The 112,203-nt window shown below is 60.0% G+C and carries 107 protein-coding genes and 2 pseudogenes (1 of these 109 only partly in view); 48 read left to right on the top strand and 61 right to left on the bottom strand.

The window, feature by feature from the left end; translation table 11 throughout:
• On the bottom strand, positions 1-1,637 hold the 5' portion of the coding sequence (locus ACYAS9_RS08445) for a cation:proton antiporter (RefSeq protein WP_463567855.1). Its footprint begins 127 nt before the window's first position; the window shows 1,637 of its 1,764 coding nt (coding positions 1-1,637); its start codon is at positions 1,635-1,637; its stop codon lies beyond the left edge, outside the window.
• A gap of 317 nt (positions 1,638-1,954) precedes the next feature.
• Here ACYAS9_RS08445 and ACYAS9_RS08440 point away from each other — a divergent pair, with 317 nt between their 5' ends.
• Positions 1,955-2,440, top strand: a complete 486-nt coding sequence (locus ACYAS9_RS08440) for an acyl-CoA thioesterase (protein WP_463567854.1) — start codon at positions 1,955-1,957, stop codon at positions 2,438-2,440.
• On the opposite strand, the gene pdxY is transcribed toward ACYAS9_RS08440, so the two are convergent.
• Positions 2,421-3,323, bottom strand: coding sequence for a pyridoxal kinase PdxY (gene pdxY, locus ACYAS9_RS08435; protein WP_463567853.1), 903 nt, complete (start codon positions 3,321-3,323; stop codon positions 2,421-2,423). The genes ACYAS9_RS08440 and pdxY overlap by 20 nt on opposite strands.
• A gap of 242 nt (positions 3,324-3,565) precedes the next feature.
• Between pdxY and ACYAS9_RS08430 the strand changes: the two genes are divergently transcribed.
• The gene (locus tag ACYAS9_RS08430; RefSeq protein ID WP_463567852.1) at positions 3,566-3,958 is read left to right on the top strand and encodes a DUF3301 domain-containing protein; all 393 of its coding nucleotides are present in this window, start codon (positions 3,566-3,568) and stop codon (positions 3,956-3,958) included.
• Between the two features lie 16 nt (positions 3,959-3,974).
• On the opposite strand, the gene ACYAS9_RS08425 is transcribed toward ACYAS9_RS08430, so the two are convergent.
• Entirely contained in the window at positions 3,975-4,940 is a 966-nt protein-coding gene (locus ACYAS9_RS08425; protein ID WP_463567851.1) for a CobW family GTP-binding protein, read from the bottom strand.
• A 45-nt stretch (positions 4,941-4,985) separates the two neighbouring features.
• Between ACYAS9_RS08425 and ACYAS9_RS08420 the strand changes: the two genes are divergently transcribed.
• Positions 4,986-5,363: an NADH:ubiquinone oxidoreductase gene (locus ACYAS9_RS08420; RefSeq protein ID WP_463567850.1), complete on the top strand. Its 378-nt coding sequence runs from the start codon at positions 4,986-4,988 to the stop codon at positions 5,361-5,363.
• Here the strand turns inward: ACYAS9_RS08420 and ACYAS9_RS08415 are convergent.
• Both ACYAS9_RS08415 and zigA read right to left on the bottom strand, forming a co-directional pair.
• On the bottom strand, positions 5,360-6,010 hold the full coding sequence (locus ACYAS9_RS08415) for a DUF1826 domain-containing protein (RefSeq protein ID WP_463567849.1): 651 nt from the start codon (positions 6,008-6,010) through the stop codon (positions 5,360-5,362). The two genes, ACYAS9_RS08420 and ACYAS9_RS08415, sit on opposite strands and share 4 nt — an antisense overlap.
• On the bottom strand, positions 6,010-7,215 hold the full coding sequence (gene zigA / locus ACYAS9_RS08410; protein ID WP_463567848.1) for a zinc metallochaperone GTPase ZigA: 1,206 nt from the start codon (positions 7,213-7,215) through the stop codon (positions 6,010-6,012). The genes ACYAS9_RS08415 and zigA overlap by 1 nt, the downstream gene beginning before the upstream one ends.
• Before the next feature lie 104 nt (positions 7,216-7,319).
• Between zigA and ACYAS9_RS08405 the strand changes: the two genes are divergently transcribed.
• On the top strand, positions 7,320-7,724 hold the full coding sequence (locus ACYAS9_RS08405; RefSeq protein WP_463567847.1) for a glutamine synthetase: 405 nt from the start codon (positions 7,320-7,322) through the stop codon (positions 7,722-7,724).
• Positions 7,725-7,780: 56 nt separating this feature from the next.
• Here ACYAS9_RS08405 and ACYAS9_RS08400 read toward each other — a convergent pair whose 3' ends face one another.
• Positions 7,781-8,302, bottom strand: coding sequence for a DUF3617 domain-containing protein (locus ACYAS9_RS08400; RefSeq protein WP_463567846.1), 522 nt, complete (start codon positions 8,300-8,302; stop codon positions 7,781-7,783).
• A 151-nt stretch (positions 8,303-8,453) separates the two neighbouring features.
• Here ACYAS9_RS08400 and cls point away from each other — a divergent pair, with 151 nt between their 5' ends.
• Positions 8,454-9,893: a cardiolipin synthase gene (cls, locus tag ACYAS9_RS08395; RefSeq protein WP_463567845.1), complete on the top strand. Its 1,440-nt coding sequence runs from the start codon at positions 8,454-8,456 to the stop codon at positions 9,891-9,893.
• Here the strand turns inward: cls and cfaB are convergent, their stop codons facing one another.
• A complete protein-coding gene (gene cfaB / locus ACYAS9_RS08390) occupies positions 9,894-11,081 on the bottom strand; it encodes a C17 cyclopropane fatty acid synthase CfaB (RefSeq protein ID WP_463567844.1) in 1,188 nt (395 codons plus the stop codon). It abuts the gene before it with no gap.
• A gap of 192 nt (positions 11,082-11,273) precedes the next feature.
• On the opposite strand from cfaB, the gene ACYAS9_RS08385 reads away from it, so the two are divergent.
• From ACYAS9_RS08385 to ACYAS9_RS08355, 7 genes are all read left to right on the top strand, one after another.
• Positions 11,274-11,891: a CDP-alcohol phosphatidyltransferase family protein gene (locus ACYAS9_RS08385; RefSeq protein ID WP_463567843.1), complete on the top strand. Its 618-nt coding sequence runs from the start codon at positions 11,274-11,276 to the stop codon at positions 11,889-11,891.
• A 48-nt stretch (positions 11,892-11,939) separates the two neighbouring features.
• Complete coding sequence (locus ACYAS9_RS08380) at positions 11,940-13,697, top strand: bifunctional alpha/beta hydrolase/class I SAM-dependent methyltransferase (RefSeq protein ID WP_463567842.1); 1,758 nt, start codon at positions 11,940-11,942, stop codon at positions 13,695-13,697.
• Between the two features lie 20 nt (positions 13,698-13,717).
• Positions 13,718-15,016, top strand: a complete 1,299-nt coding sequence (locus tag ACYAS9_RS08375) for a phosphatase PAP2/dual specificity phosphatase family protein (RefSeq protein WP_463567906.1) — start codon at positions 13,718-13,720, stop codon at positions 15,014-15,016.
• The gene (locus ACYAS9_RS08370; protein ID WP_463567841.1) at positions 15,013-15,459 is read left to right on the top strand and encodes a hypothetical protein; all 447 of its coding nucleotides are present in this window, start codon (positions 15,013-15,015) and stop codon (positions 15,457-15,459) included. The genes ACYAS9_RS08375 and ACYAS9_RS08370 overlap by 4 nt, the downstream gene beginning before the upstream one ends.
• A gap of 18 nt (positions 15,460-15,477) precedes the next feature.
• Positions 15,478-16,095 carry a lysophospholipid acyltransferase family protein gene (locus tag ACYAS9_RS08365; protein WP_463567840.1) on the top strand — a complete coding sequence of 206 codons (618 nt, stop codon included), beginning with the start codon at positions 15,478-15,480 and terminating at the stop codon, positions 16,093-16,095.
• Positions 16,096-16,097: 2 nt separating this feature from the next.
• Positions 16,098-17,027, top strand: a complete 930-nt coding sequence (locus tag ACYAS9_RS08360; RefSeq protein WP_463567905.1) for a phosphatidate cytidylyltransferase — start codon at positions 16,098-16,100, stop codon at positions 17,025-17,027.
• 235 nt (positions 17,028-17,262) lie between these two features.
• The gene (locus ACYAS9_RS08355) at positions 17,263-18,882 is read left to right on the top strand and encodes a glucan biosynthesis protein (protein WP_463567839.1); all 1,620 of its coding nucleotides are present in this window, start codon (positions 17,263-17,265) and stop codon (positions 18,880-18,882) included.
• Between the two features lie 50 nt (positions 18,883-18,932).
• Here ACYAS9_RS08355 and ACYAS9_RS08350 read toward each other — a convergent pair whose 3' ends face one another.
• Both ACYAS9_RS08350 and ACYAS9_RS08345 read right to left on the bottom strand, forming a co-directional pair.
• A complete protein-coding gene (locus tag ACYAS9_RS08350) occupies positions 18,933-19,406 on the bottom strand; it encodes a helix-turn-helix domain-containing protein (protein WP_463567838.1) in 474 nt (157 codons plus the stop codon).
• A 55-nt stretch (positions 19,407-19,461) separates the two neighbouring features.
• Positions 19,462-19,815 carry a type II toxin-antitoxin system HigB family toxin gene (locus ACYAS9_RS08345; protein ID WP_463567837.1) on the bottom strand — a complete coding sequence of 118 codons (354 nt, stop codon included), beginning with the start codon at positions 19,813-19,815 and terminating at the stop codon, positions 19,462-19,464.
• Between the two features lie 325 nt (positions 19,816-20,140).
• Here ACYAS9_RS08345 and ACYAS9_RS08340 point away from each other — a divergent pair, with 325 nt between their 5' ends.
• From ACYAS9_RS08340 to ACYAS9_RS08325, 4 genes are all read left to right on the top strand, one after another.
• A complete protein-coding gene (locus ACYAS9_RS08340; protein WP_463567836.1) occupies positions 20,141-21,451 on the top strand; it encodes a hypothetical protein in 1,311 nt (436 codons plus the stop codon).
• A gap of 1 nt (position 21,452) precedes the next feature.
• Entirely contained in the window at positions 21,453-22,802 is a 1,350-nt protein-coding gene (locus tag ACYAS9_RS08335; RefSeq protein ID WP_463567835.1) for a glycoside hydrolase 5 family protein, read from the top strand.
• Positions 22,803-22,814: 12 nt separating this feature from the next.
• On the top strand, positions 22,815-24,695 hold the full coding sequence (locus ACYAS9_RS08330) for an acyltransferase family protein (protein ID WP_463567834.1): 1,881 nt from the start codon (positions 22,815-22,817) through the stop codon (positions 24,693-24,695).
• An 83-nt stretch (positions 24,696-24,778) separates the two neighbouring features.
• Positions 24,779-25,564, top strand: a complete 786-nt coding sequence (locus ACYAS9_RS08325) for a substrate-binding periplasmic protein (RefSeq protein ID WP_463567833.1) — start codon at positions 24,779-24,781, stop codon at positions 25,562-25,564.
• A 3-nt stretch (positions 25,565-25,567) separates the two neighbouring features.
• Here the strand turns inward: ACYAS9_RS08325 and ACYAS9_RS08320 are convergent, their stop codons facing one another.
• Positions 25,568-26,842 (bottom strand): glucarate dehydratase family protein, encoded by a 1,275-nt coding sequence (locus ACYAS9_RS08320; RefSeq protein WP_463567832.1) that lies wholly within the window; start codon positions 26,840-26,842, stop codon positions 25,568-25,570.
• Positions 26,839-28,197 carry an MFS transporter gene (locus ACYAS9_RS08315; protein WP_463567831.1) on the bottom strand — a complete coding sequence of 453 codons (1,359 nt, stop codon included), beginning with the start codon at positions 28,195-28,197 and terminating at the stop codon, positions 26,839-26,841. Before ACYAS9_RS08315 ends, ACYAS9_RS08320 begins: the two co-directional genes overlap by 4 nt.
• A 105-nt stretch (positions 28,198-28,302) precedes the next feature.
• On the opposite strand from ACYAS9_RS08315, the gene ACYAS9_RS08310 reads away from it, so the two are divergent.
• Positions 28,303-29,241 carry a LysR family transcriptional regulator gene (locus ACYAS9_RS08310; RefSeq protein WP_463567830.1) on the top strand — a complete coding sequence of 313 codons (939 nt, stop codon included), beginning with the start codon at positions 28,303-28,305 and terminating at the stop codon, positions 29,239-29,241.
• Between the two features lie 149 nt (positions 29,242-29,390).
• Positions 29,391-30,209, top strand: a complete 819-nt coding sequence (locus tag ACYAS9_RS08305; RefSeq protein WP_463567829.1) for an alpha/beta fold hydrolase — start codon at positions 29,391-29,393, stop codon at positions 30,207-30,209.
• Between the two features lie 99 nt (positions 30,210-30,308).
• Here ACYAS9_RS08305 and ACYAS9_RS08300 read toward each other — a convergent pair whose 3' ends face one another.
• On the bottom strand, positions 30,309-31,229 hold the full coding sequence (locus ACYAS9_RS08300; protein ID WP_463567828.1) for a LysR family transcriptional regulator: 921 nt from the start codon (positions 31,227-31,229) through the stop codon (positions 30,309-30,311).
• Positions 31,230-31,329: 100 nt separating this feature from the next.
• On the opposite strand from ACYAS9_RS08300, the gene aptA reads away from it, so the two are divergent.
• The 5 genes from aptA to ACYAS9_RS08275 all read left to right on the top strand — a co-directional run bounded on the left by aptA (position 31,330) and on the right by ACYAS9_RS08275 (position 36,122).
• The gene (aptA, locus tag ACYAS9_RS08295; protein ID WP_463567827.1) at positions 31,330-32,676 is read left to right on the top strand and encodes an omega-aminotransferase AptA; all 1,347 of its coding nucleotides are present in this window, start codon (positions 31,330-31,332) and stop codon (positions 32,674-32,676) included.
• The gene (locus ACYAS9_RS08290) at positions 32,676-32,963 is read left to right on the top strand and encodes a cupin domain-containing protein (RefSeq protein ID WP_463567826.1); all 288 of its coding nucleotides are present in this window, start codon (positions 32,676-32,678) and stop codon (positions 32,961-32,963) included. Before aptA ends, ACYAS9_RS08290 begins: the two co-directional genes overlap by 1 nt.
• Before the next feature lie 23 nt (positions 32,964-32,986).
• The gene (locus ACYAS9_RS08285) at positions 32,987-34,480 is read left to right on the top strand and encodes a CoA-acylating methylmalonate-semialdehyde dehydrogenase (RefSeq protein WP_463567825.1); all 1,494 of its coding nucleotides are present in this window, start codon (positions 32,987-32,989) and stop codon (positions 34,478-34,480) included.
• A gap of 190 nt (positions 34,481-34,670) precedes the next feature.
• Complete coding sequence (locus ACYAS9_RS08280; RefSeq protein ID WP_463567824.1) at positions 34,671-35,522, top strand: DUF6508 domain-containing protein; 852 nt, start codon at positions 34,671-34,673, stop codon at positions 35,520-35,522.
• Between the two features lie 12 nt (positions 35,523-35,534).
• Entirely contained in the window at positions 35,535-36,122 is a 588-nt protein-coding gene (locus ACYAS9_RS08275) for an SMI1/KNR4 family protein (RefSeq protein ID WP_463567823.1), read from the top strand.
• Between the two features lie 29 nt (positions 36,123-36,151).
• Here ACYAS9_RS08275 and ACYAS9_RS08270 read toward each other — a convergent pair whose 3' ends face one another.
• Both ACYAS9_RS08270 and ACYAS9_RS08265 read right to left on the bottom strand, forming a co-directional pair.
• Positions 36,152-36,895, bottom strand: coding sequence for a class I SAM-dependent DNA methyltransferase (locus ACYAS9_RS08270; protein WP_463567822.1), 744 nt, complete (start codon positions 36,893-36,895; stop codon positions 36,152-36,154).
• Between the two features lie 99 nt (positions 36,896-36,994).
• Positions 36,995-37,261: a hypothetical protein gene (locus ACYAS9_RS08265; RefSeq protein ID WP_463567821.1), complete on the bottom strand. Its 267-nt coding sequence runs from the start codon at positions 37,259-37,261 to the stop codon at positions 36,995-36,997.
• Positions 37,262-37,478: 217 nt separating this feature from the next.
• Here ACYAS9_RS08265 and ACYAS9_RS08260 point away from each other — a divergent pair.
• The 4 genes and pseudogenes from ACYAS9_RS08260 to ACYAS9_RS08245 form a co-directional block, all read left to right on the top strand.
• A pseudogene (locus ACYAS9_RS08260) lies at positions 37,479-37,619 on the top strand (TOBE domain-containing protein); the annotation flags it as partial.
• Between the two features lie 113 nt (positions 37,620-37,732).
• On the top strand, positions 37,733-38,254 hold the full coding sequence (locus tag ACYAS9_RS08255) for a DUF4142 domain-containing protein (RefSeq protein WP_463567820.1): 522 nt from the start codon (positions 37,733-37,735) through the stop codon (positions 38,252-38,254).
• A gap of 82 nt (positions 38,255-38,336) precedes the next feature.
• Complete coding sequence (locus ACYAS9_RS08250) at positions 38,337-38,753, top strand: low affinity iron permease family protein (RefSeq protein ID WP_463567819.1); 417 nt, start codon at positions 38,337-38,339, stop codon at positions 38,751-38,753.
• A 123-nt stretch (positions 38,754-38,876) separates the two neighbouring features.
• Entirely contained in the window at positions 38,877-40,055 is a 1,179-nt protein-coding gene (locus tag ACYAS9_RS08245) for a sensor histidine kinase (protein WP_463567818.1), read from the top strand.
• Positions 40,056-40,101: 46 nt separating this feature from the next.
• Here the strand turns inward: ACYAS9_RS08245 and ACYAS9_RS08240 are convergent, their stop codons facing one another.
• The gene (locus ACYAS9_RS08240; RefSeq protein ID WP_463567817.1) at positions 40,102-40,503 is read right to left on the bottom strand and encodes a response regulator; all 402 of its coding nucleotides are present in this window, start codon (positions 40,501-40,503) and stop codon (positions 40,102-40,104) included.
• 828 nt (positions 40,504-41,331) lie between these two features.
• Positions 41,332-41,544: a hypothetical protein gene (locus ACYAS9_RS08235; protein ID WP_463567816.1), complete on the bottom strand. Its 213-nt coding sequence runs from the start codon at positions 41,542-41,544 to the stop codon at positions 41,332-41,334.
• Positions 41,545-41,806: 262 nt separating this feature from the next.
• Here ACYAS9_RS08235 and ACYAS9_RS08230 point away from each other — a divergent pair, with 262 nt between their 5' ends.
• Both ACYAS9_RS08230 and ACYAS9_RS08225 read left to right on the top strand, forming a co-directional pair.
• Positions 41,807-42,382 (top strand): DNA adenine methylase, encoded by a 576-nt coding sequence (locus tag ACYAS9_RS08230; protein ID WP_463567815.1) that lies wholly within the window; start codon positions 41,807-41,809, stop codon positions 42,380-42,382.
• The gene (locus ACYAS9_RS08225) at positions 42,382-43,215 is read left to right on the top strand and encodes an 8-oxoguanine DNA glycosylase (protein WP_463567814.1); all 834 of its coding nucleotides are present in this window, start codon (positions 42,382-42,384) and stop codon (positions 43,213-43,215) included. The genes ACYAS9_RS08230 and ACYAS9_RS08225 overlap by 1 nt, the downstream gene beginning before the upstream one ends.
• Here the strand turns inward: ACYAS9_RS08225 and ACYAS9_RS08220 are convergent.
• The 4 genes from ACYAS9_RS08220 to ACYAS9_RS08205 are packed head-to-tail and all read right to left on the bottom strand — an operon-like array spanning position 43,150 to position 45,955.
• Positions 43,150-43,827 (bottom strand): nitroreductase family protein, encoded by a 678-nt coding sequence (locus ACYAS9_RS08220; protein ID WP_463567813.1) that lies wholly within the window; start codon positions 43,825-43,827, stop codon positions 43,150-43,152. The genes ACYAS9_RS08225 and ACYAS9_RS08220 overlap by 66 nt on opposite strands.
• The gene (locus ACYAS9_RS08215) at positions 43,805-44,410 is read right to left on the bottom strand and encodes a 7-cyano-7-deazaguanine synthase (RefSeq protein WP_463567812.1); all 606 of its coding nucleotides are present in this window, start codon (positions 44,408-44,410) and stop codon (positions 43,805-43,807) included. The genes ACYAS9_RS08220 and ACYAS9_RS08215 overlap by 23 nt, the downstream gene beginning before the upstream one ends.
• Entirely contained in the window at positions 44,407-45,615 is a 1,209-nt protein-coding gene (locus ACYAS9_RS08210; RefSeq protein ID WP_463567811.1) for a PfkB family carbohydrate kinase, read from the bottom strand. The genes ACYAS9_RS08215 and ACYAS9_RS08210 overlap by 4 nt, the downstream gene beginning before the upstream one ends.
• Before the next feature lie 19 nt (positions 45,616-45,634).
• Positions 45,635-45,955, bottom strand: coding sequence for a hypothetical protein (locus ACYAS9_RS08205; protein WP_463567810.1), 321 nt, complete (start codon positions 45,953-45,955; stop codon positions 45,635-45,637).
• 276 nt (positions 45,956-46,231) lie between these two features.
• Between ACYAS9_RS08205 and ACYAS9_RS08200 the strand changes: the two are divergent.
• Positions 46,232-46,721: pseudogene (locus tag ACYAS9_RS08200) on the top strand (IS21 family transposase); the annotation flags it as partial.
• Between the two features lie 385 nt (positions 46,722-47,106).
• Here the strand turns inward: ACYAS9_RS08200 and ACYAS9_RS08195 are convergent.
• The 17 genes from ACYAS9_RS08195 to mnmG form a co-directional block, all read right to left on the bottom strand.
• Positions 47,107-47,370, bottom strand: coding sequence for an HAD domain-containing protein (locus ACYAS9_RS08195; protein ID WP_463567809.1), 264 nt, complete (start codon positions 47,368-47,370; stop codon positions 47,107-47,109).
• A 779-nt stretch (positions 47,371-48,149) separates the two neighbouring features.
• Positions 48,150-49,985, bottom strand: a complete 1,836-nt coding sequence (glmS, locus tag ACYAS9_RS08190; protein WP_463567808.1) for a glutamine--fructose-6-phosphate transaminase (isomerizing) — start codon at positions 49,983-49,985, stop codon at positions 48,150-48,152.
• Between the two features lie 4 nt (positions 49,986-49,989).
• On the bottom strand, positions 49,990-50,763 hold the full coding sequence (locus ACYAS9_RS08185; protein ID WP_463567807.1) for a DeoR/GlpR family DNA-binding transcription regulator: 774 nt from the start codon (positions 50,761-50,763) through the stop codon (positions 49,990-49,992).
• Positions 50,764-50,938: 175 nt separating this feature from the next.
• Positions 50,939-52,306, bottom strand: a complete 1,368-nt coding sequence (glmU, locus tag ACYAS9_RS08180) for a bifunctional UDP-N-acetylglucosamine diphosphorylase/glucosamine-1-phosphate N-acetyltransferase GlmU (protein WP_463567806.1) — start codon at positions 52,304-52,306, stop codon at positions 50,939-50,941.
• A gap of 80 nt (positions 52,307-52,386) precedes the next feature.
• The gene (locus ACYAS9_RS08175) at positions 52,387-52,812 is read right to left on the bottom strand and encodes a F0F1 ATP synthase subunit epsilon (protein WP_056840949.1); all 426 of its coding nucleotides are present in this window, start codon (positions 52,810-52,812) and stop codon (positions 52,387-52,389) included.
• A gap of 44 nt (positions 52,813-52,856) precedes the next feature.
• Positions 52,857-54,233 carry a F0F1 ATP synthase subunit beta gene (atpD, locus tag ACYAS9_RS08170; protein WP_056840950.1) on the bottom strand — a complete coding sequence of 459 codons (1,377 nt, stop codon included), beginning with the start codon at positions 54,231-54,233 and terminating at the stop codon, positions 52,857-52,859.
• 27 nt (positions 54,234-54,260) lie between these two features.
• Positions 54,261-55,121: a F0F1 ATP synthase subunit gamma gene (atpG, locus tag ACYAS9_RS08165; RefSeq protein ID WP_459745921.1), complete on the bottom strand. Its 861-nt coding sequence runs from the start codon at positions 55,119-55,121 to the stop codon at positions 54,261-54,263.
• Positions 55,122-55,170: 49 nt separating this feature from the next.
• Positions 55,171-56,715, bottom strand: coding sequence for a F0F1 ATP synthase subunit alpha (gene atpA / locus ACYAS9_RS08160; RefSeq protein WP_463567805.1), 1,545 nt, complete (start codon positions 56,713-56,715; stop codon positions 55,171-55,173).
• Positions 56,716-56,736: 21 nt separating this feature from the next.
• Positions 56,737-57,273: a F0F1 ATP synthase subunit delta gene (locus tag ACYAS9_RS08155; RefSeq protein WP_459745926.1), complete on the bottom strand. Its 537-nt coding sequence runs from the start codon at positions 57,271-57,273 to the stop codon at positions 56,737-56,739.
• A 12-nt stretch (positions 57,274-57,285) separates the two neighbouring features.
• Positions 57,286-57,756: a F0F1 ATP synthase subunit B gene (locus ACYAS9_RS08150; RefSeq protein ID WP_459745929.1), complete on the bottom strand. Its 471-nt coding sequence runs from the start codon at positions 57,754-57,756 to the stop codon at positions 57,286-57,288.
• Positions 57,757-57,813: 57 nt separating this feature from the next.
• Positions 57,814-58,071: a F0F1 ATP synthase subunit C gene (gene atpE / locus ACYAS9_RS08145; RefSeq protein WP_002555987.1), complete on the bottom strand. Its 258-nt coding sequence runs from the start codon at positions 58,069-58,071 to the stop codon at positions 57,814-57,816.
• Between the two features lie 134 nt (positions 58,072-58,205).
• Complete coding sequence (gene atpB, locus ACYAS9_RS08140; RefSeq protein ID WP_463567804.1) at positions 58,206-59,075, bottom strand: F0F1 ATP synthase subunit A; 870 nt, start codon at positions 59,073-59,075, stop codon at positions 58,206-58,208.
• A gap of 7 nt (positions 59,076-59,082) precedes the next feature.
• Complete coding sequence (locus tag ACYAS9_RS08135) at positions 59,083-59,499, bottom strand: F0F1 ATP synthase subunit I (protein ID WP_463567803.1); 417 nt, start codon at positions 59,497-59,499, stop codon at positions 59,083-59,085.
• 146 nt (positions 59,500-59,645) lie between these two features.
• Entirely contained in the window at positions 59,646-60,530 is an 885-nt protein-coding gene (locus tag ACYAS9_RS08130; protein WP_463567802.1) for a ParB/RepB/Spo0J family partition protein, read from the bottom strand.
• Between the two features lie 7 nt (positions 60,531-60,537).
• Complete coding sequence (locus tag ACYAS9_RS08125; RefSeq protein ID WP_463567801.1) at positions 60,538-61,332, bottom strand: ParA family protein; 795 nt, start codon at positions 61,330-61,332, stop codon at positions 60,538-60,540.
• An 18-nt stretch (positions 61,333-61,350) separates the two neighbouring features.
• Entirely contained in the window at positions 61,351-62,025 is a 675-nt protein-coding gene (rsmG, locus tag ACYAS9_RS08120) for a 16S rRNA (guanine(527)-N(7))-methyltransferase RsmG (protein WP_463567800.1), read from the bottom strand.
• A complete protein-coding gene (gene mnmG / locus ACYAS9_RS08115) occupies positions 62,022-63,914 on the bottom strand; it encodes a tRNA uridine-5-carboxymethylaminomethyl(34) synthesis enzyme MnmG (protein ID WP_463567799.1) in 1,893 nt (630 codons plus the stop codon). Before mnmG ends, rsmG begins: the two co-directional genes overlap by 4 nt.
• A 596-nt stretch (positions 63,915-64,510) precedes the next feature.
• Here mnmG and ACYAS9_RS08110 point away from each other — a divergent pair.
• From ACYAS9_RS08110 to ACYAS9_RS08095, 4 genes are all read left to right on the top strand, one after another.
• Positions 64,511-65,017, top strand: coding sequence for a sigma-70 family RNA polymerase sigma factor (locus tag ACYAS9_RS08110; protein ID WP_463567798.1), 507 nt, complete (start codon positions 64,511-64,513; stop codon positions 65,015-65,017).
• Complete coding sequence (locus tag ACYAS9_RS08105) at positions 65,017-65,955, top strand: FecR domain-containing protein (protein ID WP_463567797.1); 939 nt, start codon at positions 65,017-65,019, stop codon at positions 65,953-65,955. Before ACYAS9_RS08110 ends, ACYAS9_RS08105 begins: the two co-directional genes overlap by 1 nt.
• Before the next feature lie 110 nt (positions 65,956-66,065).
• Entirely contained in the window at positions 66,066-68,519 is a 2,454-nt protein-coding gene (locus tag ACYAS9_RS08100; protein WP_463567796.1) for a TonB-dependent siderophore receptor, read from the top strand.
• A gap of 87 nt (positions 68,520-68,606) precedes the next feature.
• Entirely contained in the window at positions 68,607-69,263 is a 657-nt protein-coding gene (locus ACYAS9_RS08095; protein WP_463567795.1) for an RBBP9/YdeN family alpha/beta hydrolase, read from the top strand.
• A 291-nt stretch (positions 69,264-69,554) separates the two neighbouring features.
• Here the strand turns inward: ACYAS9_RS08095 and mnmE are convergent, their stop codons facing one another.
• From mnmE to rpmH, 5 genes are all read right to left on the bottom strand, one after another.
• Complete coding sequence (gene mnmE / locus ACYAS9_RS08090; RefSeq protein WP_463567794.1) at positions 69,555-70,925, bottom strand: tRNA uridine-5-carboxymethylaminomethyl(34) synthesis GTPase MnmE; 1,371 nt, start codon at positions 70,923-70,925, stop codon at positions 69,555-69,557.
• A 76-nt stretch (positions 70,926-71,001) separates the two neighbouring features.
• Entirely contained in the window at positions 71,002-72,678 is a 1,677-nt protein-coding gene (gene yidC / locus ACYAS9_RS08085; RefSeq protein ID WP_463567793.1) for a membrane protein insertase YidC, read from the bottom strand.
• A gap of 2 nt (positions 72,679-72,680) precedes the next feature.
• Entirely contained in the window at positions 72,681-72,926 is a 246-nt protein-coding gene (gene yidD / locus ACYAS9_RS08080) for a membrane protein insertion efficiency factor YidD (protein ID WP_459745954.1), read from the bottom strand.
• Positions 72,919-73,329 carry a ribonuclease P protein component gene (gene rnpA, locus ACYAS9_RS08075; protein WP_463567792.1) on the bottom strand — a complete coding sequence of 137 codons (411 nt, stop codon included), beginning with the start codon at positions 73,327-73,329 and terminating at the stop codon, positions 72,919-72,921. Before rnpA ends, yidD begins: the two co-directional genes overlap by 8 nt.
• 16 nt (positions 73,330-73,345) lie before the next feature.
• Positions 73,346-73,480 carry a 50S ribosomal protein L34 gene (rpmH, locus tag ACYAS9_RS08070; RefSeq protein WP_002551315.1) on the bottom strand — a complete coding sequence of 45 codons (135 nt, stop codon included), beginning with the start codon at positions 73,478-73,480 and terminating at the stop codon, positions 73,346-73,348.
• A 585-nt stretch (positions 73,481-74,065) separates the two neighbouring features.
• Between rpmH and dnaA the strand changes: the two genes are divergently transcribed.
• The 4 genes from dnaA to gyrB are packed head-to-tail and all read left to right on the top strand — an operon-like array spanning position 74,066 to position 80,308.
• Positions 74,066-75,616: a chromosomal replication initiator protein DnaA gene (dnaA, locus tag ACYAS9_RS08065; RefSeq protein WP_463567791.1), complete on the top strand. Its 1,551-nt coding sequence runs from the start codon at positions 74,066-74,068 to the stop codon at positions 75,614-75,616.
• A gap of 38 nt (positions 75,617-75,654) precedes the next feature.
• Complete coding sequence (gene dnaN / locus ACYAS9_RS08060; protein ID WP_463567790.1) at positions 75,655-76,758, top strand: DNA polymerase III subunit beta; 1,104 nt, start codon at positions 75,655-75,657, stop codon at positions 76,756-76,758.
• Between the two features lie 24 nt (positions 76,759-76,782).
• Positions 76,783-77,886 carry a DNA replication/repair protein RecF gene (gene recF / locus ACYAS9_RS08055; protein ID WP_463567789.1) on the top strand — a complete coding sequence of 368 codons (1,104 nt, stop codon included), beginning with the start codon at positions 76,783-76,785 and terminating at the stop codon, positions 77,884-77,886.
• 4 nt (positions 77,887-77,890) lie between these two features.
• Positions 77,891-80,308, top strand: coding sequence for a DNA topoisomerase (ATP-hydrolyzing) subunit B (gene gyrB, locus ACYAS9_RS08050; protein ID WP_463567788.1), 2,418 nt, complete (start codon positions 77,891-77,893; stop codon positions 80,306-80,308).
• 73 nt (positions 80,309-80,381) lie between these two features.
• On the opposite strand, the gene ACYAS9_RS08045 is transcribed toward gyrB, so the two are convergent.
• From ACYAS9_RS08045 to ACYAS9_RS08030, 4 genes are read right to left on the bottom strand one after another with little or no spacing between them, the layout of a single operon-like run.
• A complete protein-coding gene (locus ACYAS9_RS08045; protein WP_463567787.1) occupies positions 80,382-80,837 on the bottom strand; it encodes a hypothetical protein in 456 nt (151 codons plus the stop codon).
• Positions 80,838-80,867: 30 nt separating this feature from the next.
• Positions 80,868-81,464 (bottom strand): hypothetical protein, encoded by a 597-nt coding sequence (locus tag ACYAS9_RS08040; protein WP_463567786.1) that lies wholly within the window; start codon positions 81,462-81,464, stop codon positions 80,868-80,870.
• Between the two features lie 30 nt (positions 81,465-81,494).
• Positions 81,495-81,977: a DUF6985 domain-containing protein gene (locus tag ACYAS9_RS08035; RefSeq protein ID WP_463567785.1), complete on the bottom strand. Its 483-nt coding sequence runs from the start codon at positions 81,975-81,977 to the stop codon at positions 81,495-81,497.
• A gap of 19 nt (positions 81,978-81,996) precedes the next feature.
• The gene (locus ACYAS9_RS08030) at positions 81,997-82,443 is read right to left on the bottom strand and encodes an RDD family protein (protein WP_463567784.1); all 447 of its coding nucleotides are present in this window, start codon (positions 82,441-82,443) and stop codon (positions 81,997-81,999) included.
• Positions 82,444-82,826: 383 nt separating this feature from the next.
• Between ACYAS9_RS08030 and ACYAS9_RS08025 the strand changes: the two genes are divergently transcribed.
• Positions 82,827-85,073: a GGDEF/EAL domain-containing response regulator gene (locus tag ACYAS9_RS08025; protein WP_463567783.1), complete on the top strand. Its 2,247-nt coding sequence runs from the start codon at positions 82,827-82,829 to the stop codon at positions 85,071-85,073.
• Here the strand turns inward: ACYAS9_RS08025 and ACYAS9_RS08020 are convergent.
• The 8 genes from ACYAS9_RS08020 to glyQ all read right to left on the bottom strand — a co-directional run bounded on the left by ACYAS9_RS08020 (position 85,060) and on the right by glyQ (position 95,079).
• Positions 85,060-86,298, bottom strand: coding sequence for a sensor histidine kinase (locus tag ACYAS9_RS08020; RefSeq protein WP_463567782.1), 1,239 nt, complete (start codon positions 86,296-86,298; stop codon positions 85,060-85,062). The two genes, ACYAS9_RS08025 and ACYAS9_RS08020, sit on opposite strands and share 14 nt — an antisense overlap.
• A 123-nt stretch (positions 86,299-86,421) precedes the next feature.
• Complete coding sequence (locus tag ACYAS9_RS08015; RefSeq protein WP_463567781.1) at positions 86,422-88,866, bottom strand: TonB-dependent siderophore receptor; 2,445 nt, start codon at positions 88,864-88,866, stop codon at positions 86,422-86,424.
• Positions 88,867-88,964: 98 nt separating this feature from the next.
• Entirely contained in the window at positions 88,965-89,924 is a 960-nt protein-coding gene (locus ACYAS9_RS08010; RefSeq protein ID WP_463567780.1) for a FecR domain-containing protein, read from the bottom strand.
• On the bottom strand, positions 89,921-90,421 hold the full coding sequence (locus ACYAS9_RS08005; RefSeq protein WP_463567779.1) for a sigma-70 family RNA polymerase sigma factor: 501 nt from the start codon (positions 90,419-90,421) through the stop codon (positions 89,921-89,923). The genes ACYAS9_RS08010 and ACYAS9_RS08005 overlap by 4 nt, the downstream gene beginning before the upstream one ends.
• 257 nt (positions 90,422-90,678) lie before the next feature.
• Positions 90,679-91,449, bottom strand: coding sequence for a lysophospholipid acyltransferase family protein (locus ACYAS9_RS08000; protein WP_463567778.1), 771 nt, complete (start codon positions 91,447-91,449; stop codon positions 90,679-90,681).
• A gap of 75 nt (positions 91,450-91,524) precedes the next feature.
• Positions 91,525-92,067 (bottom strand): D-glycero-beta-D-manno-heptose 1,7-bisphosphate 7-phosphatase, encoded by a 543-nt coding sequence (gene gmhB, locus ACYAS9_RS07995; protein WP_463567777.1) that lies wholly within the window; start codon positions 92,065-92,067, stop codon positions 91,525-91,527.
• A 13-nt stretch (positions 92,068-92,080) separates the two neighbouring features.
• Positions 92,081-94,135, bottom strand: a complete 2,055-nt coding sequence (glyS, locus tag ACYAS9_RS07990) for a glycine--tRNA ligase subunit beta (protein WP_463567776.1) — start codon at positions 94,133-94,135, stop codon at positions 92,081-92,083.
• Entirely contained in the window at positions 94,132-95,079 is a 948-nt protein-coding gene (glyQ, locus tag ACYAS9_RS07985; protein WP_459745996.1) for a glycine--tRNA ligase subunit alpha, read from the bottom strand. Before glyQ ends, glyS begins: the two co-directional genes overlap by 4 nt.
• A gap of 80 nt (positions 95,080-95,159) precedes the next feature.
• Here glyQ and ACYAS9_RS07980 point away from each other — a divergent pair, with 80 nt between their 5' ends.
• The 3 genes from ACYAS9_RS07980 to ACYAS9_RS07970 all read left to right on the top strand — a co-directional run bounded on the left by ACYAS9_RS07980 (position 95,160) and on the right by ACYAS9_RS07970 (position 97,766).
• Entirely contained in the window at positions 95,160-95,711 is a 552-nt protein-coding gene (locus ACYAS9_RS07980; RefSeq protein ID WP_463567775.1) for a DNA-3-methyladenine glycosylase I, read from the top strand.
• Positions 95,712-95,749: 38 nt separating this feature from the next.
• On the top strand, positions 95,750-96,637 hold the full coding sequence (locus ACYAS9_RS07975; protein WP_463567774.1) for a lysophospholipid acyltransferase: 888 nt from the start codon (positions 95,750-95,752) through the stop codon (positions 96,635-96,637).
• A 214-nt stretch (positions 96,638-96,851) separates the two neighbouring features.
• Positions 96,852-97,766 carry an Abi family protein gene (locus ACYAS9_RS07970; protein WP_463567773.1) on the top strand — a complete coding sequence of 305 codons (915 nt, stop codon included), beginning with the start codon at positions 96,852-96,854 and terminating at the stop codon, positions 97,764-97,766.
• Between the two features lie 77 nt (positions 97,767-97,843).
• Here ACYAS9_RS07970 and trkA read toward each other — a convergent pair whose 3' ends face one another.
• The 4 genes from trkA to def form a co-directional block, all read right to left on the bottom strand.
• Entirely contained in the window at positions 97,844-99,217 is a 1,374-nt protein-coding gene (gene trkA, locus ACYAS9_RS07965; RefSeq protein WP_459746001.1) for a Trk system potassium transporter TrkA, read from the bottom strand.
• Positions 99,218-99,253: 36 nt separating this feature from the next.
• A complete protein-coding gene (gene rsmB / locus ACYAS9_RS07960; protein ID WP_463567772.1) occupies positions 99,254-100,579 on the bottom strand; it encodes a 16S rRNA (cytosine(967)-C(5))-methyltransferase RsmB in 1,326 nt (441 codons plus the stop codon).
• Positions 100,576-101,520: a methionyl-tRNA formyltransferase gene (gene fmt / locus ACYAS9_RS07955; RefSeq protein ID WP_463567771.1), complete on the bottom strand. Its 945-nt coding sequence runs from the start codon at positions 101,518-101,520 to the stop codon at positions 100,576-100,578. The genes rsmB and fmt overlap by 4 nt, the downstream gene beginning before the upstream one ends.
• Positions 101,521-101,582: 62 nt before the next feature.
• The gene (gene def, locus ACYAS9_RS07950) at positions 101,583-102,089 is read right to left on the bottom strand and encodes a peptide deformylase (protein ID WP_463567770.1); all 507 of its coding nucleotides are present in this window, start codon (positions 102,087-102,089) and stop codon (positions 101,583-101,585) included.
• 169 nt (positions 102,090-102,258) lie between these two features.
• Here def and ACYAS9_RS07945 point away from each other — a divergent pair, with 169 nt between their 5' ends.
• The 3 genes from ACYAS9_RS07945 to tsaC all read left to right on the top strand — a co-directional run bounded on the left by ACYAS9_RS07945 (position 102,259) and on the right by tsaC (position 105,147).
• Positions 102,259-103,284 (top strand): LysM peptidoglycan-binding domain-containing protein, encoded by a 1,026-nt coding sequence (locus ACYAS9_RS07945; protein ID WP_463567769.1) that lies wholly within the window; start codon positions 102,259-102,261, stop codon positions 103,282-103,284.
• A 119-nt stretch (positions 103,285-103,403) separates the two neighbouring features.
• On the top strand, positions 103,404-104,522 hold the full coding sequence (gene dprA / locus ACYAS9_RS07940) for a DNA-processing protein DprA (RefSeq protein WP_463567768.1): 1,119 nt from the start codon (positions 103,404-103,406) through the stop codon (positions 104,520-104,522).
• Positions 104,523-104,589: 67 nt separating this feature from the next.
• Positions 104,590-105,147 carry an L-threonylcarbamoyladenylate synthase type 1 TsaC gene (gene tsaC / locus ACYAS9_RS07935; RefSeq protein ID WP_463567767.1) on the top strand — a complete coding sequence of 186 codons (558 nt, stop codon included), beginning with the start codon at positions 104,590-104,592 and terminating at the stop codon, positions 105,145-105,147.
• A 2-nt stretch (positions 105,148-105,149) separates the two neighbouring features.
• Here tsaC and ACYAS9_RS07930 read toward each other — a convergent pair whose 3' ends face one another.
• The gene (locus tag ACYAS9_RS07930; protein WP_463567766.1) at positions 105,150-106,124 is read right to left on the bottom strand and encodes an NADPH:quinone reductase; all 975 of its coding nucleotides are present in this window, start codon (positions 106,122-106,124) and stop codon (positions 105,150-105,152) included.
• 169 nt (positions 106,125-106,293) lie between these two features.
• Between ACYAS9_RS07930 and hemF the strand changes: the two genes are divergently transcribed.
• A complete protein-coding gene (hemF, locus tag ACYAS9_RS07925; RefSeq protein ID WP_463567765.1) occupies positions 106,294-107,217 on the top strand; it encodes an oxygen-dependent coproporphyrinogen oxidase in 924 nt (307 codons plus the stop codon).
• Between the two features lie 15 nt (positions 107,218-107,232).
• Complete coding sequence (aroE, locus tag ACYAS9_RS07920) at positions 107,233-108,051, top strand: shikimate dehydrogenase (protein ID WP_463567764.1); 819 nt, start codon at positions 107,233-107,235, stop codon at positions 108,049-108,051.
• Here aroE and ACYAS9_RS07915 read toward each other — a convergent pair.
• The gene (locus ACYAS9_RS07915; RefSeq protein WP_463567763.1) at positions 108,043-108,981 is read right to left on the bottom strand and encodes a LysR family transcriptional regulator; all 939 of its coding nucleotides are present in this window, start codon (positions 108,979-108,981) and stop codon (positions 108,043-108,045) included. The genes aroE and ACYAS9_RS07915 overlap by 9 nt on opposite strands.
• A gap of 127 nt (positions 108,982-109,108) precedes the next feature.
• Between ACYAS9_RS07915 and lysA the strand changes: the two genes are divergently transcribed.
• Complete coding sequence (lysA, locus tag ACYAS9_RS07910; protein WP_463567762.1) at positions 109,109-110,347, top strand: diaminopimelate decarboxylase; 1,239 nt, start codon at positions 109,109-109,111, stop codon at positions 110,345-110,347.
• On the opposite strand, the gene ACYAS9_RS07905 is transcribed toward lysA, so the two are convergent.
• A complete protein-coding gene (locus tag ACYAS9_RS07905) occupies positions 110,342-111,916 on the bottom strand; it encodes a SulP family inorganic anion transporter (protein ID WP_463567761.1) in 1,575 nt (524 codons plus the stop codon). The genes lysA and ACYAS9_RS07905 overlap by 6 nt on opposite strands.
• Between the last annotated feature and the right edge of the window lie 287 nt (positions 111,917-112,203).

The raw sequence follows: 112,203 nt of genomic DNA, 5'->3' as shown, positions 1-112,203 counted from the left end.
ACCAGCAGCTCCAGTGTCGGCAGAATGCTGGCTGACAACGCGGCCAGCAGCACGAAGATCAGCATCAGCGACAGCAACGGAATCACTTCGGCAACGACCTTGCGCACCCGTTCGGTGTGGCGCCCGGCCATTTCCGGCTTGACGCCCATCTCGGCCAGCAGCATCGACAGAGCCTTGAGCTTGCGATAGGCGGCGATCAGGAACGGCAGCGACAGCAGCAACGCCGCTCCACAGATCCAGGCCTTCTGCTGCACGACATCGCTGACCCATTCGCTCATGTAGCCGCCAATGCGCCCGGCAAAATAGCCGCCGCAGAAGAAGATAGCGATCACCAGCGCCAGGTTAACCCCCACTTGCAGCAGAATCTTGCGGATCATCGACGCCAGGATCGCGCTCTGCCCCTGTGGCTGAATGCTGCGCAGCCATTCGCCATACATCGAGAACACCCGGCCGATACGCCGCGGCACCACGGCCGCCAGTTTGATCGACAACGGGTCGGCGCCGCGAATCAGGTACGGGGTCAGCAAGGTGGTGATCGCCGAGACCGCCACGGCCACCGGATAGAGAAAGTCGCTGGTGACCTGCAGGGTCATGCCCAGCGCGGCGATGATGAAAGAGAACTCGCCAATCTGCGACAGCCCCATCCCGACACGCAGCGAAGTACGGCCATCGTTACCGGCGATAAACGCGCCCAGCCCGCAGGAAATCATCTTGCCCAGCACCACGGCCACGGTGATCACCGCGATGGGCCAGGCATATTCGAGCAGAATCTTCGGGTCGATCATCAGGCCGATGGCGACAAAGAAGATGGCGCTGAACATGTCGCGAATAGGCTCGATCAGGCCTTCGATTTTTATCAATTGCCGGGATTCGGCCATGATCGCGCCGATCAGGAAGGCGCCCAGCACCATGCTGTATTCGAGCTTGACCACCAGCAGGCAGAAGCCGAAGCACAGGCCCAATACCGTGATCAACAACATCTCGTTGCTTTCGAACCGCGCCACATAGGCCAGCAGTCGCGGCACCAGCAGGATGCCGATCACCAGCGCGACGATCATGAACAGCGACAGCTTGCCGACCGTTGAAAACACCTCGCCAGAGCTGACCGCACCACTGACCGCGATGCCCGACAGCAGGGCAATGATGCCGATACCGAGGATGTCTTCGACGATCAACACACCGAAAATCAACTGGGCAAAGTGCTGGTTCTTCATCTTCAGGTCGTTGAGCGCCTTGACGATGATGGTGGTCGAGGAAATCGCCAGGATCGCGCCCAGGAACAGCGAATCCATGGTGCTCCAGCCAAAATACTGGCCGATCTCGTAACCGAGCCAGATCATCAGGGTGATTTCCAGGAAGGCGGCGATGAACGCCGTCGCACCGACCTTGAACAGCTTGCGCAGGCTGAACTCCAGCCCCAGGCAGAACATCAGGAAGATCACCCCCAGCTCGGCGAGGATCCTGATCGTGTGTTCGTCGTGGATCAGGCTGACCGGCGGCGTGTGCGGGCCGATCAGAAAGCCGGCCACGATGTAGCCCAGCACCACAGGCTGTTTGAGGCGATGGAAGACAATGGTCACCACCCCGGCCACTAGCATGATCACTGCCAGATCCTGAATGAAGTCAACGGCATGCATGGCGGGCGCAGCTCCTTATGCAGAGTGGCGCTGCCTTATCCCGGCATGGCCTGTGCGCGGGGCAAGGTCATGTGATCCGTGGCAGCGTCATGATTTGAGGTATAAAGCGTAGGAAAAAACCGTTACAAGGTCTTGCGCAGGGTAACACTGCCCCCCGCGCCATAAAGCCGATGCAATATATGGAAACAGATAGGTTGCCAAGCGTGACGGAAAGCCCTCGCCTGACGTCCCGATATCTGTTGTAAGCACTGCGTTCATGCACCATCAAACGCCAGCATAGGCGTTCACTCTTAACACCTTGACCGTGAGAATCAGTGATGGAACCCGGAAACGCCCAGCTGTCGATGACTGTATTGATGACGCCGGACATGGCCAACTTTTCTGGCAACGTGCATGGCGGCACTTTGCTCAAGTACCTCGACGAAGTCGCCTACGCCTGTGCCGCGCGCTATGCCGGCAGCTATGTGGTGACCCTGTCGGTGGATCAGGTGATCTTTCGCGAGCCGGTGCATGTCGGTGAGCTGGTGACCTTTCTGGCCTCGGTCAACTACACCGGCAACACCTCGATGGAGGTCGGCATCAAGGTGGTGACCGAAAACATCCGCGAACGCTCGGTGCGCCACAGCAACAGCTGCTTCTTCACCATGGTCGCGGTGGACGACAACCGCAAGCCGGTGAGCGTGCCGGCGCTGGAGCCGCAGACAGCGGACGCCAAGCGCCGCTTCATCCAGGCCCAACAGCGCCGCCAACTGCGCCAGGAACTGGAGAAGCGCTACCAGGAAATCAAGGAAGAGACGCTGTAACAGCGACGGGACGGCCCTCCATCGGGCGGGCTTCAAAGCGCACGCGCGGATGGGCAATGCGGTCCTGGGCGCGGACCAGTTCCAGTTCATAACTGCCACAGGCCTGGGTCTCCAGCAGCACTTCATGCACCGCAGCGGCGGCAAACTCGAATGCAGCCACCGGTGCATCGCCCAGCAGGATGCGCGACAGGAACAAGCCCGAGGTCAGGTCGCCAACGCCCACCGGCTGGCGCGGGAAGGCCAGCAGCGGGCGGCTCAGGTGCCAGTTGCCTTCGGTGCTGACCAGCAGCATTTCAAAGCTGTCGGCCGGCTTGCCGGGGTAGTTCAGGTGCTTGACCATCACCGCCTTCGGGCCACGGGCCAGCAAGGCGCGCGCCATGTACAGGCAATCGGTCAGCGACTCGGGCCGACGGCCGGAAAAGCTGTCGAGCTCCAACTGGTTGGGGCACAGGTAGTCGGCCACCGCCACCGCTTCTTCAAGCAGAAACGAGCTGACCTCGGGCGATACCACGCAGCCTTTTTCCGGGTGACCCATCACCGGGTCGCACAGGTACAGCGCGCGCGGGTTGGCGGCCTTGATGCGCGACACACCGGTGAGAATCGCCCGCCCCTGCGCGGCGCTGCCCATGTACCCCGAGAGCACCGCATCGCACTGGCCCAGTTCGCCAATGCCGGCTATACCTTCGATCAGGGCCGGGATTTGCTGGGGTGCCAGCACTTCGCCGGTCCATTGCCTGTATTGGGTGTGGTTGGAAAACTGGACCGTATTGAGCGGCCAGACATTGACCCCGATACGCTGCATCGGGAACACCGCAGCGCTATTGCCGGCATGGCCGAACACCACATGGGACTGGATAGCAAGCAAGTGGGGGGTGCGTTTCATTAGCGATCCTGAACACGATACAAGTGCAGTAGTAAGAAATTTAAGCCGCGCAGTATGGCTGCAAATGAGCCGACACAGTTAAGCTAAAGGCGCCTCCAAAAACGTAGGCGAGGCAGTCAGCGCAAGGCAAAAACAGGCGAGGAAGCGGAGTTTACGGGTTGTAAATGAGCATTCCGAGCCTGTTTTTAACGCAGCGATGGCAACGCAGGTAGTTTTTAGGCTCACCGCTGGAGCGCTCCGTCATGCTGACCCTGGGTAATATTTTCGTGCTGATGCTGCTCGCCACCGTAGCGGCCTGGTTATGGCATGCCCACGGGCTGCGCGAGAAGGCGCTGGAGCGGGTCAAGCAGCATTGTGCCCGCCTGGAACTTGAATTGCTCGACGAGAACGTCGCTTTCCGGCGCCTGGCCTGGGTCGCCGATGCCAACGGCCGCAAGCGTCTGGCGCGGATTTATGGCTTCGAGTTCACGGTCACCGGCGAGCAACGTCATCCGGGCACCATCACCCAGTTCGGTGCGCACAGCGCGCAGATCGAGCTGGCGCCCTACCCGTTCGAGATCAAGACGCCGCAGCCGACGGCCGAAGTCATCCGCCTCGACGAATGGCGCCAGTCGCACCAGAAATGGAAGCAGTGACCGATCAGTGGCGCGCTCAAGGCAGGCGGCAGGCAGCCAGTCCTGCCTGCAACGCCTCAATATCCTGAGCCTCGCCAAAGATCAGCTCCAGGCGTGAATCCTGGCGCCATTCGCTGCTTTTCCAGATCAATCGCGCATTATCAAGGGCGTTGGCCGAACACCAGCCTTGTTCGCCCTGCACCACCAGCTTGGCCCGACGCCAGTTCAGCCCCGCCAGCCAGGCGTCGATACGCGCACAATCGAAACGCTGCGCCGGGTGCCAGCGCCAGCCAATGCTCCAGCCCTCGGCGCTGGCCTGACTGAGCACCCGCGGTTCATCTTCAGCGGTCCATTGCGCCTGACGCGGCTCGATACTGGGCGGCAGCTTCAACGCATTGATCGCTACAGCCGCAATCGCCTCGATGCCCGGCAACTGCGCCACTGGCAGCTGACCATGGCTGCACCAGACCAGCGGCTTGTGCGGTAAAAGCTGTGTCAGCCGGTGCCGCGCGTCGCCATGCAGATTTTCAGCCTTGTTCAGCACCAGCAACCCGGCCTCGCTCAGCGCTTGCTGCTGGGCCTCGGGCAGCGGCTGACCGGCGGCCAGCGCGGCGGCATCGAGGACCATCAGCATCGGCATTACCTGCAACACGCCTTGCCAGGGTGGCTGACGCAATTGCGCCAGCAACTGCTGCGGATGCCCCAGTCCCGAGGGCTCGATCAGCAAGCGATCGGGCCGCGCCTTGCGCAGCAGACGCCCCAGGCCAATCTGGAACGGCACGCCGTTGACGCAGCACAGGCAGCCGCCAGCCACTTCGCCAAGTGCGATACCATCGGCGTCCGTGGTCAGCAGCGCGGCGTCCAGCCCGATCTGGCCGAACTCGTTGATCAACACTGCCCAGCGCTCATGGGCAGGCTTGTTGGCCAACAGATGCCGGATCAGACTGGTCTTGCCGGCGCCCAACGGGCCGCCGATCACATGGGTAGGAATGTTCTGCAGCATCGGCTCGCTTCTGGAGATCAGGGTTTGCAATCGAGATTACGCCACATGGGCACCTCTAAAACCATAGGGTCCGCCCTTCACCTGGCAGCATGGCTACTGGCTTCAGCCCATGTGCAGGCCGAGGCCTGCCTGGTGCACAGCAAGGCCGAGCGGCTCGATGTGCGGGTGTGCCAGGAAAATATCTCGGTGCCGCCCAAACTGTTCCGCGACAGCTTTTGCCAGCCGCAACTGCCAGGGCAAAAGGTCGAGGTGACCTATTCCGAACAGTGCCCCACCGGCGCTTTCGGCGTCTGCCGTAATGCCTTGGTGGCCAATATGCCTTATCGCGAGAACATCCACTATTACGGCGTGGCCAGCGATGCCGCCTACCTCAAGCCGTTTTGCGAAGGGCAAAGCAAGGGCCAGTGGCAGGCCCCGGATTAATCCAGCCAGTCCAGCGTCAGGATCAACCGGCGCTCGTCGCGCGCCAGGGGTGGCGAGCGATGGATCAGGCCGCGCCCCTCGTTGCCGCTCCAGCGCTCGCCCTTGAGCAATGCCACCTCGCCGCACTGCAATTGCTGGATCTGCGCCGGCTCTGGCAGTTCGATATCCCGCGGGCCCAGTTGCGCCCGGTCCATGGCGCGCTCGGCCAGCCACTGGCTGCCATTGCCGGCGTAGGTGGTGATCAGGCGCATCGGCACATGATCAACGTGAAAACGCGGACACATGGCTTTATCCATCGCCCGCAAACGCACGCCGACCCGCTCGGCACCCAGCAGGCAGGCGTAGGCACTGACCAGCCACGCGACATCGGCGATAAAGCCGGCATGCCCTTGCACATCGGCGTAGCCCGGCGCCAGCCCGCGCAAATCGGGCTCGGCCTCACCGCACTGGACGTCCAGCGACAAAGACTCCGACAGCGGCTCGTTCAGCGACAGCACGGCCTGGGCGAAATCGTGAATATGCAGCGGCAAACGCCGCTGCCATACCGCGAGATTAATGCCGTCCTGCAACGCATCGGCAAGAATCTCCGGGGTGTCGCCGTGTACCTGGCGGGCCCTGGGCTGAAACGGCAAGACCTTCGCAAGCATCAGGCCGCCTCCTCATGCCAGTCGCCGAACGGATCGGGCAGCACGCTCCAGGCTTCGCTGCCCAGGCCCATTTCTGCGTCCGTCAGCAAGCAGTCGTCGAGCTCGGCGGTCAGTCGCGCAAAGTCGATGTTCTGGCCGATGAACACCAGTTCCTGACGGCAGTCGCCGGTGGTCGGGGTCCAGTGTTCCATGATCGCGGTGAGACTTTCCTGATCCTGGGGCCATTGCGCACGCGGCACAAAGCGCCACCAGCGCCCGGCCGGACCATGGCGCATCAAGCCGCCGGCCTGCGACCAGCTGCCGGCTTCCTGGTGCTTGCTGGCCAGCCAGAAAAAGCCCTTTGAGCGCAGCAGCTTGCCGTTGCTCCACTCACGGTTCAGGAAGCTGAAAAAGCGTTGCGGATGAAACGGTCGCCGTGCCCGGTAGGCGGTCGAGGCAATGCCGTATTCCTCGGTCTCGGGCACATGTTCGCCGCGCAGCTCCTTGAGCCAGCCGGGCGCTTGCGCTGCGCGTTCAAAATCGAAGCGGCCGGTGTCGAGGATGGTCGCCAGCGGCACCTGGCCCATGACCATCGGTACGATATGCGCCTGCGCATTGAGCCGCGCCAGAATGGCAAGTAGCTCTTCGCGCTCGCTGGAACTGATCAGGTCGATCTTGCTGAGCAGAATGACGTCGGCAAACTCGATCTGCTCGATCAGCAGGTCGGTGATCGAGCGGTCATCGTCCTCGCCCATGCTCTCGCCACGGCTGGCCAGGCTTTCGGCGGCCTGGTAATCAAGCAGGAAATTCACCCCGTCGACCACCGTGACCATGGTGTCCAGGCGCGCGATGTCCGCCAGGCTGGTGCCCGCCTCGTCACGAAAGGTAAAGGTCTCGGCCACCGGCAGCGGTTCGGAAATGCCGGTGGACTCGATCAACAGGTAATCAAAGCGGCCGTCTTGCGCCAGGCGGCTGACCTCTTCGAGCAAGTCTTCACGCAGGGTGCAGCAGATGCAGCCATTGCTCATCTCGACCAGCTTTTCATCGGCGCGGTTGAGGCTGACATCGCGCTGGACTTCGCTGCCATCGATGTTGATTTCACTCATGTCGTTGACGATCACCGCGACCCGCAGATTCTCGCGGTTGCGCAGTACATGATTGAGCAAGGTACTCTTGCCCGCGCCAAGAAAGCCGGACAGGACGGTAACGGGTAGACGGTTCGGCATCAGGATTCACCAAGCGGTTGCGAGGGTTCATAAAGGTCTAATCACTCGTAAATGTTATAGTATAACAATGCAAGATAGCCAATTAATCCGACCAAGGCACGCGCATGCATCCCACTTTGAAAATGCTGGCAGGGGTTTTTTTATGTTTGCTGGGTACTCAAGCCTGGGCATTTGGCACACAGCCAGACCTTGAACGCGCCACCTGCACGCGCAGCCTGACCCTGCTGGCCTGCAGCGACTCAGTGGGCAACGGCTATAGCGTGGCGACGCAGGGCAACACGACGTACTTGCGGGGAGTGGAAGCAGCCGGCAACCGACGCTGGGCACAGACCAACAGTCGCTTCGGGCAATGGACGTTTTTCAGCGGGCTGTCCTGGGATGGCGAGACCTGGATTGGCACCATTCAGCGCGTGGGCTGGACCACCATCACGCGCGTCTCCAGTTCAAACGGCACCCGCAGCAGCATCACTTGCGGGCGCCTGACCGGCTGTCATGAACAGAAACGCTGAGAAAAAAGCAGAGTGTTCCACGTGGAACACTCGTGTTTTGCATTCGTGTTCCACACTCAGGTACGCGGTGCTACCGCACCACATTGCGGCCCCAGCCAGACTGCGCGGGTGTCCAGGCTGCCTTTCTGCTGCTGGCCTGAAGCATTGAATGTGCCGGCCACCTTGGTGGTGAATTCACGGTCACTGAGAAATTGCGCCTGCCCTGCGCCTTGGGCCCGCGGGCAACTGAACTGGAATTTCCAGTTCGGGCCATTGCGTTCGGTGATGCTCTGTTTGCAGCCTGACTTGGGATCAGTCAGCGGAATATCATCCGACTTGACCTGCGCCTCGGTCAGGCAAAAACGTACGCCCTGACCGCCCAGTGTAATGCCCTGATTCTTCATGCCCTGCTCCAGCATCGCGCGCTGCTCGGGCGGCAGGTTCTTCAATTGGCCCAGCATCACTTGCAGGTCTGGCAAAGCCTGACCATCAACCTGCATGTTGCTCGACGACATCTCCCACAAGCCCGGTTGCAGCATTTGCGCCTGAGCCACTGGCGCGGCCAGGCAAAACATCCAGGCCACTATGCGTTTGTTCATTTCAGTAATCCTTGTCGGGACGTTATACGGATGAACTCTTGGACCTGCGCCGTCACCCGGCGTTGCACGCGGAATTAAATAGCGACAATCCCCGGCCGCTGTGGTCTGTTAAGGCCAACGATCCAGAGAACAGCCAGGAGAACGACTGCGCATGGATTATCACAGCCCGTATTTCTTCGGTTATGTATTGGCCTTCATTCATTTGCTGGGCACCGCTGCGGCCATTCATGCGCTGTTCACGGTGCGCACGGCGCAAGGCGCGATTGCCTGGGCGATGTCCTTGCTGTTCATCCCCTACTTCACCCTGATCCCCTACATGGTGTTCGGCCGCAGTTCGTTCGACGCCTATATCAAGGCCCGGCGTCAGGCCAACAAGGAGATGAAGCACGCCATTGGCAACCTCAACTGGCGGCCATGGATTGATGAAGCTGTTGCCGCCCGCCGTTCGGATGCCTACGCCGCGCTGCGCGCCATGCCGCGCCTGGGCACCATGCCGGCGCTGGCCAATAACGAGGTGCGCTTGCTGATCAACGGCCAGGCCAGCTTTGCGGCGATGTTCGAGGCGATTCGTCAGGCGCGGCAAACCGTGCTGGTGCAGTTTTTCATCATCCATGACGATGACCTCGGTCGACGCCTGCAGGACCTGCTGCTGGAAAAAGCCGCCGAGGGCGTGGCGATCTATGTGCTGTACGACGGCATCGGCAGTCATAAACTGCCCGCCAGTTATGTGGAGAAACTGCGCGCCGGCGGCGTGCGCATCAAGGCTTTCGCCACCCATGGCGGCTGGATGAACCGCTTTCAGATCAACTTTCGTAACCACCGCAAGATCGTTGTGGTCGATGGCATGAAAGGCTATCTGGGCGGGCATAACGTCGGCGACGAATACCTGGGCCTCAAGCCGCCGCTGTCGCCGTGGCGCGACACTCATGTGCAAGTCATCGGCCCTGTCGTCGCGTGCCTGCAGGAGTCGTTCGCCGAAGACTGGTTCTGGGCCACCCGCCAATTGCCACCGTTGAGCCTGCCCGACAGCTACCCGGAAGATGGCGTGCTCTGTCAGTTGCTGGCCACGGGACCTGCCGATGCGCAGGAAACCTGCTCACTGTTTTTCGTCGAGGCGATTCACTCGGCCGAAAAACGTATCTGGATCACCAGCCCGTATTTCATCCCCGACGAGGCAGTGTCGGCAGCGCTGCACCTGGCCGTATTGCGCGGCGTGGATGTGCGCCTGCTGCTGCCCTCGCGCCCGGATCACTATGTGGTGTATGCCGCCTCCAGCCTGTACGCCTTCGCCGCCGTGCGTGACGGCGTGCGCGTGTTCCGTTACCAGCCGGGCTTTCTGCACCAGAAGGTGGTGCTGGTCGACGACGAGATTACCGCCATCGGCAGCGCCAATCTCGACAACCGTTCGTTCCGGCTCAACTTCGAATTGATGCTGCTGACCGTCGACCGGGAATTTGCCAGCGAGGTGGAAGCGATGCTCACAGCCGACTTCGAACTGGCCCGCGAGATCACCTTGCAAGACAGCCGCGACGCCCGTGGTTTGCATCAATTGGGCATGCGCGTGGCGCGCCTGATTTCGCCGATTCTGTGATCACCGGTACACATCCGCCCGCGTCAGCGGCAGGGTGTGTCCGCCGTCAGGCAGCGGCTTGACGGCCAGAATCTGGTGCAGGTTGATCCAGTTCTTGGCAAAGGCATAGGCACAACCGGCCAGGTACAAACGCCAGATGCGCAGGCTCTGCTCGGGGATCAGTGCCCGTGCCTCATCCAGCCGCGCTTCAAGCCGGTTGCTCCAGTGTTCCAGGGTCAGGGCGTAGTGCAGACGCAGGCTTTCGACGTCGACCACTTCCAGCCCGGCATCGCTCAAATGGCTGCTGATCATGGCCAGGTGCGGCAGCTCGCCGTTGGGAAACACATAGCGGCCGATGAACTCGCCAGCGCCACGGCCCACCGGACGACCGTCGGTGTGGCGCGCGGTGATACCGTGGTTCATCACCAGCCCGCCGGGCTTCACCGCCGCGAACAGGCGCTGGCTGTACAGCGGCAGATTGGCGTGGCCGACGTGCTCGAACATACCGACACTGACCACCTTGTCGAAACGACCGTCCTGCGGCAACTCGCGGTAGTCGAGCAGTTGCAGCTCGACCCGGTCCTGCAAACCCTCGGCAGCCACCCGCTCGCGCGCCAGGCTCAGTTGCTCGCCGCTCAAGGTAATCCCGAATACCCGGGCGCCATATTCGCGCGCCGCAAACCGCGCCAGCCCGCCCCAGCCACAACCGACATCGAGCAGATAGTCGCCGGCCTGCAAGCGCAGCTTGCGGCACAGGTGATGGAATTTATCCTGCTGGGCCAGCTCCAGGCTTTCGTCGCCGGTCTTGAAGTAGGCACAGGAATAGACCATCTCCTGATCGAGCCACAGCTGGTAAAACGCATTGGACAGGTCGTAGTGATAAGACACCGAGGCCGCATCGAGTGTCGGGTCATGGGCAACATGCTGGTGCGGTGCGTCACCCTCTTCCACATCCCCCAGTGCCGTGGTCAGCTCATCGCACAGGCGCACCACTTCACGGATCGAGCCTTCCAGCTCCAGCCGCCCCTCGACGAAGGCGCTGCCCAGCAAGCCCAGGCTGGGGCGGGTAAAATCGCTGACCAGTTGTGGGTCGTTGACCACGATAGTGACGCTGGGCGCCGGGCTCAGGTCCAACTCGTGGCCATTCCAGAGCTTGATGCGCAGCGGCAGCCTGAGGTGTTGCAAAGCCGGTGGAAGTTGCACGTTCATCTCGAAAACCCTCTGTATCTACAGGGCAGATCGGCAACAGGTTAGTCCAGAAATCCTCCATGATGGGTCTCGTCGGGCCAATGGTCGAATGCTCAGAACACGACCCACGTCACGTTTTGTCTTACCCGGCGCTGTACGAAAACGCCTCAGGCGCCGATGATGCGCCAGACTTGCCGACAAGGACGCTCCCTCTTGATTTCGATCTACCAGCTCAAACCCCGCTTCCAGAACCTGCTGCGCCCCTTGGTGAAGCGCCTTTACGACAAGGGCGTCACTGCCAACCAGGTGACTGTCGGCGCCTGTGTGGTCTCGCTTTTAGTCGGTGCGGCGGTGGCCGCCGGCGTCCCGCATTACGGCGTGTTCGCGCTGATTCCGCTGTGGATGATTTTGCGCATGGCACTCAATGCCATCGACGGCATGCTGGCCCGCGAGTTCGGTCAGCAGTCACGCCTGGGTGCCTATCTCAATGAGCTGACCGATGTCATCGCCGACAGCGCGCTGTTCTTGCCTTTCGCCCTGATTGCCAGCGTCAGCCCGGCGCTGGTGGGACTGGTCACGCTGTTGGCGGTCATCAGCGAATACACCGGCGTCCTCGGCCCCATGGTCGGTGCATCGCGGCGCTACGACGGGCCGATGGGCAAGAGCGACCGGGCGTTCGTGTTCGGCGTGCTGGGTGCCGGCGTCGCCGCAGGTTTACTCGCGCCGGTATGGATAAATCTGGTGCTTGTCGTGGTCTCAGCCTTGCTGATCTATACCGTGGTCAACCGCGTGCGCCAGGGGCTCGCGCAAATCAGCGAAGCAGGTCGTTAAGCAGCAACCGCATTTCCCCCCATTCCAGTCTGGCAAAAGGAACCCGCCATGCGCGACGTGATCGCTCTGCATTTCAGTACCCACGACGGTGTCGAGCTGTTTTATCGACACTGGCCGGCCAGGGGTGTCATGCCCGGCAGCTCGCGTCAGGCCATTGTCCTGCTGCACCGTGGCCATGAGCATTCCGGGCGCATCGCCCACCTGGTCGAAGAACTCGACCTGCCAGGCTTTGACTTCTTCGCCTGGGATGCACGCGGCCACGGCCAGTCGCCGGGCGAGCGTGGCTACAGCCCAAGCTTTGCCACCAACGTACGAGACCTGCAGACCTTCATCGAGCACATCGGCGCCAGCCATGTGATCGACATCGGCAATATCGCGGTCATCGGCCAAAGTGTCGGCGCGGTCATCGCGGCCACCTGGGTCCACGACTACGCACCGAAAATCCGCGCGCTGGTGCTGGCCGCTCCGGCCTTCGACATCAAGCTGTACGTGCCCTTTGCCCGTCAGGGCCTGGCGCTGCTCAAGCGCATCAAGGGCAACTTTTTCGTCAACAGCTACGTCAAGGCACGCTTTCTGACCCATGACCGCCACCGCCAGGTGACCTACGACAGCGACCCGCTGATTGCCCGGGCCATCTCGGTGAATGTGCTGCTGGGCCTGTATGAAGCGGCCGAGCGGGTGGTGGCCGACGCCCAGGCGATTCAGGTGCCGACCCAGGTGCTGATCTCCGGTGCCGACTTTGTCGTGCATCGCGCGCCGCAAGAACGCTTCTTCGATCGCCTGGGCAGCCTGCATAAAGAGAAGCACGTGCTGCCCGGTTTCTTCCACGACACCCTCGGTGAGCGTGACCGCGAACAGGCGCTGGTGCGCATTCGCCGCTTTGTCGGCCAGGCCTTCGAACGACCACTGCAAAGCCCTGCCCTGCTCGATGCCGACCGCCTCGGCGCCACCTGCGCCGAGGCCGAAACCCTGGCCGCGCCGCTGCCGCGTAACTCGTTGCGCGATCTGTACTGGCGCCTGACCCGTGCCGGCCTGCGCCTGGGCAGCAAGTTCTCCAATGGCGTGAAACTGGGCTTCGACACCGGCTTCGATTCCGGCAGCACGCTGGATTACGTGTACCGCAATCAACCGACCGGGCGCGGTGGCCTGGGCCGGGTGATCGACCAGAACTACCTGCAATCGATCGGCTGGAAAGGCATTCGCCAGCGCAAGGTGCACCTCGAAGAACTGCTGCGCCTGGCCATGCACCGGCTGCACGAGCAACAGCGTCCCGTGCGTATCGTCGACATTGCTGCCGGCCACGGCCGCTACATTCTCGATGCGCTCAAGGGTGTGGAACCGCGCCCCGAGTCGATCCTGCTGCGTGACTACAGCGACATCAACGTCCAGCAAGGCAGCGCGCTGATCGAGCAACTGGACCTGGACGAGATCGCCCGCTTCATCAAGGCCGATGCCTTCGACCGCGCCGACCTTGCCGTCATCGACCCCAAGCCGACCCTGGCCGTGGTGTCGGGCCTGTACGAGCTGTTCGCCAGTAACAAGATGGTCGGCGATTCGCTGGCCGGCCTGGCGGCGGCCGTCGAGCCTGGCGGTTATCTGGTCTACACCGGGCAACCCTGGCACCCGCAGCTGGAGCTGATCGCCCGTGCGCTGACCAGCCACCGTGCCGGTCAGGCCTGGGTCATGCGTCGGCGCACCCAGGCAGAAATGGATCAACTGGTCGAGGCCGCAGGCTTTCGCAAGATCACCCAGCGCATCGATGAGTGGGGCATTTTCAGCGTTTCCATCGCCCAACGTCTGCCGTGAGCAGCGTTGTCGTGAACAGTCTGCGCGAACCAGGGCTGTGGAAACGTGCCGTGGTCTGGTTGCTGTGCCTGGCGCCGCTGTTCTTTGGCACCTACGGTTTTGCCACCTGGTACACGGCCCAGCGCGACGACGTCGGTACGCTGGTATTCGCCTGGGAAAGCCACATGCCGTTCTGGGCCTGGACCATCGTGCCGTACTGGTCCATCGATCTGCTCTACGGTTTTTCCCTGCTGGCCTGCCTGACCCGCCGGCAACTGGATACTCATGGCCTGCGCCTGCTCAGTGCGCAGTTGCTGGCAGTCAGCTGCTTTCTGCTGTGGCCGCTGCGCTTCACCTTCGAGCGCCCGGAAATGGACGGCGTGTTCGGCTGGCTGTTCGCCGTGCTGGCCGGCTTCGATAAACCTTTCAACCAGGCGCCCTCGCTGCACATCGCCCTGCTGGTGATTCTGTGGGTGTGTTTCGAACGCTACGCGCGATTATTCCACAGCGCCTGGCGCTGGCTGCTGCATGGCTGGTTCGCGCTGATCGGCGTGTCGGTGCTGACCACCTGGCAGCACCACTTCATCGACCTGCCCACCGGCGCACTGGCCGGCTGGCTGTGCGTGTGGCTGTGGCCCGATGAAGGCCGCAGCCCGTTACTCGCGGCACGCCTGACCCGCAACCCCAAGCGCTTGCGGCTGACGGCGTATTACGCGCTGGGCGCCGGACTGCTGGCCTGGCCGGCCTTCAGCCTTGGTGGCGGCTGGCTGTGGCTGTTGTGGCCGGCTTTTTCGCTGGCATTGGTGGCGCTCAATTACCTGCTGTTTGACGCCGTAGGCTTTCAGAAGCGCAGCGACGGCAGCCTGTCACCCGCCGCGTATTGGCTGCTGGCGCCTTACCTGGTCGGCGCGTGGCTGAATTCGCGGCTGTGGACCCGCAAGCGCCCTCAGGCCGATCAGGTGATCGATAACGTCTGGCTGGGGCGCGTCCCTGAAAGCCAGCCGGCGCAACACTTTGCGGCGATTGTCGACCTGTGCGCCGAGCTTCCCGCGTCGGTCGGTACGCGGGCCTACCACAGCCTGCCGCAACTGGATCTGATTGCCGCCGATGCCGCGCACTGCCTGGCGGCAGCGCAAGCCATCGAAGCCCTGCGTCAGAACGGCCCGTTGCTGGTGTGCTGCGCGCTGGGCTATTCACGCAGCGCGACTGCCGTGGCGGCATGGCTGCTGTACACCGGGCGGGCAAGTTCGGTGGATGACGCCATCGCGCTATTGAACAAGGCGCGGCCGGGCGTCGTTCTGCGCGCAGAACACCGGCACAGCCTGAGCCACATGTCATGAGCGCAGAGATGCAGCTGCATGTCGTAGCCAGCCTGCTGCGCCGTGGCAAGACGCTGGATAATCTGTCCACCGGGCTGACGCTGGTCAGCCTGGCGGCCGGTCTGGTTCGGCTGTGGATAACGTCGGGCAGCCTGTCGTTCGTGCTGCCGGTCATCTGCGTGATTATTTTCGGACTCATCGAAAAGTACTACGCCCTGCGCGTAGCGTTCGACGCCGACCTGTTCCAGAAGCTGGGCAATGATGCCCGGCCGTTGTCGGAAACCACCCAGGCGCTGGACCAGGCCCTGACCGCACTCGGCCTGCAACCGGCCGACAAGGCTGGCCGCCCCTGGGCGGTGCGCAGCCAGGGTGCGCTCAGGCTCTTGCGCCAACAGCTGTTGTTCGTCGCCTTGCAGGTCGTTGTTCTGCTGGGCGCGTTGCTGATTTTGCCCTTGCTCCATTGAAGGATTAAAGGAATTGTCATGTTCGAATCTGTGGTAGCCACCCTTATCACCGCCGGGGCGCGCAGCGTCACCGGCGCTCGCAGCCTGTGGCTGGGCTGCACGCCGGAACCGGTGCAACGCATCTACTTTGCCAACCACAGCAGCCACGGCGACTTCGTGCTGCTCTGGGCCTCGCTGCCGCGCAACCTGCGCACCTTCACCCGCCCGGTGGCCGGTGCCGATTACTGGCAGTCAGGCGCCCTGCGCCGCTACATCATCAACAATGTGTTCAACGGCGTGCTGATCGACCGCAATCGCACCGATGAACACAGCAACCCGCTGCAACCGATGCTCGACGCCCTGGAGCAAGGCCATTCGCTGATCATCTTCCCCGAAGGCACGCGCAACCCGGACGAAGGCCTGCTGCCGTTCAAAAGCGGGATTTACCACCTGACCAAGAGTTACCCACAAGCGGAGCTGGTGCCAGTGTGGATTTCCAACCTCAACAGGGTCATGCCCAAGGGCCGTTTCCTGCCGTTGCCGCTGTTGTGCACCACCAGTTTCGGTGCGCCGTTGCGTCTGGAAGAAGACGAAAGCAAAGAGCATTTTCTTGCCCGCAGCCGTGAAGCGCTGCTGGCCCTGGCGGCGGAGCAGTAATGATGGAGAACCAGACTCAACTGTTGTTCATGGGCATTGGCGTCATTCTGCTGCTGGCCTCGGTGATCGGCTATGTCCTCAAGCTCAAGGCGCGTGGCCCGCATGCGGTGATCGACAACCTCAACGCCCGGATCAACGCCTGGTGGGTGATGGTGCTGGTCATCGGCGCGGCCTTCTGGCTCGGTTACACGGCGGTGATCCTGCTGTTCTACGCGGTGTCGTTCTATGCGCTGCGTGAGTTCCTGACCCTGACCCCGACCCGGCGCAGCGACTACCCGGCGCTGGCCGCGGCGTTCTACGTGGCGCTGCCGGTGCAGTACGTGCTGATCGCCACCAAGTGGTACGGCCTGTTCTCGATCTTCATTCCGGTCTATGTGTTTCTGCTGCTGCCGATCCTGGCGTCGCTGGGCGGCGACACCAAGAACTTCCTGGAGCGCGCCTCCAAGGTTCAGTGGGGCCTGATGATCGCGGTGTTCTGCGTGTCGTATGTGCCGGCGCTGCTGACCCTCGATATTCCCGGTTACGAAGGCCGCAACCTGTTGCTGATCGCCTGGCTGGTGATCGTCGTGCAGCTCTCCGATGTCTTGCAGTACGTGTGCGGCAAGCTGTTCGGCAAGCGCAAGATCGCGCCCAACCTGTCGCCGTCCAAGACCGTCGAAGGCTTTGCCGGCGGCATTGCCCTGGCGTCGATGATCGGCGCGGCGCTGTGGTGGATCACCCCGTTCAGCCCGTTGCAGGCGCTGGCGATCGCGGTGCTGATCAACCTGCTGGGCTTTGCCGGCGGCATCGTCATGTCGGCCATCAAGCGCGACCGTGGGGTAAAAGACTGGGGGCACATGATCGAAGGCCACGGCGGCATGCTCGACCGGCTGGATTCGGTGTGCTTCGCGGCGCCGATCTTCTTCCATCTCGTGCGCTACTGGTGGACCTGAAGCGGCTATTTCAGGCTGGCGAAATGATTGCTGAATATTGCAGCATTTCGCCCGCAATACCGCGTAACCCGCAGCCTTGACGCCGTCCTGATCAACAGGCACGGCGTTTTTATTGAGTTTTTTTCGAACCGCATCTCGTCTTTGTTATCTGTTGTGGGTAGTTTGCGTTCGGCAAGGAGACGTTGGCGCGCTTTTTTGTGCAGGATGCACAGCATTTTTTAGAGGCTTCAGTTTTATGAACCGCAGGAATCTCCTGAAAGCATCCATGGCGGTGGCCGCGTACAGCGCCCTGCCCGCCTCGGGTCTTTTTGCTGCGCGCGCCCTCGCCGCGGCAGCCGATGGCGAAAAAGAACCGTTCGATTTCGCAACGTTGCAGGCCCAGGCCAAACAGCTCTCCGGCAAGCCTTACGTCAGCACCAAGCAGGTATTGCCGCCCGTGCTGGCGGACATGACCCCGCAGCAGTTCAACGCCATCCGCTATGACCCCGAGCACTCCTTGTGGAAAGAAGTCCAAGGCCAGCTCGACGTGCAGTTTTTCCATGTCGGCATGGGCTTCAAGACGCCGGTACGCATGTACAGCGTCGACCCCAAGAGCAAGACCGCCCGCGAAGTGCATTTCCGCCACGAGCTGTTCAACTATGAAAGCAGTGGCATCGACAAGAATCTGGTCAAGGGCGACCTGGGCTTTGCCGGCTTCAAGCTGTTCAAGGCACCGGAAATCGCCGTCCACGATATTTTGTCGTTCCTGGGCGCCAGCTATTTCCGTGCGGTGGATAACACCAAACAATACGGCCTGTCGGCTCGCGGCCTGGCCATCGACACCTTTGCCAAGCGCCAGGAAGAATTCCCCGACTTCACCAAGTTCTGGTTCGAGACCCCGTCCAAGAACGCCACGCGCTTCACGGTCTACGCCCTGCTCGACTCGCCAAGCGCCACCGGTGCCTACAAGTTCGACATCGACTGCCAGGCCACGCAAGTGGTCATGGAAATCGACGCGCACATCAATGCCCGCGCCGATATCGACCAACTGGGCATCACGCCGATGACCAGCATGTTCAGTTGCGGCACCCATGAGCGCCGCATGTGCGACAGCATCCACCCGCAACTGCACGACTCCGATCGCCTGTCGATGTGGCGCGGCAATGGCGAGTGGATCTGCCGCCCGTTGAACAACCCGGCCAAACTGCAATTCAACGCCTTCGCCGACAAAGACCCGAAAGGTTTCGGCCTGGTGCAGTACGACCATGACTTCAAGAGCTACCAGGACACCGTGGTCTGGTACAGCCGCCGGCCGAGCCTGTGGGTCGAACCGACCAATGCCTGGGGCGAAGGCGAGATCAGCCTGGTGGAAATCCCGACCACCGGCGAGACCATGGACAACATCGTGGTGTTCTGGACACCCAAGACCAAGGTCAAGGCCGGCGATTCGCTCAACTACAGCTACAAACTGTTCTGGAGCGCCCTGCCCCCGGTCAGCACGCCATTGGCGCAGATCCACGCCACCCGCTCAGGCATGGGCGGCTTCCTGGAAGGCTGGACCCCGGGCGAGCACTATCCCAAGTACTGGGCCCGTCGCTTTGCGGTCGACTTCCACGGCGGCGGCCTGGACCGGTTGCCCGAAGGCGCGGGTATCGAGCCGATCCTCAAGGTCTCGCATGGCAAGACCCAGGATTTCAATATCCAGTACCTGCCGGACATCCAGGGCTACCGCGTGATGTTCGACTGGCTGCCGGACAGCGACTCGGTGGACCCGGTTGAAATGCGCCTGTTCATCCGCTCCGGCGATCGCACGATGAGCGAAACGTGGCTGTACCAGTACTTCCCGCCGGCACCGGACCAGCGCAAGTACCCGTAATAGACAGGGCATGCAGGACCAGCCGGGCGGCTGGTCCTGCAACCTTCAATTCAAACCGCACCGTGCATGAAGAACTCAACAGGCACATCGAAAAACGCCGAAAACCCTTTGATATGGGCCACGGTCATTTTTCTCTTGTTGTTGAGAATCTCGGAAATGATGCTCTGGGTTGCAATGGCCGCTAAATCCTTTTGCCTGACACCACGATCATCCATCAGAAAAGCCAGTGCCTGAGCCTGTGACGCATAGGGAACCAGGACGGTTTGCGCCTCATATTCATACACACGATCCGCAATGGCTTCGGCAAAGCGTGCCGCCACATCGTCTGCCTCGTGGGAGTGGGAATAAAGCTCATCGATCAAGGCCATCCGGACCTTCAGTTCATCGTCATCACCAATAGGTTCATGCCCGGCCGACAACAGCCGGGACATAATCGCGGCGCGATCACTCAAGGCCTCCAGCAAAGGGGCTATACCTGCAATGACTGTCTTCAAGTCAAAGGGCGCAACGGTGTCGTTCATCATGCGGTTACCTGTCATTCCATAGGTTTCAGAGGCTGCCTGCTGTCCTTGCTCGCCCCTAATTGACGTCATGCTTGCACCACTTGTCATAACCTGAGTGCGGCAAGATCTCTTTTATATAAATCGTGCCATTCAAAGGGTTAATCCAGGTGATGACCCGACACTCGTTTTTCCTGATGTCGAAAATATAAATATCCAGAGGCCCTTTTCTGCTGGCGTTCTTCAATCGGCTAAAAGGGATGCGGTCGGTATTCCAGCCTGATGTGTTTAACCATACCGAGCGAATCTGATCAAAAGATTCAAAGCGCAGGTTTGTTCTATCAAACGTCGCAAGCCACAAGCTGAGCGGCGCTTGCCATTGGCCATACTTCTGAATGGCTGACGTTACCGCCGCCTTGGTCAATACACGCATCGAATGCCTCGTCGTCCCTGACTATCAAAAAATATCGCAAAATGCGATAAACCTCAATCCAATATCGATGTACGGGCCAAGGCTAGTCGCGTTCCAAAAATCGTCACACGCGATATTGCTTCCGGCTTTTTCTGCTCCATGCATTGACAGCCCGCCCATCTAGGGCTGTTATAGAGGCCTGTCACGTCGTTGGAGCGTTCGCTCCAGACTCTCTGCACTTTCTCGAAGCCCCTGGCTGCATCGACCCCTCCCGCGCGGTCGATTGGCGGTAGCGTTTCTGCTTACCGTGCAATTGATGCCTGCGCCTGCTTGAAGGCACATCCACATGACGTTGAATCCTGCACTCGCAGCCCACGACGCGCGCGCGTCGCTGTTGGCGTTCGATAAGTCCACGGTCATTGTCTGGGTCGCGATCAGCCTGTTGCTGGTCGAGACCTTTTCCGGCGCGTTGCGCTATTACTTCGACCAGGCCGGCCTGGGCCCTGTGTTGTACCTGCCCAAAGCCGCCTGCATCGTGCTGTTCGTGCTGGAGTTGTTCACCTTCAAGGGTGGACGGGTGTTCTGGCTGTGCCTCTTGGCCTGGGTCGTCTCGGCGCTGCTGGGGATGTTGCATGGCGCCAGCCTCTACAACCTGGCGTTCAGTCTGTTCGCGATCAGCCCGTTACTGTTCGGGCTGGTGTGCAGCCAGCACCTGTTGCAGCGCCAGACACTGTTTGGCAAGGCCATCGCCTTTTGCCTGCTGGCTTCGCTGGTCGGGCTGTTGCTCGACAAGTACGCCCAGGTGCCCTGGAAAGGCTACAGCTACAGCGTGGGCGAGACGCAGTTGACCGGTAATACGTCCTGGAGCGACGCCGATCAGGACCGGGTCGCCGGTTTTGCCCGGGTATCGAACATTCTGTCCGGGCTGATCGCCCTGTATAGCCTGTACCTGTTGCTGTTCCTGCGTTCGCTGACGCTCAGGACGATGCTGTGCGGCGTCGCGCTGGCGGCCATCATCATGACCACCAGCAAGGCGCCTGCCGCCGCCTTCGTGCTGACCCTGATGTTGATGCTGGTCCTGCGCCTGCACTGGACCTGCCGGGTGCTGTGTGTGCTGGTGGTCGCGGTGGGTCTTTTGCTGCCGTTGCTGGGGCTGGTCAGTGACTTCGACCCGCACACGGTCAGCAGTAGCAGCAGTTCGCTGGCGTCCTTGTATGACCGGCTGAACAACACCTGGCCCAACCTGTTCAAGGTCATGAGCCTGGAAGGCTGGAGCCTGAGCGGCGCGGGCTTCGGCATGGTCGGCAGTACCCAGGCGCTGTTTCCGGTGATGGGCGCGCAACTGTTGTCCGGCGTCGACAGCACCGCGCTGTACCTGTGGGCCATGCTCGGGCTGGCCGGCTTGCTGCTGTACGCCTTGCAGGTGCCGTTGCTGTTTGCCCTGATCGCAGACGGCAGCCGCCAGGCGCGCATGCTGCTGTCGATTGCGGTCTGCTGCTGCCTGATCGGCTGGACCACCGACCTGTTCGAGATCGCCATCGCCAATCTGTTTCTCGGCCTGGTGATCGGCCATGTGCTCAGCGCGCGCAGCCTTGCCGACATGCACAACGAGCATCCGCAGGAGTTCCAGCTGCTACCCTTCCAGACGGTGAACTGAAGTGGCGCGCGTAAGCGGATTGCAAATCCGCAGCATTGCCGCCCTGTTGGCCGGCGCACTGGCGTGGTTGCCGGCAGCCCACGGCCAGGCCCAGGCACAGCCCCAACTCCAGGCCGAACCTGAATTCATTCTGGGCATTACCACGCACCTGATGAATATCGAGCGCCCCTTGAAAGAGCCGATGACGCTGGCAGCTCAAGCCGGCTTCAACTCGGTCAAGGACGACATTCTCTGGTCGAGTGCCGAACGCACGCCGCACCATCTGCTTATCCCCGATCAGTGGCGACGCTACCTGACCGAAGCCGAAACACTGCACATGAGCCGCCTGGCGATTCTCGGCTACAGCACCTGGTTTCATCAGAACGCCAAGCCGCGCACTCCCATGGTTACCGGGCCGTTTCTCAAGTACGTCGACTATGTCAGCCAGCAACTGGGCAACCGTGTCGATTTCTACGAGATCTGGAACGAGTGGGACCTGCAAGCGCCCAGTGATCGCCAGCTCGCCCTGGATTACGCCGCCCTGGTGCACAAGACCGTGCCGGTGATCCGTAACAACACGCTCAAGGCGCCCGGCACACCGGCCAAAATCCTGGCCGGCGCGGTGACGCCCGAAGGCATGCAATACGGCTTTGCCGATCACCTGATCGACAGCGGCGCGCTGGCCCTGATCGACGGACTTTCTGTACACCCTTACGCGCATTGCGCGGCCAACGACGGCAACACGCCCGAAGCCTGGGTACGCTGGATGAGCGGCTACGAGCAACACATCCGCAACAAGGCCGGCCGTGATGTGCCGATCTACCTCACCGAAGTCGGCTGGCCCAGCCATCAGGGCGCGTGCGGCAAAAGTGAAGTCACCCAGGCGCTGTACATGACGCGCATCTGGTTTCTGGCGCGCAGCATTCCCAACATCAAGGGCATGTGGTGGTACGACCTGTACAACGACGGGCCTGACCGTTTCGATCAGGAAAACAACTTCGGCGTGCTCAATGAAGACCTGTCGCCCAAGCCTGCCTACACCCTGATGAAAGCCATTGCGCCGGTGATTCGCGACTACCGCTATGACGCCCAGGCCAGCACGCTGACCGATCAGCTGTATCAGCTGCATTTCAGCAAGGGCGAAGAGCGCGTGCTGGTCGCCTGGGCCATCGGTGCGCCGCGTGAACAGCAGGTGTTCAGCCACACGCCCATGAGTGGCCCGGTGCAATGGCTCGACACCGTGCATGCCGAACGCGGCGAAATTACCAGTGAGCGAACCTGGCAGTGTGAGGGCGAGCGCTGCGCCGCGTCGGTCCCGCTGAGCAACTTTCCGAAAATCATTCGCCTGACGCCTCCCCTTCCCGCCACTTGACGGCCCTTCTCTATGCTTTTCAGAAAAGACATCAATGGCCTGCGCGCCATCGCGGTACTTGCCGTGCTGGTTTATCACTTTCACCCGGCCTGGCTGCCTGGCGGCTTTGCCGGGGTGGATGTGTTCTTTGTGATCTCCGGTTACCTGATCACCGGCATCATCCTGCGCGGCCTGGACAGCGGCGGGTTCAGCCTGCTGACGTTCTACCGTTCACGCGCGCAGCGCATCATTCCGGCGCTGGCGGCCTTGTGCGCGGTGCTGCTGGTGGGTGGCTGGTTCTATCTGCTGCCGCTCGATTACAGCGCGCTGGGCAAACACGTGGCCGGCAGCCTGGGTTTTGTCTCCAATATCGTCTATTGGCAGGAAGCCGGGTATTTCACCGCCAATGCCCACGAGAAATGGCTGCTGCACACCTGGTCGCTGTCGGTGGAATGGCAGTTCTACCTGCTTTACCCCGTCGCCCTGCTGATGCTCCAGCGCCTGGTAAGGCGCGATCACTGGCGTTGGTGGGTGCTGGCGGCCTGCCTGGGCGGGTTTGCCGCCTGCCTGTTCGCCGCACAGCGCTGGCCTGAACCGGCGTTCTACCTGCTGCCGACCCGTGCCTGGGAATTGCTGCTGGGCGGCGTGGCATGTCTGTTTCCACTGAAGCTCAAGGCTGTTCAGCAACGCTTGCTCGAAGGCGTGGGCCTGGCGCTGATTCTGGCCAGTTTCTGTCTGATCGAAGTGCGTCAGGCCTGGTCCGCCGAACTGGTGCTGCCGGCCGTACTCGGCACCTGGGCGGTGATCGCCGCGGCGCGGCCGAACTCTGTGATGACCGCCAACCCGCTGTCGCAATGGCTTGGCACGCGGTCTTACTCGCTGTACCTGTGGCACTGGCCGGTGGTGGTGCTGATGAACTACGCCGGCTGGCTGGAAGACACCGGCAACGTTTTGCTGGGTATCAGCGCTGCGCTGGGATTGGGCGTGGCCTCCTGGCGACTGATCGAAAACCCCATCGCCATCGCCCGGAAGATACCCATCTGGACATTCACCGCCGCCACTACCGCGATTACCCTGCTCTTGGTGGGTGGGACGCTGGTCAGCCTTTCTAAAGGGGTGGTATTAAATCAGAGAAGCGTGAGTGTCTCGGACAAGGCCCGCTTTATCCAGGCTTATGTCGACCGCCAGCACGCGCTGTACGAACCTTACTGGCTCAAGTGCGATGCCTTTTCTGCCATGACCCAGCGTGGCGAATCGGGTATCGACCCCTCGTGTACGCGCGCGCAAGGTAAAGGGGGTGTGCTGCTGTGGGGCGACTCGCATGCCCAGGCGCTGTCGCTGGGGTTGCGTACCCTGCTGGCGCCCGGCATGCCGTTCTATCAGGTGACCTCCGCCAGTTGCCCGCCCAGCCTGACCCGCCCGGAACCGCGCGGCGATGTGGGCCGGGCCTGCGCCTACGCCACCGACCTTGCCTGGCAGAGTATCGAGCGCCTGCACCCGGACACGGTGGTCATGGCGCAGAAAGACAACCACGACAAGACCGCCTGGAACGACATCGCCGCGCGCCTGAAACGCTATGGCGTCCGGCACGTCGTGCTGGTCGGCCCGGTGCCGCAGTGGACACCCTCGCTGCCCAGCGTCATTGCCAGCCGCCATTGGGGCCTGAACGAGGCGTACATCCGCGACCCGGCCCTGAACCGGCACATCATGGCCGTCGACCAGGCCACCCGGCGCCTGATCGACCCGGCCAGCGTGCAATTCGTCTCGCTGATCGACCAGTTGTGCCGCGCCGACGCCTGCCTGGCGCGGCTCGACGGCGCTGGCGCGCTGTTGCAGATCGACGATGGCCACCTCAGTTCCGAAGGCTCGCTGTACGTGGTAGGCCGCTATGTATTGCCACGCCTGAACAACTGAAAGCAGATATTGTTCGGCCATCATCTGACTGCCATGATCGACACTCAGGATGATTCGAGTCAAACCGGAAAAGGACGCCAGGCATGAAACTTCGCTCTTTGATTGCGGCAGGCCTGCTGGCCTGGCTATCGCCGGTCTATAGCCAGGCCCAGTCTCAGTCCTATGTGGCCGGTGGCTCGGAATGGCGACCGTTCAGCTATGCCGACGATCATGAGCAACTGCAAGGCGTGTCGGTGGACATCGCCCGCCGGGTGCTCAAGCAGGCGCAGCTTGAAACGCAGTTCGTGTCGTATCCGGTCAACCGTTTGCAGGCGATGCTCGACAAGGGTCAGCTCGATTTCAACTACGCCGAATCGCCGAGCTGGAAAGAGCCGGCGCAAGCGGCGCGCTATGTGTTTTCCGTGCCTTACCTGACCGTGCGCGAGCACCTGTATTTCGCGGCAGATAACCCGGCCGCGACATTGCCCGCCGAGCAACTGAGCAACCTCACGATCGGCATGGTGCGCGGTTATACCTATCGCAAGCTGGACCCGGCGTTCGAGTTCAGACGCCTGCTGAAGCTGGAAACCTCTCAGGATCTCGCGCTGCTGGACCTGCTACAGGCCGGGCGCGTCGATGCGGTGGCCATGGTCGACGATCTGTACCAGTCGCTGGTGACCACCGGCAAGGTCGACCCCGACCGCTTTCGCCGGGGCGCACAACTGAGCGAAGCGCCACTGAGCATCATGCTCCAGTCGCGCCACGCCGCGCTGTTGCCGCAAATCAATGCGGCGATCGTTGCCCTGCAAGGCACGGGCGAAATCCAGCGTATTCGTGATGGATACCGGCCGACTGCGCATCTGGCCTGTGGCTCGCCGCAATCGTGCTGACCCTCAAAAACGCGGCTTCAGCGCCGTCCAGTCCGCGCGGTACTTCTGCATCTGGGTCACGTCGTTGCGCTGGACAATGCCGCAGCTGTGGTACAGGTCGTTGAGCTTGCCCAACTGGTCGTAATCCAGCTCGACCCCCAGCCCCGGCGCATCGCGCAGCGCCACGCAGCCGTTGACGATCGGCAGCTTACCGCCCTTGATCACCTCTTCGTCCGGTTCCTGCCACGGGTAATGGGTGTCGCAGGCATACGCCAGGTTCGGCACCGCTGCCGCCACATGGGTCATGGCCATCAGGCTGATGCCCAGGTGCGAGTTGGAGTGCATCGACACACCCAGGCCGAAGGTGTCGCACATCCGCGCCAGAATCTGCGTATCGCGCAGGCCGCCCCAGTAGTGGTGGTCGGCGAGCACGATCTGCACGCTGTTCAGCGCCACGCTGCGGCGAAACTCGTCGAAGTCGGTGACCACCATGTTGGTCGCCAGCGGGATGCCGGTGCGCCTGTGCACCTCGGCCATGCCTTCCAGGCCCGGACACGGGTCTTCGAAATACTCCAGATCCCCGGCCAGTTGCTCGGCCATGCGCAGCGAGGTGTCGACCGACCAGTTGCCGTTCGGGTCGATGCGCAGCGGCGCCTCCGGAAAGGCCTGGCGCAGCGCCTTGATGCACGCCACTTCATGTTCCGGGCCCAGAATCGTGCCGGCCTTGAGCTTGATGCTCTTGAAGCCGTTCTCTTCGATCATGGTCCGCGCCTGGGCGACGATCTGCGCAGGGCTGATGCCTTCGCCCCAACGGTCGGGCTTGTACGGTGAGCCGATGTGCTCGGCGTACTTGAAGAACAGGTAGGCGCTGAACGGCACCTCGCGGCGCACTGCGCCACCCAGCAGGTTGACCAGCGGCATGTCCAGCGAGCGCGCCTGTAAATCCAGAAACGCCACCTCGAAGGCCGAATAGGCGTTGGCCACCTGCTTGCTCGGGTGCGAACCCGGCGCCAGCTCGGCACCGGCGCTGACCGGTTGCAGCCCGGCCACCGTCTTGATCACCCGCGCCCGCAGGCCATTGAGGTCGAACGGGTCCAGCCCCACCAGGCTGTCCTGCATGGCGCGCAACACGTTGAGCACCGGCGCGTCGCCGTAGCTTTCACCCAGGCCGATTAAGCCGGTGTCGCTTTCAACCTCAATGATCGAACGCAGCGCGTAGGGCTCGTGAATGCCGCTGGCGTTGAGCAACGGCGCGTCACGAAAGGCGATGGGAGTGACGCGAACCTGTTTGATCCTCATGACTGAGCTCCTGTTTTAACGAATGTGGGCTTGGTGTCGTTACCCTTGCCATGCCCTTTGCGGGTCTTGGTCATGAACACCAGGATGCCGGCGATCAGCGACACCGTGGCCAGGCCGATCAAGCCGCCCTGGATCGAGCCGGTGGTCTGCTCCAGGTAACCGAAGGTGGCCGGGGCGACGAAGCCGCCGAGGCTGCCCACCGAATTGATCAACGCGATGACACCGGCAGCGATGCGCGCATCCAGATACGCCTGCGGGATGGGCCAGAACAGCGACGAGGCAGCCTTGAAACCGATCGCCGCAAAGCAGATGGCGACGAAGGCGAATACCGGCCCGCCAGTGGTCGACATGAACAGCCCGATGGCGGCAATCACGAACGCCGCCGAGGCCCAGGCCTGTTGCCACTTGAAGCGCGCCGCCAGGCTGGCGAAGGCGTACATGGCCGCCACCGAAATGATCCACGGCACCGAGTTGAACAGGCCGACCTGCACATCATTCAGGCCGCCCATCGAGCGGATGATGCTCGGCAGCCAGAAGGTGCAGCCGTAAATGGTCAGCGAGATCGAGAAGTACAAGAAGCAGAACAACAGAATCTGCGGGTCGCGCAGCAAGCGCAGCGACGACTGATGCACCGCCGGGCCGTCACCGCTGGCCTGTTCGCGCTGGCGCTGTTCTTCATCGATGCAGGCGGTCAGCGCCTGCTTTTCATCGTTGCTCAGCCACTTGGCGTCCTTGGGCAACGAGTCGAGCCAGAACCAGACAAAGCCGCACAGCAACACCGAGAACATGCCCTCGATGAAGAACATCCACTGCCAGCCGTGCATCCCCAGGCCTTCGATGTTCAGCAGCGCGCCGGACAAGGGGCCAGAGATGATCGACGCCAGCGCCGAACCGCTCAAAAAGATCGCCATGGCCTTGCCGCGCTCGCCGGCCGGCAGCCACTTGGTGAAGTAGTAGACCACGCCCGGAAAGAACCCGGCCTCGGCGACACCGAGCAGAAAGCGCAGGATGTAGAACCAGGTTTCGTTGGGTACAAACGCCATGGCGGTGGCGACGATGCCCCAGGTGAACATGATCCGGGTCAGCCAGACCTTGGCGCCGTAGCGTTGCAGCAGGATATTGGACGGCACCTCGAACAGCGCATACCCGATGAAGAACAGCCCGGCACCCAGGCCATAGGCCGCCGCGCCAATGCCCAGGTCGGTTTCCAGATGGCTGCGCACAAAGCCGATATTGACCCGGTCGATGTAGTTGACGATGAACATCACCACAAACAGCGGCAACACATGGCGTTTCACTTTGGCCACCGCCTGCGCAACGAGCGCCGGGTCGGCCGGGGACGGAATAGTGTTCAAGGGGTGGCTCCGGTTCGTTGTTTTTGTGGAGTGAACCGATCATGTACCGGGGTATTGTTTCCGTCTAATCTAGATTGACACTTGATTGATACCCGGAAGATATCAATGTTCGAACTCGCTCAACTGCGCTGCTTTGCCACGGTGGCCACCGAACTGAATTTTCGCCGCGCTGCCGAACGGTTGAACATGACCCAGCCGCCGCTCTCGCGGCAGATCCAGTTGCTCGAACACAATCTGGGCGTGGCGCTGTTCACGCGCAGCACCCGCAGCGTGGCGCTGACCGCCGCCGGCCGGGCGTTTTTCATCGAGGCGCAACACTTGCTGGAGCGAGCCGAGCAGGCCGCGCTGGCAGCCAGGCGCTTTGCCGAAGGCGATATCGGTTCGGTGAGCATCAGTTTTGTCGGCAGTGCGGTATACGAGTTCTTGCCCAAGGTGATCGCCGAGGCGCGGCTCAACCAGCCGCAGGTCAAGATCGCCCTGAGCGAGATGAACACCGCCCAGCAGCATGAAGCCCTGCGCGCCCGGCGCATCGATCTGGGCATTGTCCGCGCCCCGCTGCTGCAACCGGGTTATCAAAGCGAATGCCTGGTGCGCGAACCCTTTGTGCTCGCGGTACCGAGCAATCACCCGTTGGCCCACGCGGCCCAGGTCACGGTGCCTGATCTGGGCGGCATGCCGTTTCTGATGTACTCGCACTCGGCCTACCCGCCCTTCAACGAACTGCTCACCGGGCTGTTCCGTTCGGCCGGCGTGGCGCCCGAATACGTGCAATGGCTGGGTTCGTCGCTGACCATCCTGGCGCTGGTCAACGCCGGCATGGGCCTGGCCCTGGTGCCGCGCTGCGCGACCAACGTGGTGTTTCGCGAAGTGACCTTTCGCGACATCGACCTGGGCGAAGGCATCCAGAGCGAACTGCACCTGGTGTGGCGCAGCGACAACGACAACCCGGCGTGCCTGATGCTGATCGAAGGCATCCGCGCCGCGGTGGCCGTAGGCCCGACTTTAGTCGGGAAGCAGACACCGCGTGACGCCTTTCGCGGCTGAAGCCGCTCCTACGAGTTGATAAAGCCATCGGGGGTGTCTCAATCACAAAAGCACACCCATGCAATCCATCGGGCGCACGTTGAACAATAGTGAATTCCCGCCGCGCGCGCGCGGTCACAATTTTTCACCCGCACCCTCTGGAGCTTGTCATGAGTACGTTCGTCACCCGCGATGGAACCGAGATCTATTACAAGGACTGGGGCACCGGCAAGCCGGTGTTGTTCAGCCACGGTTGGCCGCTGGACGCCGACATGTGGGAATACCAGATGAATTACCTGAGCAGCCGCGGCTACCGCACCATCGCCTTCGACCGACGCGGCTTCGGGCGTTCGGACCAGCCGTGGACCGGCTATGACTACGACACCTTCGCCGATGACATTGCCGACCTGATCAACCACTTGGACCTGCAGGAAATCACCCTGGTGGGCTTCTCGATGGGCGGCGGCGATGTGGCGCGCTACATCGGCCGCCACGGCACCTCGCGTGTCGCGCGCCTGGCGCTGCTGGGTGCGGTGACGCCGATCTTCATCAAGACCGACGACCATCCAGAAGGTGTGGATAAGTCAGTGTTCGACGGCATCAAGGCCGGCCTGCTCAAGGACCGCGCGCAGTTCATCGCTGACTTCTCCGGCACCTTCTTCGGCCTGGACGATGGCAATCAGGTGTCCGAGGGCGTGCAGACCCAGACCCTGAACATCGCCCTGCTGGCCTCGCTCAAGGGCACCGTGGATTGCGTGACCGCCTTCTCGGAAACCGACTTCCGCCCTGACCTGGCCAAGGTCGATGTGCCGACGCTGGTCATCCATGGCGACGCCGACAAGGTCGTGCCGCTGGAAGCCACCGGCCGCCTGGCCGCCAAGCTGATTGCCGGCGCCGAGCTGAAGGTTTACCAGGGTGCGCCGCACGGTTTTACCGCGACCCATGGCGAGCAACTGAACGAAGACTTGCTGGCGTTTATCGGCGGCTGATGAGCGATAGCGACCGTAGGACCGACTTTAGTCGGGAACGGTGGCACTTTATTCCCGGCTAAAGCCGGTCCTACAAGTAGCGCCTATGAGAGCCAGGCCTTAACAATCGCTGCCCTGTAGCGCATTGAGAAAATGATCGATGATCAGGCTCGACCGCCTTCCACGGGCGGTGACAATCGCCAGCGGCGCATCGAAAAACAACCGTTGCGGGGCGATGGCCTTGAGCACGCCTTTCTCGACCCAGCCTGCGGCGTAATGGTCCGGCAAGAAGCCGATATAGCTGCCGGTGAGGATCAGAAACGCAATGCCTTCGCGGTCGGTAGCGGTGGCCGCGCACTCCAGCAACTGGTGCAGGCCGATGGCTTCGGCGGTCATGCGGTAGCTGGGCACCACCGCATCGGCATGGCGCAGTTCTTCGTTGCCCAGGTGTTCGGCGTGCTCGAACAGCGGATGCCCGGCGCAGCAATACAGGTAACTGCGTTCCTCGTAGAGCAGGCTGTATTCCAGCCCGGACAACGGCGTGATCAACGGGATGGCGCCCACATGCAAGCGCCCGTCCAGCAGCCCGCGCTCGATCTCGCCAGGAGTGCTCATGCTCAGATTCACCGTCACTCCATCACCCTGCTGGCGCAGCGATGCCAGCGCGCGGGTGATGCGCATTTTCGGCTGGGTTACCAGGTTGCTCATCAGCCCGATATTCAGGTCGCCGCGCAACTGGCTGTGCAGCTGGTTGACCTCACTGCGAAAGCCTTCGATGGCCGCCAGCACCGCTTCGCCTGAACGCAAGACTTCACGGCCCTGATCGGTCAGCGCGAAGCCTGCCCGGCCGCGCTGGCACAGGCGCATCCCCAGGCGTTTCTCCAGGTCGCTCATGTGCAGGCTGATCGCTGAACGGCTGATGCCCAGCGTGCTTTCGGCCGCCGAGAAACTGCCGCACTGCACCACGGTCTTGAACAGGCGCAGCAGGCGCAGATCGAAATCGCTGACTTGGGTGAGTGCAGGCTTCTTGGACGACAACATAGGTGAGCCAATCCATAACTTAAGTTAAGAAGATATAGATTTAACTCACCCATCCTGCGGGTACAAGCTGGGCTTATCCACCACCACAAGGATTGGCGACATGAATCAGGCCCTGCAGCAAACCCCATCGCTGGCCAGCCAGCTCAATCTGGAATCCCACTGGCTGCCCTTCTCCGCCAATCGCAACTTCAAGCGCGACCCGCGTTTGATCGTCGCGGCCGAAGGCAGCTGGCTGACCGACGATCAGGGCCGTCGCATTTATGACAGCCTGTCGGGGTTGTGGACCTGTGGCGCCGGGCACTCGCGCAAGGAAATCCAGGAAGCGGTGGCCAGGCAACTGGGCACGCTGGACTACTCGCCGGGCTTTCAGTACGCCCATCCGCTGTCGTTCCAGCTGGCCGAGAAAATCACCAGCCTGACACCTGCCGGCCTCGATCATGTGTTCTTCACCGGCTCCGGCTCGGAAAGCGCCGACACCTCGGTCAAGCTGGCGCGCGCCTACTGGCGCATCAAGGGCCAGGGGCAGAAAACCAAGCTGATCGGCCGCGCCCGTGGCTATCACGGCGTGAACATCGCCGGCACCGCACTGGGCGGCATCAATGGCAACCGCAAGGCGTACGGCCAGTTGATGGACGTCGACCACCTGCCGCACACCCTGCAACCGGACCTGGCCTTCACCAAAGGCGCAGCCGAAACCGGCGGCGTGGCGCTGGCCAATGAACTGCTCAAGCTGATCGAGCTGCACGACGCCTCGAACATCGCCGCCGTGATCGTCGAGCCGATGTCCGGTTCGGCCGGCGTCATCGTGCCGCCAGTCGGCTACCTCAAGCGCCTGCGCGAAATCTGCGACCAGCACAACATCCTGCTGATCTTCGACGAAGTGATCACCGCCTTCGGCCGCCTGGGCAAATGGACCGGTGCCGAGTACTTCGGCGTGACGCCGGACATCATGAACGTGGCCAAGCAAGTCACCAACGGCGCGATCCCAATGGGCGCCGTGGTCGCCAGCCGCGAGATCTACCAGACCTTCATGAACCAGTCGCTGCCCGAGCACGCGGTCGAGTTCACCCACGGCTACACCTACTCGGCGCACCCGGTAGCCTGCGCGGCGGGCCTGGCTTCGCTGGCGCTGCTGGAAAAGGAAAACCTGGTGCAGCAATCGGCCGAGCTGGCGCCGTATTTCGAAAACGCCATTCATGGCCTCAAGGGCGCCAAGCATGTGGTCGACATCCGTAACTGCGGCCTGGCCGGCGCGTTGCAGATCGCCCCGCGTGACGGCGACCCGACCATCCGCCCGTTCGAGGCCGGCATGGCCCTGTGGAAAGCCGGCTTCTATGTGCGCTTTGGCGGCGACACCCTGCAATTCGGGCCAACCTTCAATGCCAAGCCACAAGACCTGGACCGCGTGTTCGATGCCGTTGGTCAAGCCCTGCAAGGCGTCGACTGATGAGCCAGCGCCCACAGGCTGTCGCCACGGTACAAGTCGACAACGCTGAAGTGATCGTCACCGAGTGGCGCTTTGCGCCCGGTGCCGAGACCGGCCAGCACCGCCACGGCCGTGACTATGTGGTGGTGCCGATGACCGACGGCACGCTGTTGCTGGAAACCCCGGAGGGCGACAAGCACGCGCCTCTGGTGGCCGGCCAGAGCTACTTTCGCAAGGCCGGCGTGGAGCACAACGTGATCAATGCCAGCGATCACGACGTGGTTTTCGTCGAAACCGAACTCAAATAAACAGGCATTACGAGACCCTACTCATGAGCACCATTTCGCACCTGATCAACGGCGAGTACGTCGCTGACCAAAGCCGCACCGCCGATGTGTTCAATCCGTCGACCGGTCAGGCCATCCGTAAAGTCAGCCTGGCCAGCCGCGCCACCGTGCAACAGGCCATCGACGCCGCGCAAGCCGCCTTCCCGGCCTGGCGCAACACGCCACCGGGCAAGCGCGCGCAGGTGATGTTTCGCTTCAAGCAACTGCTGGAAGCCAACGAAGGGCGCATCGCCCAGTTGATCAGCGAAGAACACGGCAAGACCCTAGAAGACGCCGCCGGCGAACTGAAACGTGGCATCGAGAACGTCGAGTTCGCCACCGCCGCACCAGAGATTCTCAAGGGCGATTACAGCCGCAACGTCGGCCCGAACATCGATGCCTGGACCGACCTGCAACCGATCGGCGTGGTCGCCGGTATCACCCCGTTCAACTTCCCGGCCATGGTCCCGCTGTGGATGTACCCGCTGGCCATCGCCTGCGGCAACTGCTTCATCCTCAAGCCGTCCGAGCGCGACCCAAGCTCCACGCTGCTGATCGCCGAACTGCTGCACGAAGCCGGCCTGCCCAAGGGCGTGCTCAACGTGGTGCATGGCGACAAGGAAGCGGTGGACGCGCTGATCGAAGCGCCTGAGGTCAAGGCCCTGAGCTTCGTCGGCTCGACGCCGATTGCCGAGTACATCTACTCCGAAGGCACCAAACGCGGCAAGCGCGTACAGGCCTTGGGCGGCGCGAAGAACCACGCGGTGCTGATGCCCGACGCCGAACTGGACAACGCCGTCAGCGCGCTGATGGGCGCCGCTTATGGTTCGTGCGGCGAGCGCTGCATGGCCATCTCGGTGGCGGTGTGCGTTGGCGATCAGGTGGCTGACGCGCTGGTGCAGAAACTGGTGCCACAGATCAAGGCGCTGAAGATCGGCGCCGGCACCTCGGCAGGCCTGGACATGGGTCCGCTGGTCACCGCAGCGGCCAAGGAAAAAGTGCTCGGCTACATCGACGACGGCCATGCAAGCGGTGCAGAACTGGTGGTCGACGGTCGCGATTTGAGCGTGACCGGCCACGAGAACGGCTTCTTTGTCGGCGGCACGCTGTTCGACCGCGTCAGCCCGGAAATGCGCATCTACAAGGAAGAGATCTTCGGCCCGGTGCTGTGCGTCGTGCGGGTGGGCAGCCTGGAAGAAGCCATCGCCCTGATCAACGCGCATGAATACGGCAACGGCACCTGCATCTTCACCCGCGACGGTGAATCGGCGCGGCTGTTCTGCGACGAAATCGAAGTCGGCATGGTCGGCGTCAACGTACCGCTGCCCGTGCCGGTCAGCTACCACAGCTTCGGCGGCTGGAAACGCTCGCTGTTTGGCGATCTGCACGCTTACGGCCCGGATGGCGTGCGCTTCTATACACGCAAGAAAGCGGTGACCCAGCGCTGGCCGAAACGCACCAGCCATGAAGCCTCGCAGTTCGCGTTCCCGAGTTTGTAAGCAGGAGTGGTGAATCAAAAAGAGCGCCTCGAAGGGCGCTCTTTTTGGTTGTGGCGACAGACTACAAAAACCGCTCAGGGAACCCGGCACAACAGCGCGACTCCAAGCAGCACACCGCTGTTCGGTATCAGGACGCTTTCAGAATGATGGACCTTCGCCCCTGCCCTTCGGCCCTTGCCTGGGAACACACATGTTCAGCCTCGTCGCGCGTTTGAAGGCCTGGCTGGGGCTGTCGTTCAATCAACCCTGCCCAGCCCATGAAGGCCGCGGCCTGCTCGAACCCTGGCGACTCATGCCGCCGGATCTGGCGCCTCTGGAAGACACAGGGCCTGAGCTGGTAGCGCGTTATCAGGCGTTCATTGCCTCTGGGATTTCATCAGGCCAGGCGTCCTGGGTCGCCGAAGGCCAGCAGCTGGCGCTCGATCTGCATGCGCATGCGGTCAATCTCAGCTACTCCAAAGCCTACGAGAATTCCTTTGATATCTATTGGCTCATGCAGGGCGCCGCGACGGTTTCACTGTGGGTGACAGGTCCGCATTCAGCCGAGTTTCAGGGTTACCTCAAGGATGTTCATTTCTATGAAAACTCAGGAATGTTCGCCGATCAGGTGCGGCTGTTCGATCACTATGTGGCCCGGATAGCAGGCCCGCAGCCTGCCGATATCGATGAGCTGCTCGCCTACCTGCCGCGCCTGTATCCCGACGGCGTTGCCATCAAGACGTCATTCTTTACGGCTGATAGTGAGTGGCCCAGCTACGTTGAGGTCGTCAATGCGTTCTATGCAGCGGCAGGCCAGGACTGCTGGATGGATTTCGAGTACGACATGCAACGTACCGGGGAAAAGCTGCGCGATAGCGAGCATGTGGCCGCCGCTTCGTTGAGCGAGGTGAAGACCCTGCTGACCTGGTGCGTGCGTGGCGAGCGTTTCTGTGACGGTCACCACGGTTCGATGATCGAAAAAGGCTACATCCTTGACCTGCTCAAGCGTCTGGCCGTATTGCGTCAGGAAACACCCGACACCCACCCGTTTTTACTTTCTTGAAAAGGTCTCACCATGTCCATCGTCGATGAATACCTGACCGGCCTGATCCCGCTGCTGCCTGACGAAAGCCGGGAGCAATTGAAGCTGGCGCACGGCGCCTCGCAGGCCGATCTGCAAAGGCTCACCGCACGTTATCCACAGACCCCGGCCAGCCTGCTGGAACTGCTGGGCCGCATTGACGGCACCCATTTTCGCGAATACCCGGGCGGTGAAATCTACGTGCTGATGCTGGGCTCGGATGTCTTCGAGTACCCGTATTACCTGAGCTCTGTGGAGCAGATTCTCAAGGAAGCAGAGGAATACAACGACAGCATTGCCCAGGTGTATGGCGAGTACCTTGAAGAAGACCCGGAGCTGATCGGCGCCGGCATCGACGGCACGCTGGGCATGGGCCAGCGCTTGTGTTTTTCACAGTGCATGAACAACGGCGGCACCTCGCGGCTGTATCTGGACTTCAATCCGGCAGCGGGCGGCACGGTCGGGCAAGTGGTGCGTTACCTGCACGACCCGGACAGCTACAAGGTGATTGCCGGCAGCTTCGATGAGTACCTGCGCCAGCTGATCGACCATGGCTATGAGTTTATTGTCGACTACGACTGAGTGAGCGGCCTGTGGATAACCAGGCCGTCTCAGACCTTCACGCAGACAAAAATCGCGTTGCCGGACACACCGTCCCACGGGGTGATTTTTTCATAGTCATGCTCGAATACCGTGACCTCGAACCAGGGCTTGAGCAACGCCTGTAACTCGACAAAACTGGCGGCCACCATCGGGTGCTCGTCCTGCCAGGTCTGGGTCACGCCATCGCAGGTCTTGTCGATGCGCAGCCGCAACGACTGCCGCTCGCCCTGGCCTGAGTAGTACCAGGCGGAACCGAAGGCGAAATCACTGCCGTCGTGGGTGACTGCATGGCCCACGGCCGAGCGGTTGTCGATGCGCTCCTTGTCCACCGCGTTGAAGCAGAACACGCCGTTTTCTCCCAGCGCATCATGCACGCGCACGATGCAGGCCTTGAGGCGCTGCAAGTCTGCGTTGTAGTGCATGGAATACAAGAAGCAGGTGACCAGATCCAGTGGCTCGTTCACCGTGAAATCGCCCATGTCGCGGCAATCGAAGCGGGCTTCGGGGCAACGCTGGGCGGCGATGTCGAGCATCGGCTGATTGATGTCCAGGCCGGCACTGCGGTAGCCGAAATCAAGAAAGTGACGAATGTGCGGCCCGGTGCCACACGCCAGATCCAGATGATTACGCCCGCCGTTGCCGAACAGTTGATGCAGCCTGCGGATGCTCTGGCTTTGCGCCTGATAGTCGATGTCGGCGCACATCAGATCGTAGTAGGCAGACAAATCGGTATACAGCGCATTGGGGGTCATAGAGAACCGGCAGGTTAGGCAAGGGCGTTGGGCGCGGCATCATACCTTAACCCCGTGAAGTGTCCCGGCCATAAAGCGCTGTGAAAGGCGGCGCGAAGATTATTTGTGGCGCTGCAACTCTGTCTGGCGTTGGTACAACCAGGCTTGCCGCTTGGCCAGATGATCGGCCATGGCGGCCAATTTGTCTTCTGCATGCGCGATGACAGCATCCTTGGTTGGGAAAAGCTCATCCATAGGATGGTTGCGGCCCGAATGGGTGCAGTCATGAGTGCTGTCGATATAGCCCAAACCCACCAACTCGACCTCTACAGGTTCGTAGTTGCGGGTCAGTAGCCAAGCTTTATAAGGGTAGGTTCTGCCGCGCATGAGCCTGTTCCGGTCGCCATATCAATCGCTATATAGATAACACTATAGCGATAAGTCATCGGCAGACAAGAGGGCTGCCAGCTTGCCGAAGGCATTGTCTGCATATGGAAAAACAGGCCCCCGACAGCCCATTCGACCTGCGGGCTAAAACTGATCGGCGGTGACGCCCCGGTAGGCGTCGTTACCGTTGACAGTGCAAACACTCTGAAATGCCTAAATGGTGATCGAGCTCGTCGGCGGTACCAGAATCCACTCCATCGTCACCCGCGATGCGGTAAATGAGCTCGGCCTGGTCCCTGGCGCCACGGCAACAGCAATCATCAAGGCATCTCACGTGATTCTCGGCGTACCTGCCTGAATCTGCGCGATCCCGATCCGCACGATGGCGCGAAGCTCAAAAGTGTTGAACTTCATTTCACGGGTATCAGTCCCTTTCAGGCATGGCTAATAAAATCTTGAAAGGAGTTCACCATGAAGAATGTATTTCGCGCCGGTACCCTGAGCCTGTTCGTGGCACTGGCAAGCACCACGGCGTTTGCCGACTCGCCTGCCGAGTTCGTCGATGAAGCCTCGGCCAAGGGCATCGCTGAAGTTGAAGCCGGCAAGCTGGCGCTGCAAAAGAGCCAGTCGGCCGACGTCAAAACCTTCGCGCAGATGATGATCGACGATCACACCGCAGCCAACGAGAAGCTCAAGACCATTGCGACCACCAAGAAGCTTGAGGTGAGCACTGATGCCGAGCTGCTGGACAAGGCGAAAAAACTCATTCTCGATATTCGTGAAGAGTCCTTTGACCGCTCGTATGCCAACAACCAGGTCAAGGCACACGAGCAGACCATCGAACTGTTCAATGAAGAAATCAAGGATGGCAAGGACGCCGAACTCAAGGCGTTCGCTGAAGCCACGCTGCCCAAACTCAAGGCGCACCTGAGCGAGGCCCGCAAACTGGCTGCCGCACATGGCGGTGACGCCGCTAAAGACCCGGCTAAATAAGGCCTGGCCTTAAAGCGTCAGAGCCCTTGCGGGTCACGTACCCGCAAGGGCCAGGGATTTTGATTTTCCGGAAGGCCCCGTCATGAAGTTCGCCAAGATTGCCCAGTCCATCTCGAAGAGAACCGGCAGCCCGACCGCCTTTCTGGTGGCTGTATTACTGATCATGCTCTGGGCAGGCACCGGCCCCTGGTTTCATTACAACGATACCTGGCAACTGATCATCAACACCTCGACCACTATCGTCACCTTCCTGATGGTGTTCATCATCCAGAACACCCAGAACCGCGATAACGACATCCTGCACATCAAGATCGATGAGCTGCTCAGGGCCACCAATCAGGCGCACATGGCGGTGCTTGATCTGGACAGCAAGGACTCCAAGCAACTCAAACAGATACGCCGCCAGTACCGCAAGCTGGCCAGTGGCGAAGAGATCGAGATTCTCGAACAGGAGACGGTTGTGAAGAGTGAGACGCAGCAGGACGACAAACGGGTTTGACCCGCTATGTCTGTTTGACACTACACTCCACAACTTGACCCGATTTTCAGGGTCTGACAGCTACCACCATGGGGGCGCTATAATTTCTGCCCTCCAGCTGCCTATTCCTACGCGGAAATCGCCATGACCTCCTGGACATCTTCGCTGGTCGAAACCGAGAATCAGCTCATGCTCGCGCAAGGCCAGCCCGAGACCGTTGCCTGCGACGAGCGTCTCGATGCGCTGCGCAGCTATGGGATTCTCGACACGCCGCGCGAAGCCGAATTCGACGACCTGGTGGCGTTGGCGGCAGACATTTGTGAAGTGCCCATCTCAGTCGTCAACCTGATCGAAGAGCATCGCCAGTGGTTCAAGGCAGAGATTGGTCTGGGTATCAGAGAAACACCGCTGGATATTTCTATTTGCCGTCATGTTCTTTTGCAGCCCGGGGTCACCATTATCCCCGACCTGCGCGACGATCCCCGAATGTGTGCCAACCCGCTGGTGACTGCGGACTCCGGCCTGCGTTTTTATGCCGGTTGTTTGCTGGAAACACCCGACGGGCATGGCATCGGTACTCTCTGCATACTTGATCGAACCCCACGGGTCCTGACAGATCGCCAACAGTCCGCTCTCAGGACCCTGGCGAAACAGGTTATGGGGCAACTTGAGCTTCGACGTTCGCTGAAAGAGAAAACCAGGCTGCTTGAGCAAAAGGAAATGCTGCTCAAAGAGGTCAATCACCGGACCAAGAACAACCTGCAACTCATTGTCGGATTGATTCAGCTCCAGCTTCGCCAACTGCATGACGATCAGGCCCGCGCCGCCTTGACTGACACGTCCAGGCGGATCATGAGCATCGCGGCCGTGCACGAGAAGTTGTATCAGTCGGACCAGGTGGGCGCGGTGGATACTGCTTCGTATCTGTCCCAGGTCATTGCGGGAATCAAAGCGACGGCCTCTCCCCAGGCCAGGTTCGAACTTGATCTGGAGTCGGTGATCCTGCCGATGGACAGTGCCATTCCGCTTGCCCTGCTGGTCAACGAGTTACTTACCAATGCACTCAAGTACGCTTACGCACTTCCCTCGCAAGGTGCTGTGTGGGTGACGTTGAAACCGGAAAGCGACTGCGTGGTGTTGACGGTAGTGGATCAGGGCCAGGGAATGCCGCCTGGGTTCGATTACCGTAAAAGCAGGTCTCTGGGGATGAAGATCATTGCGTCACTGGGGCGACAATTGAATGCGCAAGTGACCTTTTCCGATAACCAGCCCGGCGTCAGATGCGTGGTCAGGTTCGTACCCTTTACGCCAACCGGCTCTTGAATACCGAGCCTGAGCGGGTTCTTTCCTGCCAACCCAGGCAAGCTCTTTACTGCACAGCGCCAGCAAGTGCGGTTCGTACCGAAGACACCATATCGGCCATCGCAAACGGTTTACGAAGGAATCGCACCTCGGCGCAGATACCGGCGCTCTCGAACGTTTCCATGCCCGACATGGCGACTATCGGTATGGCAGGCCAGACACGCATGGAGTAGTTGGCCAATTGCGCGCCATTCATGGATCCCGGCATATTGATATCCGTGAGGATCAACGCGACGTCTGAAGCCGCGTCCGTCAGGTAAGCAAGTGCCTGATCAGCATCGGACTTGGCGACGACTTCCATTCCCTCACTTTCCAGGACCTCGCTCAAGAGATCGCGGATCAACGCCTCATCCTCCACAACCAGAATGATTTGATGTGAGTTTTCAACTGCTTGCGTAGTAGCCATCATGGCAGGATTCTCTATGTCGTCCGCATTCTTGACGGGCGGGTCTTGAGCAGTTGAGTGATCCACAAAGCAGAAATTCAGAATATTTCTCGGCAGGGCGACGACGCAGATGAAAGGAGCCGTTATGTGTGGCGCAAAGAAAAGCGCGGCATTTTAGCCGCGTCTCTCATTAGCACTGATCTGGACAATTGAAGCTGTCGCACGCAGGGCTGAGGTTCCAAGACTTTCAGAGTCCCCAAGACAAATATGTAAAACTGTCGCAAAACTAAAAGTCCTTAGAAAGGACCGTGCCTTAGACAATAAAAACTGTCTAGCCTAAATAACCAACTGAAAAACAAAGGTTTTCTCAAGAATCTAGAAAAGTAACATTCCGACCTCAGGTATGTAGCTGATGGTGTCCACTCATGGTTGCGGGCCTAGGCCTTGTCCGGATACTCGTGGTCTGAGTGTCCGGATGGCGTGGAATCCGCAATGAGGCTCCTTCCAAAACCCTATCATGCTTTGAATCAGGTGCGTGGTTCGCTTTATCGTCTCGGTAAGGGGCAGCAGCATTTTCTTTCCATCTCGAAAGGCGGGCGACTGGATGATCTTAAAATCAGAAGAAATTAGCGATGGCCAGCTTTGGCATCGTGAGCGGCCGGTTCCAGCTCTTTGTGAAGGGCCGCTTTGGTTCGTTAGTGGTCGAGGCAATTTTACATCCAGCGCAATACGGCTTTCGACTGCACACATTCGGGCAAGACTCAATCCGGTGAACGGCATGCACTTACGCCCTGGCGTGCCTGCCTTCTCCAAGAACCTTCCGGCGATCCTACCGCCGGAAGGTTTTTTAGGTTATTGGGCCAGGTAGAGGTCGAATTGGTAGTTGCAATACGTCAGGCAGCCGCACAGGGCGAATGGGCGTTTCAATGGCTTTTTCTGCGCGGATGTTTTCGCCTTCTGTTTCGTGGCTTTCCCCTTCAGAGCTGCTTTTCGTTTCAGATTGAGGGTCTGTTTTGATTTGCGTTTCGCTGGGTTAGAGGTGCTGCGTGGCTTAGATGCTTTCATCTGTCCGACTTCCTATTTTGTGGGTTTAGAGGCCGGGTGAAGCGTGGCCTCTCCCCTAAATTAGGATCCGCAAATCCTTCTCCTCTCGCGTTCCGGGAACGCCTGTACCGTTTGGCGGTACTCTATTGACATCATCGTCATTTCTGACGATGCTGCGCTCATGAGATATCCAGGCGGAAAGGGCAAGTGCTATCAGCGCTTGATCAATCTGATGCCCCCGCATCAGACCTACATCGAGTCGCACCTAGGCGGTGGCGCTGTTATGCGCAACAAAAAAGCTGCTGCCCGAAACATCGGGTTGGACCTCGATGCACAGGTGATTGAGCGCTGGCGTGTGGAGCAGCCCATGGCGTGCGAACTGCACCAGGTCGACGCCATCGACTTCTTCAAGACGTTTGCTTTCACCGGCGATGAGTTGGTCTACGCAGATCCCCCGTATGTGATCCAGACGCGGCGGCGCGCGAAGATCTACCGTTGCGATTACAGCTGTGAGGATCATCTGCAGCTACTACGCTGCCTGGTCTCCCTGCCGTGCAATGTGATGCTGTCGGGCTATGACAACGAGCTCTATAACCGCGAGCTCGACGGCTGGCGAAAAGTCAGTTTCTCGGCCAAAACTCATGTCGACGTTCGCGAAGAGACGGTGTGGATAAACTTCGATCCTCCGACTCGTTTGCATGACTCTCGGTACAGGGGAGAGACATTCAGGGACCGGCAAACCATTCAACGTCGACAAGCTCGGCTGCGCTCGAAGATTGTCGAGATGGACCCGCTGGAGCGATACGAGCTGATGCAGTGGATGCAGGAAAACTACGGCCCTACCGAGGAGGCAGCCTGATGCAATTAGGCGCTATTTTTATCGACCATCTCGTCTTCAATGTGGAGCTGCCCAAGCCCTCTGAAGAGGTGATCCCTGGTGTGCCCTGGGGAGCAGTTGAAGCATTCCCGACGCCGGCCTACTGGGCGTATCAGGTGTATGCACGCCGACTGAGTGGGGAACGTATCAACTACAAGCTCGGTGCAACACTCAAGGAAGAAGTAGGTGCCTGCCTTTTGGGTGGACATGGCATCCCTTCAAATATTGGCCTGGCGGCGTACTACCATGTAAAAGCCCGAGGAGCCTTCGGCGACGAACCGCCATCCGAAGAAGAGCTGTTGGAGTGGTTGCGTGAGCCGATGAGTGTGGAAGGCCGCTCCGTGCACTATCGCTTCGCCAAGCAGAAAGCCCGCTACCTCTCTGCGGCTCTTGCCAAGCTGGCCTTTGAACTACCTCCGATTCACTCTGGGCGTGCGCTTCGAGACTGGTTGCTGGATATCCCGGGCATTGGATACAAGACGGCATCATGGGTGGCCAGAAACTGGCTGGACGCCGACGACGTCGCCATTCTGGACATACATATCCTGCGAGCCGGTTTGCTGGGTAAGTTCTTTGATAGCCACCTCACTGTCGAGCGCCATTACCTGCAGTTGGAAGGACAGTTCATCCGCTTCAGTAATGGGTTGGGAGTAAAGCCATCAGAGCTGGATGCCTTGATTTGGCTGGAGATGATGTCTTCCCCTGAAACCGTACATTCGATCATGGGCTTGGGGTCGGTATCGGCGAGTTCACGACGTGCTGGCAAGACCAAGAAGCCCAAGGCCAACGCCAACCAGCTGTCCCTTATTGGATAGAGAGCTGGCCCAAGGTTCTCCGGTAATGCCCAGTGGACAAAAATTGAGTCCTTGGGCCTGTGCTGTCAGCGCGATCAATGCCAGCAGTGCTCCGGCATCGCGCCATATCAGGCTGCATGCGTTCTGGTACTTGGCGAACACCTTGCCGGGCTCGGCCAGAAACAGCAGTCGTACGGCTTGGGAGCTTGGAAGAACCTTTACACTCTCTGCGTAGAGAGGGCCCAGCTTCTCAGCTGCACCAACGATCTCGACCAAGTAGTGACCCTGCGGTTGGTACAACCACCATTTAGCCTCGACCGGTCGGCACAGCACGACATGAATTGGATGAATGCCCCCTGCGGAAGGAGCTGCACGGTGCTCTAGGTCGAAACCCAGTGTAGATGGCCACAGGTCTCGGGACCTGCAGGAATGCCAGAGCAGTGCGCCTAGAGCCGAATCGTCCATGTCCCCGAACTCACGCTCGGTTGTTCGGTTCTCGATTACCTGATGGAACGAGTGGCCTGGCGGCAAACCGACCGGAAGACGCTTTATCTCGCCGGTCGGCCACTTGAAGAGCGCATAAGCCTCCGGGGCGGATCGAGGAGCAGGATTACCCAAATCGATCCAGGTCATGCCCAACCTCATCGAAGACCTCAAAGTACTTATTGCAGCCCCGACAGTTCCCGCATGGGGCGTTGGCTTTGTGGCAGCTGTGCGCCCAAGCCAGGCAGCCAGCTGTAATTCCAGAGACTCTCACCAGTTCCGCGGTGGAGAGAGCAATCGCCGGCGCTTCTACTACCATTCCCCCCTCTTGAAGAGACAAGAGCTTGCTGATGGCTTCCATGAACTCAGGTGTGCCGTCGCGGTGGAACTCATCTGACTTTACGGTGCCGAGCCACAGGTGGGTCACTCCCAGAGAAATGGCCTTCATTGCTGCAAGTGTCACAAGCATCTGGTTGCGATAAGGCCACCAATCGGATGCAGGGGCCAGGTCGTCGGCACTGCTGCCTGCCATGTCACCAGAGCCCAACTGGCGACAATCGATTTCCAGGACGTGGTGCGCAATCCCCAAGTGATTGCAGATCGCGCGAGATGCGGAAATTTCCGCATCGGCAGCCAGTTGACCGTAGTTGAGAGTTATCGCCAAGTCAGGACGCTTCCACCAGGCAATCGACAGGGAGTCCATGCCCCCTGAAAGCAGTAGGGCAGACTTCACAGTGCACAAGCCTCCCAGACCGTTTGGTAGATGGCGGTGACGTAGTCGTCGCTGATTCGACAGTCGGACCCTTCCATCATTTTCTTGTCTTGGGCAGACTCGTTTTCCACGTACAGAACCACCGGCTTGTTCAGTGCCCGGGCGTAACCAATTTCGTAGATGGTTCCCGAGTCGAGGCCGTCGCCAATCGCAAAAAGCAAATCGCTTTCATGGACGCCATCCAAGTCTTTCTGGACCACGTCTTCAGCTGATCCCAACCCGACATCATGAAAAGGGGAAAAAACCTTGAGGCCGAGAGTGGTCAAATCATTCCTCGCCTCGGTGACCATCCATAGCTGAGCCAAGGAAAAGAAAGGGCCCGCCAGGTAGACGGTCGGAGTAAAGCCTTGGCGGTAGCGCTCTGACGGAACGAGCGGCTCGGGCTCATAGGTGTCGAGTCGTTTACGGCTTGGGTGGCCCTGAGTTTCACAATAGTAAGCGGTGGCTTTGGAAGCTCTGGCGGCAGCATCGTGCGCAGACAGCCCTTCATCCATCCAGGCCAGCGCAAAATGAGCAGCGAAGGTGTCGCCTGAACCGATCTTCCAGACTTTACGGGTTCTGTACGCCGGTATCTGGCTGATCGTTCCTTTGTCATAGACCAGGGCGCCCAAAGGTCCCATTTTAATAATGACGACCTCAGCCTCTTCCTTCTCTGCGACTGCAACAGCCAGCTCTGGCGATTGAAGAGACGGGTTGTCGACGAGGAGTCCAGCCTCACTCAGGTTCAATACAACTGCCAAGTGATCAGCTCTGGAACCATTGGCACCGAATGACCTAGGGCCTTCTGCACTCTGAGGGTCGTAAACGGCGCGAGTCGCGGTGACAACTGCCGTGCCTTCGACCATGCCGAACCGAAGGACATTTTTAGCGGCGATTTCGATTCGTAGATGGGGATTGGCCGGCCCCGTCAAAACTGGTGTGGATAGCCCATGCAGGTAGTCGAAGGAAAATCCTTTATCAACCTTAATGGCATGGAAGGCGAAGCCCTCAAGCGCCGCACGGCTATCCATGATGTATTGCTGGTCGACATCAACTGCGCCGTGGAGCTCGGTGCTGCCGCCAAATCGAGCAATAGCGGTTGCGGCGCGCCCGGCAGATCCGTAAACCTCGTCCCAGTTCGGGCGTATGCAGTGTTCTGAATATACGCCACCCAAGATGGTGATCATGAAAGCCTCCTTGCTTCAATCAGACGGGGGAAATGTGCACTCTTACCTGGCCGGCGTTGATCGAGACGACCCGCGCCCAGTAGATATGGCCTTCGCTCATGCATTGGCGCAGGCGTTGCAGGCGACGATCTGCAATCCCACCCACTTCTTCGCCATTCCAGTAGGCGAGCACAACCGATTGGCCGTTCTGGTCACCTGTGACGATGTCCAGCCTATCCCCTTCCCTCAGTCGTTCCACCACGTCATCTTTCGGGGAGGCAATTTGAGCCGTGAACGAGAGTTGATCGCATAGTACGATCGTATCGACGGGGCCGCGCGGGCTTCCACTTGAACCTGACATGAGCATTTCCTTTGCAAAATCGGCAGGGAATACCAATAGCACATCGCAGTGTCGTTTAGCTATCATCATTCCTGCTAAGCGGTGGTGGATTTTTGATCAATTTCAGCTCGTGGCAAGCGCTGTTCGTAGTCTGCAGCGTTCCTCTTGACGAGCTTGATCGGTGTTGCCGCTGACCGAAAACTGAACCAGTAGAGGCTGTTCTGCCGACTGAAAACTGACCCAAGTGTTCAACTGTTTCTGCTCACGTTTTGAGCAGGAGAACACAGGGTGATCAGCATGGGAATGTTGGGGAAAATCCGGCGGATATACTTCCGCGACAAGCTCTCGCTGCATCAGATAGCCAAGCGTATCGGGCTTTCTAGAAACACCATCCGAAAATGGGTCAGAGCGCCCGAAGCCACTCAGCCCTTTCCACGAGACGCTGGAACAGGCGCTCAAGGCCGATTCGTTCCGGCCAAAACACAACCGCAGGAGCGCCAAAGCGCTTTTCGAGCAGATCAAGGCCGAGGGCTACGACGGCGGCTACAGCTAGCTCACGGCGTTTGTGCGCTCTTGGCGAGGTGAGCAAGGCAAGTTTTTACGCGCTTTTGTACCGCTGACTTTTGCGCTCGGCGAGGCGTTTCAATTTGACTGGAACGAAGAGAGTCTGCTGATCAGTGGCCTGTTTCGACGTATCCAAGTCTTCCACATGAAGCTGTGCGCCAGTCGCGCATTCTGGTTGGTTGCGTACCCCAGTCAAGACCACGAGATGCTGTTTGATGCCCATGCTTGAGTAGTCAGGCTGCCGTAGTGCCATCCATCAGCGCCTCCTCAGCGAGAGTCGGCCATGTGACCTTGGACACCTCTCCGCGACGACGCGATTTGTCGCCCCCCATAACAAGATGCAAAAAACACTAGGAGCCCACTGTCATGAAGAACCTACTTGTCGCCATCGGTTGTGTTGTAGTGCTAAAGAAGGCCTGTGAGCTATACCGCGAATACCAAGACTTGAAGCGTTACAAGGAAGCCCACGCGCCCGGAGGCCACTGAACGGGTTACGTGCCCATCTGACTTTAGTCATATGCGTCTCACCGATGATCTTAGCCTGATCACGAGGCATGATTATTTTGATGACACTGGGCATGCTTAGGAAGCGCTTCCTCGGGTGAAGGTCATTGGGCTACAAGCTCCTCAAGACCGCGGCGCAAAGCGCTGAGCGTAGACTCATGACCTAATCCCTGATCTGCAGCACAATGGATTAGGTACTTTCCCGCCTCAGGTGGCCAACCGAAAGCGTCATCATCGATGGCGAGCCAATGCTGGAGATGGGCTCTGGATGCATATCGGCAGATCTGTGTATAACGGGTCCGGCCATCCCAAGTCTGCTCATCAGGCCACTCCCGACTCATTGAGCTATGCCAGGTAGCACCTATCACTTTTTCGTTAAACTCATGTTATCAATTTTAGTGCCACAAAACAGCCTTCCCACAACACATCACTTTTATAACGATTCAGAGAAAAAGCTCTTTTGCAATCTTGGCATTCCTTTAAAAGTACTAGGTTGTGAGTTGGGCAAACCGTTGCAGGTGACTGTAAACTGCGGCGCCAAAATGAAAAACCGAAGCTATCCTTTTGGTCTTTCACGCATGCTAAGCAAATCGCTCTCCCTTTCCCCACGACCAAACTACTGACATTAGTACTATTATTGATATAAAGCTCACCAGAATAACTGTCTGACAATTCATCATTGAATCTGCCTGTCATTGGATAAACCGTATGATTATGCAGAATCTTGTTAAATCCATATCTACCTGGCCACCCCATAAGTGTAGCTACTCTTCTCAGAGTTCTTGTCGACCAATGAAGGTTGTGTGGAGGCTGTAATCTTTGCCCAAACTGCTATTTATTGGAAAAGAAAATCTGATTTCTATATACGAACGAATCCAATATTTCATCTTTTTGGATATTCAGGTACATGATATTTTTGTATTCTCAGTAGATATTAAAACTGATAAATATCGATGCCATAGGCGTACTAAGCGTACGAGGTGAGAAATCGAACCCTTTGGGGAAATCGGTCTGGGTACGATTTTATGAGCCGTTGAAAAAGCTTAGACATCTGCTCAGGACGAGCAGGGGGTCAGGTACCGCGATCTCCCGACCCTCTGCGACAGTTTTAATTGTCAAAGATCAGCACTTGAACCGCCGGAATGACTTATTCCACGGTGACCGATTTGGCCAGGTTGCGTGGCTGATCCACATCCGTGCCTTTCAGCACCGCCACGTAATACGACAGCAATTGCAGCGGCAGCGTGTAAAGAATCGGTGCCAGCGTATCGCTGATGTGCGGCATCGAAATCACATGCGTGCCTTCGCCGTTACGCAGGTCGGCCTTCTCATCTGCAAACACAATCAACTCACCGCCACGGGCGCGGACTTCCTGCAGGTTGGACTTGAGCTTTTCCAGCAGTTCGTTGTTCGGCGCCACGGTGACGACGGGCATGTCGGCATCGACCAGCGCCAGCGGGCCGTGTTTGAGCTCGCCGGCCGGATAGGCTTCGGCGTGGATGTAGGAGATTTCCTTGAGCTTCAAGGCGCCTTCCATCGCCACCGGGAACTGCGCGCCACGGCCCAGGAACAGGGTGTGATGCTTCTCGGCGAACAGCTCGGCGACTTTCTCGACGGTGCTGTCCATGGCCAGGGCTTCGCCCAGACGCACCGGCAGGCGGCGCAGTTCTTCGACCAGTTCGGCTTCGACACCGGCTTCCAGGCTGCCTTTGACCTGGCCCAGCGACAGGGTCAGCAACAGCAGGGCCACCAGTTGCGTGGTGAAGGCTTTGGTCGAGGCCACGCCGATTTCCGGGCCGGCCTGGGTCAGCAGGGTCAGGTCCGATTCACGGACCAGCGAGCTGGTGCCGACGTTGCAGATCGCCAGGCTGGCCAGAAAACCCAGTTGCTTGGCGTTGCGCAGTGCGGCCAGGGTGTCGGCGGTTTCGCCGGACTGAGAGATCGAGACGAACAGCGTGTCGGGCTGCACGACCACCTTGCGGTAGCGGAACTCGCTGGCGACTTCGACCTGGCACGGAATACCAGCCAGGCCTTCGAGCCAGTAACGGGCAACCATGCCGGCGTGGTAGCTGGTGCCGCAGGCGACGATCTGTACGTTGCGCACCTTGGCAAACAGCTCGGCGGCCTGCGGGCCGAAGGCATGCACCAGGACTTGTTGCTGGCCAAGACGGCCTTCGAGGGTGCGCTGCACGACTTTGGGCTGCTCGTGGATTTCCTTGAGCATGAAGTGGCGGTAGGCGCCCTTGTCCGCGGCTTCGATGCCTTCACGCACCTGGATGGTTTCACGCGCCACCGGCTGGCCGTCCACGCTCCAGATCTGCACGTTGTCGCGGCGGATTTCGGCGATGTCGCCCTCTTCCAGATAGACGAAACGGTCAGTGACCTGACGCAACGCCAGCGGGTCGGAAGCCAGGAAGTTTTCGCCAAGGCCCAGGCCGATCACCAGCGGGCTGCCACTGCGGGCAGCGAGCAGACGATCGGGCTGGCTGGCGCTGATCACTGCCAGGCCATAGGCACCGTGCAGCTCCTTGACCGCCGCCTTCAGCGCCGCCCCAAGGTCGGGAGTGCTCTTGAGCTTGTGGTTGAGCAGGTGAACGATGGTTTCGGTGTCGGTATCGGACTCGAATACATAACCCAGCGCCTTGAGCTGTTCGCGCAGGGCTTCGTGGTTTTCGATGATGCCGTTATGCACAACCGCCAGATCGCTGCCTGAAAAGTGCGGGTGGGCGTTGCGCTCGCTCGGCGCACCGTGCGTTGCCCAACGGGTGTGGGCGATGCCCAGGCGACCGGTCAGTGGCTCACCGGCCAGGGCCTGTTCCAGCTCGCTGACCTTGCCGAGACGGCGACGGCGTTCAAGAACACCTTCGTTGTTGAAGATGGCCACGCCTGCGCTGTCGTAGCCACGGTATTCAAGACGCTTGAGGCCTTCGATCAGGATGGCTGTAATGCTGCGCTCAGCAACGGCGCCAACGATTCCACACATGGTTTTACTCCTGGCTGGCAGCGGCACAAATCAATGTGATGCCGCGGGCTTGTATCTGTTCGCGAGCCGCAGCGGGCAGGCGTTCATCGGTAATAAGGGTATGGATACTGCCCCAGGGCAGTTCCAGATTGGGAATTCGGCGCCCGACCTTGTCGGCTTCGACCATGACCACGACTTCACGTGCAACTTCGGCCATCACCCGGCTCAGGCCCAACAGCTCATTGAAGGTGGTGGTGCCGCGTTGCAGGTCGATGCCGTCGGCACCGATGAACAACTGATCAAAGTCGTAAGAGCGCAGCACCAGTTCGGCGACCTGCCCCTGGAACGACTCCGAATGCGGGTCCCATGTGCCGCCGGTCATCAGCAGCACCGGTTCCGGTTCCAGTTCGTTCAGGGCGCGGGCAACATTCAACGAGTTGGTCATGACCACCAGCCCAGGCTTGGCGCCCAGTTCCGGAATCAGCGCGGCCGTGGTGCTGCCGCTGTCGACGATGATGCGCGCATGTTCACGAATGCGCTGGGCAGCGGCGCGAGCAATGGCCTGTTTATAAGTCGAGGCCGGCTGACTGTTATCAACAATCAGCTCATGTGGCACGGTCACCGCGCCACCGTAACGGCGCAGCAGCAGGCCATTGCTTTCCAGAGCGGTCAGATCCTTTCGGATCGTAACTTCAGAGGTTTCGAAACGACGTGCGAGGCTGTCCACGGTGACCTCGCCCAACTCATTGAGCAGGCTAAGGATATCGTGGCGACGCTGAGGTGTATTACGTTTCGACATTTTCTGATTAAGTTTCGATTCGAAAGATAAGGACGCAATCAAAACCTATTGGAGACGACACGTCAAGCCTGTGAATAACCTGACGTGCCTGAACCGGCGGGATAAGTCTGAAACCACTGTATAACTTCACAGTACATTGTCTGAAAAGTTATACAGTCGACCATTGTGAATAACTTCAGTCTTTTTTGACCTTCACCGGCCGCTTCCAGCCTTCGATGTTGCGCTGCCGGGCGCGGGCCACGGCCAGTTGCTCGACGGGCACATCCTGGGTGATGGTAGAACCGGCTGCCGTGGTAGCGCCCGAAGAGATATCCACAGGCGCGACCAGCGAGTTGTTGGAGCCGATGAATACATCTTCACCGATCACGGTCTTGTGTTTGTTGGCGCCATCGTAGTTACAGGTGATGGTGCCGGCACCGATATTGGTCTGCGCGCCGATATCGGCATCGCCCAGGTAGGTCAGGTGACCGGCCTTGGCGCCCACGCCCAGGCGGGCGTTTTTCAGTTCGACAAAGTTACCCACATGCGCCTGCGCTTCGAGCACGCTGCCCGGACGCAGCCGCGCAAATGGGCCGGCATCACTGCCCTCGCCCAGCACCGCGCCGTCGAGATGACTGTTGGCCTTGATGACCACGCCCTTGCGCAGGGTGCTGTCCTTGATCACGCAGTTGGGACCGATGACCACGTCATCCTCGATCACCACACGGCCTTCGAGGATCACGTTGATGTCGATCAGCACGTCGCGGCCGACGCTGACTTCACCCCGCACATCGAAGCGCGCCGGGTCGCGCAGGGTCACGCCGGCGGCCATCAGGCGGCGGGCGGCACGCAACTGGTAATGACGCTCCAGCTCGGACAACTGACGGCGGTCGTTGGCGCCCTGCACTTCCATCGGGTCATGCGGCTGCTCGGTGGCCACCACCAGGCCGTCGTTGACTGCCATGGCGATCACGTCGGTCAGGTAATACTCGCCCTGGGCATTGTTGTTGGACAGGCGGCCCAGCCAGTCGGCCAAGCGCTTGCCTGGCACGGCGAGAATGCCGGTGTTGCCTTCCTGAATGGCTTTCTGTGCCTCGCTGGCGTCCTTGTGTTCGACGATGGCGCTGACCTTGCCCTGTGCGTCGCGCACGATGCGGCCATAGCCGGTCGGGTCGTCGAGGGTTACGGTCAGCAGACCCAGTTGTCCGGGGGTGACCCGCGTGAGCAGGCGCTGCAGGGTTTCGACCTCGATCAGCGGTACATCGCCATACAGAATCAGCACGGTTTCGGCGGTCAGCACCGGCAGGGCCTGAGCCACGGCGTGGCCGGTGCCCAGTTGCTTGTCTTGCAGGACGAAATTGAGATCGTCGGCGGCCAGTTGCTCACGCACGGCATCGGCACCGTGGCCGATGACCACGTGAATCCCCTGCGGGGACAGTTGACGTGCGCTGTGGATAACGTGACCGAGCATGGAGTTGCCGGCCACCGGGTGCAGCACCTTGGGCAGGGCCGAACGCATCCGGGTACCCTGGCCTGCAGCGAGAATGACGATATCGAGAGACATGAAAGACCTGGAATTGCAGAAAAAGAAAAAGGGTAGCCGAGGCTACCCTTTTACTCAATCGCGCAGGGAGTACAGCGGAATTAACCGCCGTATTTCTTGCGAATCTGCTGAACGGTGCGCAGCTGAGCTGTCGCCTCGGCCAGACGTGCGGCGGCGGCACTGTAGTCGAAATCCGCGCCTTTTTCGTTCAGGGCCTTCTCGGCAGCCTTGACGGAATCCTGTGCGGAAGCCTCGTCCAGGTCGGCAGCACGTTGCACGGTATCGGCAAGCACCTTGACCATGTTCGGCTGCACTTCGAGGAAACCACCGGAGATGTAGAACACCTCGCGGTCACCGCCCTGCTTGGTCAGCGTGATCGGACCTGGCTTGAGATTGGTAATCAGCGGCGCGTGGCCCGGGGCGATACCAAGATCACCCAGGTTGCCGTGCGCTACTACCATCTCGACCAGACCGGAAAAGATTTCTCCTTCCGCGCTGACGATATCGCAATGGACTGTTATAGCCATGTGCTTGCCTCAACCTGATTAGCGCCCCTTGCGGGGCGCCGGGATTACAGTTTCTTGGCTTTCTCGATCGCTTCTTCGATGCCGCCGACCATGTAGAACGCTTGTTCTGGCAGGTGGTCGTAGTCACCGTTGAGGATGCCTTTGAAGCCAGCAATGGTGTCTTTCAGGGAAACGTATTTGCCTGGAGAACCGGTGAAGACTTCAGCCACGAAGAACGGCTGGGACAGGAAGCGCTGGATCTTACGAGCGCGGGATACCAGTTGCTTGTCGGTTTCGGACAGTTCGTCCATACCCAGAATCGCAATGATGTCCTTCAGCTCTTTGTAGCGCTGCAGCACGTACTGAACACCGCGAGCGGTTTCGTAGTGCTCGTTGCCGATCACGTTCGGGTCCAGCTGGCGCGAAGTCGAGTCCAGTGGATCGACCGCCGGGTAGATACCCAGGGAAGCGATGTCACGGGACAGTACGACGGTGGCGTCCAAGTGGGCGAAGGTGGTCGCCGGCGACGGGTCGGTCAAGTCGTCCGCAGGTACGTAAACGGCCTGGATCGAGGTGATCGAGCCGTGCTTGGTGGAGGTAATACGCTCCTGCAGCACGCCCATCTCTTCGGCCAGAGTCGGTTGGTAACCTACTGCCGAAGGCATACGGCCCAGCAGTGCGGATACTTCGGTACCGGCCAGGGTGTAACGATAGATGTTGTCGACGAACAGCAGAACGTCGTTACCTTCGTCACGGAACTTCTCGGCCATGGTCAGACCGGTCAGCGCTACGCGCAGACGGTTTCCCGGTGGCTCGTTCATCTGACCGTAGACCAGGGCTACCTTGTCGAGAACGTTGGAGTCCTTCATCTCGTGGTAGAAGTCGTTACCCTCACGAGTACGCTCACCCACACCTGCGAACACGGAATAACCGCTGTGCTCGATGGCGATGTTACGGATCAGTTCCATCATGTTTACGGTCTTGCCGACACCGGCACCACCGAACAGACCGACTTTACCGCCTTTGGCGAACGGGCAGACCAGGTCGATAACCTTGATGCCGGTTTCCAGCAGGTCGTTGCCGCCTGCCTGCTCTGCGAAGGAAGGCGCGGCGCGGTGAATGCCCCAACGCTCTTCTTCGCCGATAGGACCTGCTTCGTCGATCGGGTTGCCGAGGACGTCCATGATCCGGCCCAGAGTCGCTTTACCGACTGGGACGGCAATGGCTGCGCCACTGTCGACAACATCCAGACCGCGCTTCAGGCCTTCGGTGGAGCCCATCGCAATGGTACGAACCACGCCGTCGCCCAGCTGTTGCTGAACTTCCAGAGTGGTTTCCGCGCCTTGTACTTTCAGCGCGTTGTAGACACTCGGCACGGCATCACGTGGGAATTCCACGTCGATGACGGCGCCGATGATTTGAACGATACGTCCGCTACTCATAGCTGGATCCTCTGAATATTTGAACCGTTAAACCGCGGCAGCGCCGCCGACGATTTCCGAGATCTCCTGGGTGATCGCAGCCTGACGCGCCTTGTTGTAGATCAGCTGGAGGTCGCTGATCAGGTCACCGGCGTTGTCTGTGGCGTTTTTCATGGCGATCATCCGGGCAGCCTGTTCGGCCGCATTGTTCTCGACCACCGCCTGGTAGACCTGCGATTCCACGTAGCGAACCATCAAGCCGTCGAGCAGCTCCTTGGCATCGGGTTCGTAGAGGTAGTCCCAGTGATGCTTGAGGCCTTGATCCGGGGTTGCCACCAGCGGTACCAGTTGCTCGACCGTTGGCTGTTGCGTCATGGTGTTGATGAACTTGTTCGAGACGACCGACAGGCGATCGATACGACCGTCCAGGTAGGCATCGAGCATGACCTTGACGCTACCGATCAGATCATTGATCGATGGTGCTTCGCCCAGGTGGCTGACTGCGGCCACGACGTTACCGCCGAAGCTGCGGAAGAAAGCCGCGCCCTTGCTGCCGATCACGCACAGGTCGATTTCGATCCCCTGTCCGCGAGTCTCGTTCATGTCCTTGACCAGAGCCTTGAACAGGTTGGTGTTCAAGCCGCCGCACAAACCACGGTCACTGCTCACAACCACATAGCCGGCGCGCTTTACAGGGCGCTCGATCATGAACGGGTGGCGGTATTCCGGGTTGGCGTTGGCCAGATGACCAATCACCTGGCGGATACGCTCCGCATAGGGACGGCTAGCAGCCATGCGCATTTGAGCCTTGCGCATTTTGCTGACCGCCACTTTTTCCATGGCGCTGGTAATTTTTTGCGTGCTTTTGATGCTCGCAATCTTACTGCGAATCTCTTTTGCGCCTGCCATGTATCACCTATCAGGTTAGCAAGCGGGGGCTGTTAGCCCCCGCTGCGGCTTACCAGGTTTGGGTGGCCTTGAACTTCTCGATACCGGCTTTCATGCCAGCGTCGATTTCGTCATTGAAGTCACCCTTCACGTTGATCTTCGCCAACAGCTCGGCGTGATCGCGGTGGAAGTAGGCAATCAGCGCTTGTTCGAAGCTGCCGATCTTGGTGATTTCGACGTCGGTCAGGAACCCACGCTCGGCGGCATACAGCGACAGCGCCATGTCAGCGATCGACATAGGTGCGTATTGCTTCTGCTTCATCAGTTCGGTAACGCGCTGACCGTGCTCAAGCTGCTTGCGGGTGGCTTCGTCCAGGTCAGAAGCGAACTGGGCGAATGCCGCCAGTTCACGGTACTGAGCCAGAGCGGTACGGATACCACCGGACAGCTTCTTGATGATCTTGGTCTGGGCAGCACCACCGACACGCGATACCGAAACACCGGCGTTCACTGCAGGACGGATGCCCGAGTTGAACATGGCCGATTCCAGGAAGATCTGACCGTCGGTGATGGAAATCACGTTGGTCGGAACGAACGCGGAAACGTCGCCAGCCTGGGTTTCGATGATCGGCAGAGCGGTCAGGGAACCGGTTTTGCCGGTCACTGCGCCATTGGTGAACTTCTCTACGTACTCTTCGGAAACGCGCGATGCACGCTCCAGCAGACGGGAGTGGAGATAGAACACGTCACCCGGGTAGGCTTCACGGCCTGGTGGACGGCGCAGCAGCAGGGAAATCTGGCGGTAAGCCACTGCTTGCTTGGACAGATCGTCATAAACGATCAGCGCGTCTTCACCGCGGTCGCGGAAGAATTCACCCATGGTGCAGCCAGAGTACGGAGCCAGGAACTGCAGAGCAGCCGATTCCGATGCGCTTGCCGCGACGATGATGGTGTTGGCCAGTGCGCCGTTTTCTTCCAGCTTGCGAACCACGTTGGCGATGGTCGATTGCTTCTGACCGATGGCAACGTAGACGCAGAAAATGCCGCTGTCTTTCTGGTTGATGATCGCGTCGATCGCCAGAGCGGTTTTACCGATCTGACGGTCACCGATGATCAGCTCGCGCTGGCCACGGCCGACAGGAATCATGGCATCGACAGCCTTGTAGCCAGTCTGTACAGGCTGGTCTACCGACTTACGCCAGATCACGCCTGGAGCAACTTTCTCGACCGCATCGGTCTCGGTGTTGTTCAGCGGACCTTTGCCATCGATCGGGTTGCCCAGTGCGTCGACAACGCGACCCAGCAGTTCCTTACCTACCGGAACTTCCAGGATGCGGCCAGTGCACTTGGCGCTCATGCCTTCGGCCAGGGTGGTATAGCCACCCAGAACCACTGCACCTACGGAGTCTTGCTCCAGGTTCAGGGCCATGCCGTAGACGCCGCCAGGGAACTCGATCATTTCGCCGTACATAACGTCGGCCAGACCGTGAATCCGCACGATACCGTCAGACACGCTGACGACAGTGCCTTCGTTACGGGCTTGGGAGGTTACATCGAGTTTCTCGATGCGACCCTTGATGATTTCACTTATTTCGGAAGGATTGAGTTGCTGCATTGCTCTGCTGCCCCTTCAAACTCAAGATTTCAATGCTTCGGCCAGTTTCGCGAGTTTGCCGCGAACTGAGCCATCGATAACCAGGTCGCCGGCGCGGATAACGACGCCACCAATAAGGCTGGCATCCTCCGCAGCATGCAGGCGCACTTCCCGGCCGAGCCGTGCACTGAGAACCTTGGCGAGTTTGTCTTGCTGTTCTTGGTTCAATGCGAACGCACTGGTCACATCAACGTCTACCGATTTTTCCTGCTCGGCCTTGTACAGGTCGAACAGGGCGGCAATCTCCGGCAACAGCAGGAGACGGTCGTTTTCGGCTACGACATTGATGAAATTCTGTGCCTTCTCATCAACCTTGTCGCCGCACACTTCGATAAAAGTGGCGGCCTTTTGTGCGCTCGTCAGTCGCGGGGCCTTGAGCAGGCGCTGCATGGTGTCATCTTGTGACACCGCAGCAGCCAGGCCGAGCATGGCTGACCAATTGGCCAGTTGCTGGTGAGCCTGAGCGTGCTCGAAGGCCGCCTTCGCGTAAGGTCGGGCCAACGTGGTCAGTTCTGCCATGATCGCCCTCGCTTAAATTTCAGCAGCCAGTTTATTGACCAGCTCTGCGTGCGCGTTTTGATCGATTGTGGAGCCCAGGATCTTCTCGGCGCCATTGACTGCCAGGCTACCCAGTTGGGCGCGCAGCGCGTCTTTGACACTGTTCAGTTCTTGCTCGATCTCGGCCTGAGCCTGAGCCTTCACACGGTCAGCTTCGACACGAGCCTGTTCACGGGCCTCGTCGACGATCTGGTTACCGCGTTTCTTGGCTTGCTCAATGATCTCGGCTGCCTGAGCCTTGGCTTCGCGCAATTGGTTGCCGGCCTTTTCTTGGGCCAGCTCCAGGTCGCGAGCAGCTCGAGAGGCAGCGTCCAATCCATCCGCAATCTTCTTCTGACGTTCGCGCAAAGCAGTGATGACCGGAGGCCATACATACTTCATGCAAAACAGTACAAAGATCGCGAACGCAATGCTCTGGCCAATCAAGGTTGCATTAATGTTCACGCCAACACCTCGCTCTTACGTTGTCCATCCCACTCATCAACTCGAAAAGTCGAGTGATTAGCCAGCGAGTTGACCAACGAAGGGGTTTGCGAAGGTGAAGAACAGGGCGATACCAACACCGATCATGGTTACGGCGTCGAGCAGGCCGGCGACGATGAACATTTTGACCTGCAGCATTGGAACCATTTCTGGCTGGCGAGCTGCGCCTTCCAGGAATTTACCGCCCAACAGGCCGAAGCCGATTGCAGTACCCAGTGCGCCCAGGCCGATCAACAGTGCAACAGCGATAGCGGTAAGACCAACTACAGTTTCCATCTTTCCTCCCGACTTTTACGTCGTATTGGTTAGGTTTTTTAGATTGAAGCGATAAAACAGAATCGTGAGTACATCAGCCCTCGCGGGCACCCTCTCACCGAAGCGAGAGGGTTCAGAAACGCCGCGAGGCGATCTTAGTGGTTATCTTCGTGAGCCATCGACAGATAGACGATGGTCAGCATCATGAAGATAAAGGCTTGCAGGGTGATGATCAGAATGTGGAACACCGCCCAGGCCCATTGCAGGACGATGCCCAGGCCGCTGAGCCACAACAGGCCAGCACCGAACATCACGGCAATGAGGATGAAGACCAGTTCGCCGGCGTACATGTTACCGAACAGACGCAGTGCCAGAGAGATTGGCTTGGCGATCAGGGTCACGAATTCCAGCAGGAAGTTCACCGGGATCAGCAGGGCCTGAACGAAGACGTTCTTGCTGCCGAACGGGTGCAGGGTCAGTTCGCCGATGAAGCCGCCGATGCCCTTGATCTTGATGCTGTAGAAAATGATCAGTGCGAACACCGACAGGGCCATGCCCAGGGTCGCGTTCGGGTCAGTGGTCGGTACGGCACGGAAGAAGATGTGCTCGTTGCCGCTGATCTTGGCAGCCAGAACCGGAATCCAGTCCACCGGCACCAGGTCGATGGCGTTCATCATGAACACCCAGGCGAAGATGGTCAGGGCCAGAGGCGCGATCACGGCGCTGCGGCCATGGAAGCTGTCTCTCACGCTGCCGTCGACGAACTCGACCAGCACTTCAACGAAGTTCTGCAAGGCGCCCGGCTGGCCGGAAGTGGCCTTCTTGGCTGCCATACGGAAAATGAGAATGAAAAGTGCGCCCAGTGCGACCGACCAGCCGAGGGTATCGACGTGGAAGGCCCAAAAGCCCATTTCCTTTGCTTCTGCTGCGGTGTGGGCAAAGCCCCAGTTGCCATCAGCGAGCCGACCGAAGGTCAGGTTCTGCAAGTGGTGCTGGATATAGCCCGAAGCGGTTTCTGCTGCCATGGTTGCCTCAAACGCCCTTAGGTCTGGAAAGTCTTGTTCTCATCAACAGGGGAGCGAACCAGTTGACCGCCTGGATCAACATGAACACGCCAAATACAGCCAGTGGCGCCAATGGCTTCACCCCTGCGAACGTCAATGCAAAAAGCACCGCCGTCAAAATCAGTTTGCCTGCCTCGCCGGCGTAAAAAGACCGGACGATGGCTCTGGCGGCTCTGGCCCCGGAAAACCGGAATGCCTTGTGAGCAAAATACACATTGGGCAGCCACGCTATCAGGCCCCCACAAAGCCCCGAATATCCGGCTACGACTCCCTTCCACTGCCACAGCGCCAAGGCAGCCAGCAGAACGACGATCACTTGTGCCACCAAAACCGGGAAGACCGCGAGGCGGTGGAACGGCAGGCGGTCTGGCTTGCGGGATTCCATCGCAACAGCTCCTCGGTTGTCGGTAGCCATCATCGTTAACTTGGCATAATTTGTGCCGACAAAATGCGCGCAGAGTATAGGGGCGGTTCAGCCCTCGTTCAACTCCAAGGAACCGATTTCCGACTACACGTTACAGCGCAATTGTTTCAGCGGATGTGAGCAAGGACACCTTGCAACTCGTCCAGCGAGTTATACCGGATCACCAGTTGCCCCTTGCCCTTCTGACCGTGGCGGATCTGCACCGCAGAGCCCAAACGCTCTGCCAGACGCTGTTCCAGTCGACTTATATCGGGATCGGCGCGTGGTGCTTCGACAGGCTCCGGTGCACTGCTCAGCCACTGCCGGACCAACGCTTCGGTCTGCCGTACGGTCAGCCCGCGTGCGACAACGTGTCGCGCCCCTTCAACCTGCCGATCTTCAGGCAAACCGAGCAATGCACGCGCATGACCCATTTCCAGGTCATTGTGCGACAGCATGGTCTTGATGACTTCAGGCAACGTGGTCAGGCGCAGCAGGTTGGCCACACTGACCCGCGACTTGCCGACCGCATCGGCGACCTGTTGCTGGGTCAGCTGGAATTCCTGCTGCAAGCGTTGCAGCGCCATCGCTTCATCGACCGAATTGAGGTTTTCACGCTGGATGTTCTCGATCAGCGCCATCGCAATGGCGGTTTCATCGGGGACATCGCGCACCATGGCCGGAATCGTCTCGACGCCGGCCTGCTGGCTCGCCCGCCAGCGGCGCTCACCGGCGATGATTTCGAAGCGGTCGTTGCCGATCGGACGAATCACGATCGGCTGCATGACGCCCTGGGCACGAATCGACTGGGCCAGTTCTTCCAGCGCAGTAGGATCCATGTCGCGGCGCGGCTGGTATTTGCCACGCTGAATCTTGTCCAGGGGCACATGCTGCAGCTCGCGCTGATCGATTTTGCTGGCCTGTTCTTCCAGCAATGTGACGGTCGGGATGCTGCTCGGACTGCTCAGCAGTGCATCCAGCCCACGTCCGAGACCTCTTTTTTTCACGGCCATGGTTCCCTCAGGTGAGCTTGGCAGCTGCTTTCGCATTGCGACGTTGACGACGGACCAGTTCACCGGCAAAAGCCAGATAGGCCATGGCTCCGCGTGACGACTTGTCGTAAGCGAGCACCGGCATGCCGAAGCTCGGCGCTTCGGCCAGACGGACGTTGCGCGGGATCACGGTGTCGTACAGCTGGTCACCGAAGTGTTCCTTGAGCTGGGCCGAGACATCGTTGCTCAGGCTCAGGCGCGGATCGTACATGGTGCGCAGCAAGCCTTCGACCTTCAGATTCGGATTGAGCATCTCGCCGATACGCTTGATGTTATCCACAAGGTCGCTCAAGCCTTCCAGTGCGAAGTACTCGCACTGCATGGGGATAATCACCCCATCGGCGGCCACCAGGGCATTGAGGGTCAGCATCGACAGCGACGGCGGGCAGTCGATGAGAATGAAATCGTAGTTCTCGCGGATCGGCGCCAGCGCATTGCGCAGGCGACTCTCTTTCATCTGCATTTCCAGCAGGACCACTTCACCGGCCGTCAGGTCGCGGTTGGCGGGCAGCAACTGGTAACCGCCATGCTCGGAAAACTTCATGGCCTGGGCCAGATCGCATTCGCCGATCAGCAGGTCATAAATCGAGTTTTCCAGGGTGTGTTTATCCACACCACTGCCCATGGTGGCATTGCCTTGTGGATCGAGATCGATCAACAGCACGCGGCGCTTGGTCGCGACCAATGACGCGGCGAGGTTGATGCAGGTGGTGGTCTTGCCCACTCCACCCTTCTGGTTCGCTATCGCGAATACCTTAGCCATTCTTGCTTGTGTTCCCAGTCATGCCGTGCGGCGCAGTATCAGCAGATGGCGTTGGCCTTGGCAACCTGGAACGGCCAAGGCCTGAGCGCTATCGAGACGAAAATCTGCCGGCAATGCTAACAGCTCATCGCTCGGATGCAGCCCTTTCATTGCCAGCCAGCGTGTTTCGGTGTCACCCATGTGACGGGTCCAGCCGGCGAAATCCTCCAGGCTGCTGAACGCCCGGGAAATAATCCCGGTGTACGGCTGGCCTGGCTGGTACGTCTCGGCACGGCTGTGGATAACTTCAAGGTTGTCGAGTTTCAGTTCCAGTTTGACCTGGGTCTGGAAGCGGCTTTTCTTGCCATTGCTGTCGAGCAACGCAATGTGCGCCTGAGGAAACAGGATCGCCAGCGGAATGCCCGGCATGCCGCCGCCGCTGCCGACATCCAGCCAGCGCGCGCCGTCGATAACGGCGTCTGCACCGGAAGATGCTTTGACAAACGGCACCACGCTGAGGCTGTCGAGCAGATGCCGGGAAACCATTTCGTCCGGGTTGCGCACAGCGGTGAGGTTGTAAGCCTTGTTCCACTTGATCAACAGGGCCAGGTAAGCCAGCAACTGGCTGTGCTGGGTGTCGCTGAGCTCGATGCCCAGTTCACGCGCCCCTGTGGATAATTCTTCGGCGTGTTGCGGTGTCACCATGGCACTCAAGCGCTTTGCTCCAGCTCACGGCCTGCGCCGCGTTTTTTCAGGTGAATCAGTAACAGGGAAATCGCCGCCGGCGTGACGCCGGGGATACGCGAAGCCTGGCCCAGGGTCTCGGGACGAGTTATCCCCAGCTTGGACTGGATTTCCTTGGACAACCCGGAAATCGACGAATAGTCGATGTCTTCCGGCAGACGGGTGTCTTCGCTGGCACGCAGCCTGGCGATTTCGTCCTGTTGCCGGTCGATGTAACCGGCGTACTTGGTCTTGATCTCGACCTGCTCGGCGACTTGTGGATCGCTGCAGCCCTCACCGGTCAGTTCGACCAGACTGGCATAGTCGATTTCCGGACGGGTCAGCAGGTTCAGCAGGTTGTATTCATGGGTCAACGGCGTGCCGAAACGTTCGGCAATCGCATCGCCGCGCTCGGTGCCGGGGCGTACCCAGGTACTTTTCAGACGCTGTTCTTCACGTTCGATGCTTTCACGCTTGGTGCAGAACGCTGTCCAGCGCGCATCGTCGATCAATCCCAGCTCGCGGCCTTTTTCGGTCAGGCGCAGGTCGGCGTTGTCTTCGCGCAGGATCAGGCGGTATTCGGCCCGGGACGTGAACATCCGGTAGGGCTCTTGAGTACCGAGGGTAATCAGGTCGTCGACCAGTACACCCAGATACGCTTCATCGCGACGCGGGCACCAGCTTTCCTTGCCCTGCGCACGCAATGCCGCGTTGGTTCCGGCCAGCAAACCCTGGGCGCCCGCTTCTTCGTAGCCGGTGGTGCCATTGATTTGCCCGGCGAAGAACAGGCCGCCGATGACTTTGGTTTCGAGGCTGTACTTCAGGTCGCGTGGATCGAAGTAGTCGTACTCGATCGCATAGCCGGGCCGCACGATGTGGGCATTTTCCATGCCTTGAATCGAACGCACGACCTGCAACTGCACGTCGAATGGCAAGGAGGTCGAGATGCCATTCGGATACAGCTCATGGGTGTTCAGGCCTTCGGGCTCGATGAACACCTGATGGCTCTGCTTGTCGGCAAAACGATGAATCTTGTCTTCGATCGACGGGCAGTAACGCGGGCCAACGCCTTCGATCACGCCGGAATACATCGGCGAGCGATCCAGGTTGGCGGCGATGATCTCGTGGGTGCGCGTGTTGGTGTGGGTGATCCAGCAACTGACCTGACGCGGGTGCTGTTCCTTGTTGCCCAGAAACGACATGACCGGAATCGGCGTATCGCCCGGTTGTTCGGTCATGACCGAGAAATCCACCGAGCGGCCATCGATGCGTGGTGGCGTACCGGTTTTCAGGCGACCGACGCGCAGCGGCAGTTCACGCATGCGATGGGCCAGGGCAATCGAAGGCGGATCACCGGCACGACCGCCGGAATGATTCTGCAAACCGATGTGAATCAGCCCGCCAAGGAAGGTACCCGTGGTCAGGACCACAGAATCGGCGAGAAAACGCAGGCCCATCTGGGTCACGACGCCGCGTACCTGATCCTGTTCAACGATCAGGTCGTCGCAGGACTGCTGGAATATCCACAGATTGGGCTGGTTTTCCAGGATTTCCCGAATAACCGCCTTGTAGATGGCGCGGTCGGCCTGGGCACGAGTGGCACGTACCGCTGGGCCCTTGCGGCTGTTGAGCACGCGGAACTGAATACCGGCCATGTCGGTGGCGACAGCCATCGCACCGCCGAGCGCATCGATTTCCTTGACCAGATGGCTTTTACCGATGCCACCGATGGCAGGGTTGCAGCTCATATGGCCAAGGGTTTCCACGTTGTGCGTCAACAGCAGCGTTTTAACGCCCATGCGTGCCGAGGCGAGTGCCGCCTCGGTACCGGCATGACCGCCACCGATGACGATCACTTCAAAACGGGAAGGGAAATCCACCACGCACCTCGTGCCTGTTGTAGATGGGAAATTGGGATAGCTGACAAGTATAGGGACTTCACCCCTCTGAATGAAACCCGTTGAACAAAAAATGACCAGTCGTGCAAAAAGGTCGAGAGCTTAAAAAAATTAGAAAGAAAGAAATCTTTTAAAACCTTGTTTTTAATGCTTATGTTACTGAGGCACCTTTCTGTGGATAGATTGCTACAGGCCATGTTTTTCAATGTGTACAGAGTTTTTAAAGTCTGTACACAGGTGCCATTGGGGGCTATGGATAACTCTGTTTGGCCTGTGCATAAGAGTGCCGGTTGTCCACAGGGGCAGTTCTGCCCAGCTTTCGAGCATGCTTATCAACCGGGCTGAAGGGCGGTTATGCACAGGGCTTATCCAGCCATCCACAATCGCTTGAAATGCTGCAATCTGGCTGTCGAAATGGCACATGAACCCGTCTGGGTCGGGGTTTCAGGCCTGTTGATAACTTTTTTTGAAAATAATCGCGATTAAGGCAAATAAAACTCGTGATGGAAGGCGCTTGTGGTCGGCCACGTCGCAAATTAATAATAGCGATTATCATTCACTCGCCCAGTGCCCCTCTCATGCCCTCTCCTTCTCATACGGCAGCGGTCCAGTCGATCTACGAGCAGCATCATTCGTGGCTGTATGGCTGGCTCAAGGGCAAGCTGTCGAACACCAGCGATGCAGCCGACCTGGCGCATGACACCTTCGTCCGTATTCTGGCGGCGCGTAACGCTGCCGATATCCGCGAACCGCGTGATTACCTGACCACCATCGCTCGCGGGCTGGTCATCGACCGCTATCGGCGCCGAGCCATCGAACAGGCCTGGCTGCAAAGCATGGCGGCACGTCCCGAGGCGGTGGGGGTCAGTGAAGAAGACAAGGCGGTGATCATCGAAACCCTGCTGGCTGTGGACAAAACCCTGGCTGGCCTGGGCGCAAGAACGCGCAAGATCTTCATGCTGACGCAGATTGATGGCCTGACTTATCAACAAGCGGCCGATCAACTGGGCCTGTCGATCAGCAGCGTCAAGAAGCACATGATCCGCGCCTTGACCGAATGCTCGGTCCTGATGGCTACGCTGTAATGGCCAGCCCCGTTAATCGTCAGGTGCTTGAGGCGGCTGCCACCTGGTACGTGCAGTTCCAGTCCGAGCCGGCCAGCCGTGACCAGCACCTGGCATGGCAACGCTGGCTGGCCAGCGATCCGGCGCACCAGGCGGCCTGGAACCAGATGGAGCTTGTGCAGCGCAGCCTGGGCGTGATGCCGGGGCCGGTGACCCGCCAGGCGTTGTCCGGCACCACACAACGCCGTCAGGTGCTCAAGCTGCTGTTGCTGCTCCCGGCCGCCGGTCTGGTCGGCTGGCAGGCACGTGATTCTGTGGATTACTGGGCGGACTACCGTACCCGTGTCGGCCAGCAACGCAGGATCGAACTGGCCGACGGTAGTCAGATTGACCTGAACACCGCCACCGCCATTGACGTACGTTTCGATGCACAACAGCGGCTGATTCACCTGCGCAGCGGAGAAATCCTGGTGCGTACCGGCAAACGTGGCGATCCACGGCCTTTTCGGGTGCAGACCCGCCAAGGTCAGGTCCAGGCGCTGGGTACCTTTTTCAGCGTGCGGCAACTGGCTGAGGTGACGCATGTGGGGGTTCTTGAAGACGCGGTAAGCCTTCATCCTCAGCACCCTGTGGATAAAGCTATCTTGCTCAAGGCTGGGCAAAGTGCAGATTTCGACGATCGTGTGGTCGGCCCTGTGGACAGTTATCGCGCCTCGCAAGTGGCGTGGGTCGACGGCCGGTTGATCGTACTCAATGCGCGTCTCGGCGATGTGCTGACAGAACTGGCCCGCTACCGCCATGGCGTGATGCGTTGTGACGAGCGTGCAGCGAATCTGCGGGTTTCCGGGACGTTTCGCCTGAACGCGGCCGAGGCGGTACTGGACAATCTGCGCGCCAGCTTGCCCATCGAGGTGCGCTATTTCACCCCTTACTGGATATCGGTCAGCCACACCGTTTGAAGCGCCGGCAAAAATTTTTTTGCCGGACGATGATCTTTTTCAAACCTGACGCGGCCCTTCCGGTAATCGCGATCAACGCGAATCCTTGCCATCTTCAGGGTCTTCACTCCATGCGCTTCGCTCCGTTCCCGTTTCATGCCCGCCAGCCGCTTGCCCGGCATTGCATCGCTTACAGCCTGTTGATTGGCGCATCGGTGGTTTACCCGCTGTTGGCCTGCCAGGCGCAAGCCCAGTCCGAAACCGCTTCCCGGCGCTTTGCGGTGGCCGCGGGTCCTGTGGATAACGCGTTGAGCCAGTTTGCGGCGCAGGCCAATGTCATCTTGTCGTTCTCGCCGGCCCAGACCGCCAACCGCCGCACACCGGGCCTGCAAGGCGAGTATTCGGTGGAGCAAGGCTTTGCCCGGTTGCTGCAAGGCTCGGGGCTGCAGGCGGTGGCTCAGGCGCCAGGCAGCTATATCTTGCAGGCAGTGCCGGTGACAGGTTCGGTGGAGCTGGGTGAAACGACGATCAACAGCAATCGCGGGGACTCATTCGCCCAGGACAGCGCCAGCGACACCGGCTACAAGGCCCGCGCCAGCCGCGCAGGAACCAAGACCAGCACGCCCTTGAGCGAGACGCCGCGCTCGGTGTCGGTAGTGACTGGCCAGCGTATCAAGGACCAGAAGGCCCAGACCCTCACCGAAGTGCTCGGTTATGTGCCCGGCATCTTCGCCCCACCGTTTGCAGCCGGCGATAGCCTGGCGGGCGATCTGTTCTTCATCCGCGGCTTCAACGCCACCGACTACGGCTACGGCCTGCTGCGCGATGGCTTGCGTGTGCAAGGCAACCGCTATGACACCACCACCGACACCTATGGCCTGGAGCGTGTGGAAATCTTCCGGGGGCCGTCATCGATTCTGTATGGCGAAAACGCGCCCGGCGGCCTGGTGAATCTGGTCAGCAAGCGTCCGACCGCCACACCGCAAGGCGAAGTGCAGCTCAGCTATGGCTCCAACAACCGTCGTCAGCTGGCTGTGGATATCTCCGGTCCCCTGAACGACAGTGGCAATGTCCAGGGCCGTGTGGTGATGCTCGGCCGTAATGCCGATACCCAGACCGACCATGTGCCCGACGATCGTCTGTACATCGCGCCGTCCCTGACCCTCAACTTCAACGACGCCACGCAACTGACCCTGCTCAGCCATTACCAGAAAGACCACACCAATATGGAGCTGGGCCTGCCTGCGGCCGGCACGCTGCTGAACAACCCCAATGGCAAGCTCGACAAAGACACCATGCTCGGTGTGCCGGGCTGGAACACCTTCGAGCGTGAAACCTGGAGCCTGGGCTACGAGTTTATCCACAGCCTGAACGACGACTGGCAGTTCCGGCAGAACTCGCGCTACCAGCAATCGCGCATCAGCCGCCATGAAACCTGGCCGGGCAACCTGAACAATGCAGGCTTCGGTACCCAGCTGAACGTCACCGCCTACGACCGCTCGAACAAGTCGATGGTGTATTCGCTGGATAACCAGCTCGAAGGCAAATTCAGCGCCGGGGATGTGGATAACACCGTGCTGATCGGCGCCAGCTACGATCGCACCTCGTTCAGTCAGGATTGGGATGCAGGCTTTGCCGGGCAGATCAATATCTTCAACCCGGTCTATGCCCGCGACCCGATTACCTCCATTGCCGTGCAGAACACCTTGCTCACTCAACAGATGCAGGGCCTGTACGGGCAATGGCAAAGCACCTGGAACAACTGGATCTTCCTGTTAGGCGGTCGCCAGGATTGGGTCGACAGCGATTTTCGCAACAAGCTGGCGCCCGCCGGCGATATCAGTGGCAACGACAGCAAGTTCACCTGGCAAACCGGCCTGATGTACCGCTTCGACAATGGCCTGACCCCTTACGCCAGCTACTCGACCGCCTTTGTGCCGGTGCAGCAGATCTCCAATGGCGGCGCGCCGCTCGACCCGATCACCAGTTCGCAGATCGAAGTGGGTGTGAAATATGAGCCGGCCGGCTGGAACACCGCGATCACCGCTTCGCTCTTCGACCTGCGTAAAGAAGACGACACCTACCTGGACACCACCAGCTCGACCTATCGGCAAGTGGGTGAAAGCCGCTCCAAGGGCGCCGAGCTGGAAATCAACAGCGACATCACCCGTAACCTGAACCTCACGGCGGCCTACACCTACACCGATGCGCGGGTGACCAAGGACGCGCCGGGCTCGTTGATCGAAGGCCACCAGGTGACCGGCGTGCCGCGTAACCAGGCTTCGCTGTGGACAAAGTATCGCTTCCTGGACGGCGCACTGAACGGCCTGTCGGTTGCAGGCGGCGTGCGTTACTTCGACAGCACCTTCGCGTATACCCAGCCAAGCCTGTATGGCCGCCTCGACTCCGGCGACGTCACGCTGGTGGATGCTGCAATCGGCTATCAGATCGACCGCCACTGGTCGGTGGACCTGAACGCGCGCAACCTGTTCGACAAGGAATACGTGTCGGGCTGCAACGATGCCGGCCGCTGCTATTGGGGCGACAGCCGTACCTTGCTGGGGACGGTTTCCTACAACTGGTAGGACTGTGGGCAAGTCGTTCAGGTATTGGCTGAAAAGACGGCAGGTGCTTTATGGTAATCGTCCCCTTATCTGAACCAGGAGACGATTATGTTTATCCACAGGTATCGATTGCACCTGCGTCTTAAAAGCCTGCTGGCGGCCCTGCTCATGACCCTGACAACCCTCACCTACGCGGCTGATCACGTCTATATCGTCCACGGTTATGGCGCAGCGCCCGACAGCCACTGGTTCCCGTGGTTGAAACAACGCCTTGAAGAGACCGGCGCGACCGTGACCGTGGTCGAGCTGCCGTCATCCAGTGCCCCGCAGCGGGAAGCGTGGCAGCAGGCACTGCGGCAACAGATTCCAGACCCGGATAGCCATTCCTGGTTTGTAACCCACAGCCTGGGCAGCATCGCGTTGTTGCAGTACCTGAGTGAACGCAAGGACTTATCCACAATCGGCGGGTATGTGCTGGTTTCGGGATTCAACGAAAAGCTGTCGAACATTCCGCAGATTGACGGGTTTATCCGGCCTGATCTGGACTATCAGAAGCTGATCGGACTTACCCACAACCGTACCGTCATCGCGGCAGAGAACGACAACGTCGTGCCCCATGGGATAAGTCAGCGACTGGCGAAAAGACTGGAAGCACGATTCGTTTCACTGCCACAGGGCGGCCATTTTCTTGCGGACGGTGGTTTCAAAAGATTTCCACAGGTGTTGGAAGAGTTGCAGCGGGAGATGTCCACTCAGCAAAAATAGGGGTGTGGGTAACTTGGAAGGCTCGGTATTAAATACCGTCAAAGAAATTTAACTGGTTGATTATTAAGGAATTTAAATAAGGCGAACGACCTGAAAAAGCCCGCAATTGTTGACCCAAAGGCCAGAAAATCCGGCGTCTTTGCAGTGTTGGTAACTGACCTGTCGCGGCCAATCGGGGCGTCGAGCAGCCCCGATGACAATTACATAATCATCCTGTCCGGATGAAACGGGCCTTGTGGGTAACGGATGATTGGTGCTCCACAATAACCCTGTGGATAGTTTTTACAGCGATCATTTACCAATGCAGAAGCTGGAAAAGATCCTGCCCAACAAATCGTCGGAGCTGAATGCGCCGGTGATCTCACCCAGGGCTTGCTGCGCCAGGCGCAGGTCTTCAGCCAGCAATTCGCCGGCACCGGCCAGGGTCAGTTGCGCACGGCCATGTTCCAGATAGCTGCTGGCGCGGTCCAGGGCATCGAGGTGACGGCGGCGGGCGCTGAAGCTGCTCTCCGAGGTCTGTTGATAACCCATGCAGGCCTTGAGGTGTTCACGCAGCAGGTCGAGGCCTTCACCGGCGGCCTTGGCGCTGAGACTGATGGTCACGTGGCCGTCGCTGCTGGTTTCCAGTCCTACCACATCGCCGCTCAGGTCAGCCTTGTTGCGAATCAGGGTGACTTTGGCCGGGTCCGGCCGTTGTTCCAGAAATTCCGGCCACAGGGCGAACGGGTCAGTGGCTTCCGGCGCGGTGGCGTCGACCACCAGCAGAATCCGGTCGGCCTCACCAATGGCCTTGAGCGCGCGCTGTACGCCGATCATCTCGACCTGGTCTTCGGTATCACGCAGGCCTGCAGTATCGACCACATGCAGCGGCATGCCATCGATGTGGATATGTTCGCGCAACACGTCACGGGTAGTGCCGGCAATGTCGGTGACGATGGCCGCTTCGCGTCCTGCCAGGGCATTGAGCAGGCTGGACTTGCCGGCATTCGGGCGACCGGCGATCACCACGTTCATGCCATCGCGCAGCAAGGCACCTTGTCCTGCTTCGTGCTGCACTGTGGATAACATCTCACGCACGTTATCGAGCTTGCCAAGCACCACACCGTCGGCAAGAAAGTCGATTTCTTCCTCGGGAAAGTCGATGGCAGCCTCGACGTACATACGCAGGCCGATCAACAACTCGGTGAGTTTATCCACACGTTGAGAAAACGCCCCTTGCAGGGAGCGCAGCGCATTGCGTGCAGCCTGGGCCGAACTCGCCTCGATCAGGTCGGCGATGGCTTCGGCCTGGGCCAGGTCGAGCTTGTCGTTGAGAAATGCTCGCTCGCTGAATTCACCCGGGCGCGCCAGCCGGCAGCCCAGTTGCAGGCAACGCTGCAAGAGCATGTCGAGAACCACCGGGCCGCCATGACCCTGTAGCTCCAGCACGTCTTCGCCGGTAAACGAGTTGGGGCCGGGGAAATACAAGGCGATGCCTTCATCCAGCACCTGACCCTGGCCATCTTCGAACGGGCCGTAATGGGCATAGCGCGGCTTGAGGTCACGGCCGGTGATCGCGTTGGCAGCCTTGCCCGCCAGCGGGCCGGACAGGCGCACGATGCCCACGCCTCCACGTCCCTGGGCGGTGGCGATGGCGGCGATGGTCTCACGAGGGGCGTTCATGGCGACTCCTGAAAAACTGACAGATAGCAAAACGCCCCACGAGGGGGCGTCTTGTACAACATGATCACAGGTTAGATCAGACCGTTGCTTTCTTGGAAGCCGCTTCGATCTTACGAGTGATGTAAGCCTGCTGCAGGATCGACAGGGTGTTGTTCACAACCCAGTACAGAACCAGACCGGCCGGGAACCACAGGAAGAAGAAGGTGAAGATGATTGGCATCATTTTCATTACCTTGGCCTGCATCGGATCCGGCGGTGTCGGGTTCAGACGCTGCTGGATGAACATGGTCGCGCCCATGATGATCGGCAGGATGAAGAACGGGTCCTTGATCGACAGGTCGGTTATCCACAGGATCCACGGGGCCTGGCGCATTTCAACGCTTTCCAGCAGTACCCAGTAGAGCGCCAGGAACACCGGCATCTGCACAAGAATCGGCAAGCATCCACCCAGCGGGTTGATCTTCTCTTTCTTGTACAGCTCCATCATCGCCTGGGACATTTTCTGGCGATCGTCACCAAACTGCTCTTTCAGCGCGGTCAGTTTTGGCGCCACGGTGCGCATGCGCGCCATGGATTTGTAGCTGGCGGCCGACAGCGGGAAGAACAGGCCCTTGATGAGCATGGTCAGCACGATGATCGACCAGCCCCAGTTACCGAGCACTTCGTGGATATGTTGCAGCAGCCAGAAGATCGGCTGGGCAATGAACCACAGAATGCCGTAGTCGACGGTCAGTTCCAGACCTGGGGATAACTCTTTGAGCACGGCCTGGCTTTTCGGGCCGGCATACAGCGTGGCCCCGGTTTCGCCCTGTGCACCCGGTGCGATGGTCAGCGACGGGCTGGTGAAACCGATGATGTAGTTGCCCTGGCTGTCCTTACGGGTCTGCATGGCATTGCTGACATTGTGCTCGGGAATCCAGGCGGTCACGAAGTAGTGCTGCAGCCAGGCAACCCAGCCACCTTGCACGGTTTCACGTACCTGACCCTTGTCGATGTCTTTCATCGACACTTTCTTGTACGGCTCCGAAGGTGTCCACAGGGCAGCGCCCAGGTAAGTGGCAGTACCGGTGGCCGTCGTCGAGGAAGGATCGGAGCTGGCATCACGCTTCAACTGGCCAAACAGGTTACCCGACCAAGGCTGGGCGCTCTGGTTATCCACAACGTAGGTAACTTTCAGATCGTATTGGCCACGCTTCAGAGTGAAGCGCTTGATGTAGTTGACGCCGTTTTCCGAGAATTTCAGGTCGACGACCAGTTGATTCTCTTCTTTGGTCAGTTGATAACTTTTTTGTGTCGACGCATAAACCGGACGACCGGTAGCACGCGCATCCGGACCATTGGTGCCGGTCAGGCCGCTTTGGGCCAGAAAAGTACGCTCGCCGCCGTTATCGAACAGCTGAAATGGAATCTCGGGGCGGTCTTGACGACGCGGGTACAGCGGCAAACGCAGCTGGACGACGTCACCACCGACCGGATCGATGGCCAGATCGAGCACATCGGTGCTGATTTTGATCAGATCCTTGCTGACTGCAACGGGTGTTTCAACAGGGGCGACAGGCGCTCCCGGAGCCGTTGGTACGTCGGCACTTGCCACACCATCGTTGGTGGCAGCAGGTACATCGGCATTGGTAGTGGTAGCAGCAACAGTCGGGGTCGGCAAGGCAGCCTGGCCGTAGTCTTCGTTCCATTTCAGAACGCCGACATAGGTCACGATTGCCAGGGCGCCGATCAGGATCGTGCGTTTAATATCCATGATTACTCGGCCATCGAAGAAGAGCGGGAGGTAGGAACGGGTGGAACCGGATCATAGCCACCGGGATTCCACGGATGACAGCGACCTAATCGTCTGATGGTCAGCCAGCCGCCGCGCAGAAGGCCATGATGTTCGATGGCTTCCAAGGCGTAGCAGGAGCAAGTGGGGTAAAAACGACAATGACTTGCCATCAATGGGCTGATGGCATAGCGATAAAACTGGATCGGAACGAGTGCCAGTTTACGCATCTGGATTGTCCACCCCTGCAGGTTCGGGTTTTTCCGCAACTGCTGGAACAGCAGGCCGGCTGCGTGCAAGACGCTTCCAGAGCTTGCCGAAATGCTGGATCAACTCGGGATTACCCAGGTCACCCAGCCCTTTGCGCGCGACGATCACGATGTCCCAGCCGACCAGGTTGTCCTGGTGCAGTCGAAACGATTCGCGGATCAGGCGTTTCAGGCGATTGCGCTCAACAGAGAGCTTGACGCTCTTCTTACCGATCACAAGCCCCAGACGGGGATGCTCAAGGTCGTTGTCGCGTGCAAGGATCAGGAGATTTTTTCCCGGAACCTTGCCGGTGGGGGAGTCAAAGACTGCCTTGAAATGCCGGGGGGTCAGCAAACGCTTTTCCCGACCGTAGTCCTGACTCACCACCTGTACCGAAAAATCAGACGGCCAGACGCTTACGGCCTTTGGCGCGGCGACGCGACAGAACGGCACGACCGTTCTTGGTGGCCATACGGGCACGGAAACCGTGAGTGCGAGCGCGCTTGATAGTGCTGGGTTGGAAAGTACGTTTCATGGCGTGTTACCTGGTTCGTCGACAACGGGCCGGAATGGCCCCCGTTTTAAGAGACCGGCGATTCTAGAGAAAGCAAGTCGATAGGTCAATTTCCAACCAGCGTTTACTTCAACCACTTCCTTATAAAGATGCGGCTCTTGTCGACCCCGATCTGCTCGTTGTCTGTAAAACCCCTGTAGCTATAGAAACAAGAAGACCTTTTATAAAGCTTTTTTGAAGATGCTATTACTCTTGTACAAGCACTTATCTGTGGATAACCTTCTACAGGCCTTTGAATTCGGGCTGTACAGAGATTCAAAAGTCTGTCGAGAAGCGGTGCTCTGGCTGTGCTGTGCCCTCGGATAAGCTGTGTATGAAAGCGTGTTTTATCCACAGGCAGGTTATGCACAGGCTTCAACCCCTACTTATGCAAAGACCTGAAGGCGGGTTATGCACAGGGCTTAGGTGAGGCTTTTTTTATCTTTGGCCGGTGGAAAATTCTTCGTACAAGCGTCACGTCTGGCACCTACATGTGGATAAGTCAGCCGGTGATCGATACAATGGCCGTTGTTTTTGCCTTAGCGGCTTTCAACTCAGGGGATATCCGTGTCAGTGGAACTTTGGCAGCAGTGCGTGGAGCTTTTGCGCGATGAGCTGCCGGCCCAGCAATTCAACACTTGGATCCGTCCGCTACAGGTCGAAGCCGAAGGCAACGAGTTGCGTGTCTATGCACCGAACCGTTTCGTACTCGACTGGGTTAACGAAAAGTACCTGGGCCGGCTGCTCGAGCTTATCGGCGAGCACGGCCAGGGCATGGCGCCTGCGCTTTCCTTATTAATAGGCAGCAAGCGCAGTTCGGCACCGCGTGCAGCACCCAACGCGCCATTGGCCGCTGCTGCGGCAGCGGCGGCATCGCAGCAAGTCCAGGCCTCGTCCGGCGATTCGTCTGCAAGCCAGGCACCTGTGCACAACGCAGCGCCGGCGGTGATCACCACACCGGCACCGGCGCCGGTGCGCCACGCTGAAAACGACGAGCCATCGCGCGACAGCTTCGATCCACTGGCCGGTGCCGCCAGCCAGCAGGCGCCTGTGCGAGCCGAAGGGCGTACCGTGCAGGTTGAAGGTGCGCTCAAGCACACCAGCTACCTGAACCGTACGTTCACCTTCGAGAATTTTGTCGAGGGCAAGTCGAACCAATTGGCGCGCGCTGCCGCCTGGCAGGTCGCCGACAACCCCAAGCACGGCTATAACCCGCTGTTCCTTTATGGCGGCGTCGGCCTGGGTAAAACGCACTTGATGCACGCGGTGGGTAACCACCTGCTCAAGAAGAACCCGAATGCCAAGGTCGTTTACCTGCACTCGGAGCGTTTCGTGGCCGACATGGTCAAGGCGCTGCAGCTCAATGCAATCAACGAATTCAAACGCTTCTATCGATCGGTCGATGCACTGCTGATCGACGACATCCAGTTCTTCGCCCGCAAGGAGCGTTCCCAGGAAGAGTTTTTCCACACCTTCAACGCATTGCTTGAAGGCGGTCAGCAGGTCATTCTCACCAGTGACCGCTACCCCAAGGAAATCGAAGGCCTGGAAGAACGCCTCAAGTCGCGTTTCGGCTGGGGTCTGACCGTTGCGGTCGAGCCACCAGAGCTTGAAACCCGCGTGGCGATCCTGATGAAAAAAGCCGATCAGGCCAAGGTCGAGCTGCCGCACGATGCGGCGTTCTTCATTGCCCAGCGTATTCGCTCCAACGTCCGTGAGCTTGAAGGCGCACTCAAGCGCGTCATCGCCCACTCGCACTTCATGGGCCGCGACATCACCATCGAGCTGATCCGCGAATCGCTCAAGGACCTGCTGGCCCTGCAGGACAAGCTGGTGAGTGTGGACAACATTCAGCGCACGGTGGCCGAGTACTACAAGATCAAGATCTCCGATCTGTTGTCCAAGCGTCGTTCTCGTTCGGTTGCCCGGCCCCGTCAGGTGGCCATGGCACTGTCCAAAGAGCTGACCAACCACAGTCTGCCGGAGATCGGCGACGTCTTTGGCGGGCGTGACCACACCACGGTGCTGCACGCCTGCCGCAAGATCAACGAACTCAAGGAATCCGATGCGGATATCCGTGAGGACTACAAGAACCTGCTGCGTACATTGACCACATGATGACGCCAGTGAAGTTTATCGAGGCAAGGGACTAGACCATGCATTTCACCATTCAACGCGAAGCCCTGTTGAAACCCCTGCAATTGGTCGCCGGCGTAGTTGAACGCCGCCAGACCTTGCCGGTGCTCTCCAACGTGTTGCTGGTCGTCCAGGGTCAGCAACTGTCGCTGACCGGTACCGATCTTGAAGTGGAACTGGTTGGCCGCGTCCAACTGGAAGAGCCTGCCGAACCCGGTGAAATCACCGTGCCGGCCCGCAAGCTGATGGACATCTGCAAAAGCCTGCCGAACGACGTACTCATCGACATCAAGCTCGAAGAGACCAAGTTGCTGGTCAAGGCCGGTCGCAGCCGCTTCACCCTGTCGACATTGCCGGCCAACGATTTCCCGACGGTCGAAGAAGGCCCGGGCTCGCTGACCTTCGATCTGGTACAGAGCAAACTGCGCCGCCTGATCGAACGTACCAGCTTCGCCATGGCCCAGCAGGACGTGCGCTACTACCTTAACGGCATGTTGCTGGAAGTGAACAGCGGCATACTGCGTGCAGTCGCCACCGACGGTCACCGTCTGGCCATGTGCTCGATGACCGCCGAGATCGGCCAGGCTGATCGTCACCAGGTCATCGTGCCGCGCAAGGGTATTCTGGAAATGGCGCGCCTGCTCACCGAACAGGACGGCATCGTCAGCATCGTGCTGGGTCAGCACCACATTCGCGCCACCACCGGTGAGTTCACCTTCACCTCCAAGCTGGTCGACGGCAAGTTCCCCGACTACGAGCGCGTACTGCCCAAGGGCGGTGACAAGCTGGTACGGGGCGATCGCCAGGCGCTGCGCGAAGCATTCAGCCGTACCGCGATCCTGTCCAACGAGAAGTACCGTGGCATCCGTCTGCAACTGGCCAGCGGTCAGTTGAAGATCCAGGCCAATAACCCGGAACAGGAAGAAGCCGAAGAAGAAATTGGCGTCGAGTACAACGGTGATTCGCTGGAAATCGGCTTCAACGTCAGCTATCTGCTCGACGTGCTGGGCGTGATGACCACCGAGCAGGTGCGCCTGATCCTGTCCGACTCTAATAGCAGCGCATTGGTACAAGAGTCCGACAACGACGATTCTGCCTATGTCGTCATGCCGATGCGTCTGTGATCCTCTGATGCATAGCGCAGCCTGATGTCTCTCAGTCGCGTCTCGGTCACCGGGGTGCGCAATCTGCACCCGGTGACCTTCTCTCCCTCCCCGCGTATCAACATTCTCCACGGCGCCAATGGCAGTGGCAAAACCAGCGTGCTGGAAGCCATTCACTTGTTGGGCCTGGCGCGTTCGTTTCGCAGCAATCGACTGTTGCCGGTTATCCAGTACGAACAGCCCAGTTGCACAGTGTTCGGCCAGGTTGACCTTGCCGAAGGTGGCCACAGCAACCTGGGTATTTCCCGTGATCGGCAGGGTGAGTTTCAGATCCGCATCGACGGTCAAAACGCGCGCGGTACGGCGCAGCTGGCTGAAACCCTGCCGCTGCAATTGATCAACCCGGACAGTTTCAGGCTGTTGGAAGGTGCTCCAAAGATACGCAGGCAGTTTCTGGACTGGGGAGTGTTCCACGTGGAACCTCGCTTCATGGCCACTTGGCAGCGCTTGCAGAAAGCCCTGCGGCAGCGGAACTCATGGCTGCGGCATGGTACACTCGACACCGCTTCGCAAGCGGCATGGGACCGGGAATTGTGCCTGGCCAGCGATGAAATCGACGAATTTCGGCGCGCTTACATCAAGATGCTGAAGCCGGTTTTTGAAAAGACATTGAGCGAGCTTGTCGAACTCGAAGGTCTGACCCTCAGCTACTACCGTGGCTGGGACAAGGAAAAAGAGCTGAGCACGGTGCTCGCTTCATCCTTGCAGCGCGATCGGCAAATAGGCCATACCCAGGCCGGACCTCAACGAGCAGATCTACGCCTGAGGCTCGGAGCCCACAACGCGGCCGACATCTTGTCCCGCGGCCAGCAGAAGCTGGTGGTCTGTGCATTGCGCATTGCTCAAGGGCATCTCGTCAGCCAGGCGCGTCGAGGGCAATGCATCTACCTGGTGGATGACCTGCCCTCCGAACTGGATGACCACCACCGCCAGGCGCTTTGTCGCTTGCTGGAAGACTTACGCTGCCAGGTGTTCATTACCTGTGTAGACCACGAATTATTGATCGAAGGCTGGCAGACGGAAACGCCAGTTGCTGTGTTCCACGTGGAACACGGCCGTATCAGCCAGACCCACGACCATCGGGAGTGATTGCATGAGCGAAAACCAAACGTACGACTCCTCCAGCATCAAGGTGTTGAAAGGACTGGATGCCGTACGCAAGCGTCCCGGGATGTACATCGGCGACACAGACGATGGCAGCGGTCTGCACCACATGGTGTTCGAGGTGGTTGATAACTCGATCGACGAAGCTTTGGCCGGCCATTGCGACGACATCAGTATCATTATCCATCCAGACGAATCGATTACCGTGCGCGACAACGGCCGCGGCATTCCGGTAGATGTCCATAAAGAAGAAGGCGTTTCGGCGGCAGAGGTCATCATGACCGTGCTTCACGCCGGCGGTAAATTCGACGACAACTCCTACAAGGTCTCCGGCGGTCTGCACGGTGTCGGTGTGTCGGTGGTTAACGCCCTGTCAGAACACCTGATGTTGACCGTGCGTCGTAGCGGCAAGCTCTGGGAACAGACCTATGTTCACGGTGTACCGCAAGAGCCGATGAAAATCGTTGGCGAAAGCGAAACCACCGGTACCCAGATCCACTTCAAGCCATCGGCTGAAACCTTCAAGAACATTCACTTCAGCTGGGACATCCTCGCCAAGCGGATTCGTGAACTGTCGTTCCTCAACTCCGGCGTCGGCATCCTGCTCAAGGATGAACGCTCCGGCAAGGAAGAAATGTTCAAGTACGAAGGCGGCTTGCGTGCCTTCGTCGAATACCTGAACACCAACAAGACACCGGTGAACCAGGTCTTCCACTTCAACGTCCAGCGCGACGATGGCGTGGGCGTCGAGATTGCCCTGCAGTGGAACGACAGCTTCAACGAGAACCTGCTGTGCTTCACCAACAACATTCCGCAGCGCGACGGCGGTACGCACCTGGTGGGCTTCCGCTCTGCCCTGACGCGTAACCTCAACAACTACATCGAGCAGGAAGGCCTGGCCAAGAAGCACAAGGTCGCGACCACCGGTGACGACGCCCGCGAAGGCCTGACCGCGATCATCTCGGTAAAAGTGCCGGATCCCAAGTTCAGCTCGCAGACCAAAGACAAGCTGGTGTCGTCCGAGGTCAAAACGGCGGTTGAACAGGAGATGGGCAAGTATTTCTCCGACTTCCTGCTGGAAAACCCGAACGAAGCCAAGGCGGTGGTCGGCAAGATGCTCGACGCTGCCCGTGCCCGTGAAGCCGCGCGCAAGGCCCGTGAGATGACCCGCCGCAAAGGCGCGCTGGACATCGCCGGCCTGCCAGGCAAACTCGCCGACTGCCAGGAGAAAGACCCTGCTCTTTCCGAACTGTACCTGGTCGAGGGTGACTCTGCAGGTGGCTCGGCCAAGCAAGGCCGTAACCGTAGAACCCAGGCTATCCTGCCGCTCAAGGGCAAGATCCTCAACGTCGAGAAGGCACGCTTCGACAAGATGATCTCGTCCCAGGAGGTCGGCACGCTGATCACCGCACTGGGCTGTGGTATCGGTCGCGAAGAGTACAACATCGACAAACTGCGCTATCACAACATCATCATCATGACCGATGCTGACGTCGACGGTTCGCACATCCGTACCCTGCTGCTGACCTTCTTCTTCCGTCAGTTGCCAGAGCTGATCGAGCGCGGCTACATCTATATCGCCCAGCCGCCGCTGTACAAGGTCAAGAAAGGCAAGCAGGAGCAGTACATCAAGGACGACGAGGCCATGGAAGAATACATGACCCAATCGGCCCTGGAAGATGCCAGCCTGCACCTCAGCGACTCGGCGCCAAGCGTTTCCGGCGAAGCGCTGGAGCGTCTGGTCAACGAGTTCCGCACCGTGATGAAGACGCTCAAGCGTTTGTCGCGCCTGTACCCTCAGGAGCTGACCGAGCACTTTGTCTACCTGCCTGCCGTGACGCTGGAGCAACTGTCCGACCACGCCGCCATGCAAGACTGGCTGGGCAAGTTTGAAGCACGCCTGCGCACCGTCGAGAAGTCGGGCCTGACCTACAAGGCCAGCCTGCGTGAAGATCGCGAGCGCAACGTCTGGTTGCCGGAAGTCGAACTGATCTCCCACGGCCTCTCCAGCTACGTGACCTTCAACCGTGACTTCTTCGGCAGTAACGACTACCGGACCGTCACCGTGCTCGGCGCGCAGATCACGTCGTTGCTTGAAGAAGGCGCCTACGTCCAGCGTGGCGAACGCAAGAAGCCGGTCACCGAGTTCAAGCAAGCCCTCGAATGGCTGATGACCGAAAGCACCAAGCGCCACACCATCCAGCGCTACAAAGGACTGGGCGAGATGAACCCGGACCAGCTGTGGGAAACCACCATGGACCCAAGCGTGCGCCGCATGCTCAAAGTGACGATCGAAGACGCCATCGGCGCCGACCAGATCTTCAACACGCTGATGGGCGACGCCGTAGAACCGCGCCGCGACTTCATCGAGAGCAACGCGCTGGCAGTGTCGAACCTGGACTTCTGATTCAAGAAGCGACAGGCAAATAAAAAGCCCCCGACAGTCATGCTGTCGGGGGCTTTTGTTTATCGGCCCACCCTCACCGCCTGAGCAGTCTGTTCTCGATCGCCTGCGTCAACGCCCGAGGCACAGGCGCATCCGCGTAACCCTGCGCAATCTCAAAGGGATCGATCAGCGCATCAATCCCTTCTCCAAACGAAAAGTCCCCCACCACATACCGGGCAAACGAGGGTGACTCCGGTGCTTTATCCACCAGCCAACAACCGTCGTAACGGCCGATCAGATATTCCCCGATGAAGTAGCCGATGCGCGTAATGAACCACACCCTGTTTTCGTCGCTGATCACCGAGTGCCTGAAGCCACTGTCCAGCAGCGGCAAAAACTTCTCGGGATGAATCAGTACTTCATGGGGCTCGGCAAACCCCAGGCTTTTACAGAATTCATGGAGCACGGGCAGGCGTTCGGATCTGAATGCATCGAAGCCCTCTATGCGGCGTGCGAGCAAGGCTTCGGGTGAATTTTCAAAAAGGCTCATGACGGGCTCCGATTATCAATGCGAACAGGCTCAGACAAACCTGCATTTCCAGAAGTCGCCATGCCTGGCCCAATACCGTTCGGCATCCGGTATCAGAAAACTGAAATCTGCACATTTGGCCAGCCAGTCGGGATAGGCCAACGCCTCATGAAACCTGTCGGTATCCATGTGCATAAAGATCTGGCGATCAAAGTTGATGTAGAACAGCGGTAAGCGGGACGCCATAACGCTTGCAAGCCGAAACGACTCAGGAGAAAGATCCTCGCCAGACAAGTAATGGTCCTCAACACATTCCAGCAGCGTTTCAGGATCACACTGCACGTCGACTCGAAAGATGCTTTCCAGAGACTCGCACACGATAGCCGTACCCTTTGGGTCGTCGATGTACTGCAAAAAATTGTGTGCAGTGAGTTTCAGAATGCCATTTCTGAACATCCGGCAAGACTGGATATAGTCTTCATCGGTGATGTGGCCTGCATCCCGATATGCGCGATAGTCTTTTTCAGCGTCGAGTGAAAAGTTGTACTTATGGTCCAGCACCCAGTAGCACTGACCTTGATGCACGAAAAAGCAGATGCTTCTGTCACCGTTCCATAGATCGCTCAAGATGGATTGATCAAGCACCATGTTTAACAACCTGCCCTGATAAAAGAAAAGCTAACCCAGTAGAAAATCCTGAACGTCGACTTCCGTCACTCTGCCGTCGACAACCAGCACGCCCAGGCCCAGTTCCGGATCAAACGTGGTATCGAAGATAAAGCCGATCTGACGCTCTGCACTGTCGAAGGCCGACATGACTTTTATCTCGTTGAGAGAAACAAGATTTCGCAGGTCGCAAGGCCCGCTGATGAAGGGCGCATTGGCGTCCACTTCATTGGCGTCAAAGCCATTTTGATAGGCTTCAAGATGAGCGCAGTAGTGATCGAAAACAGCGGCCTCGACCGCCCTGCCGATAGACACTTTGTGTGAGTTGAATTCGCGAAAAGCCAACCGCTGGGCGTCAGCGATCGGGTCGTCATCAAAGGTCTGGATAACCAGAGTGACCGATAAGAGCTCGCCGAATAAAACAATCTCACAGTGACCTGTCCAGATATCGTCGAAACACAGCTCACCAAAGTCGGGGTCGATCATCTGGCTCATTCTTCACGGCTCCTGCTCGTCACTTGCTATTGACCACGATCGTGCCTGCCAGCATGTCGCCAAAGCGCCGCCGATGCCCGAAGAAGACGAAAATGGAGTCCAGCAAACTAAACAGCACTTTCGGCACGTTGCGCAACACCGATTGAAATACCGTGCATTGTGTTTCGAACGGGAATCCGACAACGGCAATTTTCATCACGCGCTTGCCCAGAGTTCGGCCGCCAGGCAGGGCATCACCGAAGACAAGATACAGGTAGGCTATAAACCAGGGACTCATCATTATCGTGAGGCCGAGTGAAGGCGAAATGGCGTGAGAGAATAACGGGCCTGTAAACCGAATGATCAATTCACTGATATTAAAAATAAGATGAGCAATGCCTACATCAATCATGACGGCATAAAAGCGCTTTAAAGGGCTTGCCAGATCATAGGATGAAGCCGGGTAGTCATGGGTAAATGCTGTCATGTTGGTGAGTACCGAATGGGGGATCTTTCGGCTGGCCGTGGCGAGACACTATGGGCGCGTAAAATCGGGACGTACGAAGTCGGCCATGTCCGTGGCGTGGCAAGCATGATTAATCCATTAATGAGGCGCGGGGCGAAAGAACCGCCCGCTGAGTGTATTCAGGCTGGCTGAATGTATAAGCGGCACAAAAAAGACCGTCTGTTTTCTGGAAAATTCCCGTGCCAGGCCGTAACTGTGAGCCATGTCACATGTTTTCAGGGAATCGTCTATCCTGTGCAGATTGCTCCGAGCCGCTCATGCGCGATGTATCAAGTCCATGGACTATCAGGAAGTAGCTGCATGAATGATCCATTGCCTGTGACGCAGTTGCCGGAGTACCGGCCATGACCTGCGCAACCTACGCCAACCGGCGCATTCTGATCATCGACGACATGCCGTCGATTCACGCAGACTTCCGCAAGATTCTCTGCCCTGACGACAACAGCGCCGATGCATTGGCCGAGGCCGAAGAGCGGTTATTCGGCTCGGGCACTCCGGCAGCACCTGCTGCATCGACGTTCGAGCTGGACTCCGCGTATCAAGGCCAGGAAGCTCTGGCGAAGCTCGAACAGGCTCTCGCTCAAGGCCGGCCTTACGCCCTCGCCTTCATCGACATGCGCATGCCGCCCGGCTGGGACGGTCTGAAAACCCTGGAGCATTTATGGCAGGCCGACCCGCGTTTGCAGGTCGCGCTGTGCACCGCTTACTCCGATTACTCGCTGGATGAAATGAGCGCCCGGGTCGACATGGGCGACCGCCTGCTGATTCTCAAGAAGCCGTTCGACCCTATCGAGGTTGTGCAGATGGCCCGCGCCATGACGGTCAAATGGCAGATGACCCGCGAAGCCGAGGCCAGGCTCAGCCTGCTCGAACAAGCTGTCGAAGAACGTACCCGCGACCTGCACGATGCCAACGTCATCGTGCAGAACAGCCCGACGATTCTGTATCGGCTGCGCGGTCAGCCATCGTTTCCGTTGATGTACATCTCGCACAACATCACCAAGTTCGGCCACCAGCGTGCCGCACTGCTCAACTCGCCCGACTGGACGCAGCAACTGATCCATCCCGACGACCAGCTCAGGGTCAACGAAGCCATGGGCTGGGTGCTCGACAAGGATGCTCAGGGCGCTTCGATCGAATTTCGTCTGCGCACTGGTGACGGCCAGTACCGCTGGGTCGAGAACCGCTATGTGCCGGTGCGTGATGCCAACGGCCGCTTGCTGGAAATCGAAGGCATCATCATCGATATCACCGAGCGCAAGCTGGCCGAAGACAAGATCTCGCTATTGGCGCGCACCGACAGCCTCACCGGCCTGTGCAACCGCTCGACCTTGATGGAGCGCTTGCGCCATGCGTTTGCGGCAGCCGAGCGCGGTGCGATGTCGTTTGCCGTGTTCTATCTGGACCTGGACCACTTCAAGCGCATCAACGACACCTTGGGCCACGCCGTCGGAGATCTGCTGTTGCAAGAGACGGCACGGCGCCTGATGCACTGCACGCGTGAAGGTGATGTGGTGGCGCGCCTGGGCGGCGATGAGTTCGCGATCCTGCAACTGGAAATGGGCGAGCCGGCCAATGCCGCTGCTCTGGCCATCAAACTTCGCAGCGCCCTGATGCAGCCCTATCACCTCGACGGTCACGACCTGTATGTATCGTCGAGTATTGGCATCAGCACCTGGTTTGCCGGGTGCATCAGTGCCGAGGCATTGCTGGGTCAGGCCGACATGGCGCTGTACCGCTCCAAGGAGATGGGCCGCAACCAGTATCACTTCCACTCCGAGGACATCAATCAGGAGGTCATGGACCGCATCACCTTGCTTGCCGAACTCAAGCAGGCGCTGATCGGTGAACAGCTGGAGCTGTTCTATCTGCCTGAAGTCGATCTGCAATCGGGCGCCATTCTGGGCATGGAAGCCTTGCTGCGCTGGCATCACCCGACTCGCGGGCTGCTCGATGCCGGGGTGTTCATGGCCGAAGCCGAGAAAGCCGGCACTATCGTTGCGCTGGGCCAATGGGTATTGAACCAGGCCTGCAAACAGATGCGCGGCTGGCGAGACAAGGGAGTAGCGCCGCCGATCATCTCCGTCAACCTGTCGCTGACCCAGCTCAAGCGTGGCAATGAACTGGTCAATGAAGTGCTGCAAACGCTGAACCGTTGGGGACTGCAACCGTCGGACCTGGAGTTCGATGTTACCGAAGCCACTCTGGCGCACACCAAGTGGACCCAGAATGACGTGTTGCCCGCGCTGCGCCGGTTGGGCATCAAGGTGGCAATCGACGATTTCGGCACCGACTATTCATCGTTCGATTACCTCAAGACCTACAAGGTCAACCGCCTCAAGCTGGCGCCCAGTTTCGTCACCCATGCCCGCGATGATCTCAACAGCGCGATCACCCTGCGCACCATCATCAACTTTGCCAACGAGATCGGCATTGGTGTCGTCGCCGAAGGTGTGGAGACACTTGAGCAGAAAAAGACCCTGATCTCCACCGGCGCCACCGTCGCTGCACACGGCTATTACTTCAGTGAAGCCGTGAACAGCCAGCATGCCGCCGAGCTATTGAGCGAGGGCCATATCAATCTTGAGTAAGCGGCAGCAACAGGATAAACGTCGCACCCTTACCCTGCCCTTCACTCTGCGCAATCAGATCACCGCCCATGCCGTGCGCCGCCAGAATACAACTGTGCAGGCCGAAGCCATGGCCTGAGGCGCGCGTGGTAAAGCCATGCTCGAACACCCGCGCCAGGTTCTCTGGCGCAATACCTTCGCCGTTATCCTGCACCACGATGCGCACCTGTTCGTTGCCGGCACTTTCAAGGCGCAGGATGATCTGGCTGGGTCGATCATTGACCGGCTCCAGCGCTTGCTTGGCGTTGTTGATCAGGTTGACCAGAATTTGCAGCACCTTGTGCTTGTCCAGGTCGATCGGCGGCACATCGTTGAAATCCTTGACCAGGCTGATGGTGTGGCGGGCCAGCGACACATCGCAGATGCGCACCACGTCCTCGATCAGATCGCGTAACAGCACCGGCTCTATCAAGCTCGAGGTGCCGGCATACGATTGCTGGGTCGCGACGATGTCCTTGATGTGATCAATGCTCTTGGTCAGCAGCGCCAGCTCATCGAGCATGCTCTGCTGCTCCGCCGCCAGCGCCTCGGCCAGCTTGCCGAGATAATCCGGCAGCATCCGCCCTTTCGGATCGTTGCCCATGAACTCGCCCATGTCATGGGTGTGTTCACTGAGCAACTGCACGACCTTCGCAACGCCCTGGCCTTTCGAGGTGCGGACCTTGTCGCGCAGCACCTGTGCCGACACGTTTACGCTGTTGAGCACATTGCCGACGTTGTGCAGGACATTGGTGGCGATCTCGGCCATCCCCGCCTGGCGTGCCGTGGTCACCAGTTCCGCTTGCGCGGCGCGCAGTTCATCGTTGACCTGAGCCAGTTGCTTGGGGCTGGGAATCTTCAGCGCCACGGGTATCAACCTGACCAGCATGATCGCGGTCAGCACCGAAGCACTGGCGGTGATCACCTTGAGCATGGCCGCGATCCAGTAGTACGGATACCAGATGGTTATGATTTCCATCACATGCGTTGCGCCACACGCCAGGATAAACACCCCGAACGCCACGAACATCCAGTCGAACGGCATATCCTTGCGCTTGCGGATGAAATAGATCAACGCCAGCGGAATACTGATGTAGCTCAGGGTGATCAGGCTGTCGGACAGCACATTGGCCCACAGCAGATCCGGTCGCCAGAAATAACAATGCCCATGCGGCATGAAGCGGTTGTCGGTCAAAAACTCAAACATAAGCGACTTCCTTGCTGAACCGTGGCGACTGCCGAATGGAACGTGATTGCGAGGAAGTCTAGCAAGAGGAACATCCGATATGTTCCACGTGGAACACATCGGAATGGCATGTCTGGTATCTGGCTAGAACGAATATTTCAACGAAAGAATCAGGTTCCTCGGCTCGCCATACACGCCATTGTCGGTGATCGAGGCGTAGTACTTTTTATCGAGCAGGTTGTTGGCGTTCAGGGTTGCAGACAGTTGCTTGCTGATCTCATACCGCGTCATGGCGCTGATCAGCATATAGCTACCCTGCTCGGGGTAGCCTTCGCCCTCAAAGCCATAGCGGCTTTTCCAGTTGAACCCGCCACCGATGGTGAGCTTGTCCAACGCCCCAGACAAACGATACGTGGTGAAGCCTTTGACGTTGTGTCTGGGAATCCGGCTCATCGCCCGATTGCCCTGCGCGTCTTCACTCAGGCTGTAGGCATAGCCACCGGCAATGTTCCAGCCTTGGCTCAGTTCACCGCTGGCTTCCAGTTCCACGCCTTCAGTGGTAATGCCTTGTAGCGAACGGTAGGCGCTGATGGTGGCGTCATATTCGGCAACGTTGTCCTGCTCGACCCTGAACAGCGCCAGGTTGGCATTGAGTCGTCCGTCGTTGAAGGCGGCCTTGATCCCGGCTTCATAGGCGGTACCTTCTTCCGGGTCGAGCGGACTGTTATTGATGTCCCTTGCCGTGGCGCTTTGTGGGTTGAATATCTGGGTGTAGCTGCCGTACAGAGACCAGGTATCGTCCAGGTCATAGATCAGGCCGGCAAAGGGCACCACGACGCCGCTCTCGGTTTTGTCCTGCTTGCTGCGCACCCCGGAGGTCGAAATGGTTTGCGCATTGCGTTTCCAGTCCATGACTCGCGAGCCGACAATCAAGTGAGTCGCATCGGTGAGATTGAAGCGCGAAGTAAGGTAAGCGCTGTACTGGGTTTCTTCGGTATCGGTCTTGCCGGTGCTGTTGAATACAGGGCGGTTGGCTCCGCTGCCGTTCCAGTCCCGGATGTTGCCAAGGGTACCGTTGTAGTTGCTGTTCCAGCTGTACAGCCAGCCATAGTTATCAGACTTGATATCGGTGTGCGACAAGGCGACTCCTGCGACCAGTTCATGCTCGCGGCCCAGCAGTGAAAACGGGCCGGTGGCATAGGCATCCAGGCTGTTCACTGTATTGGTCTCGACCCATTTGGCGGGTGTGATACTGCTGCCCAGTCCGGTCGTGGGATCGATCTCGCCATACTGGTAATAGGAAATCGCATCCTGCTCATTACGGCTGCGGCTGACCTCTACTTTGCCACTCCAGCCGTTGGCAAACGAGTGGTCCAGCGACACGAAGAGGTTGCTCTGGCGAGTGTCGTAATAGCTCCAGTCCGGCGCATTGTTATAGGAGCGAGGCAGACTGATCCGGGTGCCGTTGCTGTAATCATTCAAGTAATAGAGCGGCACGCCACTGCGCATGGGCTGCTCATTGTCATTGCCCTGGTAACTGAAACCGACGCTTAGCAACGTCTGATCGCTGAGGTCTAACTCGGTGATGCCGTAGGCCAGGCTGGCGCGGCTCTCATAGCGATCCAGCCAGCTGTTCTGGTCCTTGTGATCGAGCACCAGCCGGCTGCGAATCGTACCCGCGCTGTTGAGCGGGCCGGACACATCAGTGCCCACGCCGTAGTGATCCCAACTGCCCGCCTCGGCGCTGATGCTGGCCTGGTTCTGGGCGGTGGGTCGCTTGCGCACCATATTGATGGACGCGCCGGGGCTGCCCATGCCGCTCATCAACCCGGTTGCACCGCGCACGACTTCGACCCGGTCGAACATGGCGGTCGACGCCTGCAGGCTGAACATTTTGCTCGAAGACTTGGGCAGGCCATCGACCAGGTAATTGGAAATCATGAAGCCGCGTGAGTACGGTTGATCCAGATCGGTGCCGATGCCCTGGTTAAAGGTACTCACGCCCACGGTCGCTTCCAGTACATCGGTGATGTTGGAAAGCTTCTGGTCATCCAGCCTTTGCCGGGTGATGACCGTGACCGATTGAGGTGTTTCCTTGAGGCTGAGCGCCAGTCTGGTTGCCGTGCTTGATGGGCGTGACGAAGTATAAGCGCCGCTGCCTTCGCTCTGGGTTTCCAGGCCTGTGCCTTGAATGCTGGTCGTCCCCAACTCCACCGCCCCTTGCGCCTCCACCGCGACCGTCAACGCATAATTACCGCCTGCATTGACCGCCCGCAGCCCGGTACCCGCCAACAACCGCGCCAGACCCTCCCCTATTCCGTAATTGCCACTCAACCCCGAACTGCGTTTACCGGCCGTGAGCTGGCCATCGGCCGATAGCAGAATCCCCGATTCGCTGGCAAAGCGATTGAGCGCCTGGTCCAGGTTGCCGGCAGGAATGGCATAGGCGCGGGTCTGTTCGCGGCTGGCAACCGGCTCGCTGGCGGCTGACACCGCCACGGTCGGCACACCGGCCAACAGGCCGCTGAACAGCGTATTACGCACGCAAAGACTGAGTCGGGAACGGGATGTGGCGGGCAGATACGGCACTCTGGATATCCTCTGACGAATGCTTCTTGGTGATTTCAAGAGGTATCCCGAACGAGCGGGCGAAACCGACAAAGGCAGGTGTAAAAATTTTCGGATCGTTATGCCCGAGCTCGCACCGTTACCCAATAACGGGTCAGGCTGTGTACCTCGACCGGCAGCGACTGCTGCAACGCCAGCAGCACGCGGTCGGTGTCGGCCAGTGGAAATACGCCAGTCAGCGGCAGGTCGGCCACGGCCGGGTCGCAGCGCAGGATGCCTGGGCGGTGGCGGGACAGTTCGCTGATGAAGCGCCCCAGCGGCATGCGTTCGGCGACCAGCCGGCCTTGAGTCCAGGCGATGGTATTGGGATTTGCCGGCACGATCTGGCCCAGCCGCTCTGCGTTGAACCAGGCTTGCTGACCGGCGTGCAGGCGGGTGGATGATGCTTGATGCGGGCGCAGTTCCAGCTCGCCTTCGAACAGTTCGACCCGGCTGCCGCCGTCGATTTCGTAGACTGAAAAGCGCGTGCCCAGCGCCTGGATTTCGCCGGCGGCGGTTTCGACAATCAATGGCCGACGAGCAGGATCATGGCCGCTTTGCAGAAGGATTTCGCCACTGAACAGGCGAATGCGTCGCTCGCTGGCGGTAAAGCGGATATCCACTGCCGTACCGCTGTTCAGGCTCAACTGACTGCCATCGGCCAGAAGCTGGTTCAGGCGCATGCCTGTGTCGCTGCGCAGATCCGCCAGGGTTTCGCGCCACGGCACGCGGCTTTGCGCCAGGTAGCCGGTACCGCCGGCCACCAGTAGCAGGCCCAGCAGCTTGAGGGTCTGGCGTTTGCGCGCATCGGGCTGTTGGCGCAATACCGAGCGCGCCGTGTCGAGCGGAACGCCCGCCAGGGTGCCGTGCAACTGCTCGAAGCGCTGCCAGGCGCGGCGATGCTCACTGTCGGCGGCTTGCCAGTCGTTGAAGCGGCGCTGTTGTTCGCTGTCCAGCTCGCCATTCCAGTGCAGCATCAGCCAGTGGCTGGCCTGCTCGACAATCGCCGGTGCGATAGGCGCTTCATGCGGGCGGCTCATTCGGCGTACAGCACCTGATAGCAGGCGGTGATCGCGCGCAACATGTACTTCTGCACCGAGCTGACACTGACCTGCAAACGTTCGGCGATTTGTGCGTAGTCCAGGCCTTCGAGGCGCGACAGCAGGAATGCCTCACGCACCCGTGCCGGCATGGCGTCGAGCATGCTGTCGATCTGCATCAGCGTTTCGATCACCAGTGCCTGCGTTTCCAGCGACGGCGATTGCGGCTCGGGCAGGTGCGCGAGGCTGTCCAGATAGGCCTGTTCGATGCGCTGGCGGCGCCACTGATCGATAACCAGGTTGCGGGCGATTTGCGCCAGATACGTGCGCCCTTCCTCTATGCCGGGCAAGCGACGGGTGATCAGCAAGCGCAGGAAAGTGTCTTGAGCGATGTCGGCGGCGCGTTCGTGATCGCCCAGGCGCTTGCGCAGCCAGCCCTGCAGCCAGCCGTGATGATCGCGATAAAGCGTATCGATGGGCGATGTGTCGATGGGCACCGGGCGGTCCGTCCTGAATGCATTTAAGAATTGATCGCAATTCTATGGCGTGGAAATGCAAATGGGCAATCCCGTGAGTGAGGTACTCCTGTCAGGCATAAAAAAACCGGCCCTCGAAGAGGGCCGGTCCAGATGCTCATAAAAACTTATGCACGTTTTCAGCTCGCTGATACCTTGCTGAAATAAGTAACCAAATCAATCAGATACAACGGATATTCGCGTTATTCAGAAAATTCGCACACAGGTTATCCACAATTTCACGCAGGCACTTTTTCGTCATTCGACATCGGAATTGCCGGTGATCCCATTGCGCGTTGGGTGGCTTCGTTCCAGGCCTGTACGCGGTCGTTCAGTGCGGCGATGGCGCGTGGACCAGTGCCTTCTGCGAACATCGGCTCGCCGATCACCACCTCGATGGTGCCCGGCGTCTTGTGCCAGCCTTCCTTGGGCCAGTATTTGCCGGCGTTGTGGGCAATCGGCAAGACCGGCAGCTCGGCATTCACGGCCAGCGCCGCGCCGCCACGGGAGAATTTGCCGACCTTGCCATACGGCACGCGGGTGCCTTCCGGAAAGATCAGTACCCAGACACCGTCCTTGAGCAACTGGTCGCCCTTCTGGGCAATCTCGCGCAGGGCGGCCTTGGGGTTGGAGCGGTCGATCGCGATGGGCCGCAGCATGGCCATGGCCCAGCCGAAGAACGGCACGTAGAGCAATTCACGCTTGAGCACCTGGCTCAGCGGCTCGAAGTACGCCGACAGAAAGAAGGTCTCCCAGGTGCTCTGGTGATTGGAAACGATCACGCAGGGCGTCTTGGGAATGTTGTGCTCGCCGGTCACCTTGATGTTGATGCCCAGCAGCACCCGCGACAGCAGTAAGGCAAACCGGCACCAGTTGACGTTGATGAACCGGTAGCGAGCCTTGAACGACAGAAACGGTGCGATGAAAAAGCTCAGGGTGCACCAGGCGAAGGCGCTGCCGCCGAGCAGCACATAGAAGATAAGGATTCTGAGCGTCTGGATGATCGACATGCCTGCTTTTACCTGGGGGCGGTTGCCCGTTGATTGCCCGTGCCGGGATATTGCCGGCCATTGGCGTTAGTAGCGTTATAGCGCACGGTTGTGGATAAGTTCTCTGGCAATGGTCGCCAGATCATCGAAAACCAGCGTCCCGGTCGGCACGTTGCCGTCCTGTGTCTTGCGGCCCTTGCCCGTCAGTACCAGCACCGGTTGCGCCTCGGCAGCCAGGGCGGCCTGCAGGTCGCTCTTGCTGTCACCGACGAACCATACGCCTGAAAGCGTAGCGCCGTAATGGCCGGCAATGGTGTGCAGCATGCCGGGCAACGGCTTGCGGCACTCACAGCCCGCATCGGGGCCATGTGGACAATAGACGATCAAACCAACCTCGCCGCCCTGCTCCGCCACCAGCGTGCGCAGTTGCGCATGCATGGCGTCCAGAGTGGCCAGGTCGTAATAACCTCGGGCAATGCCGGACTGGTTGGTGGCGACCGCCACCGTCCAGCCGGCCTTGCTCAATGCTGCGATGGCCTCGATAGAGCCCGGAATGGGAATCCACTCCTCCAGCGACTTTATATAAGCGTCGGAGTCATGGTTGATCACTCCGTCCCGATCGAGAATCAGCAGCTTCACGCTCTACCCCTTGTCAGCCCAGCAGCGAAATGTCGGCAACACCGAGGAACAGGCCACGCAGGCGCGCCAGCAACGCATAGCGGTTGGCGCGTACGTTGGCGTCCTCGGCATTGACCATGACCGCTGCGAAGAACGCATCGACCGGCTCGCGCAGGCTCGCCAGGCGTGCCAGCGACTCGGTGTATTTGCGCTCGGCGGCCAGTGGCTGCACGGCGTGGTCGGCCTGTTGAACAGCCGAATACAGCGAGAACTCGCTGGCGTTATCGAAGTACTTGGGCTCGACGGTCTGGGCGATGTGGCCCTCAGCCTTGCCCAGCAGGTTCGACACGCGCTTGTTCACCGCGGCCAGGGCGGCGGCCTGTGGCAGTTTGCGGAATGCCTGAACCGCCTGAACGCGCTGATCGAAGTCCAGCGCCGAAGGCGGCTGCAGCGCACGCACCGACAGGTACACGGCGACTTCGATGCCTTCGTCTTCGTAGCGCGCACGCAGGCGGTCGAAGATGAACTCCAGCACCTGCTCGGCAAGACCTGCGGCCTTGACCTTGGCGCCGAACAGCGTGACGGCGTACTTCACCGTCTCGACCAGGTTCAGGTCGAACTTCTTGTCGATCAGAATGCGCAGGATGCCCAGTGCCGCACGGCGCAGTGCATAAGGGTCCTTGCTGCCGGTCGGCAGCATGCCGATGCCGAAGATGCCCACCAGCGTGTCGAGCTTGTCGGCGATGGCCACGGCGGCACCGGTCACGGTGGTCGGCAGCTCGGCGCCGGCGCCACGTGGCATGTACTGCTCGTTCAGGGCCAGGGCGACATCGTCAGCCTCGCCGTCGGCCTTGGCGTAGTAATAACCGGCGATGCCCTGCATTTCCGGGAATTCGCCGACCATTTCGGTCGACAGGTCGCACTTGGACAGCAAGCCTGCACGCGCAGCGCGCTCGGCATCGCCGCCGATGCGCGGGGCAATGTAGGCGGCCAGCTTCGACACGCGCTCGGCCTTGTCGTAGACGCTGCCCAATTGCGCCTGGAACACCACGTTCTTCAAGCGCTCGTTGAAGCTTTCAAGCTTCTGCTTCTTGTCCTGCTTGAAGAAGAACTCGGCGTCGGTCAGGCGTGGACGCACGACCTTCTCGTTACCCGAGACGATTTGCGCCGGGTCCTTGCTCTCGATGTTGGCCACGGTAATGAAGCGCGGCAGCAGCTTGCCCTCGGCGTCCAGCAGGCAGAAATACTTCTGGTTGTCCTGCATGGTGGTGATCAGGGCTTCCTGCGGAACCTCCAGGAAACGCTCTTCGAAGGAGCACACCAGCGGCACTGGCCATTCGACCAGACCGGTCACTTCATCGAGCAGGTCCGGCGGCACGATGGCGGTGCCCTGTTGCTGGGCGGCCAGTTCGTCGACGCGCTTGGCGATGATCTGCCGGCGCTCGACCGCGTCTGCCAGTACATAGGCGGCGCGCAGGTCGGTCAGGTAAGCGGCCGGCGAGCTGATGCGCACGTCTTCCGGGTGATGGAAGCGGTGGCCGCGCGAATGACGGCCCGAGGTCTGGGCCAGAATCGTGCAAGGGATCACCTGGTCGCCGAACAGCATGACCAGCCACTGGGTCGGACGCACGAACTCTTCCTTGCGCGCCGCCCAGCGCATGCGCTTGGCGATCGGCAGGTCGTTGAGCGAATCTTCGACGATGGTCGGCAGCAGCGACGGGGTCGGCTTGCCGGCGATGCTCTGCACGAAGCGCAGCTTGGGACCGCTCTGGTCGATCTCGGCCAGGTCGACGCCGCACTTCTTGGCAAAACCCAGGGCAGCCTGGGTCGGATTGCCTTCGGCATCGAAGGCGGCCTGGCGCGGCGGACCATCGAGGGTCACGCTGCGATCGGGCTGCTGGGCGGCAAGGCCGGTGATCAGCACGGCCAGACGGCGCGGGGCTGCATACACCTGGCTGGCGCTGTAGGTCAGGCCGGCGCCTTGCAGGCCTTTTTCGATACCGGCGCGAAAGGCTTCGGCCAGGCTGCCGAGGGTCTTGGGTGGCAGCTCTTCGGTGCCCAGTTCGACCAGAAAATCTTGAGCACTCATTGTGCAGCCTCCAGCTTGGCCAATACTTCGTCGCGTAGATCGGGCGCTGCCATCGGGAAGCCCAGGCGGGCGCGCGATTGCAGGTAGCTCTGGGCGACCGAACGGGCCAGGGTGCGCACGCGCAGGATGTACTGCTGGCGTGCGGTCACCGAAATGGCACGGCGCGCATCGAGCAGGTTGAAGGTGTGCGAGGCCTTGAGCACCATTTCATAGCTTGGCAGCGGCAGGTTCAGCTCGATCAGGCGCGCGGCTTCGCTTTCATAGAAGTCGAACAGCTCGAACAGCTTCTCGACGTTGGCGTGTTCGAAGTTGTAGGTCGACTGCTCCACTTCGTTCTGGTGGAACACATCGCCATAGGTCACCTTGCCGAACGGGCCGTCGGCCCAGACCAGGTCGTAGACCGAGTCCACACCTTGCTGGTACATGGCCAGACGTTCCAGGCCATAGGTGATTTCGCCGGTCACCGGGTAGCACTCGATGCCACCGACCTGCTGGAAGTAGGTGAACTGCGAGACTTCCATGCCGTTGAGCCAGATTTCCCAGCCCAGGCCCCAGGCGCCCAGGGTCGGCGATTCCCAGTTGTCTTCGACGAAGCGCACGTCATGCACCAGCGGGTCTAGCCCGATGCGCTTGAGCGAGCCCAGGTACAACTCCTGGAAGTTGTCCGGGTTGGGCTTGAGCACGACCTGGAACTGGTAGTAGTGCTGCAGACGGTTGGGGTTTTCACCGTAGCGACCGTCGGTAGGACGACGGCTGGGCTGGACGTAGGCGGCATTCCAGGTTTCCGGGCCAACGGCGCGCAGAAACGTGGCAGTGTGGAACGTGCCGGCGCCTACTTCCATATCGTAGGGCTGAAGCACCACACAACCTTGCTCGGCCCAGTATTGCTGGAGGGCGAGGATCAAGTCTTGGAAGGTACGCACGGCTGGCGTAGGCTGGCTCACAAAATTCACCTGTGCTGGGCTGCGATTCGAAAGGCGGGGAGTATACCCGATTCGGCCGCGCATCGGCCCGTGGGAGGGGTATGACACGCTGCTTTTGGTGCAATGAAGATCCGTTGTACATCGCTTATCACGATCACGAGTGGGGCGTGCCGCTGCGCGACGCACACCGGCTCTTCGAACTGTTATTGCTCGAAGGGTTCCAGGCCGGGTTGTCATGGATCACGATCCTCAAGCGCCGCGCGCGTTATCGCGAAGTGCTGTTCGGCTTTGACGCCGAGCGCCTGGCGCAACTGACCGACGAAGAGATCGAGGCCTTGATGCAGGACGCGACGATCATTCGCAACCGCCTCAAGCTCAACGCCGTGCGCACCAATGCCCGCGCCTGGCTGGCGCAACCTGATCCGGTCGCGCTGTTGTGGTCGTTTGTCGACGGCACACCGAAAATCAACCACTTCAAGGACCGCAGCGAAGTCCCGGCGATTACCCCTGAAGCCGAGGCCATGAGCAAGGCCTTGAAAAAAGCCGGCTTCACCTTTGTCGGGCCGACCATCTGCTACGCCTTCATGCAGGCCAGCGGCATGGTCATGGACCACACCACCGATTGCGATCGCTACCCGGTTTTAAGTCACTGACGGGTACAATGCCTGCCTTGAAAATGAGGGACTGAGTTGTGGAAAAATTCAAAGGCGCCTTGATGGTCGGGGCGTTGCGCCTGTTTGCCCTGCTGCCCTGGCGCGCCGTGCAGGCTGTGGGCTCGACGATTGGCTGGCTGATGTGGAAACTGCCCAACCGCTCTCGCGAGGTGGTGCGCATCAACCTGGCCAAGTGTTTCCCGGAACTGAGCCCCGCCGAACATGAAAAACTGGTCGGCCGCAGCCTGATGGACATCGGCAAGACCCTGACCGAAAGCGCCTGCGCCTGGATCTGGCCGGCGCAAAGGTCCATTGACCTGGTGCGTGAAGTCGAAGGGCTGGATGTGCTCAAGGACGCGCTGGCCTCGGGCAAGGGCGTGGTCGGCATCACCAGCCACCTGGGCAACTGGGAAGTGCTCAACCACTTCTATTGCAGCCAGTGCAAACCGATCATTTTCTACCGCCCGCCCAAGCTCAAGGCGGTGGACGACCTGCTGCGCAAGCAACGTGTGCAATTGGGCAACCGCGTCGCGCCGTCGACCAAAGAGGGCATCATCAGTGTCATCAAGGAAGTGCGCAAAGGCGGCCAGGTCGGCATCCCCGCCGACCCGGAACCGGCCGAATCGGCCGGCATCTTCGTGCCCTTCTGCGGCACCGTGGCGCTGACCAGCAAGTTCGTGCCCAACATGCTCGCCGGCGGCAAGGCGGTCGGCGTCTTCCTGCACGCCATGCGCCTGCCGGATGGCTCGGGCTACAAAGTGGTACTCGAAGCAGCGCCTGAAGCGATGTACAGCACCGACACCGAAACCTCGGCGGCGGCCATGAGCCAGGTGGTAGAGAAATACGTACGCGCCTACCCGAGCCAGTACATGTGGAGCATGAAACGCTTCAAGAAACGCCCGGCGGGGGAAGCGCGCTGGTATTGAAAATTGCCCGGCCGCTTTGATCCGGCCCCGAGCCTGCTGATAAAGAATCCTCCTACAAAATGCGTCGGCCACAATTCTCGGGGCTTCGTTGACACCCTTGTCATCGATGGATAGCCTGCTCGCAACACACTCGCCACACGTCCTGTCCAACGGATAGGGTCCTGCTTCCAAGCAGGCGTGCAAAAGGCGGGTTTTTTTTGCCCGGAATTTGACTATGACCAAGAAGGCAGTCTCGATAGCCAGGCGTCCCTATACCAAGACGGCGCTGACGTCTCAAACGTTGTTGGTAAAGCTGAAAGACCAGGGTTTGATCGTCGAAGACGATGTATTAGCGTTGCAATACATTACTTATGTAGGCCATTTTCGATTGAAGGGTTATTGGTATCAGTTGCAGGATCCTGCTACCGGCAATTTCCGGCCTGGTACTACATTCGCCAGGATCCGTTATCGGTACGAGTGTGATCGCGAGATAAGGGCCATCATTATGGAGTCGGTCGAACGGCTTGAGGTGGCTATTCGAACGGTGATTTGCAATCTGCTCAGCCTTAAATACTCTGCTCATTGGTATCTGAACACTGCCCTTTTTGCACCGAAGCGAAAAAGCGGAATCGGGCAGATGCTTTCAAAAATTGAAAACGGATTTGAACAGGCAGCCTCAAGGCTGTTCGTGACCGCCTACTACGAGAATTATGACGATCCTTACTTGCCCCCAAGTTGGGCCATGAGCGAGTGCGTCACACTGGGCACCTGGTCCAGAATTTTCGCCATGCTCAGGGATCCAGCGGATAGAAAAATAATCTCTTCAAAATTTGGCATAACGCAGGTTGAGGTCTTTGAAAGCTGGCTCCATACGCTGACAGTATTGCGCAATATGGCTGCTCACCACGCTCGATTCCTTGATGTGAAAACGGGTGTTTCCCCCACAAATCTCAAGCTCAAAGCCATCAAATTTAGCGATAACAGCACCGTTTTTGCTTCGCTGACGGTGATTCACATTTTGTTGGAGGCGATAGGATTTAGCGAAGAGTTCAAGATGCGACTCGAGCGAATGGAGGATAAATACGGTATCGAGCATTTTCAGCTCATGGGCTTCCCTGAAAAATGGAAGACAGATTCCAAAGGGTGGTAAGCCTTCAAAAGGACACATGGCTTGAAAACACCCCGCAGGAGCGGCCGACTGGCCGATCCTGAAAGGCCGCGCAAGCCTTAGAAAAAGCTCAATCCCACCTGAAACAGCCGCTCTGCATCGCGGATGTATTTCTTGTCCACCAGGAACATGATCACGTGGTCGCCCGATTCGATCACGGTGCTGTCGTGGGCGATCAGCACTTCTTCGTCGCGGATGACCGCGCCGATGGTGGTGCCGCTGGGCAGGTTGATGTCCTTGATCGCACGGCCGATGACCTTGCTCGATTTGGCGTCGCCATGCGCGACCAGCTCGATGGCTTCTGCCGCGCCGCGGCGCAGCGAGTGCACGCTGACGATATCGCCACGGCGTACGTGGGCCAGCAAGGTGCCGATGGTTGCCAGTTGCGGGCTGACCGCGATGTCGATTTCGCCGCCTTGCACCAGGTCGACATAGGCCGGGTTGTTGATCAGGGTGATGACCTTGCGCGCGCCCATACGCTTGGCCAGCAGCGATGACATGATGTTGGCTTCGTCGTCGTTGGTCAGGGCCAGGAACAGGTCGGTGTCGCCGATGTTTTCTTCCATCAGCAGGTCGCGGTCCGAAGAGCTGCCTTGCAGCACCACGGCGCTGTTGAGGTTTTCTGACAGGTAGCGGCAGCGCGCAGGGTTCATTTCGATGATCTTGACCTGATAGCGGCTTTCGATGGCCTCGGCCAGACGCTCGCCGATATTGCCGCCGCCGGCGATCACGATGCGCTTGTAGTTCTCGTCCAGGCGGCGCATTTCGCCCATCACCGCACGAATGTGCGCCTTGGCAGCGATGAAAAACACTTCGTCGTCGGCTTCGATCACCGTGTCGCCTTGCGGCAGGATCGGCCGGTCGCGGCGAAAGATCGCAGCGACGCGAGTGTCGACGTTGGGCATGTGCGCCTTGAGCTGGCGCAGTTGCTGGCCCACCAGCGGCCCGCCGTAGTAGGCCTTGATCGCGACCAGCTGCGCCTTGCCTTCACCGAAGTCGATGACCTGCAAGGCGCCGGGGTATTCGATCAGGCGCTTGATATAGTTGGTGACCACTTGCTCGGGGCTGATCAGCACGTCGACCGGGATGGCGTCGTTGTCGAACAGCTCGTCGCGGGTCAGGTAGGCCGATTCGCGCACCCGGGCAATCTTGGTCGGGGTGTGAAACAGCGTGTAGGCCACCTGGCAGGCGATCATGTTGGCTTCGTCGCTGTTGGTCACGGCCACCAGCATGTCGGCATCGTCGGCGCCGGCCTGGCGCAGTACGGTCGGAAACGAGCCCTTGCCTTGCACGGTGCGGATATCCAGGCGGTCGCCCAGGTCACGCAGACGGTCGCCATCGGTGTCGACCACGGTAATGTCGTTGGCCTCACTGGCCAGGTGCTCGGCCAGCGTACCGCCGACCTGCCCTGCGCCGAGAATGATGATTTTCAACCTGTCACTCCAAGGAAGATGCGCTGCGTCCGTACATCATTGTGGTGATGCGGCGATTTTGATCAGTTTGGCGTAATAGAACCCGTCGTGCCCGCCTTCCTGGGCCAGCAACTGGCGGCCATGCGGCTGTTTGATGCCGGCGGCGGGCTGGCCCTGTTGCCCGGCGATGTCCAGTTCGCGGGCACCGGAAGTACGGGCCAGAAAGGCTTCGATCACCTCGGTGTTCTCGGTCGGCAGCGCCGAGCAGGTCGCGTACAGCAGGATGCCGCCCACTTCCAGGGTCGGCCATAGCGCATCGAGCAGCTCGCCCTGCAGGCCGGCCAGTGCGGCAATGTCGTCGGCCTGACGGGTCAGCTTGATGTCGGGATGGCGGCGGATCACGCCGGTTGCCGAGCACGGCGCATCGAGCAGGATGCGCTGGAACGGCTTGCCGTCCCACCACTGTGCGGTGTTGCGCCCGTCGGCAGCGATCAGTTCGGCATCAAGGCCCAGGCGGTCGAGGTTCTCGCGCACCCGCACCAGACGCTTGGCTTCAAGGTCCACGGCGACCACGCCGCTCAGCGCCGGCTGGATTTCCAGAATGTGGCAGGTCTTGCCGCCCGGCGCACAGCAGGCGTCGAGCACCCGCTGGCCCGGCGCCAGATCGAGCAGTTCGGCGGCCAGTTGCGCGGCTTCGTCCTGAACGCTGACCCAGCCTTCGGCAAAACCGGGCAGCTCACGCACATCCTGGGCCTCGGCCAGGACAATGCCGTCCTGGCTGAACGGGCTGGCGGCGGCCTCGATACCGGCGCTTTTCAGCAGCTCGAGGTATTGATCACGGGTTTTATGCCGGCGGTTGATGCGCAGGATCATTGGCGGGTGTGCATTGTTGGCGGCACAAATCTCTTCCCACTGCTCGGGCCAGGCGGCCTTGAGAGCTTTTTGCAGCCAGCGCGGGTGGGCGGTGCGCACCACCGGGTCGTGTTCCAGCTCGCTCAGCAGGGCTTCGCTTTCACGCTGGGCACGGCGCAGCACGGCATTGAGCAGGGCCTTGGCCCACGGCTTCTTGAGTTTGTCGGCGCAGCCCACGGTTTCGCCGATGGCGGCGTGCGCGGGGATGCGGCTGTAGAGCAACTGATAAAGGCCGACCAGCAACAAGGCTTCGACATCGGCATCGGCGGCCTTGAAGGGTTTTTGCAGCAGCTTGGCCGCTAGCGCCGACAGGCGTGGCTGCCAGCGCGCGGTGCCGAAGGCCAGGTCCTGGGTCAGGCCGCGATCACGCGCTTCGACCTTGTCCAGCTGCGCGGGCAACGAGCTGTTCAGCGATGCCTTGCCACTGAGTACGGCAGCCAGGGCGCGGGCTGCGGCCAGACGCGGGTTCATTGGCCGAGCACCGTGCCGCTGGCGAATTTCTCGCGGCGGCTGTTGAACAGGTCAGCAAAGCTCAGCGCCTTGCCACCGGGCAATTGCAGGCGGGTCAGGCGCAGCGCCTGTTCACCGCAGGCGACCAGCAGGCCGTCCTTGCTGGCATCCAGAATGGTGCCTGGCTCGCCCTGACCTTCTGCCAGCCTGGCGGCCAGCACCTTGAGTGCCTCGCCGTTGAGTGTGCTGTGGCAGATGGGCCATGGGTTGAAGGCACGGATCAGGCGCTCCAGTTCTGCGGCCGGACGGCTCCAGTCCAGGCGCGCTTCGTCCTTGTTCAGCTTGTGGGCGTAAGTGGCCAGGCTGTCGTCCTGGACTTCACCGACCAGCGAGCCGTCGGCCAGCCCGGCAATGGCTTGCAAGACCGCTGGCGGGCCGAGTTCGGCGAGGCGGTCGTGCAGCGTGCCGCCGGTGTCATCGGCGTTGATCGGCGTCACTGCCTTGAGCAGCATGGGACCGGTGTCGAGCCCGGCTTCCATGCGCATCACCGTCACGCCGCTCTCGGCATCACCGGCTTGCACGGCGCGCTGGATCGGCGCCGCACCGCGCCAGCGTGGCAGCAAGGAGGCATGGCTGTTGATGCAGCCCAGGCGCGGGATATCCAGCACCACTTGCGGCAGGATCAGGCCATAGGCGACCACCACCATCAGGTCGGGCTTGAGAGCGGCCAGTTCTGCCTGGGCATCGGCATCGCGCAGGGTGGGCGGTTGCAGCACGGGGATGTCGTGCTGCAAGGCCAGTTGCTTGACCGGGCTGGGCATCAGCTTCTGCCCGCGACCGGCCGGGCGGTCGGGCTGGGTGTAGACCGCCACGATCGTGTGCGGGCTGTCGAGCAGGGCCGAAAGGTGCTCGGCGGCAAATTCCGGAGTGCCGGCGAAAACGATGCGCAGTGGCTCAGTCATGGACTTCTCGTTCAATAAAAAAGCAAAAGGCCTGTGACAGGCCTTTTGGGAGTGATGGCGGATCAGGCGTTCTGTCTGTGCAGCTTTTCCAGCTTCTTCTTGATCCGGTCACGCTTGAGGGTAGACAGGTAATCGACGAACAGCTTGCCATTGAGGTGGTCGCACTCGTGCTGGATGCACACCGCCAGCAGGCCTTCGGCAATCATCTCGTAGGGCTGGCCTTCACGGTCCAGCGCCTTGACCCGGACCTGCAACGGGCGGTCGACGTTCTCGTAGAAGCCGGGCACCGACAGGCAGCCTTCCTGATACTGGCCCATGTCCTGGGTCAGGGTTTCAAGCTCGGGGTTGATGAAAACCATGGGCTCGCTGCGGTCTTCGCTCAGGTCCATGACCACCACGCGCTTGTGCACGTTGACCTGGGTGGCGGCCAGGCCGATGCCAGGGGCTTCGTACATGGTTTCAAACATGTCGTCGACCAGCTGACGAATGGCGTCGTCGACGACCGTCACCGGCTTGGCGATGGTGCGCAGACGCGCATCGGGAAATTCGAGAATGTTCAGAATGGCCATATACGTAAAATGCTGCACGGTTAGGGTAAAGTCAGGAACGGCTGCCGATTTGCCCGAGGCAAGGCGTACAGCCCCTTGAATACCACGCTGTCGGACGCTTCGTAGCGCAATGCTGCGATAGCCGTCTTCTATTGTTGACGCGATGCCACATGATAAAGGGATTCACTGCATGAGGAAAACACTACTCGCCCTGCTGCTGTTGACTGCCGGTGGTCTTGCGCAGGCGCAAGTGCAGCTCAGGGAAGGCCATCCGCAACGTTACACGGTGGTTGCGGGTGACACGCTTTGGGACATTTCAGGAAAGTTTCTGCGCGAGCCCTGGCGTTGGAAGGAACTCTGGCGTGCCAATCCGTCGATCCATGACCCTGACCTGATCTACCCCGGCGACACCCTGCTGCTGACCTATATAGACGGCCAGCCGCATGTGGTGCTCAACCGTGGCGAATCGCGCGGCACCGTCAAGCTGTCGCCGCGTATCCGCAGCACGCCGACGGTGGAGGCCATTCCGAGCATTCCGTTGGGGGCGATCAATTCCTTTTTGATCAGCAACCGTATCGTCGACAGCACCGAGCAGTTTCTGAGCGCGCCGTACATCGTGGCCGGCAACGCCGAGCGGGTGCTCAGTGGCCGCGGCGACCGCTTGTATGCGCGCGGCAATCTGGACCCTGCGCATACCGTGTATGGCATCTTCCGCCAGGGTAAGACCTACACCGACCCCGAGACCAAGGAAGTATTGGGCATCAACGCCGACGACATCGGCAGCGGTGAGGTCGTTGCCACCGAAGGCGATGTGTCTACCTTGATGTTGCAACGCTCCACCCAGGAAGTGCGCCTGGGCGACCGTCTGTTCGCCAGTGAAGAACGCGCGGTCAACTCGACGTTCATGCCGACGCCGCCGACATCGAACATCGACGGCCTGATCATCGATGTGCCCCGTGGCGTGACCCAGATCGGTGAATACGACGTGGTGACCCTGGACCGTGGCCGCCGCGACGGCCTGCAAGAAGGCAATGTGCTGGCCATCTACAAGACCGGTGAACATGTGCGCGACCGGGTGACCGGCGAGCAGGTGAAGATCCCGGACGAGCGCTCAGGGTTGCTGATGGTGTTTCGCACCTACGACAAGCTCAGTTACGCCTTGGTCCTGCACGCGACCCGATCGTTGGCCATTATGGACAAGGTTCGCAACCCCTGACAGGGCGTCAAGACTGGGCTGTCACGGCCGCGAAACCCTCACTTATCAAATTGTTGTCAACAGAGTTATCCACAGGTTTTCCTGTTATCGGAAACGCATCACAGATCAGGGACGATCGTATGCCATTGCTTGAAAAACACCCCGTTGCGCCTGCCGAACTGGAAGCGCGGTTGCGTTTGCACCGCCTTGTCGAAATTGGCCCTGCGCGTTTCTCCCGGCTTATCGAAGCCTTCGGTTCGGCCTCGGCAGCGCTTGATGCGCCGGCCAGCGCATGGCGTTCATTGCGCATACCGGCTGCGTGCGTCGAGGCGCGCCGCAGCCCTGAAGTATGCGCGGGCGCCCGCGCTGCATTGGCCTGGCTAGAGCGTCCGGGCCAGCGTTTACTGATGTGGGACGACCCTGGCTACCCGTCGTTGCTGGCACAGATCCCTGATCCACCGCCCTTGTTATTCATCGCCGGTAACCCTGAGCTGCTTGACCGGCCGCAGTTGGCGATGGTCGGTAGCCGGCGGGCGTCCAGGCCCGGGCTGGACACTGCCAGGGCGTTTTCACGCAGTCTGGCGAGCAGTGGTTTTGTGATTACCAGTGGCCTGGCGCTGGGCATCGATGGTGCCGCGCATGAGGCCGCGCTAGACGTCGGCGGGGCCACGATCGGGGTGCTGGGCACGGGGCTCGAAAATTTTTATCCACAGCAGCATCGCGCGCTGGCGGCCCGCATGAGCGAGCAAGGCGGTGCGGTGGTTTCCGAGTTTCCGCTGGACGCAGGTCCTCAGGCGGCCAACTTTCCGCGGCGTAACCGAATCATCAGCGGCCTGTCGCTGGCCGTGCTGGTGGTAGAGGCCAGCGTACGCAGCGGTTCGTTGATCACTGCCCGGCTGGCCGCGGAACAAGGGCGCGAGGTGTATGCCATTCCAGGCTCGATTCATCATCCGGGCGCACGAGGCTGCCATCAGTTGATCCGCGATGGCGCGACCCTGGTTGAGAGCGTCGAGCACATTCTTGAAGGCCTGCGGCACTGGCAGGTTACAAGCCCTGCGGCCGAGCCTGTTGCCTCTGCCCTGCCCGCTGTTGTCGATCATCCACTGCTGGCGCTGTTGCACGCTGCGCCGCAAACCAGTGAGGGCCTGGCGCACAGCAGCGGCTTGCCGTTGCCGCACGTTTTGGCGCAGCTGACCGAACTGGAGCTGGACGGGCGCATCAACTGTGAGGCCGGACGATGGTTCGCCCGCCTGCGCTGAGGTTAAACTGCCGCGCATGACTCAATCGACACATTCAATCGACACGATCTGCACTGGAGAAACGGCAATGGTCAGCAGCTGGCGTGTGCAACAAGCCGCACGGGAAATACGGGCAGGTGCCGTGATCGCCTATCCGACCGAGGCGGTATGGGGCCTGGGTTGCGATCCCTGGGATGAAGAGGCGGTGTTCCGGCTGTTGTTGATCAAGTCGCGTCCTCTGGACAAAGGCCTGATCCTGATTGCCGACAACATTCGCCAGTTCGACTTTCTGTTCGAGGACTTTCCCGAGCTGTGGATCGACCGCATGGCCAGCACCTGGCCCGGCCCCAATACCTGGCTGGTGCCGCACCAGAACCTGCTGCCCGAGTGGATTACCGGCCAGCACGAAACCGTGGCCCTGCGGGTCACCGACCATCCGGTAGTACGCGAATTGTGCGCCCTCACCGGCCCGCTGGTGTCCACCTCGGCCAACCCGACCGGTCGCCCGGCGGCACGTTCGCGGCTGCGCGTAGAGCAGTATTTCCGTGGCCAGGTCGATCTGGTGCTGGGCGGCAGCCTGGGCGGGCGCCGCAACCCGAGTGTGATTCGGGATGTGGCGACCGGGCAGGTCGTTCGCGCCGGATAAAATTAAGGAATCAGAATCGTAGACCCTGTGGTCTTGCGCGCCGCCAGGTCGATCTGCGCCTGGGCGGCGTCCTTCAGGGCGTACTGCTGGATATCGTTGACCTTGATCTTGCCGCTGGCGAGCATATCGAACAGCTCGTCGGCCATGGCTTGCAGGTTTTGTGGGGTGTTGGCGTAGCTGCCCAGGGTCGGGCGGGTCACGTACAGCGAGCCCTTCTGCGCCAGCAGGCCCAGATGCACGCCAGTCACCGCGCCCGAGGCATTGCCGAAGCTGACCAGCAGGCCGCGTGGCGACACGCAGTCCAGCGAGGCCAGCCAGGTGTCCTTGCCCACGCCGTCGTAGACCACCGGGCACTTTTTACCGTCGGTCAGTTCCAGCACCCGCCTGGCCACGTCTTCATGGCTGTAGTCGATGGTTTCCCAAGCCCCCAGCGCCTTGGCATGCGCCGCCTTCTCCGGCGAGCTGACCGTGCCGATCAGGCGTGCGCCCAGGGCCTTGGCCCACTGGCAGGCAATCGAGCCCACGCCACCGGCGGCGGCGTGAAACAGAAAGGTTTCATTGGGCTTGATGGCGTAGGTCTGGCGCAGCAGGTACTGCACCGTCAGGCCCTTGAGCGTCACGGCGGCAGCCTGCTCGAAGCTGATCGCGTCAGGCAGCTTGATCAGGTTGGCCTCGGGCAGCACGTGATAATCACTGTAAGAGCCCAATGGGCCTGTGCCGTAGGCCACCCGGTCGCCAACCTGGAAGCGCGTCACCTCACTGCCGACCGACTCGACCACGCCAGCGCCTTCGTTACCCAGGCCGCTGGGCAGTGGCGCCGGGTACAGGCCGCTGCGGTAGTAGGTTTCGATGAAGTTCAGGCCAATGGCCCGGTTGTGCACACGCACTTCCTGCGGGCCAGGCTCGGCGGGTTGGTAATCAAGGTATTCAAGGACCTCGGGACCGCCGATGGTGCTGAACTGGATACGCTTAGCCATTGACTCTCTCCATGATTGTTGCGATGCGCAATTGCCCTATGGGACCGGTTCGCATGACGCGCGTCAACTGCGAAGGCGCCCATGGCGATGGTATGCTAGCCGGCACTTTGCCTGTGGCCCTTGTATTTTCAGGGGCTCAGGTCGTACCGGGAGTGTTTCGAGGAGTGTCATGAATAGCCGTACCGAAGCCGTCAAAGCCTACCTGCTCGACCTGCAGGACCGTATCTGCGCAGCCCTTGAGCACGAAGACGGCGGCGCGCACTTCGTCGAAGACGCCTGGACGCGCCCCGCCGGTGGCGGTGGCCGCACGCGCGTGGTCGAAAACGGCAAGGTGATCGAAAAAGGCGGGGTCAACTTCTCTCATGTGTTCGGCACCAGCCTGCCACCGTCAGCCAGTGCCCACCGGCCAGAGCTGGCCGGGCGCGGCTTTCAGGCGCTGGGCGTGTCGCTGGTGATCCACCCGCACAACCCGTATGTGCCCACTTCGCACGCCAACGTACGCTTTTTCATCGCTGAAAAAGACGGCGAAGAACCGGTCTGGTGGTTTGGCGGCGGCTTCGACCTGACGCCCTTCTATGGCGTCGAAGAAGACTGCATTCACTGGCACCAGGTCGCCGAGCGCGCCTGCGCCCCGTTTGGCGCCGAGGTTTACCCGCGCTACAAGGCCTGGTGCGACAGCTATTTCCACATCAAGCACCGCAACGAACCGCGCGGCATCGGCGGCCTGTTCTTCGATGACCTGAACCAGTGGGACTTCGACACCAGCTTTGCCTTCATGCGCGCCATCGGCGATGCCTACCTGGAGGCTTACCTGCCGATCGTGCGCCGCCGCAAGGCTGCCGCCTACAGCGTGCAGCAGCGCGAATTCCAGGAGTTTCGCCGCGGGCGCTATGTCGAATTCAACCTGGTCTACGACCGTGGCACGCTGTTCGGCCTGCAATCGGGCGGACGCACCGAATCGATCCTCATGTCGCTGCCGCCGCAGGTGCGCTGGGGTTATGACTGGAAAGCCACGCCGGGCAGCGAAGAAGCGCGCCTGACCGAGTATTTCCTGCAAGACCGCGACTGGCTCGGCCTCGCGGTTCATCCCTGAGCAACAGGATTGTGTATGGACTCTTACGTCGTCTTCGGTAACCCCATCGGCCACAGCAAGTCGCCGCTGATTCATCGCTTGTTCGCCGGGCAGACCGGGCAGCAACTGGACTACCAGACCGCTTTGGCACCGCTGGATGATTTTCCGGCCTTCGCGCAGGCGTTCTTTCAGGAGGGCCGTGGCGCCAACGTCACCGTGCCGTTCAAGGAACAGGCCTTTACCCTGGCCGACAGCCTCACCGAACGCGGCCGTCGCGCCGGCGCGGTGAACACCCTGGCCAGGCTGGAAGACGGCACCTTGCTGGGCGACAACACCGATGGCGCCGGCCTGGTGCGTGACCTGACGGTCAATTGCGGCCTGAGCCTGCGCGGCAAACGCATCCTGCTGCTGGGCGCCGGCGGCGCGGTGCGCGGCGTGCTCGAACCTTTGCTGGCCGAGCAGCCCGAGGTGCTGGTGATCGCCAACCGCACGGTGGAAAAAGCCGAGTTGCTGGCGCGTGAGTTCGCCGACCTGGGCCCGGTGTCGGCCAGCGGTTTCGACTGGCTCGAAGAAGCGGTCGACGTGATCATCAACGCCACCTCGGCCAGCCTGTCCGGCGAACTGCCGCCGATTGCGCCGAGCCTGATCGCACCGGGTAAAACCTTCTGCTACGACATGATGTACGGCAAGGAACTCACCGCCTTCAATCGCTGGGCCATCGAACACGGTGCTGTGCAGGCGGTGGATGGCCTGGGCATGCTGGTCGAACAAGCCGCCGAAGCCTTCCTGCTTTGGCGCGGCGTGCGCCCCGACTCAGCCCCGGTGCTGGCCGAGATGCGCCGGCAATTAGCCTGAGCGCTGATCACACCGCTGCGGACCACACGCCAATCGCGCCATCACCTCCTGCGCCTGCCCGTGCAACGTTTCTTCAAACAACGCCACCAGCGGTGACGTCGGGCGGTGCAGGGGCTTGATCAGGCTGATGGTGAAGGCAATCGACACGCTGAACGGCCGTATCACCAGCCCCTGATCAGCAAAATCCAGCGCCGTCAGCGGGTTGACGATGGCCAGCCCGATGCCCTCGCGAACCATGGCGCACACCGAGGCGGCGCTGTGGGTGTCGAGCACCAGGCGTCGTTCGATGCTGGCCTGGCGGAACACTTCATCGATCTGCTGGCGATAGGTGTCCTGGCTCGACAGGCTGATGAACGGCTGCCCGGCAAAATCTTCGGGCGTCAGTACCGGCTTGCTCGACAGCGCATGCCCTGCCGGCAACACACAGACCTCATCCACCGCCATCAAGGTCGAGCGCTCGGTGCCCGGCGGCGCGTGGCTGGCTTCGGTCAGGCCCAGATCGTAGCGCTGCGCCGACAACCACTCCTCCAGCAGCGGTGATTCCTGCGGGGTAATGCTCAGGCTGGCATTGGGAACGCGGGCCAGAAAGCGCTGGCACACCTTGGGCAGTAACGATTGCGAAAACACCGGCAGGCAGGCGATGGACAATTGCCCGTGCTCGAACTCGCGCAGCGAGGCGGCGGTATCGAGGATGCGCTCCAGGCCAAAGTAGGAGCGCTGCACTTCCTCGAACAGCGCCAACGCCTGCACCGTGGCCCGCAAGCGCCCGCGCACCCGTTCGAACAGCACCAGGCGGGTCAGTTGCTCCAGGCGCGCCAGCTCCCGACTGACCGTGGGCTGCGAGGTGTGCAGCATGGCCGCCGCGCCGGTCACGCTGCCAGCGGTCATGACCGCGCGAAACACTTCGATATGGCGCAACGTGATCGACATGGCGGGCTCATCCGGCAAAAGCCATATCGTAAATGAATGGCTGTGCCAAAAATGGGTATTTTATGCAGGCTTCGCCTGTGTTCAAGCTGTCGATCTTTCGCGACTGTGTGTTGATTCGAGGCTTGCAATGACCTTTACCGATGATGATTTTCTGCGCTCGCTCGCGCAGCACTACGGCACCCCGCTGTGGGTTTACGACAGCCAGCCGATCCATGCGCGCATTGCCCAACTGGCCGCGTTCGATACCGTGCGTTTTGCCCAGAAAGCCTGCTCGAACATTCATATCCTGCGCCTGATGAAACAGGCCGGCGTCGTGGTCGATGCCGTGTCGCTGGGTGAGATCGAACGCGCCTTGAAGGCCGGTTTTCAGGCCGGCCCTACAACCGGTGCTGCCGAGATCGTGCTGACCGCCGATGTACTCGATCGCGCCACTTTGCGGCGGGTGGTCCAGGCGCAGGTCGAGGTCAACGCAGGCTCGCTGGACATGCTGCGCCAGCTGGGTGCGGCTTCGCCGGGGCATCGGGTGTGGTTGCGGGTCAATCCGGGGTTCGGTCACGGGCATAGCCGCAAGACCAATACCGGTGGCGAAAACAGCAAGCACGGCATCTGGCACACCCAATTGCGCGAGGCCGTGGCGCTGGTCCGCGAGTACGGCCTGCACCTGGTCGGGCTGCACATGCACATTGGCTCGGGCGTGGATTACCCACATTTGCAGACCGTGTGCAGCACCATGGTCGAGCTGGTGGCCGGGCTGGATCACGACATCGAGGCGATCTCGGCGGGCGGCGGTCTGTCGGTGCCGTACCGCGACGGCGAAGCGCCCATCGACACGTCGCATTACTTTGCGCAGTGGGACGCCGCCAGAAAGCAGATCGAAGGCCATGTGGGGCATCCGGTGCGCCTGGAAATCGAGCCGGGACGTTTTCTGGTCGCCGAAGCCGGCGTGCTGATGGCCGAAGTGCGGGCCACCAAAGCCATGGGCAACAACCATTTCACCCTGGTCGATGCCGGTTTCAACGACCTGATGCGGCCGGCGCTGTACGGCAGTTATCACGGCATTTCACTGCTGGGCCAGGAGCGCCTCGCCCGGCCGCTGCACGCCACGGTGGTGGCCGGGCCGTTGTGTGAGTCGGGCGATGTGTTTACCCAGACCGAGGGCGGTATCGTCGAGCCGCGCCTGCTGCCCCAGGCCGAGGTTGGCGATTACCTGGTATTTCATGACACCGGTGCGTATGGCGCCTCGATGTCGTCCAACTACAACAGCCGCACCCACGCGGCCGAAGTGCTGGTCGACGGCCGCGAGCATCACCTGATCCGCCAGGCGCAAACGCTGGATTCGCTGCTGGCGCTGGAGCTTGCGCTATAACGCGCCCTCAAACCTGATCGGGCAGTGTTCGGCGCCTTCAAGCTTGTGCAGCTCTTCGATCACCTGTGGCCTGGCGTTGCGCAAGGTCAGGCTGCGGTTCTGCTTGCCTAGCCGGCGGGCTTCCTGGTGCAGCATCTCGACGCCTGAATAGTCGATGAAGTTGATGTGCTGCGCCTCGATCACCACCTGCTGGCCCTCGCTGCGTTGCAGGCGGGTTTGCAGGTAGTGGCTGGCGCCAAAGAAGATCGAACCGCCGACGCGGAGGATTTCTTCGTCGCCCTCGCGCCACTGCTGCACACGCGGCTGCGAGGTGCGCTTGAGGTAGAAGAACAGCGAGGCCAGCACGCCGGCATAAATCGCCGCCTGCAACTCCAGCACCAGCGTGGCGGCGCAGGTCAGCAGCATGACGAAAAACTCCGCACGGCTGACCCGGAACAACGCGGCAATGCCGCGCCGGTCGACCAGCCCCCAGCAGATCAGCAGGATCGAGGCGGCCATGGCCGGGATCGGAATGTGCGCGATCAATGAGGCGCCTGCGACCGCGAACAGTGTTACCCACAGCGCCGAGAACACCCCGGCCAGCGGCGAGCGTGCGCCGGCCTCATAGCTCAGCGCCGCACGGGTAAAAGAGCCGGCCGAAAAGTAGCCGGAGAACAGCGCGCCGGCCATGTTCGACAGGCCCTGGGCGCGGACTTCCTGATTGGCGTTGAGCATCTGTTGCGAACGTGTGGCCAGCGAGCGGGCAATCGACAGGCTGTTGACCAGCCCGAGCATGCCCACGGCCACGGCGGTGGGCAGCAGGCGAATGATCAGCTCGGCATCCAGCGGCACCGGGCTGAACGGCGGCAAGTGCCCGGCAAAGGCTTTGACCAGTTGCACATGACCGAACATCGCTGGCCACAGCCAGACCAGCAGGCTGCTGCCGAGCAAGGTGATCAACAGCGTTGGCCATTTGGGCACTAGCGTCTTGAGGACGATGCCCAGCGCCAGCGTCAGCAGGCCGAGGGTCAATGACGCCGGGTCGAGTTGATCGCGGTGCGCGACAAGGGCCTGGAAACTGCTGAGTGCGGTGCTCTGGCTGGGCAGACTAAGGCCCATCAGGTTCGGCAATTGCCCCAGCGCGATGACCACCGCCGCGCCGAGGGTGAAGCCGACCACCACCGAGTGCGAGACAAAGTTGACCAGCGCACCGAAGCGCATCAGGCCGAGCAGTAACTGGAAGGCGCCGGCAATGAACGTCAGCAGCAGGATCAGGGTGATGTAGTCCTGACTCGCCGGCACCGCGAGCGGGCTGACGCTGGCGTACAAGACCACGGAAATCGCCGCGGTCGGCCCGCAGATAAGGTGCCACGATGAGCCCCACAGGCAGGCGATCAGCACCGGCACGATGGCCGCGTACAGGCCGTATTCCGGTGGCAGGCCGGCGATCAGCGCATACGCAATCGACTGCGGCAGCGCCAGAATCGCCCCGCTCAACCCCACCAGCGCATCGCGGCCGACGCTCTGGCGGGTCTGCTGTGGCAGCCAGGTGAGAAACGGCAGGAATTTATGGCGCTTGAGCCGGGCCATGAGCCTCTCGTTGTCAATGAATCAGAGCAATAAGCCTAACACCCGCAGAAGCTCGCGAAGAGGCCGTGACTGATAGCCAGCATTCGCGAGGCTCGCTACGCAATGTGTGTCGTGCTCAGTATAAAGGCCTGCCCAAAATCCGTGGGAGCGAGCGCCAGCTCGCGAATGCGAAGGTACAGTCACCCCAAATGAGCGATTTCACCGACCCTTTCGCGAGCTGCGCTCACTCCTACGTAATGTGTGTCGTGCTCAGTATCAAGGCCTGCCCAAAATCCGTGGGAGCGAGC

It is taken from the genome of Pseudomonas sp. HP_08, assembly GCF_055284095.1.
The sequence above is the reverse complement of the archived record's forward strand: the minus strand, read 5'-3'. Positions and strand labels throughout refer to the sequence as shown.

What these genes read in the sequence shown, in the direction of transcription:
- ACYAS9_RS08440 (WP_463567854.1), top strand. Translation starts at nt 1,955, where the DNA reads ATGGAACCCGGAAACGCCCAGCTGTCGATGACTGTATTGATGACGCCG.
- pdxY (WP_463567853.1), bottom strand. Translation starts at nt 3,323, where the DNA reads ATGAAACGCACCCCCCACTTGCTTGCTATCCAGTCCCATGTGGTGTTC.
- ACYAS9_RS08430 (WP_463567852.1), top strand. Translation starts at nt 3,566, where the DNA reads ATGCTGACCCTGGGTAATATTTTCGTGCTGATGCTGCTCGCCACCGTA.
- ACYAS9_RS08425 (WP_463567851.1), bottom strand. Translation starts at nt 4,940, where the DNA reads ATGCTGCAGAACATTCCTACCCATGTGATCGGCGGCCCGTTGGGCGCC.
- ACYAS9_RS08420 (WP_463567850.1), top strand. Translation starts at nt 4,986, where the DNA reads ATGGGCACCTCTAAAACCATAGGGTCCGCCCTTCACCTGGCAGCATGG.
- ACYAS9_RS08415 (WP_463567849.1), bottom strand. Translation starts at nt 6,010, where the DNA reads ATGCTTGCGAAGGTCTTGCCGTTTCAGCCCAGGGCCCGCCAGGTACAC.
- zigA (WP_463567848.1), bottom strand. Translation starts at nt 7,215, where the DNA reads ATGCCGAACCGTCTACCCGTTACCGTCCTGTCCGGCTTTCTTGGCGCG.
- ACYAS9_RS08405 (WP_463567847.1), top strand. Translation starts at nt 7,320, where the DNA reads ATGCATCCCACTTTGAAAATGCTGGCAGGGGTTTTTTTATGTTTGCTG.
- ACYAS9_RS08400 (WP_463567846.1), bottom strand. Translation starts at nt 8,302, where the DNA reads ATGAACAAACGCATAGTGGCCTGGATGTTTTGCCTGGCCGCGCCAGTG.
- cls (WP_463567845.1), top strand. Translation starts at nt 8,454, where the DNA reads ATGGATTATCACAGCCCGTATTTCTTCGGTTATGTATTGGCCTTCATT.
- cfaB (WP_463567844.1), bottom strand. Translation starts at nt 11,081, where the DNA reads ATGAACGTGCAACTTCCACCGGCTTTGCAACACCTCAGGCTGCCGCTG.
- ACYAS9_RS08380 (WP_463567842.1), top strand. Translation starts at nt 11,940, where the DNA reads ATGCGCGACGTGATCGCTCTGCATTTCAGTACCCACGACGGTGTCGAG.
- ACYAS9_RS08370 (WP_463567841.1), top strand. Translation starts at nt 15,013, where the DNA reads ATGAGCGCAGAGATGCAGCTGCATGTCGTAGCCAGCCTGCTGCGCCGT.
- ACYAS9_RS08365 (WP_463567840.1), top strand. Translation starts at nt 15,478, where the DNA reads ATGTTCGAATCTGTGGTAGCCACCCTTATCACCGCCGGGGCGCGCAGC.
- ACYAS9_RS08360 (WP_463567905.1), top strand. Translation starts at nt 16,098, where the DNA reads ATGGAGAACCAGACTCAACTGTTGTTCATGGGCATTGGCGTCATTCTG.
- ACYAS9_RS08355 (WP_463567839.1), top strand. Translation starts at nt 17,263, where the DNA reads ATGAACCGCAGGAATCTCCTGAAAGCATCCATGGCGGTGGCCGCGTAC.
- ACYAS9_RS08350 (WP_463567838.1), bottom strand. Translation starts at nt 19,406, where the DNA reads ATGATGAACGACACCGTTGCGCCCTTTGACTTGAAGACAGTCATTGCA.
- ACYAS9_RS08345 (WP_463567837.1), bottom strand. Translation starts at nt 19,815, where the DNA reads ATGCGTGTATTGACCAAGGCGGCGGTAACGTCAGCCATTCAGAAGTAT.
- ACYAS9_RS08340 (WP_463567836.1), top strand. Translation starts at nt 20,141, where the DNA reads ATGACGTTGAATCCTGCACTCGCAGCCCACGACGCGCGCGCGTCGCTG.
- ACYAS9_RS08330 (WP_463567834.1), top strand. Translation starts at nt 22,815, where the DNA reads ATGCTTTTCAGAAAAGACATCAATGGCCTGCGCGCCATCGCGGTACTT.
- ACYAS9_RS08325 (WP_463567833.1), top strand. Translation starts at nt 24,779, where the DNA reads ATGAAACTTCGCTCTTTGATTGCGGCAGGCCTGCTGGCCTGGCTATCG.
- ACYAS9_RS08320 (WP_463567832.1), bottom strand. Translation starts at nt 26,842, where the DNA reads ATGAGGATCAAACAGGTTCGCGTCACTCCCATCGCCTTTCGTGACGCG.
- ACYAS9_RS08310 (WP_463567830.1), top strand. Translation starts at nt 28,303, where the DNA reads ATGTTCGAACTCGCTCAACTGCGCTGCTTTGCCACGGTGGCCACCGAA.
- ACYAS9_RS08305 (WP_463567829.1), top strand. Translation starts at nt 29,391, where the DNA reads ATGAGTACGTTCGTCACCCGCGATGGAACCGAGATCTATTACAAGGAC.
- ACYAS9_RS08300 (WP_463567828.1), bottom strand. Translation starts at nt 31,229, where the DNA reads ATGTTGTCGTCCAAGAAGCCTGCACTCACCCAAGTCAGCGATTTCGAT.
- aptA (WP_463567827.1), top strand. Translation starts at nt 31,330, where the DNA reads ATGAATCAGGCCCTGCAGCAAACCCCATCGCTGGCCAGCCAGCTCAAT.
- ACYAS9_RS08290 (WP_463567826.1), top strand. Translation starts at nt 32,676, where the DNA reads ATGAGCCAGCGCCCACAGGCTGTCGCCACGGTACAAGTCGACAACGCT.
- ACYAS9_RS08285 (WP_463567825.1), top strand. Translation starts at nt 32,987, where the DNA reads ATGAGCACCATTTCGCACCTGATCAACGGCGAGTACGTCGCTGACCAA.
- ACYAS9_RS08280 (WP_463567824.1), top strand. Translation starts at nt 34,671, where the DNA reads ATGTTCAGCCTCGTCGCGCGTTTGAAGGCCTGGCTGGGGCTGTCGTTC.
- ACYAS9_RS08275 (WP_463567823.1), top strand. Translation starts at nt 35,535, where the DNA reads ATGTCCATCGTCGATGAATACCTGACCGGCCTGATCCCGCTGCTGCCT.
- ACYAS9_RS08270 (WP_463567822.1), bottom strand. Translation starts at nt 36,895, where the DNA reads ATGACCCCCAATGCGCTGTATACCGATTTGTCTGCCTACTACGATCTG.
- ACYAS9_RS08265 (WP_463567821.1), bottom strand. Translation starts at nt 37,261, where the DNA reads ATGCGCGGCAGAACCTACCCTTATAAAGCTTGGCTACTGACCCGCAAC.
- ACYAS9_RS08255 (WP_463567820.1), top strand. Translation starts at nt 37,733, where the DNA reads ATGAAGAATGTATTTCGCGCCGGTACCCTGAGCCTGTTCGTGGCACTG.
- ACYAS9_RS08250 (WP_463567819.1), top strand. Translation starts at nt 38,337, where the DNA reads ATGAAGTTCGCCAAGATTGCCCAGTCCATCTCGAAGAGAACCGGCAGC.
- ACYAS9_RS08245 (WP_463567818.1), top strand. Translation starts at nt 38,877, where the DNA reads ATGACCTCCTGGACATCTTCGCTGGTCGAAACCGAGAATCAGCTCATG.
- ACYAS9_RS08240 (WP_463567817.1), bottom strand. Translation starts at nt 40,503, where the DNA reads ATGATGGCTACTACGCAAGCAGTTGAAAACTCACATCAAATCATTCTG.
- ACYAS9_RS08235 (WP_463567816.1), bottom strand. Translation starts at nt 41,544, where the DNA reads ATGAAAGCATCTAAGCCACGCAGCACCTCTAACCCAGCGAAACGCAAA.
- ACYAS9_RS08230 (WP_463567815.1), top strand. Translation starts at nt 41,807, where the DNA reads ATGCGCAACAAAAAAGCTGCTGCCCGAAACATCGGGTTGGACCTCGAT.
- ACYAS9_RS08225 (WP_463567814.1), top strand. Translation starts at nt 42,382, where the DNA reads ATGCAATTAGGCGCTATTTTTATCGACCATCTCGTCTTCAATGTGGAG.
- ACYAS9_RS08220 (WP_463567813.1), bottom strand. Translation starts at nt 43,827, where the DNA reads ATGACCTGGATCGATTTGGGTAATCCTGCTCCTCGATCCGCCCCGGAG.
- ACYAS9_RS08210 (WP_463567811.1), bottom strand. Translation starts at nt 45,615, where the DNA reads ATGATCACCATCTTGGGTGGCGTATATTCAGAACACTGCATACGCCCG.
- ACYAS9_RS08205 (WP_463567810.1), bottom strand. Translation starts at nt 45,955, where the DNA reads ATGTCAGGTTCAAGTGGAAGCCCGCGCGGCCCCGTCGATACGATCGTA.
- glmS (WP_463567808.1), bottom strand. Translation starts at nt 49,985, where the DNA reads ATGTGTGGAATCGTTGGCGCCGTTGCTGAGCGCAGCATTACAGCCATC.
- ACYAS9_RS08185 (WP_463567807.1), bottom strand. Translation starts at nt 50,763, where the DNA reads ATGTCGAAACGTAATACACCTCAGCGTCGCCACGATATCCTTAGCCTG.
- glmU (WP_463567806.1), bottom strand. Translation starts at nt 52,306, where the DNA reads ATGTCTCTCGATATCGTCATTCTCGCTGCAGGCCAGGGTACCCGGATG.
- ACYAS9_RS08175 (WP_056840949.1), bottom strand. Translation starts at nt 52,812, where the DNA reads ATGGCTATAACAGTCCATTGCGATATCGTCAGCGCGGAAGGAGAAATC.
- atpD (WP_056840950.1), bottom strand. Translation starts at nt 54,233, where the DNA reads ATGAGTAGCGGACGTATCGTTCAAATCATCGGCGCCGTCATCGACGTG.
- atpG (WP_459745921.1), bottom strand. Translation starts at nt 55,121, where the DNA reads ATGGCAGGCGCAAAAGAGATTCGCAGTAAGATTGCGAGCATCAAAAGC.
- atpA (WP_463567805.1), bottom strand. Translation starts at nt 56,715, where the DNA reads ATGCAGCAACTCAATCCTTCCGAAATAAGTGAAATCATCAAGGGTCGC.
- ACYAS9_RS08155 (WP_459745926.1), bottom strand. Translation starts at nt 57,273, where the DNA reads ATGGCAGAACTGACCACGTTGGCCCGACCTTACGCGAAGGCGGCCTTC.
- atpE (WP_002555987.1), bottom strand. Translation starts at nt 58,071, where the DNA reads ATGGAAACTGTAGTTGGTCTTACCGCTATCGCTGTTGCACTGTTGATC.
- atpB (WP_463567804.1), bottom strand. Translation starts at nt 59,075, where the DNA reads ATGGCAGCAGAAACCGCTTCGGGCTATATCCAGCACCACTTGCAGAAC.
- ACYAS9_RS08135 (WP_463567803.1), bottom strand. Translation starts at nt 59,499, where the DNA reads ATGGAATCCCGCAAGCCAGACCGCCTGCCGTTCCACCGCCTCGCGGTC.
- ACYAS9_RS08130 (WP_463567802.1), bottom strand. Translation starts at nt 60,530, where the DNA reads ATGGCCGTGAAAAAAAGAGGTCTCGGACGTGGGCTGGATGCACTGCTG.
- ACYAS9_RS08125 (WP_463567801.1), bottom strand. Translation starts at nt 61,332, where the DNA reads ATGGCTAAGGTATTCGCGATAGCGAACCAGAAGGGTGGAGTGGGCAAG.
- ACYAS9_RS08110 (WP_463567798.1), top strand. Translation starts at nt 64,511, where the DNA reads ATGCCCTCTCCTTCTCATACGGCAGCGGTCCAGTCGATCTACGAGCAG.
- ACYAS9_RS08105 (WP_463567797.1), top strand. Translation starts at nt 65,017, where the DNA reads ATGGCCAGCCCCGTTAATCGTCAGGTGCTTGAGGCGGCTGCCACCTGG.
- ACYAS9_RS08100 (WP_463567796.1), top strand. Translation starts at nt 66,066, where the DNA reads ATGCGCTTCGCTCCGTTCCCGTTTCATGCCCGCCAGCCGCTTGCCCGG.
- ACYAS9_RS08095 (WP_463567795.1), top strand. Translation starts at nt 68,607, where the DNA reads ATGTTTATCCACAGGTATCGATTGCACCTGCGTCTTAAAAGCCTGCTG.
- mnmE (WP_463567794.1), bottom strand. Translation starts at nt 70,925, where the DNA reads ATGAACGCCCCTCGTGAGACCATCGCCGCCATCGCCACCGCCCAGGGA.
- yidC (WP_463567793.1), bottom strand. Translation starts at nt 72,678, where the DNA reads ATGGATATTAAACGCACGATCCTGATCGGCGCCCTGGCAATCGTGACC.
- yidD (WP_459745954.1), bottom strand. Translation starts at nt 72,926, where the DNA reads ATGCGTAAACTGGCACTCGTTCCGATCCAGTTTTATCGCTATGCCATC.
- rpmH (WP_002551315.1), bottom strand. Translation starts at nt 73,480, where the DNA reads ATGAAACGTACTTTCCAACCCAGCACTATCAAGCGCGCTCGCACTCAC.
- dnaN (WP_463567790.1), top strand. Translation starts at nt 75,655, where the DNA reads ATGCATTTCACCATTCAACGCGAAGCCCTGTTGAAACCCCTGCAATTG.
- recF (WP_463567789.1), top strand. Translation starts at nt 76,783, where the DNA reads ATGTCTCTCAGTCGCGTCTCGGTCACCGGGGTGCGCAATCTGCACCCG.
- gyrB (WP_463567788.1), top strand. Translation starts at nt 77,891, where the DNA reads ATGAGCGAAAACCAAACGTACGACTCCTCCAGCATCAAGGTGTTGAAA.
- ACYAS9_RS08045 (WP_463567787.1), bottom strand. Translation starts at nt 80,837, where the DNA reads ATGAGCCTTTTTGAAAATTCACCCGAAGCCTTGCTCGCACGCCGCATA.
- ACYAS9_RS08040 (WP_463567786.1), bottom strand. Translation starts at nt 81,464, where the DNA reads ATGGTGCTTGATCAATCCATCTTGAGCGATCTATGGAACGGTGACAGA.
- ACYAS9_RS08035 (WP_463567785.1), bottom strand. Translation starts at nt 81,977, where the DNA reads ATGAGCCAGATGATCGACCCCGACTTTGGTGAGCTGTGTTTCGACGAT.
- ACYAS9_RS08030 (WP_463567784.1), bottom strand. Translation starts at nt 82,443, where the DNA reads ATGACAGCATTTACCCATGACTACCCGGCTTCATCCTATGATCTGGCA.
- ACYAS9_RS08025 (WP_463567783.1), top strand. Translation starts at nt 82,827, where the DNA reads ATGACCTGCGCAACCTACGCCAACCGGCGCATTCTGATCATCGACGAC.
- ACYAS9_RS08020 (WP_463567782.1), bottom strand. Translation starts at nt 86,298, where the DNA reads ATGTTTGAGTTTTTGACCGACAACCGCTTCATGCCGCATGGGCATTGT.
- ACYAS9_RS08010 (WP_463567780.1), bottom strand. Translation starts at nt 89,924, where the DNA reads ATGAGCCGCCCGCATGAAGCGCCTATCGCACCGGCGATTGTCGAGCAG.
- ACYAS9_RS08000 (WP_463567778.1), bottom strand. Translation starts at nt 91,449, where the DNA reads ATGTCGATCATCCAGACGCTCAGAATCCTTATCTTCTATGTGCTGCTC.
- glyS (WP_463567776.1), bottom strand. Translation starts at nt 94,135, where the DNA reads ATGAGTGCTCAAGATTTTCTGGTCGAACTGGGCACCGAAGAGCTGCCA.
- ACYAS9_RS07980 (WP_463567775.1), top strand. Translation starts at nt 95,160, where the DNA reads ATGACACGCTGCTTTTGGTGCAATGAAGATCCGTTGTACATCGCTTAT.
- ACYAS9_RS07970 (WP_463567773.1), top strand. Translation starts at nt 96,852, where the DNA reads ATGACCAAGAAGGCAGTCTCGATAGCCAGGCGTCCCTATACCAAGACG.
- rsmB (WP_463567772.1), bottom strand. Translation starts at nt 100,579, where the DNA reads ATGAACCCGCGTCTGGCCGCAGCCCGCGCCCTGGCTGCCGTACTCAGT.
- fmt (WP_463567771.1), bottom strand. Translation starts at nt 101,520, where the DNA reads ATGACTGAGCCACTGCGCATCGTTTTCGCCGGCACTCCGGAATTTGCC.
- def (WP_463567770.1), bottom strand. Translation starts at nt 102,089, where the DNA reads ATGGCCATTCTGAACATTCTCGAATTTCCCGATGCGCGTCTGCGCACC.
- ACYAS9_RS07945 (WP_463567769.1), top strand. Translation starts at nt 102,259, where the DNA reads ATGAGGAAAACACTACTCGCCCTGCTGCTGTTGACTGCCGGTGGTCTT.
- dprA (WP_463567768.1), top strand. Translation starts at nt 103,404, where the DNA reads ATGCCATTGCTTGAAAAACACCCCGTTGCGCCTGCCGAACTGGAAGCG.
- tsaC (WP_463567767.1), top strand. Translation starts at nt 104,590, where the DNA reads ATGGTCAGCAGCTGGCGTGTGCAACAAGCCGCACGGGAAATACGGGCA.
- ACYAS9_RS07930 (WP_463567766.1), bottom strand. Translation starts at nt 106,124, where the DNA reads ATGGCTAAGCGTATCCAGTTCAGCACCATCGGCGGTCCCGAGGTCCTT.
- hemF (WP_463567765.1), top strand. Translation starts at nt 106,294, where the DNA reads ATGAATAGCCGTACCGAAGCCGTCAAAGCCTACCTGCTCGACCTGCAG.
- aroE (WP_463567764.1), top strand. Translation starts at nt 107,233, where the DNA reads ATGGACTCTTACGTCGTCTTCGGTAACCCCATCGGCCACAGCAAGTCG.
- ACYAS9_RS07915 (WP_463567763.1), bottom strand. Translation starts at nt 108,981, where the DNA reads ATGTCGATCACGTTGCGCCATATCGAAGTGTTTCGCGCGGTCATGACC.
- lysA (WP_463567762.1), top strand. Translation starts at nt 109,109, where the DNA reads ATGACCTTTACCGATGATGATTTTCTGCGCTCGCTCGCGCAGCACTAC.
- ACYAS9_RS07905 (WP_463567761.1), bottom strand. Translation starts at nt 111,916, where the DNA reads ATGGCCCGGCTCAAGCGCCATAAATTCCTGCCGTTTCTCACCTGGCTG.